The organism is Nocardia brasiliensis ATCC 700358, from assembly GCF_000250675.2.
In the GTDB taxonomy this organism is placed as follows: Bacteria; Actinomycetota; Actinomycetes; order Mycobacteriales; family Mycobacteriaceae; genus Nocardia; species Nocardia brasiliensis_B.
In genome coordinates this window covers 7,466,010-7,581,352 of sequence record NC_018681.1, presented here as the reverse complement: position 1 = coordinate 7,581,352, position 115,343 = coordinate 7,466,010, and the positions used below count along the sequence as shown (strand labels likewise).

The 115,343-nt window shown below is 69.0% G+C and carries 93 protein-coding genes (2 of these 93 cut by a window edge); 57 read left to right on the top strand and 36 right to left on the bottom strand.

The features are described from left to right. Positions 1 to 723 carry the 3' portion of a GlxA family transcriptional regulator gene (locus O3I_RS33615; RefSeq protein WP_014987491.1) on the top strand. 243 nt of this gene lie to the left of the window's left edge, so only the last 723 of its 966 coding nucleotides appear in the window; its start codon lies off the left edge, out of view; it ends in the stop codon at positions 721 to 723. Positions 724 to 791: 68 nt separating this feature from the next. Here the strand turns inward: O3I_RS33615 and O3I_RS33610 are convergent, their stop codons facing one another. Continuing rightward, complete coding sequence (locus O3I_RS33610) at positions 792 to 1,007, bottom strand: helix-turn-helix transcriptional regulator (protein WP_014987490.1); 216 nt, start codon at positions 1,005 to 1,007, stop codon at positions 792 to 794. Between the two features lie 235 nt (positions 1,008 to 1,242). Here O3I_RS33610 and O3I_RS33605 point away from each other — a divergent pair, with 235 nt between their 5' ends. Both O3I_RS33605 and O3I_RS33600 read left to right on the top strand, forming a co-directional pair. Then, entirely contained in the window at positions 1,243 to 1,482 is a 240-nt protein-coding gene (locus tag O3I_RS33605; protein ID WP_014987489.1) for a hypothetical protein, read from the top strand. Continuing rightward, entirely contained in the window at positions 1,479 to 1,712 is a 234-nt protein-coding gene (locus O3I_RS33600) for a prevent-host-death family protein (protein ID WP_202804896.1), read from the top strand. Before O3I_RS33605 ends, O3I_RS33600 begins: the two co-directional genes overlap by 4 nt. A gap of 28 nt (positions 1,713 to 1,740) precedes the next feature. On the opposite strand, the gene O3I_RS33595 is transcribed toward O3I_RS33600, so the two are convergent. Continuing rightward, positions 1,741 to 4,035 carry a tetratricopeptide repeat protein gene (locus O3I_RS33595; RefSeq protein ID WP_014987487.1) on the bottom strand — a complete coding sequence of 765 codons (2,295 nt, stop codon included), beginning with the start codon at positions 4,033 to 4,035 and terminating at the stop codon, positions 1,741 to 1,743. A gap of 187 nt (positions 4,036 to 4,222) precedes the next feature. Continuing rightward, on the bottom strand, positions 4,223 to 5,242 hold the full coding sequence (locus O3I_RS33590; protein ID WP_014987486.1) for a hypothetical protein: 1,020 nt from the start codon (positions 5,240 to 5,242) through the stop codon (positions 4,223 to 4,225). 172 nt (positions 5,243 to 5,414) lie between these two features. Here O3I_RS33590 and O3I_RS33585 point away from each other — a divergent pair, with 172 nt between their 5' ends. Beyond that, the gene (locus tag O3I_RS33585) at positions 5,415 to 5,990 is read left to right on the top strand and encodes a TetR/AcrR family transcriptional regulator (RefSeq protein WP_014987485.1); all 576 of its coding nucleotides are present in this window, start codon (positions 5,415 to 5,417) and stop codon (positions 5,988 to 5,990) included. An 18-nt stretch (positions 5,991 to 6,008) separates the two neighbouring features. Here O3I_RS33585 and O3I_RS33580 read toward each other — a convergent pair whose 3' ends face one another. From O3I_RS33580 to lanKC, 4 genes are all read right to left on the bottom strand, one after another. Next, complete coding sequence (locus O3I_RS33580; protein ID WP_014987484.1) at positions 6,009 to 8,042, bottom strand: prolyl oligopeptidase family serine peptidase; 2,034 nt, start codon at positions 8,040 to 8,042, stop codon at positions 6,009 to 6,011. Next, positions 8,042 to 9,307, bottom strand: a complete 1,266-nt coding sequence (locus O3I_RS33575; RefSeq protein ID WP_041563036.1) for an MFS transporter — start codon at positions 9,305 to 9,307, stop codon at positions 8,042 to 8,044. The genes O3I_RS33580 and O3I_RS33575 overlap by 1 nt, the downstream gene beginning before the upstream one ends. A gap of 192 nt (positions 9,308 to 9,499) precedes the next feature. Continuing rightward, positions 9,500 to 9,625, bottom strand: a complete 126-nt coding sequence (locus tag O3I_RS46890; RefSeq protein WP_256656750.1) for a hypothetical protein — start codon at positions 9,623 to 9,625, stop codon at positions 9,500 to 9,502. A gap of 305 nt (positions 9,626 to 9,930) precedes the next feature. Continuing rightward, positions 9,931 to 12,549 (bottom strand): class III lanthionine synthetase LanKC, encoded by a 2,619-nt coding sequence (gene lanKC, locus O3I_RS33570; protein WP_014987482.1) that lies wholly within the window; start codon positions 12,547 to 12,549, stop codon positions 9,931 to 9,933. 175 nt (positions 12,550 to 12,724) lie between these two features. On the opposite strand from lanKC, the gene O3I_RS33565 reads away from it, so the two are divergent. The 3 genes from O3I_RS33565 (at position 12,725) to O3I_RS33555 (ending at position 15,195) form a co-directional block, all read left to right on the top strand. Beyond that, positions 12,725 to 13,180, top strand: coding sequence for a hypothetical protein (locus O3I_RS33565; RefSeq protein ID WP_041563035.1), 456 nt, complete (start codon positions 12,725 to 12,727; stop codon positions 13,178 to 13,180). 189 nt (positions 13,181 to 13,369) lie between these two features. Further along, complete coding sequence (locus O3I_RS33560) at positions 13,370 to 14,548, top strand: sensor histidine kinase (RefSeq protein WP_014987480.1); 1,179 nt, start codon at positions 13,370 to 13,372, stop codon at positions 14,546 to 14,548. Further along, on the top strand, positions 14,545 to 15,195 hold the full coding sequence (locus O3I_RS33555; RefSeq protein WP_014987479.1) for a response regulator transcription factor: 651 nt from the start codon (positions 14,545 to 14,547) through the stop codon (positions 15,193 to 15,195). The genes O3I_RS33560 and O3I_RS33555 overlap by 4 nt, the downstream gene beginning before the upstream one ends. On the opposite strand, the gene O3I_RS33550 is transcribed toward O3I_RS33555, so the two are convergent. After that, the gene (locus tag O3I_RS33550; protein WP_041563034.1) at positions 15,185 to 15,523 is read right to left on the bottom strand and encodes a S24/S26 family peptidase; all 339 of its coding nucleotides are present in this window, start codon (positions 15,521 to 15,523) and stop codon (positions 15,185 to 15,187) included. The two genes, O3I_RS33555 and O3I_RS33550, sit on opposite strands and share 11 nt — an antisense overlap. A 155-nt stretch (positions 15,524 to 15,678) precedes the next feature. On the opposite strand from O3I_RS33550, the gene O3I_RS33545 reads away from it, so the two are divergent. Further along, entirely contained in the window at positions 15,679 to 17,511 is a 1,833-nt protein-coding gene (locus O3I_RS33545) for an ABC transporter ATP-binding protein (RefSeq protein WP_014987477.1), read from the top strand. Next, positions 17,508 to 19,223 (top strand): ABC transporter ATP-binding protein, encoded by a 1,716-nt coding sequence (locus O3I_RS33540; RefSeq protein WP_014987476.1) that lies wholly within the window; start codon positions 17,508 to 17,510, stop codon positions 19,221 to 19,223. The genes O3I_RS33545 and O3I_RS33540 overlap by 4 nt, the downstream gene beginning before the upstream one ends. A 3-nt stretch (positions 19,224 to 19,226) precedes the next feature. Here O3I_RS33540 and O3I_RS33535 read toward each other — a convergent pair whose 3' ends face one another. The 5 genes from O3I_RS33535 to O3I_RS33515 form a co-directional block, all read right to left on the bottom strand. Beyond that, entirely contained in the window at positions 19,227 to 19,904 is a 678-nt protein-coding gene (locus O3I_RS33535) for a TetR/AcrR family transcriptional regulator C-terminal domain-containing protein (protein WP_041563033.1), read from the bottom strand. A 64-nt stretch (positions 19,905 to 19,968) separates the two neighbouring features. After that, positions 19,969 to 21,141: a bifunctional 2-methylcitrate synthase/citrate synthase gene (locus tag O3I_RS33530; protein ID WP_014987474.1), complete on the bottom strand. Its 1,173-nt coding sequence runs from the start codon at positions 21,139 to 21,141 to the stop codon at positions 19,969 to 19,971. Further along, positions 21,141 to 22,055: a methylisocitrate lyase gene (gene prpB, locus O3I_RS33525; protein WP_014987473.1), complete on the bottom strand. Its 915-nt coding sequence runs from the start codon at positions 22,053 to 22,055 to the stop codon at positions 21,141 to 21,143. Before prpB ends, O3I_RS33530 begins: the two co-directional genes overlap by 1 nt. Then, positions 22,055 to 23,557: a 2-methylcitrate dehydratase PrpD gene (prpD, locus tag O3I_RS33520; protein ID WP_014987472.1), complete on the bottom strand. Its 1,503-nt coding sequence runs from the start codon at positions 23,555 to 23,557 to the stop codon at positions 22,055 to 22,057. Before prpD ends, prpB begins: the two co-directional genes overlap by 1 nt. Before the next feature lie 187 nt (positions 23,558 to 23,744). Then, positions 23,745 to 24,218, bottom strand: a complete 474-nt coding sequence (locus O3I_RS33515) for a flavodoxin family protein (RefSeq protein WP_014987471.1) — start codon at positions 24,216 to 24,218, stop codon at positions 23,745 to 23,747. A 270-nt stretch (positions 24,219 to 24,488) separates the two neighbouring features. Between O3I_RS33515 and O3I_RS33510 the strand changes: the two genes are divergently transcribed. Both O3I_RS33510 and O3I_RS33505 read left to right on the top strand, forming a co-directional pair. Beyond that, positions 24,489 to 25,157, top strand: coding sequence for a hypothetical protein (locus tag O3I_RS33510; RefSeq protein WP_014987470.1), 669 nt, complete (start codon positions 24,489 to 24,491; stop codon positions 25,155 to 25,157). Next, positions 25,154 to 25,345 carry a hypothetical protein gene (locus tag O3I_RS33505; protein WP_014987469.1) on the top strand — a complete coding sequence of 64 codons (192 nt, stop codon included), beginning with the start codon at positions 25,154 to 25,156 and terminating at the stop codon, positions 25,343 to 25,345. Before O3I_RS33510 ends, O3I_RS33505 begins: the two co-directional genes overlap by 4 nt. A 145-nt stretch (positions 25,346 to 25,490) precedes the next feature. On the opposite strand, the gene O3I_RS33500 is transcribed toward O3I_RS33505, so the two are convergent. From O3I_RS33500 to O3I_RS33490, 3 genes are all read right to left on the bottom strand, one after another. Beyond that, complete coding sequence (locus O3I_RS33500) at positions 25,491 to 26,279, bottom strand: AfsR/SARP family transcriptional regulator (protein WP_014987468.1); 789 nt, start codon at positions 26,277 to 26,279, stop codon at positions 25,491 to 25,493. A gap of 325 nt (positions 26,280 to 26,604) precedes the next feature. Continuing rightward, positions 26,605 to 26,985, bottom strand: coding sequence for a hypothetical protein (locus tag O3I_RS33495; RefSeq protein WP_014987467.1), 381 nt, complete (start codon positions 26,983 to 26,985; stop codon positions 26,605 to 26,607). A 327-nt stretch (positions 26,986 to 27,312) separates the two neighbouring features. Then, positions 27,313 to 28,113: an AfsR/SARP family transcriptional regulator gene (locus O3I_RS33490; RefSeq protein WP_014987466.1), complete on the bottom strand. Its 801-nt coding sequence runs from the start codon at positions 28,111 to 28,113 to the stop codon at positions 27,313 to 27,315. 338 nt (positions 28,114 to 28,451) lie between these two features. On the opposite strand from O3I_RS33490, the gene O3I_RS33485 reads away from it, so the two are divergent. Then, on the top strand, positions 28,452 to 29,612 hold the full coding sequence (locus tag O3I_RS33485) for a sensor histidine kinase (RefSeq protein WP_148282714.1): 1,161 nt from the start codon (positions 28,452 to 28,454) through the stop codon (positions 29,610 to 29,612). After that, positions 29,609 to 30,292 (top strand): response regulator, encoded by a 684-nt coding sequence (locus tag O3I_RS33480; protein WP_014987464.1) that lies wholly within the window; start codon positions 29,609 to 29,611, stop codon positions 30,290 to 30,292. Before O3I_RS33485 ends, O3I_RS33480 begins: the two co-directional genes overlap by 4 nt. On the opposite strand, the gene O3I_RS33475 is transcribed toward O3I_RS33480, so the two are convergent. Next, positions 30,263 to 31,000 carry an SDR family NAD(P)-dependent oxidoreductase gene (locus O3I_RS33475; protein WP_014987463.1) on the bottom strand — a complete coding sequence of 246 codons (738 nt, stop codon included), beginning with the start codon at positions 30,998 to 31,000 and terminating at the stop codon, positions 30,263 to 30,265. The two genes, O3I_RS33480 and O3I_RS33475, sit on opposite strands and share 30 nt — an antisense overlap. A 371-nt stretch (positions 31,001 to 31,371) precedes the next feature. On the opposite strand from O3I_RS33475, the gene O3I_RS33470 reads away from it, so the two are divergent. After that, positions 31,372 to 32,184, top strand: a complete 813-nt coding sequence (locus O3I_RS33470) for a UbiA family prenyltransferase (RefSeq protein ID WP_014987462.1) — start codon at positions 31,372 to 31,374, stop codon at positions 32,182 to 32,184. A gap of 30 nt (positions 32,185 to 32,214) precedes the next feature. Here O3I_RS33470 and O3I_RS33465 read toward each other — a convergent pair whose 3' ends face one another. The 4 genes from O3I_RS33465 to O3I_RS33450 form a co-directional block, all read right to left on the bottom strand. Next, positions 32,215 to 33,210 (bottom strand): polyprenyl synthetase family protein, encoded by a 996-nt coding sequence (locus tag O3I_RS33465; protein ID WP_216226513.1) that lies wholly within the window; start codon positions 33,208 to 33,210, stop codon positions 32,215 to 32,217. 101 nt (positions 33,211 to 33,311) lie between these two features. Then, the gene (locus O3I_RS33460; protein ID WP_014987460.1) at positions 33,312 to 34,925 is read right to left on the bottom strand and encodes an AMP-binding protein; all 1,614 of its coding nucleotides are present in this window, start codon (positions 34,923 to 34,925) and stop codon (positions 33,312 to 33,314) included. After that, on the bottom strand, positions 34,925 to 35,872 hold the full coding sequence (locus tag O3I_RS33455; RefSeq protein ID WP_014987459.1) for a UbiA family prenyltransferase: 948 nt from the start codon (positions 35,870 to 35,872) through the stop codon (positions 34,925 to 34,927). The genes O3I_RS33460 and O3I_RS33455 overlap by 1 nt, the downstream gene beginning before the upstream one ends. Before the next feature lie 29 nt (positions 35,873 to 35,901). After that, on the bottom strand, positions 35,902 to 37,437 hold the full coding sequence (locus O3I_RS33450; RefSeq protein ID WP_014987458.1) for an AMP-binding protein: 1,536 nt from the start codon (positions 37,435 to 37,437) through the stop codon (positions 35,902 to 35,904). A gap of 480 nt (positions 37,438 to 37,917) precedes the next feature. Between O3I_RS33450 and O3I_RS33445 the strand changes: the two genes are divergently transcribed. The 22 genes from O3I_RS33445 (at position 37,918) to O3I_RS33340 (ending at position 65,468) form a co-directional block, all read left to right on the top strand. Further along, positions 37,918 to 38,706 (top strand): 2,3-dihydro-2,3-dihydroxybenzoate dehydrogenase, encoded by a 789-nt coding sequence (locus O3I_RS33445; RefSeq protein ID WP_014987457.1) that lies wholly within the window; start codon positions 37,918 to 37,920, stop codon positions 38,704 to 38,706. A 31-nt stretch (positions 38,707 to 38,737) separates the two neighbouring features. Continuing rightward, positions 38,738 to 39,415, top strand: a complete 678-nt coding sequence (locus tag O3I_RS33440) for an isochorismatase family protein (protein ID WP_014987456.1) — start codon at positions 38,738 to 38,740, stop codon at positions 39,413 to 39,415. Continuing rightward, positions 39,415 to 41,334 (top strand): anthranilate synthase family protein, encoded by a 1,920-nt coding sequence (locus O3I_RS33435; protein ID WP_014987455.1) that lies wholly within the window; start codon positions 39,415 to 39,417, stop codon positions 41,332 to 41,334. The genes O3I_RS33440 and O3I_RS33435 overlap by 1 nt, the downstream gene beginning before the upstream one ends. Beyond that, the gene (locus O3I_RS33430; protein ID WP_237748177.1) at positions 41,327 to 42,178 is read left to right on the top strand and encodes an SDR family NAD(P)-dependent oxidoreductase; all 852 of its coding nucleotides are present in this window, start codon (positions 41,327 to 41,329) and stop codon (positions 42,176 to 42,178) included. The genes O3I_RS33435 and O3I_RS33430 overlap by 8 nt, the downstream gene beginning before the upstream one ends. Positions 42,179 to 42,353: 175 nt before the next feature. Further along, positions 42,354 to 43,217 (top strand): DUF5995 family protein, encoded by an 864-nt coding sequence (locus tag O3I_RS33425; protein ID WP_014987453.1) that lies wholly within the window; start codon positions 42,354 to 42,356, stop codon positions 43,215 to 43,217. A 102-nt stretch (positions 43,218 to 43,319) separates the two neighbouring features. Continuing rightward, positions 43,320 to 44,249, top strand: coding sequence for an SGNH/GDSL hydrolase family protein (locus tag O3I_RS33420; RefSeq protein ID WP_014987452.1), 930 nt, complete (start codon positions 43,320 to 43,322; stop codon positions 44,247 to 44,249). Further along, complete coding sequence (locus O3I_RS33415; protein WP_014987451.1) at positions 44,249 to 45,313, top strand: hydroxymethylglutaryl-CoA reductase; 1,065 nt, start codon at positions 44,249 to 44,251, stop codon at positions 45,311 to 45,313. The genes O3I_RS33420 and O3I_RS33415 overlap by 1 nt, the downstream gene beginning before the upstream one ends. Beyond that, complete coding sequence (locus O3I_RS33410; RefSeq protein WP_014987450.1) at positions 45,310 to 46,488, top strand: hydroxymethylglutaryl-CoA synthase; 1,179 nt, start codon at positions 45,310 to 45,312, stop codon at positions 46,486 to 46,488. Before O3I_RS33415 ends, O3I_RS33410 begins: the two co-directional genes overlap by 4 nt. A 53-nt stretch (positions 46,489 to 46,541) precedes the next feature. Further along, positions 46,542 to 47,570 (top strand): mevalonate kinase, encoded by a 1,029-nt coding sequence (gene mvk, locus O3I_RS33405; protein ID WP_167829194.1) that lies wholly within the window; start codon positions 46,542 to 46,544, stop codon positions 47,568 to 47,570. Beyond that, positions 47,567 to 48,619 carry a diphosphomevalonate decarboxylase gene (gene mvaD / locus O3I_RS33400; RefSeq protein WP_014987448.1) on the top strand — a complete coding sequence of 351 codons (1,053 nt, stop codon included), beginning with the start codon at positions 47,567 to 47,569 and terminating at the stop codon, positions 48,617 to 48,619. The genes mvk and mvaD overlap by 4 nt, the downstream gene beginning before the upstream one ends. After that, a complete protein-coding gene (locus O3I_RS33395; protein ID WP_014987447.1) occupies positions 48,606 to 49,757 on the top strand; it encodes a phosphomevalonate kinase in 1,152 nt (383 codons plus the stop codon). The genes mvaD and O3I_RS33395 overlap by 14 nt, the downstream gene beginning before the upstream one ends. Further along, positions 49,732 to 50,814 carry a type 2 isopentenyl-diphosphate Delta-isomerase gene (gene fni, locus O3I_RS33390; RefSeq protein WP_014987446.1) on the top strand — a complete coding sequence of 361 codons (1,083 nt, stop codon included), beginning with the start codon at positions 49,732 to 49,734 and terminating at the stop codon, positions 50,812 to 50,814. The genes O3I_RS33395 and fni overlap by 26 nt, the downstream gene beginning before the upstream one ends. A gap of 714 nt (positions 50,815 to 51,528) precedes the next feature. After that, complete coding sequence (locus O3I_RS33380) at positions 51,529 to 52,650, top strand: 3-deoxy-7-phosphoheptulonate synthase (protein ID WP_014987445.1); 1,122 nt, start codon at positions 51,529 to 51,531, stop codon at positions 52,648 to 52,650. 106 nt (positions 52,651 to 52,756) lie between these two features. Further along, complete coding sequence (locus O3I_RS33375) at positions 52,757 to 55,087, top strand: ATP-binding protein (protein WP_014987444.1); 2,331 nt, start codon at positions 52,757 to 52,759, stop codon at positions 55,085 to 55,087. Between the two features lie 76 nt (positions 55,088 to 55,163). Then, positions 55,164 to 56,177, top strand: coding sequence for a glucose-6-phosphate dehydrogenase (coenzyme-F420) (gene fgd / locus O3I_RS33370; RefSeq protein ID WP_086006312.1), 1,014 nt, complete (start codon positions 55,164 to 55,166; stop codon positions 56,175 to 56,177). Positions 56,178 to 56,210: 33 nt separating this feature from the next. After that, entirely contained in the window at positions 56,211 to 57,293 is a 1,083-nt protein-coding gene (locus O3I_RS46960; protein ID WP_014987442.1) for a nitroreductase/quinone reductase family protein, read from the top strand. A gap of 91 nt (positions 57,294 to 57,384) precedes the next feature. Then, positions 57,385 to 57,777: a hypothetical protein gene (locus O3I_RS46155; RefSeq protein WP_141691885.1), complete on the top strand. Its 393-nt coding sequence runs from the start codon at positions 57,385 to 57,387 to the stop codon at positions 57,775 to 57,777. 23 nt (positions 57,778 to 57,800) lie between these two features. Next, the gene (locus O3I_RS33360; RefSeq protein WP_014987441.1) at positions 57,801 to 59,138 is read left to right on the top strand and encodes an acyltransferase family protein; all 1,338 of its coding nucleotides are present in this window, start codon (positions 57,801 to 57,803) and stop codon (positions 59,136 to 59,138) included. 241 nt (positions 59,139 to 59,379) lie between these two features. Continuing rightward, complete coding sequence (locus O3I_RS33355; RefSeq protein ID WP_014987440.1) at positions 59,380 to 60,357, top strand: 3-oxoacyl-ACP synthase III family protein; 978 nt, start codon at positions 59,380 to 59,382, stop codon at positions 60,355 to 60,357. A gap of 54 nt (positions 60,358 to 60,411) precedes the next feature. Continuing rightward, positions 60,412 to 61,881, top strand: a complete 1,470-nt coding sequence (locus tag O3I_RS33350) for an MFS transporter (protein WP_014987439.1) — start codon at positions 60,412 to 60,414, stop codon at positions 61,879 to 61,881. A gap of 118 nt (positions 61,882 to 61,999) precedes the next feature. Then, on the top strand, positions 62,000 to 64,090 hold the full coding sequence (locus O3I_RS33345; RefSeq protein WP_014987438.1) for an FAD/NAD(P)-binding protein: 2,091 nt from the start codon (positions 62,000 to 62,002) through the stop codon (positions 64,088 to 64,090). Beyond that, positions 64,077 to 65,468 (top strand): class-II fumarase/aspartase family protein, encoded by a 1,392-nt coding sequence (locus tag O3I_RS33340; RefSeq protein WP_041563026.1) that lies wholly within the window; start codon positions 64,077 to 64,079, stop codon positions 65,466 to 65,468. The genes O3I_RS33345 and O3I_RS33340 overlap by 14 nt, the downstream gene beginning before the upstream one ends. 69 nt (positions 65,469 to 65,537) lie before the next feature. Here the strand turns inward: O3I_RS33340 and O3I_RS33335 are convergent, their stop codons facing one another. Continuing rightward, positions 65,538 to 66,914 (bottom strand): LVIVD repeat-containing protein, encoded by a 1,377-nt coding sequence (locus O3I_RS33335; protein WP_202804895.1) that lies wholly within the window; start codon positions 66,912 to 66,914, stop codon positions 65,538 to 65,540. Between the two features lie 167 nt (positions 66,915 to 67,081). Between O3I_RS33335 and O3I_RS33330 the strand changes: the two genes are divergently transcribed. The 5 genes from O3I_RS33330 (at position 67,082) to O3I_RS33310 (ending at position 72,630) form a co-directional block, all read left to right on the top strand. Further along, a complete protein-coding gene (locus tag O3I_RS33330; RefSeq protein WP_014987435.1) occupies positions 67,082 to 68,617 on the top strand; it encodes a peptide ABC transporter substrate-binding protein in 1,536 nt (511 codons plus the stop codon). A 419-nt stretch (positions 68,618 to 69,036) separates the two neighbouring features. Beyond that, positions 69,037 to 69,555 (top strand): hypothetical protein, encoded by a 519-nt coding sequence (locus O3I_RS33325; RefSeq protein ID WP_014987434.1) that lies wholly within the window; start codon positions 69,037 to 69,039, stop codon positions 69,553 to 69,555. 48 nt (positions 69,556 to 69,603) lie between these two features. Further along, positions 69,604 to 70,758, top strand: coding sequence for a CAP domain-containing protein (locus O3I_RS43155; protein ID WP_014987433.1), 1,155 nt, complete (start codon positions 69,604 to 69,606; stop codon positions 70,756 to 70,758). Positions 70,759 to 70,789: 31 nt separating this feature from the next. Beyond that, positions 70,790 to 71,107 (top strand): hypothetical protein, encoded by a 318-nt coding sequence (locus O3I_RS33315; protein WP_014987432.1) that lies wholly within the window; start codon positions 70,790 to 70,792, stop codon positions 71,105 to 71,107. A 65-nt stretch (positions 71,108 to 71,172) separates the two neighbouring features. Then, positions 71,173 to 72,630, top strand: coding sequence for an AMP nucleosidase (locus O3I_RS33310; protein ID WP_014987431.1), 1,458 nt, complete (start codon positions 71,173 to 71,175; stop codon positions 72,628 to 72,630). 3 nt (positions 72,631 to 72,633) lie between these two features. On the opposite strand, the gene O3I_RS33305 is transcribed toward O3I_RS33310, so the two are convergent. After that, positions 72,634 to 73,566, bottom strand: coding sequence for a TolB family protein (locus tag O3I_RS33305; protein ID WP_014987430.1), 933 nt, complete (start codon positions 73,564 to 73,566; stop codon positions 72,634 to 72,636). Positions 73,567 to 73,840: 274 nt separating this feature from the next. On the opposite strand from O3I_RS33305, the gene O3I_RS33300 reads away from it, so the two are divergent. Continuing rightward, positions 73,841 to 74,311, top strand: coding sequence for a histone-like nucleoid-structuring protein Lsr2 (locus tag O3I_RS33300; RefSeq protein WP_014987429.1), 471 nt, complete (start codon positions 73,841 to 73,843; stop codon positions 74,309 to 74,311). A gap of 62 nt (positions 74,312 to 74,373) precedes the next feature. Here O3I_RS33300 and O3I_RS33295 read toward each other — a convergent pair whose 3' ends face one another. The 4 genes from O3I_RS33295 to O3I_RS33285 form a co-directional block, all read right to left on the bottom strand. Continuing rightward, positions 74,374 to 75,039, bottom strand: a complete 666-nt coding sequence (locus O3I_RS33295) for a peptidylprolyl isomerase (protein ID WP_041563025.1) — start codon at positions 75,037 to 75,039, stop codon at positions 74,374 to 74,376. A gap of 98 nt (positions 75,040 to 75,137) precedes the next feature. Next, complete coding sequence (gene sph, locus O3I_RS33290; protein ID WP_014987427.1) at positions 75,138 to 76,109, bottom strand: sphingomyelin phosphodiesterase; 972 nt, start codon at positions 76,107 to 76,109, stop codon at positions 75,138 to 75,140. 116 nt (positions 76,110 to 76,225) lie between these two features. Beyond that, positions 76,226 to 76,363 (bottom strand): MFS transporter small subunit, encoded by a 138-nt coding sequence (locus tag O3I_RS45760; protein WP_014987426.1) that lies wholly within the window; start codon positions 76,361 to 76,363, stop codon positions 76,226 to 76,228. After that, positions 76,360 to 77,733, bottom strand: coding sequence for an L-lactate MFS transporter (locus tag O3I_RS33285; RefSeq protein WP_014987425.1), 1,374 nt, complete (start codon positions 77,731 to 77,733; stop codon positions 76,360 to 76,362). The genes O3I_RS45760 and O3I_RS33285 overlap by 4 nt, the downstream gene beginning before the upstream one ends. A gap of 233 nt (positions 77,734 to 77,966) precedes the next feature. Here O3I_RS33285 and O3I_RS33280 point away from each other — a divergent pair, with 233 nt between their 5' ends. The 3 genes from O3I_RS33280 to O3I_RS33275 are packed head-to-tail and all read left to right on the top strand — an operon-like array spanning position 77,967 to position 79,314. Next, the gene (locus tag O3I_RS33280; RefSeq protein WP_014987424.1) at positions 77,967 to 78,827 is read left to right on the top strand and encodes a hypothetical protein; all 861 of its coding nucleotides are present in this window, start codon (positions 77,967 to 77,969) and stop codon (positions 78,825 to 78,827) included. 30 nt (positions 78,828 to 78,857) lie between these two features. Then, entirely contained in the window at positions 78,858 to 79,130 is a 273-nt protein-coding gene (locus tag O3I_RS45115) for a hypothetical protein (RefSeq protein WP_141691888.1), read from the top strand. Further along, the gene (locus O3I_RS33275; protein ID WP_014987423.1) at positions 79,108 to 79,314 is read left to right on the top strand and encodes a hypothetical protein; all 207 of its coding nucleotides are present in this window, start codon (positions 79,108 to 79,110) and stop codon (positions 79,312 to 79,314) included. The genes O3I_RS45115 and O3I_RS33275 overlap by 23 nt, the downstream gene beginning before the upstream one ends. 55 nt (positions 79,315 to 79,369) lie before the next feature. Here the strand turns inward: O3I_RS33275 and O3I_RS33270 are convergent, their stop codons facing one another. After that, positions 79,370 to 80,857, bottom strand: a complete 1,488-nt coding sequence (locus O3I_RS33270; RefSeq protein WP_014987422.1) for an alpha/beta fold hydrolase — start codon at positions 80,855 to 80,857, stop codon at positions 79,370 to 79,372. Positions 80,858 to 81,115: 258 nt separating this feature from the next. Here O3I_RS33270 and O3I_RS33265 point away from each other — a divergent pair, with 258 nt between their 5' ends. Further along, a complete protein-coding gene (locus tag O3I_RS33265; RefSeq protein WP_041564685.1) occupies positions 81,116 to 81,802 on the top strand; it encodes a response regulator transcription factor in 687 nt (228 codons plus the stop codon). Next, the gene (locus O3I_RS33260) at positions 81,802 to 83,133 is read left to right on the top strand and encodes a HAMP domain-containing sensor histidine kinase (RefSeq protein ID WP_051066806.1); all 1,332 of its coding nucleotides are present in this window, start codon (positions 81,802 to 81,804) and stop codon (positions 83,131 to 83,133) included. The genes O3I_RS33265 and O3I_RS33260 overlap by 1 nt, the downstream gene beginning before the upstream one ends. Here the strand turns inward: O3I_RS33260 and O3I_RS33255 are convergent. The 4 genes from O3I_RS33255 to O3I_RS33240 all read right to left on the bottom strand — a co-directional run bounded on the left by O3I_RS33255 (position 83,122) and on the right by O3I_RS33240 (position 87,523). Further along, positions 83,122 to 83,907: an SAM-dependent methyltransferase gene (locus tag O3I_RS33255; RefSeq protein WP_014987419.1), complete on the bottom strand. Its 786-nt coding sequence runs from the start codon at positions 83,905 to 83,907 to the stop codon at positions 83,122 to 83,124. The genes O3I_RS33260 and O3I_RS33255 overlap by 12 nt on opposite strands. Positions 83,908 to 84,090: 183 nt before the next feature. Beyond that, on the bottom strand, positions 84,091 to 85,131 hold the full coding sequence (locus tag O3I_RS33250) for a hypothetical protein (RefSeq protein WP_014987418.1): 1,041 nt from the start codon (positions 85,129 to 85,131) through the stop codon (positions 84,091 to 84,093). Between the two features lie 808 nt (positions 85,132 to 85,939). Further along, positions 85,940 to 86,179 carry a hypothetical protein gene (locus O3I_RS33245; RefSeq protein ID WP_014987417.1) on the bottom strand — a complete coding sequence of 80 codons (240 nt, stop codon included), beginning with the start codon at positions 86,177 to 86,179 and terminating at the stop codon, positions 85,940 to 85,942. A 9-nt stretch (positions 86,180 to 86,188) separates the two neighbouring features. Beyond that, the gene (locus O3I_RS33240) at positions 86,189 to 87,523 is read right to left on the bottom strand and encodes a S8 family serine peptidase (RefSeq protein WP_041564683.1); all 1,335 of its coding nucleotides are present in this window, start codon (positions 87,521 to 87,523) and stop codon (positions 86,189 to 86,191) included. Positions 87,524 to 87,977: 454 nt separating this feature from the next. Between O3I_RS33240 and O3I_RS43150 the strand changes: the two genes are divergently transcribed. Beyond that, the gene (locus tag O3I_RS43150; protein ID WP_141691889.1) at positions 87,978 to 88,433 is read left to right on the top strand and encodes a hypothetical protein; all 456 of its coding nucleotides are present in this window, start codon (positions 87,978 to 87,980) and stop codon (positions 88,431 to 88,433) included. Positions 88,434 to 89,504: 1,071 nt separating this feature from the next. On the opposite strand, the gene O3I_RS33230 is transcribed toward O3I_RS43150, so the two are convergent. The 3 genes from O3I_RS33230 to gndA all read right to left on the bottom strand — a co-directional run bounded on the left by O3I_RS33230 (position 89,505) and on the right by gndA (position 93,777). Further along, the gene (locus tag O3I_RS33230) at positions 89,505 to 89,954 is read right to left on the bottom strand and encodes a hypothetical protein (RefSeq protein ID WP_141692133.1); all 450 of its coding nucleotides are present in this window, start codon (positions 89,952 to 89,954) and stop codon (positions 89,505 to 89,507) included. Between the two features lie 1,126 nt (positions 89,955 to 91,080). Beyond that, positions 91,081 to 92,190: a serine hydrolase domain-containing protein gene (locus tag O3I_RS33225; RefSeq protein WP_041563024.1), complete on the bottom strand. Its 1,110-nt coding sequence runs from the start codon at positions 92,188 to 92,190 to the stop codon at positions 91,081 to 91,083. A gap of 132 nt (positions 92,191 to 92,322) precedes the next feature. Then, positions 92,323 to 93,777: an NADP-dependent phosphogluconate dehydrogenase gene (gene gndA, locus O3I_RS33220; RefSeq protein WP_014987412.1), complete on the bottom strand. Its 1,455-nt coding sequence runs from the start codon at positions 93,775 to 93,777 to the stop codon at positions 92,323 to 92,325. Between the two features lie 259 nt (positions 93,778 to 94,036). Here gndA and O3I_RS33215 point away from each other — a divergent pair, with 259 nt between their 5' ends. From O3I_RS33215 to entS, 5 genes are all read left to right on the top strand, one after another. Then, on the top strand, positions 94,037 to 94,993 hold the full coding sequence (locus O3I_RS33215; RefSeq protein WP_014987411.1) for a purine-nucleoside phosphorylase: 957 nt from the start codon (positions 94,037 to 94,039) through the stop codon (positions 94,991 to 94,993). Between the two features lie 164 nt (positions 94,994 to 95,157). Beyond that, a complete protein-coding gene (locus O3I_RS33210) occupies positions 95,158 to 96,012 on the top strand; it encodes a siderophore-interacting protein (RefSeq protein WP_014987410.1) in 855 nt (284 codons plus the stop codon). Between the two features lie 94 nt (positions 96,013 to 96,106). Continuing rightward, on the top strand, positions 96,107 to 109,531 hold the full coding sequence (locus O3I_RS33205) for a non-ribosomal peptide synthetase (RefSeq protein WP_014987409.1): 13,425 nt from the start codon (positions 96,107 to 96,109) through the stop codon (positions 109,529 to 109,531). Beyond that, on the top strand, positions 109,528 to 110,532 hold the full coding sequence (locus O3I_RS33200) for a Fe2+-enterobactin ABC transporter substrate-binding protein (protein WP_014987408.1): 1,005 nt from the start codon (positions 109,528 to 109,530) through the stop codon (positions 110,530 to 110,532). Before O3I_RS33205 ends, O3I_RS33200 begins: the two co-directional genes overlap by 4 nt. Continuing rightward, entirely contained in the window at positions 110,529 to 111,785 is a 1,257-nt protein-coding gene (gene entS, locus O3I_RS33195) for an enterobactin transporter EntS (RefSeq protein WP_014987407.1), read from the top strand. The genes O3I_RS33200 and entS overlap by 4 nt, the downstream gene beginning before the upstream one ends. Positions 111,786 to 111,840: 55 nt before the next feature. Here the strand turns inward: entS and O3I_RS33190 are convergent, their stop codons facing one another. Further along, positions 111,841 to 113,397 carry a (2,3-dihydroxybenzoyl)adenylate synthase gene (locus O3I_RS33190; protein ID WP_014987406.1) on the bottom strand — a complete coding sequence of 519 codons (1,557 nt, stop codon included), beginning with the start codon at positions 113,395 to 113,397 and terminating at the stop codon, positions 111,841 to 111,843. Positions 113,398 to 113,557: 160 nt separating this feature from the next. On the opposite strand from O3I_RS33190, the gene O3I_RS33185 reads away from it, so the two are divergent. The 4 genes in view from O3I_RS33185 to O3I_RS33170 are tightly spaced (at most 32 nt apart) and all read left to right on the top strand, a layout consistent with a single transcriptional unit that may run on beyond the window. After that, a complete protein-coding gene (locus O3I_RS33185) occupies positions 113,558 to 114,367 on the top strand; it encodes a 2,3-dihydro-2,3-dihydroxybenzoate dehydrogenase (RefSeq protein WP_041563022.1) in 810 nt (269 codons plus the stop codon). Positions 114,368 to 114,399: 32 nt separating this feature from the next. Continuing rightward, positions 114,400 to 115,047 carry an isochorismatase family protein gene (locus tag O3I_RS33180; RefSeq protein WP_014987404.1) on the top strand — a complete coding sequence of 216 codons (648 nt, stop codon included), beginning with the start codon at positions 114,400 to 114,402 and terminating at the stop codon, positions 115,045 to 115,047. A gap of 30 nt (positions 115,048 to 115,077) precedes the next feature. Continuing rightward, the gene (locus O3I_RS33175; RefSeq protein WP_014987403.1) at positions 115,078 to 115,332 is read left to right on the top strand and encodes a phosphopantetheine-binding protein; all 255 of its coding nucleotides are present in this window, start codon (positions 115,078 to 115,080) and stop codon (positions 115,330 to 115,332) included. Continuing rightward, a protein-coding gene (locus tag O3I_RS33170; RefSeq protein WP_014987402.1) for a lysine N(6)-hydroxylase/L-ornithine N(5)-oxygenase family protein crosses the window boundary here: on the top strand, positions 115,329 to 115,343 show its 5' portion. Its footprint extends 1,290 nt past the window's final position; only the first 15 of its 1,305 coding nucleotides appear in the window; it begins with the start codon at positions 115,329 to 115,331; its stop codon lies beyond the right edge, outside the window. The genes O3I_RS33175 and O3I_RS33170 overlap by 4 nt, the downstream gene beginning before the upstream one ends.

The following is a 115,343-nucleotide window of genomic DNA, read 5'->3' as shown; positions in this document are numbered from 1 at the left end:
TGGGTGACCACGCACGGGCCGACGCTCACCCATATCCGCAGACTGGCCGCCTCGAGCAGGCGGATCGTCTCGATCTGCTCCGGGGCGTTCGTGCTCGCCGCCGCAGGACTGCTCGACGGCAAACGGGCGACCACACACTGGGAATACGCGGCCGATCTGGCACGAATGTATCCGCTGGTAACCGTCGATCCGGCGCCATTGTTCATCAAGGACGGCGCGGTCTACACCGCGGCCGGGGTGACCAGTGCACTCGATGTGACACTCGCATTGATCGAGGAAGACCACGGCCCGACCCTGGCCCGCGATATCGCGAAGAGCCTGGTCGTCTACCTACAGCGCCCGGGCAATCAGGCGCAGATCAGCATGTACGTCGCCGCGTCGCCACCCAACCATCGGGTGGTGGGTGATCTGGTCGGCCACATCACCGGCCACATCGACGCCGACCTGAGCGCTCCCACCCTGGCAGACCGGGTCGGCCTGAGCGCCCGCCAGCTCACCCGCTTGTTCGACACCCACCTCGGCACGACTCCCAGCCGTTACGTGCGTGCGATGCGCACCAAAGCCGCCGCCGAACTGCTGGCCGGCACCGACCTCCCGCTCACCGCGGTGGCCCGCCGTTGCGGTTTCGGCTCCACCGAAACTCTCCGCCAAGCGTTCCTCGACCACTTTGCGACTCCGCCTTCGGCCTATCGCCGCACCAGCCGCCGCAACGAGCGAGGCTGAGCCCGCATCGACGTCTGCGGACGTGATGCTCGGCACGTAATGCGGGCCGACGCCACTGCGGCCGGGCGTCAGCTGCTCAGATCGGTGCGGGTGCCTTGCCCGGGTCGCTCCGCTATCCATTCCACGATCTCCGCCTCGTCCCACACCGGAGTCCGGCCGATGTGCCGCACCGGAGCGGGGGCATAGCCCCGGTGTGCGTATGAACGGAAGGTACCTGGTCCGATCCGCCGCCCTGTCGTCTCGAACAGGATGTCGACGCACTGCTGTGCGGTGATCTCAGCCATGCGCCAAACCTACCGGGACGCTACGACCAGCACGGCTGGATCGCGGTCGTGCACGGGAACGACTGACCGCAAAGAGATTTGGCGTTCACCACAGGATCGGTGGTGTTGAGACGTCCAGGCTTGCAACATGATTCGACGTGAACTAGGTTGACGGCTGGGAAGGGGGAGCTGATTCGCGCCGGGACGGGCACCGCCGACCTCACCACGTGTGGTTCATCCAGGAGTCGAAGCTGCTATGTCCGAACGAAATAAGGCGATGTACCTCAGCCGCGGCCAGGTCGCCGAACGACTGGGCGTACAGCAGGGCGCACTCAGCAACTACAAACTCCCCGAGCCCGACGCGATCATCGGCCCGCTGAACGCCGACGGCACCGTGCCCCGCGGCACCACCCGCGGCTGGCTCCCCGAGACCATCGACGAATGGCATGCCCGCCGCCCAGGCCACGGCGGCCGACCACGTAAGCACACGTCATGAGTAAACCGGCTATGGATACCGACAGCGCGGAACAGCCCATCGCCGTCGCTCGGGCGAACCTGTCCGAGCTGATCAACAACGTTAGGCTCTTGCGCCGCAGCTACTTCCTGACGAGCCGGGACAAGCGACAGGCGGCGGTCGTTCCGGTCGAGCTGGGCGAACTCATCCTCCAGGTGGGCGGCGCCGACGCCGCGGCTCGGATACTCACGGCCCATCTGGAAACCGGCTAGCGAGAACCGCATTCATGGCCGAGGGGTGTCATCGTGGGCGACGGGCGGACTCGGCGCGGTGTGCGGCCTCGGTTGCTTCGGGGTGGTGGCCCAGGTTGCGGTGCATGCGGGCGAGGTTGTCGAGGGCGGTGGCGAGGTGGTCGGCGTGGACGGAAGGGTGGGCGGCGGCTAGTCGTTCGAAGATGTCGACGGCGCGCTGCGCCGGGCCCAAAGCTTCGGTGAGACGGCCGAGTACGGCCAACCGGGCACCGAGGGTGTGCAGTGCGAAGCCGAGTGATTGGGTGTAGGCGGCCGGTTGGACGGCGGCCAGTTCTTCGAGCAGGGCGGTGGCGCGCTGTGCCGCCGCCAGCGCCTCGTTGTGCATGTCGTTGGCGGACAGCTTGTTGCTGAAGTTCGTCAAGGCGCGGGCCAGGTCGCCGGACGGGCCTGGCCGTGCCGCGGCGAGCTTTTCGAAGCAGGCCACCGAGCGCTGTGCGGGACCGACCGCTTCTGCGTGAAATCCGCTGTGGTCGAGGCGATTCGCGAGCGTCTCCAACGCTCTGGCCATGATGTCGAGCTGGTTGTCGTCGGTGCCGGGCGATCGTTCGAGCAGTGCGACGGCGCGCTGTGCGCAGGCGATCGCCTCGGTGTTGTCCACCGCGCCCAGCAGAATGGCCAGGTTGTTCAGCGAATAGCTCAGGTCGACCACGCCGGTCGGGTTCGCTCTGGCGAGTTCGTCGCGGATCTGCACGACCTGGCGGGCGGCGCGTAGCGCTTCGTCGACCCGCCCGCTGCTGTCGAGCGGCGCGATGAGATTGTGCAACGCCAACGCGAACTGGTGGCGATAGGTCGAAGGGTCTTCGGCGGCAAGGCTTTCGAACACTTCGACCGCACGTCGTGCCGGTGCCAGTGCGGTGTCGGGATCGCCGTTCTCCTCCAGCCGCAACCCCAATCGCATCGACGCCAAGGCGTACTCGGCGCGGTAGCGTTGCGGCTCCTCGGCTGCCAGCTGTGCGTAGAGGGCGACACAGCGCTGATTCTCCAGCACCGATTCCGCGAGCGAGCCGGACATGTCGAGCGCCGCGGCCAGTTGATCGAGTGCCTTCGCGTGGGCGGAGCGGAACACCGGGTTGTCGGCGGCGAGCTGTCCGGCGACGGCGACCCAGTTGCGCGCCGGTTCGATCGCGTCATCGGGACGGGCCAACCCGATCAACACCGTGACCAGCTGGTCGAGCGCATTGAGGCGGGCGACCCGGGAGCCGACCTGCCCGTCACCGAGCTGATCGGTGAGTTGCGCTGTTCGGTAGGCGATCTCGATCGCTTGATCGATGTGCCCGATCCGCGCCAGCAGGCCGCGCAACGACACCATCGTCACCACGAGATCCTGCAGATGGGTGTCGGGATCCCGCGCCGCAAGGTGCTCGCGCAGTTGCGCGCTGCGCTGCACCGGCGCCAGCGCCTCGGTCTCGCGACCGACGTCGACGAGCCGATACGAGAGGTTCGACAGTGCGGTCGCGAGCGGTCCGAGATAGCGGTCCGGGTCCGTGGCGGCGCGGCGCTCCAGGATTTCGGCCGAGTGCCGGGTGTGTTCGAGCGCGGTGTCGAAGCGGTCGAGTTCGAAGAGATAGACACCCAGATTGCACAGTTCGATCGCCCACGAGCCCTCGAACTCGCCCGGTTGGTCGGCGGCCAGCTTCGCCAGCACCGCCACGGCACGTTCGGAAGTCAGGGCGGCTTCGACGGTGTCGTCCTCGGCGTCGAGCCGCCTGGTGAGCTCGATCAGCGCAGCGGCCAAGTCAGGCAGCAGTTCTGGGTTGGTGGCCGCGCTCCGTTGCAGTTCATCCACCGTGCGTCGCAGGTCGGGCAGGGTGGCGGCCGACGGGGTATGCGCCGGGCCACGCCGGTCGGTGGTGTCGGCGGTGAACCCCAAATCGGCTGCGGCTGCGGCTATCCCACCCCGATAGCCCTGCCCGACGGCGCGGATCCGCCACCGCTGCTGACGGAGGTAGATCTCGCAGGCGATCGTCGCCCGGTCTCCGGCGGCCGCGGGCATCGAGAACTCGGCCAGCGGCTGACCCGAGCCGTCGACCGCGACGAGTTCCACTGGCGGCACGGTGTCGTGGTCGCTGAGGAGCACCACCACACGCACCACGCTGTCCAGTTCTGCGAGGTCGAACTCGATATCGCTGTCCGACAAGCGTATTCCCGCAACCTTGTCGCCGGCGGACAGTACGTCGACCGCAGCGCCCGCATCCGCCGGGAACACGACCGCGCGCACGTCGAGCGAAACCTCACCCTGATCTGCCCGCAGTCGAACCGTGAAAGCGGTTGTCGGCAGCGGCATATTCTGTCCTCGAGTGAGCTGCACAGCCCCACCTTCCCTCGACCCCTGCCCGCGTCCGGCCGTCCCCTGATTCTCGTGCCCACGCCTCGCCCCCAACAGTCGTTCACTCAGCCGACAGAGCGCGTAAAAGGGGCCGGGGCCGGGGCTTTCCCGGATCGGACAAGATCAGATGGTGGTGCCGGCCGACTCAGGGGCGGGGCGCGAGGGGATTCCAGCGTCGCGCCAGCTCATCGAGTCGATCGCGGATGCGGCCGATTCGTTTGGCGGGCGGCGTGCGTAGCGAGAACTGGGAAACCGAAAGGAGATCGGGGAGGGTCTGGGCCGGTTCGGGGACGTGCTGGTACTGCAGGATGCCACCGAGTTCCGGGCCGTAGCCCAGATCGACGGTGATCTGGTCGGTCCGGTATTCGATGCGATCGGCGACCGGCCGCACTGCGAGCGCCGCCACCTCGGGCAGCAGGCGCAGCAGCAATGCCGGTGCGAGACCGACGATCACGGTGGCGGCCGCGACGGCAGGACAGGCGACGAGGACGCGGCTGAACACCGTCCAGCCGGCGGAGAAGACGCGGGCGCCGCGCGGGGGCATCGGTTGGGCGATCGCCTCGCCGATCGCGCTGAGGCCGACGCCGGACGTCAACGCCCGTTCGAACCAGACGACGGGCAGGTTGTAGTGCCGAAAGATCAGTTGCCAGAACGTCAATCGCCCCTGGACACGTTGTGCGAGCTGATGCACGAGCACCGCCTCGAGTTCCGCGGGCTGGAGCCGCTGCACGGATTCGGGGGGCACGGTGATCATCCGGTCGGGCACCATGAACTGCCGGTCCGCGTCCTTGATCCACATCGTGTAAGCCGCGGCGGGCACACCTACTTTGTGTGCGGCGTTCGCCCAGGCGGGTGTCAGCCGGCGTTGTTCCTCGTCGGTGGGCGGCCGCAGCCCGAAGATCCGCAACAGCCAGCGCTGGTCGGGGACCAGGAACCGTGCCGCACTCCAGACCGCGCACACCATGAACCACGCGGCGGCGAGCGCGCCGGGAAAGCCGACGCCGACCGCGCGGCCGAGTCCGTAGAGCAGCACGGTCAGCACCGCGGCGGACGGTAACGCAGAAAGCAGCAGCTCGGTCGCACCGCGCACGCGATCCGCGGGCGAGCGTCTGGCTACCGCAGCTCCGCCGGGGTAATTCGCCTTGGCGATCACTTCGGAGGTCATGTCCGACGGTAACAGCGGGTTCCGGCCATGCCCTGAACCTGCGGTGATCGTAGGATGACCGGTTGCCGACCGCGTCCTCTGGATCGGCGAGGACGACCACGGCCCCTCGCCACAGTCCGGCGTTGCTATACGGTCACGTATACAGCGGAGAAGTCGAGTGAGGAGTTGCGAGGTGGCCGTGGCCCGCACGCCACGCCAGGCGTGGATCGAGCAGGGATTGCAGACGCTGGCCGCGCACGGTGTGGCCGCGGTGCGCATCGAGGTGCTGGCCAAGGCACTCGGCGTGACCAAGGGCGGCTTCTACGGTTACTTCGCCGACCGCAACGCACTGCTGGAAGAGATGCTGGACACCTGGGAACGGGAGAGCATCGATGACGTGCTCGCCCGGGTCGAGGACGAGGACGATCCGCGCGTCAAGATCGTGCTGGCCGGGCAGTTGACGTTGTCCAGGGAGCGACTGCTGGCCATCGACCTGGCGATTCGCGATTGGGCTCGCCGCGATGACGCGGTCGCCGAACGCCTGCGCCGGGTGGACAACCGGCGGATGGCCTTGCTGCGCAGCACGATCGGCACCTTCTGCGACGATCCGGACGAGATCGAGGCCCGCAGCCTGCTCGCCTTCTGCGCGGCCATCGGAAACCAGTTCCTCGTCGCCGACCACAACGGTCGCACCCGCGACGAAGTGCTGGCCCGCGCTTCGGCCATCATTCTCGACCGCCCACCGGACCGGCCGTCGCCCGGATCGTGACGACGGCCGATGCGCGGCTCATTCTTCGAGCGTCAATCCGGTGTGCTGGGCGACGAAGGCGAGCAGGCAGATGAGCGCGCGGTCGGAGGACGGCCCGCCGCCCGCGTGGCCTTTGCCGACGATCACGTCGAGCAGCACCGGGCCGCCGGTCTCGCGTTGCAGCGCGGCGACCATCTTGCACGAGTGCACCGGCGGCACCCGGGTGTCGCTGTCACCGGTGGTGAACAGCGCAGGCGGCCAGCGACGCGGTGACTCGCCGGTGTGCGCGGTGACGTTGTAGTACGGCGAGTAGCGCAGCAGTACCGGCAGGGCCGTGGGATCGTCGGCGGAGCCGTACTCCTCCCGCCACGCGCGCCCGAGCCCCCAGCGTTCGTAGCGCACCATGTCCAGCGGAGCGCCCGCGCTGACCACCGCGGCGTAGTCCGTGGGCCGCTGCACCATGGCGCCGACCGCCATCAGCCCGCCGTTGCTGCCGCCGAGCAGTGCGAGGGCCCCGCGCCGCGTCCAGCCTGTTTCGATCAGCCAGTCACCCGCCGCGTGCAGGTCGGCGAACGCGTTGAGCTTGTGCACGCCGGCTCCGTCGCGGTGCCAGCGTCGCCCGCGTTCGCCGCCGCCGCGCACCCCGGCGATGGCCATCACACCGCCGGCCAGCACCCAGGTCAGTCCGTCCGGTTGATAGCCGGGCCGGAACGTGATGCCGAAGCCGCCGTAGCAGCTGAGGATGGTGGGTCTGGGCACCGGTGGACCGGCGGGTGCGAGCACCGTGACGGGCACCTCGGTGTCGTCGGCGGAGCGGTAGGTCGCGCGGGTGACGGTGATGCCGGGCAGTTCGCGTGACACAGGCTCGGTCGGGCACACCTGTCCCGACCGCAGGTCCAGTCGCCAAGCCCCGATCGGCCGGATCCAGTCGGTGTAGCTCAGCACCAGCACGCCGGGTTCGTCGGTGGATTTGATGCCCGCAACCGTTCCGGCGCCGGGCAATTCGGCGTCGAACAACCAGTCGCCGCGCACCGCGTCATGTACCGACAGTTCGGCGTAACCGTCTCTGGTGCGCAGGATCAGGAGCCGGTCCGCGCCATCGGCCGGGGCAAGCGCGAACGCGGCCAGCACCGCGGGCTCCGCGTCCCGGACCAGCACCCGCCATGGACCCCACCCGCCCGACGGCAGGGGTTCGGCGACGAGCAACTGCCCGAATTCGCAAGTGGCGGTGGAGATTGCGAGAATACGGCCCGCCGTATCGAGCACCACCCCGGCGGAGGAGAGTCCACCGAGTTCGAGCGGACGCAACGAAGTCCCTTCGTGCAGATCGGCGATCGAGACCCGCGTGGTCCGGCTGGTGCCCGCACGTCCGGTGACGATGAGCCAGCGGTCGTGCCAGAAGGTGAGATGGTAGCGGCCAACGGGGTTCTCGTCGCCGACGAGGAGTTCGTCGTCGGCGAGTTCGGTGCCCACCCGATGCCGGTACACCCCACTGCCGCAGCCGTTCTCGTGTCGTCGCACATAGAAGTAGCCACTGCCGTCGCCCAGCCACTCCACCGGTGCGTACCGGGTCAGCGGGCAGCTGTGCAGCACCGCGCCGGTGGCGGCGTCGAGCAGGGCGAGCGGAGTCGTGTCCTCGGAGCCGCCGACACTGGCCTGCACGGCGACGAACCGGCCGTCCGGTGACGGCGTCCAGCGCCGCAGGATCGCCCCTTTCCCGAGCACCGCCGCATCGAGCAGCGTGCGCCACTCGCCCTGCGGACCGTCGGCGACCTCCAGCTGCCACGGTCCCGCGGAATGCGCCCGGCCCACCCGGAACCGGCGCGTGCCGCCGGATTTCACCGGCGACGCGGTCGGCCCGGCGACGATGATGTCGCGCAATACTTCTCGCAACCGATCCTGACCGGGCAGCGCGTCGAGGTAGCTGTCGGCCAGTTGCCGTTGAGACGTCACCCAGGCGCGGTTGCCCGGGTCGGCCAGATCCTCCAGCCGCCGGAACGGATCGGGAATCCGATTGCCGTGCAGCTCGTCCCACGTATCGGACGCGGGGATATAGGGGTATTCGGCAGTCATCACGCCACCTTCGCCATCGAATCGGCAACGCTGTCGCGGGCCGCGGGTGCGCGCCCGACGATCAGCAGGAACACAAGGGAAGCAACGAGATCCACGACGACGAACGCCCAGATCCCGGTGCGGGCGCCGAACCGTTCGCCGAGGACGCCGCCCAGCAGCGCGCCGAGCAGGTTCGCCGCCGTGGTCCCGGTGGCCAGCAGCGCGCCGACCCGGGCGAAGTACCCGTCGCCGACACCGTCGCCCATTACCGTCACCAGCGCGATATTGAGTACCGCACCGAAGAACATCGGCACGGCCGCCCCGAGGCAGGCGGCGAGCAACAGCACCGCCGTCGGTCCCGTGGCCATCGGCAACAGCGCGGTGCCTACGGCGCCACCGAGTACCGTGACCGCGAGCACCTGCCGGGCGGGCACGGCCCTGGCGTGCAGGCGCGGGGCCAGCAGCGCACCGGCCGCGGCGCACAGCGTCGCCACCACCGCCGGAATTCCGTACACCGCAACGGGTAACGCGACTTCGTCGAGCAGGAACACCGCCCGCAACGCGGCGGTGCCGCCCGCCGCGGCTCCACCTACCAGCAGGTACATCGCCAATGCTGCCAGCAGGGGGTGACTGCGCAAAGCCGCTACGCCGTCTCGGAATTCGCGGCTGAAACCGCCGCGCGGTGCGGTCTGGCGGCGGTCGGGCGCGTCGATTCTGGTCAGGCAGTAGGCGCTGAACAGATAGGTGAGCGCGTCACCGGCGAACATCGCCGCCGCGCCGATCGTCGTGACCATCGGCCCGGCGACCGAAGCGCCGATCGATCGGGTCAGCATCGTCGTCGACTGCAGTCCGGCACGCGCCCGGCCGAGATCGGTGATCCCGAGCGTGGCCAGGTGGGCGAAGTACAAGCCTTCGATCACCACCCGGGCCAGGCCGAGGACGAACGACAGGGCGGCCAGCCCGGTCACGGTCAGCACGCCCGCGCCCATCGTGGCGGCACAGCACAGCACCGCCGCAGCGGCGACCAGGTCGGCCGCGATGAGCAGCCGGCGTGGTCTGCGCACCCGGTCGAGGAGCACCCCGGCCGCCGGGCCGAGCACCAGCGGCGGGATCATCGCGCTGGTCACGATGAGCGAAACCGCGTGCGGCCCCGCGCCCAAACCGACGACCGCGACCACGGAGACCGCGGTGCCGGTGAGGGTGCTGCCGAACGTCGAGGCCGCCTGCGCGACCCGGTAGCGCCGAAGATCGGCCTCGGGCGAGGCCACGGTAGCTGAGGTACTCATCGTTTCACCCGAAATACGCGTCGTCGCAATAGACGACGGAGAACACACTGATCGGTGCGTCGTCGATCAGATCGTCATCGGTGCTCATGGTCGCCAGCGCGACCATGTTCTGGTTTTCCATGTTTCTTTCCTTCTGGGATACAAGAGATTTCGCCGGGCACGGGTAGCACCCGCGCCCGGCGATCGATCGGACTACAGCACCTCTTCCGAGCCGCCGCCCTGGCCGCCACCGCAGTGGTGCTCGCTGTAGGAACTCATCGGCGCGTCGTCGCCGAGCTCCGGGTCGGACTGCAGCTGGAGCTTCAGTACCTTGGTCATGTTGTTCACCTCCTCTCGATGCGTGGTTCTGGTGTCACTGGTCGTCGTCGGTCGGGCCGCAGTGATGGACGCTCGTGGCGCTGAACGGCGTGTCGTCGCCGATCTCGGCGGGGGCCTGCCACTGCAGCTTCAGCACGTTGGTCATGTTGTTCACCTCCTCCGCGCTGCTGTCGAATCGGCTGCGCGGGGGCTCAGACCACCTCGGCTTCCTGGTTGCAGTGGTGCTCGCTGTACGAGCTGAGCGGCGCGTCGTCGCCGAGTTCGGGGTCGGCGTGCAGCTGGAGCTTCAGCACCTTGGTCATGGCTCACCTCCTCTCGAAATCGCTTCGCGGACGGGCGGTCCGGGGCCGGGCGGGGTGCTCGGCGAGGCAGTGGTCGAGGGTGAAGAGCGGATCGGTGACGCCGCCGGTGGCGTGCTGGAGGGCCAGCAGGATGCCCGCGGAACCGGTGGCCAGATCGGCGCTGAGGCGCTGTCCCAGGCCGCCGAGCCAGCGGACGCCGGTCCCGTCCGCGATCGCGTACTTGAACAGCGCGGTCGCGCGCCGGTCCGCGTCGGGCAGGAAGTTCTCGTCCGGGAATCGGGCCGCCACGTCGGCGTGCACGAGCGCCAAGCCGGCTTGGCCCTGGCACAGCCCGGGTGCCGCGGTGAACCGAATGCCAACGGCTCGAACGCAACTGCGCAGCACCGCGGCGAGTTCCGGGTCGGATCGGTGGCCGAGGTATCGGGCGAGGACGTGGGCGTAGCCCGCGCTGCCGCACGCCAGGTACGGCATGTTGCGCCGGTCGGTGTCCGAGACCCGGAAGCCCAACGCGCCGACCGGAATCGGCTCGGTGTGCCCGAGTTCGGCGCGCAGCAGCCGCAGCCCCCGTTCGAACGGTTCCGGCGCGCCGGTGCACATCGACAGGTAGTAGAGCGCGAGCGCGAGGCCGGGCCTGCCGTGCGCGAGGCCGGACGGATGGTCCGGGCCGAGCGCGTGGCGCAGCGCAGCGCCGTCGGGTACCGCGTCGAGCAGACGTTGCGCCTGCTCGAGGTGGTCGGCGTCGCCGGTGCGGTGGAAGAAGGACAGGTGCGTCATCGCGAGGCCCGCCGCACCGCCGCCCCAGCTCGGCGACTCGGTCGCCAGCCGGTGGCCGTTCGCCGCGGCGAGTAGGGTCAGTGCCGCGTCGCGCTCGCCGAGATCGTCCAGTACCCAGGCGATTCCGGCGTTGCCGTACAGCAGTCCCGGCCCGGTCCGATGCCGATCACGCAGAGCTGTGACGCGCAACCGTTCGATGATCGCGGGATCGATGTCGCGCCCGGCGGCGCGCAAGGCGTGCAGCACGCCGGCGGTGCCGTAGGCCACGCATGCGGTGTTGGTCCGATGGCCCTCCGGCGCAGTGGGATACACCCAGCGCGGGTTGGTGAGTTCGGCCATCCGGGTCAGCGCGTCAGCCGTCCGATCGCGCAACCACCGCACCGTTTCCGCGGGCGCACAACGGACTTCCTCGGGCGAAGGCAGGCGCCGCACCGGGGGCGTGGTTCGCGTATGCGCCACCGCTGCCCATAAATCCGCTGGGGGAGGGCATAATTCGGCCAGATCGGCGTACAGGTGATCCAGCGTCTCAGGGCTGCGCCGCGCGGCTTCGTGCATCGGGAAGACCAGCAGTTGCGCGATCGCGCGCAGGCCGTAGGCGTCGACGTGCAGGGGATCGATCTTCGCCCGGGCCCCCGGCGCGCGGGATTCCGGCGGTTCGTAACCGGGCGTGCCGAGCAGGCCGAGCGGGTGGTCCACGGGCTGGGTGGCCTCGAAGTCGATGAGGCGCACGGTGTCCTGATCATCGACCAGGACGTTGCCCGGAGAGACGTCGACGAAGGCGTAACCGAGGTCGTGCAGCGTGGCCAGCTGGGCCGTGAGCTGCGCGAGCAGGTGCGCGCACCGCCGGTAGTAGGCGGCGAACACGGCCGGGCCGGCCCCGGCGTGGATCAGCGGATTCGTCGCGACCATCCACTTGCTGAGCGTGCGGCCCGGCACGAATTCGGTGACGAGGTAGGTGTGTTCCCATTCGGTGAACAGCTCGACCGGCGCGGGGGCGAGGCCGGGCGCGGCGGCGTGCAGGGCGCGCAGGGTGAGATATTCGCGCTCCAGCCGGGTGCGCGCGTCCTCGTTGCCCGCGTAACCGTTGTGGGCGCGAGCCTCTTTCACGAAGACCGGCGTGCCGTCCTCGCGGCGGGCGCGATACGCGCCGCCGGCGTTGCTCGGCTGCAGCACGGATTCGAAGGTGTAGCCGTGGAAGTGCACGTCCTCGTCGCCGTCCGCGTCGGCCACCGGTCCGAACGGGTCGGCGATGCCCGCGGGGAGCAGGAAGCCGGGGCGGCGCTCGTCGGGCACCTCGGTGCCGTCGAGTGCGAGCATGGTCGGTACCCGCGTGCCGTCGGCTTGCAGGCGATGGCGCGGACGGAACGCGCCGTAGCGGTAGGACACGCACTGCGACGTGCCGAAGCGCCGGTCGGTGAGCACGTACGGCCCTGCGACACCGGACAATTCGCGTTCCAGCCGTTCGAGCAGGACGTAGGCGAGCTGCGGTGTCGGCGGGTAGACCGCGCAGAACTTGCCGCTCTGCACGCGGCTGCCGTGCTTGCCGTGCAGCCAGAGGAAGTACTGCTTGCCGGTGAGATGTTTGAAGGCGACGCCCAGGTCGGCACACGCGGTGCTCACCACGTCCAGCACCTGCTGGGCGGAGCCGAGTGCCGTGGAGACGTGCACCTTCCAGCCCTGCGCCGGCAGTTCGGTCTGCGGGGGAGTCCAGTGCGTCCACACCTCGGACTCGCGCCGGGTCCAGCCGTGCGGCGGCCGGGTCGGGTTGTAGCGCCTGCCCGGGTCGGTACGGTCGAACGGTTCGTAGTAGTCGGGGTGGGCGAACGTGAACGCCGTATCTTGCACCATTGGAGTCACGTCCTCTCGGATTCGGCCTGGTCGGCGGGGGAATCGAACGAGTCAAGAATGGCCGGACGGCACCCTGCGGCGAATCGGCCCGGTGCGGTGTCGTGCGCGTACCGCACCGCGACGAGAAACCTCATCGCGACGTCGTAGCAGGGCGATTCGTGCGACACTGCTGCCCATGACGAGGCGGACCTTGGTCGTGGTGTACGCGGTCGACGCGGCCGGTGCCACGGGGGAAGTCCTCGGCGCGGGCACTTTGATCGAACCGGAATTCGTCCTGGTCGACCCGCCGCTTAACGAGGTGCTCGCGCAGCAGCCACGGGCGGTGCGGGTCGGCGTGTTCGCGGCCGAGGACGGTATCGCCGAGGTCATCGATGTCGCGCGGGTCCGGGTGGTACCCGACGCCGCCGAATTGGTGCTGCTGGAACTCGCCGCGTTCTCGGCCGCGCCGGTGCGTGGCGTGCCGGTGGTGTTGCAGGAAGATCCGCTGGGCTTCCCGCGATTCGTGCAGCCGAGCACCGCCGAGATCGTCGCGGCCGTGCGTGTGGTGCTCGCCGAGGCGCCACCGCCGACGCTGCCCGAGATCCCGGTGGAGGATCCGCTGCGGTTCATCTTCCGGCTATTCGGCGGCTGATCCCACGAATTCGCCCGCCCGGGACCCTATCTCGGCAGGTGAGAGCCGGTAGAACCGCAGACCTGCCGCCCGGATTCGTGGGAAACTGCTGCTCATGACGCGGCAGATATCGGCGAGCCGAGGGGTGTGCGGCGGCCGGTATCGAGCGGTCGCGGACGGTGGCCGCCCGGCCGGGAAAGCCGGTCGGTCGTGACGGAGCCGCCGCACACCAGGATCGCGTCGCGGTGGGGTCGCGCCGTCGACGTCGCGCTGGTATCCGTCACCGGCGCGGTGGATCTGGCGTTCTGGCACGGGGAGCAGCACCTGATCGGTGGCGCGACGTTGCCGCTGTGGGTGATCCCGCTCGCCGTCGCCGGTCTCTGCCTGGCCCTGCTGGCGCGCCGCCGGTTCCCGCTGCGGGTGTGGCTGGTCGCGTGGCTGTACACCGGCGTCAATCTTGTTGTCCCGGTATATTATCCGTTCGCCTTCCTGCTGGTGGCGAGCTATGCGGTGGCCGGCCGGGTACCCGGGGTCACCGCACGGCTGGTGCTCGTCGCGTCCGCCGTGCCGCTCGGACTGTTCAGCTATCGCTTCGCGCAGGCCGAACCCGCTGAATCCCAGCTGCGCGGCTTCCTGGCCGCTGCGCTGGCGTGGACGGTCTTCCTCGGTATCGCTTGGGGCTTGGGCAGATTGGCGCACGCGCGCGAGCAGCATGCCCGAGCCGAGCAGGACCGACTCGCCGCGGCGGCCGAAAAGGCGCTTGCCGCACAGCGTTTGCGGCTCGCACACGAACTGCACGACAGCGTCACCGGTGCCGTGGCAGGCATGATTCTGCACGCCGGCGCGGCCCGCGTCTTCGCCGCCGACGCCGACCGCCGCGTGCAGCAGGCCCTGGAGGTGATCGAACAGGCCGGCACCCAGGCGATGACCGAATTGCACTCCATGCTCGGCCTGTTGCGTTCACCCGAGCCGGACGGCACGGCGACGGCCCGGTTCGCCGACGTCGAGCGGTTGCTCGAAGCCGCGCGGCGCGCCGACCTGGAAGTGCACCTCGACGTCACCGGCACTGCCCGGCCGCTCACACCCGACGCGGACCTCGCGGCCTACCGGATCGTCCAGGAATCGCTCACCAATGTCACCAAACACGCAGGCCGCGGCGCGACCGTCACACTCGGTGTCGCCTGGACCGAGCACACCCTGGACGTCACCGTCCGCAGCTCCGGCGGCACCGCGGCGCCTGCCGCCGCGGCGCTGTCGACCGGTGCCGGGCTGCGTGGCCTGCGCGAACGCCTCGACGCGCTGGGCGGTGCGCTGACCTCCGGGCCGGAAGCCGACGGCTGGTGCGTGCACGCGACGCTGCCCGCGCACGCGTCGATCGAGGTGTCATGACTATCACCGTGGTCGTCGCGGAGGACGAGGCGCTGGTGCGGGCGGGATGTGTCTTGCTGTTGAGCACGACCCCCGACATCGCAGTGATCGGCGAGGCCGCCGACGGCGCCGCCGCCATCGAAGCCGTGAAAAACCTAGGGCCCCAAGTGGTTCTGATGGACCTGCGGATGCCGGTGCTGGACGGTATCGAAGCCACCAGAGCGATCACCAGCACCCCCGACGCGCCGGCGGTCCTGGTGCTCACCACCTTTCACGAAGACACCGCCGTGCAGGAGGCGCTCGCCGCAGGAGCCAGCGGCTTTCTGCTCAAACACGCCGCCCCCGCCGACCTCGTCCAAGCCGTGCGCTGCTGCGCCGCCGGTGACGGCTGGCTCGATCCCGCGATCGTCGGCAGCGTCCTCGGCGCACTGCGCCGCGCGGGCCCACGCGCGGTCACCGCCCCCGCCGCCCTCACCGCCCTGACCGCCAGAGAACGAGAAGTGCTCGTTCTCATGGCTTTGGGTCGCTCCAACGCCGAGATCAGCGCCGAACTGTTCATCAGCCCCGCGACCACCCGCACCCACGTCGCCCACGTGATCGCCAAAACCGCCTCCCGCGACCGCACCCAAGCCGTCGTCCTCGCCTACCAGAGCGGCCTCATGACCTGACCTTGTTCGCGGTGTTGCGGCGGGGGGTGCCTTCGATTGCGGTGCAGAGGCCGAAGATTCGGGGGTGGGTGGTCCAGCCGTTGATGTGGCCGCGGTTGTTGGCGATCTGGACTCGGGTGCCGTCGACGGCGGTGACGAGGTGGAGGTAGACGGTGCCGGCGACGCGGGCGAGGACGATGTCGCCTACTTCTACGTGGGCGGGGTCCACGGGGGCGACGGTGACCAGTTGGCGGCTGCGGATCAGGGGAACCATGGAGGAGCCGCGCGGGCGGAAGTGCACGGTCTCGCCGCGGGCCACCCGTGCTGCCATTGCGTCCAACGCCCCCATGGATATCAGGGTCGACGCCTGCGGGGAACGAGGCAAGTCATTTAGTTGCAAGCCTGCGAATCGCCGTCCGTCGCATGCGTGGTGGAAAAACGGAGTCGCCGACCGAGGGGACGCGCTGTAGTCTGTTTATACGCGTACGAAAATAAGGAGGCGGGATGGACGCCATCGACCTCGCTGCGGCGACCGAGCGATCTGCGACGGTGGCGGACAGCGGCGGAACGGAACCGAGGGTGGCGGGGTTGGTGCGGCCTCATGCGCCTGCCTTCGTGCTGGTCGCGGTGTTGCAGATCGTCGGGGCGGTGGCCGGGTTGGCACCGTTGCTCGCGGTGGTGGAGTTGGGGCGAACCCTGTTGTCGCCCGGGCCTGTCGACGACGGTCATGTGTGGGCAGTGGTCCTGGCAGGAGCCGGTGGACTACTGGTGCGACTGTTGTTCACCGGGGCGTCGTCGGGGGTCGGGCACCTGCTGGACGCACGGGTGCAGTTGTCGTTTCGCCGCCTGCTGGCGGCGCGGCTCGGGCGGGTGCCGATCGGCTGGTTCTCCCGTCGGCGGACCGGTGAGCTGGCGAAGGTGGTGGGGCCGGACGTGAGCGCGGTGCACCCGCTCATCGCGCACGCCCCGGGGGAACTGGTCGCCGCGTTCGTGGTGCCGCTGGTTTCGCTGGTCTACCTGTTCACCATCGATTGGCGGCTCACCTTGATCGCGATGATCCCGGTGCTGCTCGCGGTCGCGCACGTGCCGCTGTTCATGACGGCGAAGCGACAGCGGGAACAAGCGGAGATCGATGCGGCGATGGGCCGGATCTCCAGTGCCGCCATCGAATTCGTGCAGGGCATCGCGGTGATCAAGGCGTTCGGCGGCGGGGCTCGCGCCCACCGCGAGTTCCGTACGGCGGCAGACACTTTCACCGAGACGTTCCGGCGCTGGGTGTTCGGTATCTCCGGCATCGCGGCGGGTATGCAACTGGCGCTGTCGCCGCCGTTCGTGTTGCTGGTGCTATTGCTCGGTGGCACGGCGTTGATCACGAACGGTTCACTGGCGCCGGCGGATCTGCTTCCGTTCCTGCTGCTCGGGCTGGGGCTGACCGCGCCGGTGGCGGCCCTGGGGCACGGCTTCGACGACCTGCAGGCCGCCGGGCGCGCGGTCGGCCGGATCAAAGAGGTGCTCGCGGTGGCGCCGCTGCCGGAGCCCGCGCAACCGGTTGTGCCGCAGGGACATCGGGTCGAACTGCGCGAGGTCCGGTTCGGCTATGCCGCCGACCGCGAGGTGCTGCGCGGCATCGACCTGGTGCTCGAACCGGGGACGGTCACCGCGCTCGTCGGCCCCTCGGGTAGCGGCAAGTCGACGCTGGTGCAGCTGTTGCCCCGGTTCTTCGATCCCCGCCACGGCTCGGTCACCCTGGGCGGTGCCGACCTGCGCGACCTGAGCAGCGCGGAGCTGTATCGGCGGGTCGCCTTCGTGTTCCAGGACGTCCGTCTACTACGCGCGTCGATCGCCGACAACATCGCGCTCGCGGTGCCGCACGCGGATCGTGCGGACGTGGAGCGCATCGCCCGGCTGGCGAACATTCACGACCGGATCCTCGAACTGCCCCACGGGTACGACTCGGTCGTCGGCGTCGACGTGCAACTGTCCGGCGGTGAGGCACAACGGATTTCAATCGCTCGCGCGCTGCTCTCCGCCGTCCCGGTGCTGGTATTGGACGAAGCGACGGCGTTCGCCGACCCGCAGACCGAGCATGCGGTGCGCACCGCGCTCGCGACCGTGCGCGGGGACCGGACGATGCTGGTCATCGCGCACCGGCTGGAGACCGTCGCCGACGCGGACATCGTCGCGGTACTCGACGACGGCGTCATCGTCGAGCGCGGTCGTCCGGCCGAATTACTCGAACAGAACGGCAAGTTCGCCGAATTCTGGCGATCCCACCGGGCCGCGCTCACCGACGAGATCGAAACCTACGGTGGCGCACTGCAAGGAGAACTCCGATGATTCGCATGCTGTTGCACCTGCTCGGGGCTGAATACGCCGGGCCGATGCGTCGCACCGTCGCCCTGATGACCGTGACCGCGGTCGCCGAGGGATTGTCCTACGCGCTGCTGGTGCCGGTGCTGCGGGCGTTGTTCGGGAGCGCTCCCGCGGACGCGTGGCCGTGGCTGATCGCGTTCGGGGCCGCGGTCGCGGCCTATGCGCTGCTGCGCTATCGCAGCGACCTGTCCGGGTTCCGGGTCGGGACGGCGATGTTGAGCGGGGTGTATCACCGCTTCGGCGATCATCTGGCCCGATTGCCGTTGGGCTGGTTCACTTCTCGCCGCGTGGGTGAGGTGTCGGTGCTGGCCGGCGAGGGGGTGTTGCAGGCGATGAGTGTGGCGGCACATCTGTTGTCGCCCTTCATTTCCGCGCTGGTGACGCCGCTGACGATCGTGGTCGTGATGTTCGCGTTCAACTGGCAGCTCGGCTTGGCGGCCCTGCTCGCCGCACCGGTCGTGGCGGCCGTGCAGGTGTGGACCGGGCGCTCGATGGCCGCGACCGACGCCGAACGCGCGGAACGCAACGCCGAATCGACCGCACGCGTCATCGAATACCTGCAGGCACAGCCGGTGCTGCGGGCAGGCGGGCGGACCGGTGAACGCTTCCGGTCACTCGACGACGCGCTGTCCGGCGTGCAGCGCGCGGCGCGCCGTTCGACGCTGTCGGCGTTGCCCGGCATTCTCGGCCTGACGCTCACGGTGCAGACCTTCTTCACCGCGCTCCTCGCCCTGGGTGCGTATCTGGCGATGAATGGAAAGGTAGGCGCGGCAGAGGTTTTGGTAATCCTCGTACTGGCCGCACGATGTGCCGATCCGCTGCTGGCCCTGGCGGAGATCGGCGGCAAGATGCGCGGTGCGCGGGCGGAGCTGGCCCAGCTCGACGCGGTGTTGCGCACCGCGCCGCTGCCGGAGCCCGCTGCCCCCGTCCAACCTCGCGATCATGATCTCGAGTTCGACGCGGTGACCTTCCGGCAGCACGGCCGCACCATCATCGACGAGCTGTCGCTGACGGTGCCCACCGGCCGGCGGCTCGCGGTGGTCGGACCGTCCGGCGCGGGCAAGAGCACACTGCTGCAACTGCTCGCGCGGTTCTATGACGTGGACGCGGGCGCGGTGCGCGTCGGCGGCGTGGACGTGCGTGAGATCAGCACCGACGTGCTCATGGATCAGATCGCCATCGTCTTCCAGGACGTCTATCTCTTCGACGGCACCATCGAGGACAACGTCCGGCTCGGTCGTCCCGGCGCCGACGCGGACGCGGTGCGAGCGGCGGCGACCGCGGCCCGCCTGGACGAGGTGATCGAGCGCCTGCCCGAGGGCTGGGCGACGCCGGTCGGCGAGGGCGGTGCGCTGCTGTCCGGCGGTGAGCGCCAACGGGTTTCGATCGCTCGCGCGCTGCTGAAGAACGCCCCGATCGTGCTGCTGGACGAGGTGACGTCCGCGCTGGACCCGGTGAACGAGGCGGCGGTACACGAGGGCATCGAGCGGTTACTGACGGGACGGACGGTGGTGCTGGTCGCGCATCGGCTGCGGACCGTGCAGCGGGCCGACCGGATCGTCTTCCTGGACGGCGGGCGGATCGTGGAGCAGGGCACGCACGACGAATTGCTGCGCCGCGGTGGCCGGTACGCCGATTTCTGGCACCTGTCGCTTGCCCCCGTCGGGAGCGCGTGACAGTTAGGCTCCGTCTCCCCGGCAGGTCGCGAGCAGGCCGTCGACGATCGCGGTCAGGCCCTCGCGATGCGAATCGCGAGCGGTGAGCTCGGGCCAGCGCCGCGCGACCGCCGCGAGATGCGGGTGGGTGTCGGCCGGGACGGCGCCGATGGCCTGTTCCTCGTAGACGTCGGCGCCTCTGGCCCGGCGTCGTTCCCGGTGCACCCGCACGATCAGGTTGCCGACGATGTAGTACCAGATCGTGCGGTACACGGTGACGGCTTCCTCTGGCGTGCAACCGTAGTCGACCGCGGCGCCCAGCATCATCTCGACGAACCAGAGCGCGGAGTCGGCCATCAGGTCGTCGCCGGTCAGTACCTCGATGATCCACGGGCGCTCGGCGAGCAGTTCGAACAGCAGTGTCGCCGTGGCGATGAGCCGTGCTCTGGGGTCGGCCGGAAGTTCCGGGCGCGGTAGGCCTTTGGCGTGCGTCTCCAGTACCAGCAGGAGCAGTTCGTCCTTGTCGCGCACGTAGTAGTAGGGGGCCATGGGCGCGGTGCCGAGCTCGTGTGCCAGGCGCCGCATGGACAGCTTCTCCGACCCTTCGGACTCCAGGATGCGGGTGGCCGCGGCGACGACCGCCTCCAGGGACAACCGGGGTGGCCGGCCTGCGCTCTTCGCACGACGTGCTGCTGGGGGCATTCATCCATCTTCCACGATGAGTTCCCCCAGCAGGGCAGGACCTGGCGGTTTCGGGTGATCGAGATCAGGCGACGACCGAACGCTGTGGGACGCCGACGTATTCGCTCAGCGGGCGGATCAGCGCGTTGGATTCGCCCTGTTCGATGATGTGGGCGGTCCAGCCGGTGATGCGGCTCATCACGAAGATCGGGGTGAACACCTCGATGTCGAAGCCGAGCAGGTAATAGGCGGGACCGGTCGGAAAGTCGAGATTGGGTTTGATGCCGGTGGCTTCGTTCATGGTGCGCTCGAGGATCTCGTACATCTGTACCCACTTGCGGCCGTCGGTGACCGCGGCGACGTCGAGCAAGGCCTGCTTCATGGTCGGCACCCGGGAGTCACCGTTCTTGTAGACCCGGTGGCCGAAGCCCATCACCTTTTCCTTCTTGGCCAGTTTGTTGCGCATCCACTGTTCGGCCAGAGCGGGGTCGCCGATCTCGAGCATGTCGTGCATGACCGCCTCGTTGGCGCCGCCGTGCAGCGGACCCTTGAGCGCGCCGATGGCCGCGGTGACCGCGCTGTAGATGTCGGACAGCGTGGAGGTCACCACTCGTGCGGCGAAGGTGGAGGCGTTGAAGCTGTGCTCGGCGTAGAGGATCAGCGAAACCTCGAACGCCTTGACCAGTTCCGGCGCCGGGACCTTGCCGAAGCACATGTTCAGGAAGTTCTCGGCGTAGCCCATATGCGAATGCGGCGCGATCGGGTCCAGGCCACGACGGCGCCGGTGATCGGCGGCCACGATGGTCGGCAGCACCGCCAGCATCCGTAAAGCCTTGGCGCGGTTGGCCGCCGGACTGTTGTCGGCCTCCGCCGGGTCCTCGGCGCCGAGGTAGCTGATCGCGGTGCGCACCACGTCCATCGGATGGCAGTTGTCGGGCATCTTGGTCACGAGCGACAGCAACGACCGATCGACGCGACGGGCAGCTCGCTCCTGCTGGCAGAACCGTTCCAGCTGAGCGTCGTTGGGCAGTTCCCCGTGCCACAGCAGGTAGGCGACCTGCTCGAAACTGCAGTGCGCGGCCAGATCCTGCACGGCATAGCCGCGGTAGGTCAGCGAGTTGGTCTCCGGTACCACCTTGGACACCGCGGTGGTATCGACGACGACGCCTGCGAGTCCCTTATAGATCGTCGGTATGGCGGAGGCCTCCCTCGCCCCGCCGCCGTCGCGCACCGAATTGCTCAGCGATGCTGCGTTCATTACTGGTCCTTCCCCAGCCTGAAATTGAAGATCTCGGAGTCGAATTCGTTGTAGCGCTCGTACTCGAGCAGTTCGTAGAGCCTGCTGCGGTGCTGCATCCTGTCGAGCAGCCCCGCCTGGGTGCCCTCGGCGAAGATCTCGCGCAAGCCCTGTTCGGCGGCCCACATCGCCAGCCGCAGTGTGGATACGGGATAGATGACCGCGTTGTAGCCGATCGACTCGAGCGTCTTCGCGGTCAGGAGCTCAGACTTGCCGAACTCGGTCATGTTGGCCAGCAACGGAATCGAGATCGCCGCCCGGAACTTCTCGAAGTCCGCCGGGGTGTAGAGCGCCTCGGTGAAGATCAGGTCCGCACCGGCGTCGGCGTAGGCCTTCGCCCGTTCGATCGCCGAGTCGATGCCCTCGATGCCTGCCGCGTCGGTGCGCGCGCAGATCACGAAATTCGGGTCACGCCTTGCCGATACGGCCGCACGAAGGCGACGCACCATCTCATCGGCGGGCACAACTGCCTTACCGTCGAGATGCCCACAGCGCTTCGGGTTGACCTGATCCTCGAGATGCAGACCCGCGATGCCCGCGTCTTCCATGACGGTCACGGTGCGCGCGGCACTCATCGGTTCGCCGAAGCCGGTGTCGGCGTCGATGAGCACCGGCAGGTCGGTGACCCGGGCGATCTGCTGCCCGCGCCCGGAGACCTCGGTGAGCGTGGTCAAGCCGATGTCGGGCAGGGCGAGGTCGGCGGAGAGCACCGCGCCGGAGACGTAGACGCCCTCGAAGCCGATCTCCTGGATCAGCTTGGCCACCAACGGATTGAACGCACCGGGGAAGCGCTGGATCTGCCCCGAGGTCAGGCCGGCCTTGAACGCGGCCCGTTTGTCGGCGGCGGAGGTGGCGGCGGCCAGGAGCCCCGTCATCAGAACAGGCCCTTCGGGGACTCGGTCGCGCGGGCGAGCACATCCGCCGAGACGGTGAACGTGAGCTCCGACAGCTCGGCGGCGGACAGCTCGCCCGCGCGCTGGACCACCTCCAGGAAGCGATCCTGCTCAGCGGGCTCCACCACGCCTTCTGCGAGGGTGCGGAACTTGGCGATGTACTGCTCGCGGGCGAACGGGCGCGCGCCGAGCGGGTGTGCGTCGGCGACGGCGAGTTCGTCGGTGATGACTTCGCCGCTCTTCAAGGTGATTTCGGCGCGGGCTCCGAATGCCTTCTCGTTCGGGTCGGTGGAGTGGTAACGGCGGGTCCACTCCGGGTCTTCGGCGGTGGAGATCTTGTTCCACAGTGCGACGGTGTCCGGGCGCTGGGCGCGTTCGGGTGCGTAGGAGCGCTCGTGATGCCAGGTGCCGTCTTGGAGGGCGACCGCGAAGATGTACATGATCGAGTGGTCCAGGGTTTCGCGCGAAGCCTGCGGGTCGAACTTCTGCGGATCGCCGGATCCGGTTCCGATCACGTAGTGCGTGTGATGGCTGGTGTGCAGCACGATCGAGGCGATCTGATCCAGGTCACCGACCCGCTCGCGCAGGCGGAACGCCAGATCGATCGGCGCTTGACTCTGGTACTCGGCGGAGTGTTCCTTGGTGTAGGTGTCGAGGATGCCGCGTTTGGGCTCGCCCGGTCCGGGCAGCGGCACCGAGTACTCCGCCTTCGGCCCGCCGAGCAGCCAGGCGATCACACCGTCCTCGCCCTCCCAGATCGGCGAGGGCGCACCCTCACCGCGCATCGCCCGGTCGACGGCCTCGACGGCCATCTTGCCCGCGAACGCCGGGGCGTAGGCCTTCCAGCTCGAGATCTCGCCCTTGCGGGACTGGCGGGTTGCGGTGGTGGTGTGCAGCGCCTGCCCGATCGCCTGGTAGATCGTCTCGGTGTCCAGCCCGAGCAGCGTGCCGATGCCCGCCGCGGCCGACGGCCCGAGATGAGCGACATGGTCGATCTTGTGCTCGTGCAAGCAGATCGCCCGCACCAGATCCACCTGGATCTCGTAACCCGTTGCCAGACCACGGATCAGGTCGCGACCACTGCGCCCGGCGTGCTGGGCCACCGCCAGGATCGAGGGAATGTTGTCCCCGGGATGCGAGTACTCCGCCGCCAGAAAAGTGTCGTGGAAGTCGAGTTCACGCACCGCGACACCATTGGCCCACGCCGCCCACTCCGGGGAGAAACGACCCTCGACGCCGAAGACGGTCGCGCCCGGCTGGTACGGGTGGGTCAGCGCCTGAGCGCGGGCGTTGGCGACCGGACGCCGGGTGATCGACGCGGCCGCGACCGCGGCGTTGTCGATGATCCGGTTGACGATCATCTCCGCGGTCTCCGGCGCCACCTCGACCGGATCGGCCGCGACCTCGGCGATGTGCCAGGCGAGGTGCTCTTCGCGCGGGAACGGCTCGGCGGAGCGGTGGGTGCGAACGAGATGATTCTTCATGTTTCGCACGCTACCGAGCCGTGCACGGGCCGGAACCGCCTCGCAAATGCCTATTTTTGCGGAACCGGATCGGCGAAGTTGCGAAGGTTGTGTGCACCGCTGCGACCGCATCCGGCCGGGAAACCGCTGCGGGAACACGAAAAACCCCCGGGGTCTCCGGGGGTTCCGTGTGCGTGCCTGCGAAAGGTCAGGACGGGGCGCCGATCCGGGAGCGCAGACCCACGGCGAAGGTGCGCGCCGCATCCAGATCGTCGGCGTCGGGGTGTCCCTTGCGGATCCCGCCGACGATCTTGAGCGGCAGCCAGGTGTCGAAGCCGCGGCAGGTGAAGACGTCGACGACCGAGAAGCCCTTCTGCTCGATCAGCTTCGACAGCGTGCGGGTGTACTGCCGGAACTTCGGCTCGGGAAAGCCGCTGCTGGCGAACACGAACGCCTTGCCGTGCTGCCCCTCCGGGAGAGACTTGACGAAGTCACGCAACTCCGGGTGGAAGGCCATGTTGAAGATGCCCGAGCCGAAGCCCACCAGGTCGTAGGTGGCGAGCTCGGCAGCGTTGATCTGGCCGGGCTCGACCACCCGGGCCTCCAGGATCTGGCCCATGACGTCGGCGATCCTCTTCGTGTTGCCATGCGACACGGAGGTGCACACGATGATGGCCTTCATGACGATGCTCCTTTCGCTTTCTCGAATTCACTGTGCTGCTGGTCAGAGCGGGTCACAGGCTCTCTTTCCGTAATGGTCCAGTCGCGAGCCACGCCTTCAGCCTATCGGTGCGGAATGGACGGGGAAATTATCCGAACGGAGTAGTGCGCGTGCCTCCATTCATCCACCCTGCTCCGCTATCGCGGCGCAACAGGCGGGAGATATCGGGGGAATACGCGGCTCTGCAACCGTGGGCAGTGCCAAGACGACAGCGCCCGAAGGAGCAGACAGATGTCCGAGGCATTATGCGAAAATCCGACCTGCCGCAGCGCCGTGGCGATCGAAACATTGCGATCCACGCCACCGGCCGACGATGTGCGCGTGTGCCCCGATTGCCTGTCTCGCTTTTTCGAGACGCTGCGGCAATTGCCGGTGCTGTACGCACGCTGCGGCGAGTTGCTGCAGGGCGAGCGCAACCGCAGGATGGCACCGGCCCGAGGTGGCCTGCGCCAGGGCATCGTCCTGAAGGACGCGCTGGTCGAAGCCCGCACGGAAGTGCTGGCGCTCGCGGCCTCGTGGGCGGCCATGGTGGTGGACGAGGCCCGGCCGCCGCGGCGACCGCGCCGCGACATCACCACGCTGGTGGATTTCCTGCTGCAGTACGGGGATTGGCTGGCCGTGCATCCGGCGATCGTCGACGCGATGGACGAGTTCGCCGAGGTGCATGCCCTCGCCCAGCAGGTGATCGACCCGGTGCCGAACCAGATCGAGGTCGGCCACTGCGACCGCCCGGGGTGCCACCAGAAGGTGTACGCCCGGCTGGCCACGGCCGGGCCGGGCGACAGCCTGGTGCGTTGCTCGGCGGGGCACAGCTGGCAGCCGCATCAGTGGCTGGCGTTGCAGCGACGGGTCAGCCGGCCGCAACGGCACGCCGTGCGGCGCGGGGAGGCGGTCGCATGACCATGCAGTTGGCGGGCCGGCGCCTGGTGCCGACCGAACTCGCCGCGCTCGCCGCGGGCGTCAAGCAGGAGACCATCCGGAAATGGGCGAGTCGCGGCAAGCTCACCCGGTACGGCAGACCCGGTCGCGCCGAGTACGACCTGTCCGAGATCCTCGTACTGCTCGGCGACCCGGAACCGGCTCGATAGCGAGAACGCGGGCACAGCAACAGCTTTCCCATAGCTGTCGCTGTGCCCGCGTCGGTTGTGCGGTGCCCGCCGCAGCCGCCCGGTGCCCCGGAGGCGATCCCGATCGCTGGGGCGTGCGCTGCGGCGGGCCGTCAGTGCGCCGAGTTCACCCGGCACGCCGCGCCGGTTCGAACAGCGCCGGCCGCGGCAGACTTTCACCACCGGCCAGAATGGCCTGTTCCAGTTTGCGCAGCTCATCCGAGGGTTCCAGCCCGACCTGCTGGATCAGCGTGGACCGCGCCCGCTGATAGACCTCCAGCGCCTCGGCCGTGCGCCCGCAGCGATACAGGGCGAGCATCAGGTAACCGTAGGTTTCTTCCCACAGCGGATGCGCGTCGACGTGTGCTTGCAGGTCGGGCACGATCTCCCAGGCCCGGCCGAGCGTCAGCTCGATCCGGAACCGGGACAGTTCCGCGGCCACCCGGCGTTCGGTGAGCGGGTAGGCGATGCGCTGGATGCGACCGCTGGGCACATCCGCGAGCACCGGTCCGCGCCACAGGCGCAACGCCATCCGCAGCGCGACCAGCGCGCCCGTGAGATTGCCGTCCTGCTCCTGCACCCTGGCCTGGGCCAGCAGGTCGTCGAACTGGGCGCTGTCCAGGTTGGATCTGTCGAAGACCAGCCGATACCCGGGCGCGCGCGTCTCGATGGCGGCCGGGCAACCGCTGTCGGCGAGCACCCGGCGCAGCACCGAGATGCAGATCTGGATCTGCGATCGTGCCGTCGCCGGGGGTTCGCCGTCCCACACCGCATCGGTCAGGCTTTCGATCGAGGTGACGCGGTTTGCCTCCAGTGCGAGCAAGCCGAGTACGGCTCGCTGCCGGTACGAGTCGAGCCGAGGCATTCCCGTATCACCTTCGATCTCCAGCGGACCGAGAATTCTGATCTCAACCATTGTGTGTCCATCCATCTCAACCGGACTCGTCGAGCGAATCCGTTGTTGCATCCCTACTTCCAATATCAAAACCGACCGCAACCGGCCCGCCAATCCATCCTGTGGGACCACACTGCGTCGAAAGGAGTAGCCGGGTCACACAAACGTCGCATCGATGCCCTCGATAATCGGGGCATGCGCTCGGTTTTGTCGTTACTTATTTGATCGCGGGTCGGCCGGCGGTCGAATCCGCACGGCGTGGATACGATAAACGGCCCGGGGTCCGAGGGAGATGCCTCCGCGGACCACCGGGCCGTCGAATCTCTTTGTGCTATAGGGGAAACCGTCAGGACGTCGGCGCGGGCGGGTCGGGCAGTTCGATGACCACCAGGACCAGAGCTTGGTCGGCGAGGTTGTAGAGCCGGTACGGCGCGGGCAGGCCGCCGCCGCGGATGACCTGACCGGTGGTCAGGGTGGTCCGGCTGAGCACATGATCGTGCTCGTCGATCACCTCGACCGGACCGCCGGAGAGTACGACGGTGATCGAGGAGCGCGGGTCGTGGTGCAGGGTGCCGCACCGGTCCGGCGGTACGCGTTCCATCCAGCACGTCACGCCGTCCTCCTCGACCAGGACGGTGCGGTCATCTTCGTCCGGGGCGACCTCGGCCCGGGCGTCGTTCGACGTCATGTCGTATCCCTTGTCGAATGTTCCTGCGGCGCAGATCATGTCGGCTCCTTCGTCGAATGGTCCTGCGGTGCAGCAGTTTCCGTCGGCACCCTGGTTCGCATGCCTGCCCCCTTTCTACGTGTCCGATATTAGCGATGCTCGGTCGACCGGATAAAAGTGTTGTAAACCTCGCGTAAAAGCAGGCGGGATCGGCGGTGGGGCCGTGCAGGTCACAATGGCTGCGTACCACTTTTTGGTCATCGCCGCACCGTTGGGTGAATTGGTGCAGTTATTGCCGTTCGCTGTGATTCCCGTGCGGGCGAGCGCCGAGAATGGCCGGACATTCCTATCCGGACAAAAAGGACGGAACTGTCGGCCGGGGACGTGTTACACGCTTGCCGGCTCGGGTGCCCGCAGGATCTCCTGCTCCAGTTCCAGCATCTGTGCCGAGGGGCCGAGGCCGAGCTCGCGATCGAGGACCCGGCGCAGTTCCTGGCAGGCGCGCAACGCGTCCGCGCGCCGGCCGGAGCGGTGCAGTGCCTCGATCAGGCGCAGGTGGAAGGATTCGTCGAGCGGGTGATCGGCGACGAGTTCGCGCAGTGCCGCAACGAGATCGGCGAACTGTCCCAGTGCCATCAATGCGTCGGCGTGGCAGCCGAGCACGCGCAACCGACGCTCGTCGAGATAGTTGACGTAGCTGCTCACGATCGGCCCCGGCGTCACGTACGGCAGCGCGCTCGAACCCTGCCACAGCCGCAGCGCGTCCTGTGCCAGGACCGCGGCGGCCTCGGGCAGGCCACGGCGGAGCAGCGTCACGCTGCGCTCGCCCCAGCTGTCGAACTGCCCGGCGTCGATCTGCGCGGTGCCCGCCACGAGCCGGTAGCCGGTCGGCTCGGTGCGCACGATCTGCTCGCCGGGCACGCTCAGGTAGCGGCCGAGTGCGCGGCGCAGATGGTAGATGTGTACGCGGACAGTGGTTTCCGGGTGCCCGGGCGGGCGTCCGCCCCAGAGTTCGGTGCTGAGGGCGGCCACGCTCACCGGGCGATCGGCCCGGGCCAGCAGGGCGGCCAGGATAGTCTTGACCTTCGCGCCCTGTACGGCGTAGGCGCGATCGGCGGTACCCACCTGGAGCGGGCCGAGCACGGTGAACCGCAACTCGTTCCGCGGGCGTGTTTCCGATACTTCCATCAGCTGAACAACCTTCGAATCTGCGCGAGTCTCGGCGATCGGACGTCGCCTTCTCGATAGCAACACGGCACCCCGGCGCGGGCAACGGACCTGCGCCCTAAGAGATACCGACTACTCCGAAGGGATAACCGGACCGGTAAGTTCGATCCGGGATCGAACCTCTTGGTCTACGCTGCAGTAGAGAATGTCCCCGACGTAGAACCCGCCCGCAGGATCGAACGTATTGAGCGGCACGCCGTTTCAATGCAGAACGCTGGAAGGGCCCTCGACGCCGGGGTAGGATTCGATCTAGTTCTACGCTGAGCCCGGATGCCGGCCGGGTTGCGCGCGGCGGGGCAGTGCGAGAAGGGTGGGCGGGTGTGATCGGCAGAGATACTACAGGAAGATCAGTGCCAAATCAAAGCATCGAGACCGATCCGCCGGATAGTTTGTCAACTGATTTCGCGGCACTGTTCACCGCCCGAATTCCCTCGCTGATCGCGCAATACCGTGCCCGCCTCGAAGAGATCGGCAGCCCGCTCGTTTCCAATTCGGCGGCCTGGGAACAGTGCGAGCTGCAAGCCACCCGAATTTTCGAGGACTGCGCGCGCAGTCTCGCGGCGGGCAGTCCGATGGTCAGTCACGTGACCGACGTCTTCGATCTCGGCACCGAGCGCGTGCGCCAGGGCGCCCACATCACTCATTCGGTGCGCGCGGGCGGCATCATCGCCGATCTGGCCATGACCGTGCTCGCCGAATGCGCCGCGCAGCTCGGCGCACCGCAGACCGACCTGGTCGCCGCCGTGCGCGCGCTGCAGCAGGGGATCGGGCTGCGGCTCGAATCCGGTTCGATCGGCTACGACGCGTTCCTGCTGCAGCGGGTGCGGGAGGCGCACGAGCAAGGACAGCGCAGACTGGCCAGGGAGATCCACGACCACATCGGCAACTCGGTCAGCTTGGCGCTGCGTCAGATCGAGCTCTACGAGCTGGAATGCGAACGCGCCGGTGATGATTCGGGATCGCGCCACGTCCAGCTGGCCAAAGACGCCATCCTGGAGACGATTACCCGCAGCCGCGAGCTGGTCAGCGAACTGCGCCAGCCCGGGGTGAACGGCTCACTGGAAACCGCGCTGCGCGGCTTCGCCGGCTCGCTGGGGCAGTCGGGCGCGCCGCTGCAGATGTGGGTGCGCGGCAGCGACAAGTGGATACCCGGTGCGGTCACCGAGGAACTGTTCATCATGGTCCGTGAGTGTCTGCGCAACGCATACACTCACGCAGGTGCGGCCAACGTCGTCGTGCACATCGATATCGCGCCACACGAGGTACACGCCGAGATCATCGACAACGGCAAAGGCTTCGACGTTCAGGCGCTGCGCGCTACCGGCCGTGGCAACGGCCTGCTGATCCTGCAGGAGCGCTCCGACTTGGTCGGCGGCACGGTGCATATCGATTCCGCCCCGGGCCGCGGCACCCGGGTCACCCTATGGATCCCGATCGCCCAGGAGCGTCAAAACTTATGAGCCAGAACCAGATCCGCATTCTCGTGGCCGACGACCACACCCTGTTACGAGAGGCACTGTGCGATCTGCTCCGGGCCGAACCCGATTTCGAGATCGTGGCGCAGGCCGGCACCGGAACCTCGGCGATTCAACTGGCCGCCGAACATCGCCCCGACGTGCTGCTGCTGGATCTGGAAATGCCCGAGAGCAATCCGCCGGACACGGTGCGCCGCCTGCTGGAACAGGATCCGGCGCTGCGGATCATCGTGTTGAGCATGCACGACGCGCAGCAGCTGGTGCAGCAGCTGCTCTCGCTCGGCGTCCGGGGCTATCTGCACAAGGGCGCCCGGCGCCACACCCTGGTCTCGGCGATCCAGCAGTCCGTGGGCGAAGGCCCGCAGACGGTCACCCTTTCGGTGTCGCCGGAGAGTTTGCGGGCCAGGGCCGAAGAGCCCGAGGATCCCAGCACGCTGTCGACCCGCGAGCGTGAGGTGCTCGTGCTGGTGGCCGAGGCGCTCAGCAATCGTCAGATCGCCACCCGCCTCGGCGTGGCCGAGGCGACCGTGAAACGGCACCTGCGCAACATCTTCACCAAGCTGGAGGCGGTCTCCCGCATCGACGCGGTCAACCGGGCGGTCGAGCGCGCGCTGATCTCGCGCCAGCAGGTGGAGTCACCGCAGGGTGTCCGCAGCTGGCGGTGAGCCGGTGACCGGATGGCGGGACTCGATCATGCGCCCGGAAACGGTGCCCGCGGCATCGGAGACCAGATAGTCCACCAGGGCCGCGGTTTCGTCTTCCGCGGCGAGGCAGCACTCCGGCCGGGCGCGCGATCCGGTGTCGGCGGTGCGGGCCGCGCAACTGATATCCGCGACAACGGTATTCACCTGCACCCCGCGCGGGCCGAGTTCCCTGGACAGCGTTTCGGTCAACGCGTGCAACGTTTCCCGGATCACCAGATCGTCGGGTCGCTTGCGCGCCGAGGAGTCGATCTGGGCCACGTTCACGATCCGGCCCGCGCCCGACTCTGCCAGGTAGCGCTCGGCCGCGCGACTGACCAGCAGCGGCGCCCGCAGCCGGGCGTGCACCACCGATTCCCAGTCCGGCAGCTCCGGCGCGCTGTCGGCGCGACCCGGGAACGGCGCGTTCACGACCACCATGGGCGGACCCAGGGTCTCGGCGACTCGCAGCACGGTGGCCTCCGCCTCGTGCAGATAGCGCAGATCCGCGCCGAACGCCCACAGTCCGGCCCGGTCGGGCCCGAGCGCGTCCAGGGAGGTGTCGCACCACGATGCCCGCAGATCCACCAGGGCGATGGTGAACTTGCGGGCCGCCAGCTTTCGCACGACTGCCGCACCGAGGCCGCTGCCGGCTCCGGTCACGATGGCCACGCGGTGCCGGCTATCCACCATGGCAACGCTCCTTTCAGGAATTTGCACCGTGTCGGGTCTCGTTCGATGTACCCGACTGTCCCCACGTGAGCGCCCACCCTACGCGATCGCCGACATCGACCGAGCCCGCCATGGCCCAGATGCTGCGAAAGTAGTATTCCGGAGACGCGACATTGCTCCTTTCCATACACTGAATCCACCTTTTAGCGCTGAGAGGAGTACCGCATTCGGGGAATATCCGATATGTCGGCACCGGCATAGCGTAATGCGATATGAATATGGGTGCTGCGTCAATTCAATTCCCGGCCGATACTACGGCGGGAGCAGTATTAGTCCGGCTTTCGAAAGAATTTCTACAGGAATCCCGGATCTCGGTCCAGATCATCTTCCTGATGCGTTTCGGCACCGCGGCCGTGCTCGGCACGTCGGTGCTCGGCGGCCAAGTGGTGCTGGCCGCGGTGGCCTGGGTGCTCGCGACGCTGGCCGCCTACGTGTTCAACGGCGTCATGGACGTCACCGAGGATCGGGCGAACGGCTCGACCCGGCCGATCAGCCGGGGGTCGCTCCCAGTGCCGGTGGCCGCGGGCGGGGTGATCGCGGCGGGCGCCTTCGCGCTGGCCATCGGTGGCGTCGTCGACGCGGGCGGCTGGCTGCCGCTGTTGATCCTGGCCCATCTGGCGTGCGGCTACGCCTATTCCGGTGCACCCTTCTACGGCAAGCGCCGCGGCAGCACGGCTGCCCTGCTCGTGCTCGGCATGGGCGTGCTGACCTACGCGGCGGGCTGGCAGGCGGCCGGCCAGCAGGGCGGTCTGCCGGTGCTGCTGCTCGGCACCGCGATGTCGCTGTGGATGGCCGGCGTCGGTGCCCTGGTCAAGGACCTGTCCGACGCCGAGGGTGACGCGGCGGCCGGGCGCCAGACCCCGGTGATCAAGTGGGGCGATGGCCGGGTCCGCCTGCTGGTGAGCGTGAACGCCGCGCTCATCGCCGCCGGATACGGCGCAGCCGCTCTGCTTTTCGCGCCGATGCTGGTGCCGTCGGCGCTCGCCCTGATCGTCGGTGCGGTGGCGGTCGGCGTGCTCGCCGCGACAACCCGCCGCGCCACCTCCCGCACCGACCGCCGCCTCCCGTATCGCGCCTTCATGGTCACCCAGTACGCCGTGCACATCGCGGTGCTGGCCACCCTGCTCATCGTCGGTGTGCGCTAGGCCCTGTCTCGACAAGGCCTAGCGCTCAGCTCACTTGTTCCGATAGGCGACGCCATGAGCCATGGAGATCAACTCCTCCTGCCAGCCCGGTTCCAGACCCACGTCGGCGAGCGCGGCACTGCCCCGCTCGACGAGCGCGCCGATGTGCTGCTCCACCGCGGCGGATATCCCCGATTCGAGCAGCCGCTCGCGCAGTTGCGCCGAGGTCGTGCCCGGTGCGTCGATCAACGCCCTGACCTGTTCGTCGCGCTCGATGGCGAGCGAGAGCAGCAGGGTCATCTTGTGCCGTTCGAGATCCAGCTGGGCGGGCTTACCGAGCGTGTCGGTGTCACCGAACATGTCGAGCAGGTCGTCGCGCAGCTGGAAGGCCTCGCCGACCGCGAGACCGTAGGCCTCGAACGGCTGCGCCAGATCGGGTCGCCCGGCCAGGATCGCGCCGACCAGCAGCGGCCGGTGGATCGTGTAGTTGCCCGATTTGAGCTGGGCGATGGTGCGCGAGAGCTGCGGGTTGCCCGCGAACCGCGCCGCCGCGACCACGTCGAGATGCTGACCGATCATCAGCTCGGCCCGCAGTTCACCCCAGGCCGCCGTGACCGCGGGCATCGCCTCGGCCATGAAGATATCGGCGTAGACGAGGGCCAGGTCACCGGCCAGGATCGCCACGCTCTCGCCGAACCGGCCCGATTCGCCCTGCCAGCCGTGCGCCCGGTGCCGGGCCGCGTACTTCTCGTGCACCGAAGGGGCGCCGCGGCGGATCGCTGATTCGTCGAACACGTCGTCGTGGATCAGCGCACTCGCGTGCAGGAACTCCGTGGCTACCGCCGCGGAGATGATCGAACTTCCGTCCGGATCACCGCCCGCCGCGAGATATCCACTGATGCAGAACTCCGGCCTGATCCGTTTACCGCCGGCCCGCATCAGCTCGGCAATCGACTCGATCGTCGCGCCGGCCTCGCTGTCCAATGTAAACCAGCGCTTGTGCTCTTTTTCCAGGAACTCGAGTGCCAGCTGCTCGGCACGTTTCATCATGTCGTTTCTGGTGTCTTGTACGGAGTAGATTCCGGTTGCCGCGCACATGGTCGCAGTACCACCTTTCGGAGATAGAGGAATGACATAGCACGAGGTAGTTACGGAATTCCGGCCAATTGCGCGCGCACGATCTTTCCGGAGCCGTTGCGCGGAATCTCGGCGACGATGACGACATCGCGCGGAACCTTGTACCGAGCCAGCTGGGATTTGACGTAATTGCGGATTTCCTCGGGATCGAGCTCGGCGCCCGCGCGCGGCACGACGAACGCCCGCAGCCGCTGGCCGAAGTCCGGATCGTCCACGCCGATGGCGGCGGCGTCGGCGATATCGTCGCGGTCGGCGAGCAGGTTCTCCACCTCACCGGGGTAGACGTTCTCGCCGCCGGACACGATCATGTCGTCGCTGCGGCCGTCGAGGAACAGCAGGCCCGAGCGATCGAAGTGCCCGATGTCGCCGGTCGAGATCATCCCGCCGTGCCGGTCCTTGTCCCGGCCGTCGGTGTAGCCGCCGAAGCTCAGGCCATTGGCGACGAAAATGATGCCCGGGGTGTCGGGTTCGGTGATCTCCCGGTCGTTGCGGTCGAACAGCGCGACCCGCACGCCCACCGGCGGCCTGCCGACGGTGCCCGGCGCCCGCCGCAGCTCGGCCGGCGTGGCCACCGACACCGCGGCGACCTCGGTGGCCCCGTAGTTGTTGTAGAGCACGTCGCCGAAGGCGGCGGCGGTGCGGGCGCTGAGCCCCGGCGAGATCGCCGACCCGCCGCTGGCGATGATGCGCAGCGACGAGACGTCGTACCGGGCAAGCACATCGGGGCCGAGGTCGAGGATGCGGCCCAGCATGGTCGGTACCACGATCAGGGTGTCGGCCCGGTGCTTCGCCACGCTCGCGAGGGTGGCCTCGGCGTCGAATTTGCCGCGGCCGAACACCACGGTCTTGCCCAGCGCCATCGCGAGGGTGAACTGCCCGAGGCCGGTGGCGTGGAACAGCGGCGCGGCGATCACCATGGTGCCGCCCCGGCTGAGCGGGACCCGGTCGAGCAGCTGTGCCGATTGCAACGGGGAAATGCGCTTGCGTACCGCGCCTTTCGGCGTACCGGTGGTGCCGCTGGTGAGCAGCACCAGACCGCCGGGTTCGGCGGGCAGCGGCGGCGGGGTGGTCGAGTTGGCGGCGATCAGGTCATCGATCAGTGCCGGACCGTCCGCGCTGCGCGGCCCGTCGCTCCAGGTCTCGAACAGCCGGACCGAGCCGGACAGCGCGGTGGTGGGGGCGCTGAACTCGGCGTCGTGGAACAGCACGGTGACGCCTTCGCGCTCGGCGACATCGCGCAATTGCGGTCCCGCGAAACCGGTGTTCATGATGACCAGCCGGACGCCCAGTTTGCCGGTCGCGATCATGGTCGCGACCATGCCGCGATGGTCGCGGGCCAGCACGCCGGCCACGTCGCCGGGGCCGATGCCGGCGGCGGCCAGGCCGCGGGCCAGCGCGTTCGACTGCCGTTCCAGCTCACCGAAGGTGATGCTGCCGCGGGCGTCGACCACGGCGGCGCGATCGGGTTCGTACCGCGCCATGTAGCTGATCATGGCGGGGAACGGCCCGCAGTGCGCGGCGATCTTGGCCGAGCGCACGTCCGCGGACAGATGGCGGGGATGGATGAAACCACGCTTGCCGAGCACGGCCAGCGATCGGAGCACCTGCGCGGTGCGCTGCAGCATCATGACAGCACCAGGGCCGCGGCGAGGCCGAGACCGACCGCGTCGGTGCTGCGGAAGCCGAGGATGACGGCGCGCTGCACCTGATCCTGGACCAGGCCGGCCCGGATCTGCATGGCGCGCAACACGATCGCGGGCAGCACGCACACGACCAGCCACGGATTCAGCGAGCCGATGACGAACGGCGCCACCAGCAGGGCGAGGCTGAGCACGGACAGCACGGCGATCAGGCCGCGGTAGATCGTCGGCGAGATGACGGCCGCGAGGGTGCGCCGCCCCGAGGCCGCATCCCCTTCGCGGTCACCGAAATTCGCGTACGAGACCACCAGCAGCATGCACACGCCGATCAGCAGGCCGATCAGCACGGCGTCGGTGGACCAGTGCCGGGCGATGATCCAGTACGGGCCGAGCACCTCCGCGGTGTTGACCAGGAAGATCACGAACTCCAGGCCGGTGGGGCGGTAGCTGAACTTGAACAGCCACGAGTACTGCACGGCGACCGCGATCACCACGAAGTACCCGATCAGGAACGGGATCGGCACATCCCCGTCGAGCGGAATGAGCAGCGCCAGACCGGTGCCGAACGCGATCAGCCCGGTGACGATGCCGAAGGTGATCGCTTCGCGTTCGGAGAGCATGCCCGACAGCAACGGCTTGTTGGACTTGGGCAGGTGCCCGCCGGTGGCGTAGTTCTTGGCGTCGCTGCCGTCCCGGAAGCCGACGACATCGTCGGCGGCGCAGGTGGCGACCTTCATCGCGATCATGCCGACCAGGATCAGGCCGAGCGCGGCGGCCATGCCCGGCTTGCTGATCGACTCGTGGGCGAGCAGCAGCACGGCGAGCAGCCAGGCGTAGAAGTGGTGGTACACCCGGAGCTTCCCCAGGCGGAAATAGGCACCGGCCTTCTCGCCGAAGGAGATTCCGGTGGACTGAATAGTCTCAGTGGTCATGTCGAGTCCTGTGGAGTGAGGGCCGATGGTCAGCTGTGCTGCGCGATCAGCTGCGACAGCGCGGGGCGCTGGATCTTGCCGGTGGCGGTGCGCGGGAAGTCGCGGAAGTCGACGACGACCGGGTCGGCCATCAGCGGCAGGTCCGCGACCGCCGCGCGCCACGCGGCCTCGTCGAAGGGCCGGTCGCGCAACGCGATCACCGGTACGACGCCTTTATCCTTTTCCAGCACAATGGCTTCCAGCAGCCACGGCATACGGGCGAGCAGCACGTCCTCCATCGCGATGGCGCTGGGGAGCCGCTTCATCCGTTCGACCTGCCGATCGATCAGGATCAGCTTGCCGAAGCGGGTCCGCTTGCCGTAATCGCCGGTGTCCCACCAGCCGTCGGCACTGGTGTTGGCCTCGGCCGCCTCGCGCCGGTTGATGTAGGTCTGGAACTGGCCCGCGGAGGTGACCTGGATCCGGCCCGCGGTGCCGTTCGGCACCCGCTTGCCGTCGGGGCCGACGATCCGGGCCTTCGAGTAGCCCGGCGCGGTCCAGCCGGCCGAATGTCCTTCCGGCAGCCGGCTCACCTTGGCGCGGTGTTTGCGGCCGGTGAAACCCTTGAGGTGCACCTTGGCCGCGATGCCGCCGAGTTCGGACTGGCCGTACGCCTCGAAGAAGGTCGCGAGCCGGTACTTGGAGCCCGCGAGCAGCCGCCGCACGGTGCCGGGGTGGATGACGTCGAAGGTGCTCACGTAGTGCCGCACCGAGGCCAGGGTTCCGTTGTCGGCCAGGTACTCCCACTGCATGAGGGTGTTCGGATGTGCCTCCAGGTAGATCGGCTGGTAGCGCCGGATGAACGGGGCCACCGCCTCGCCCGCGTGATCGGACAGGATGACCAGCGGCACGTTGCGGCGCAGTGCGCAGAGCAGACCGGTCACGGTGCGGTAGTGCACGGGCGACACCGCGACGGCGGCGTAGCCGCGCAGCCGGCCGATGATCGCGGGCACCTCCTGGGCGTAGCCCTGGTGGTCGGTGCCGCGCCGGGTGTACTGCACCAGCTTCGGCACGCCGGTGGTGCCCGAGGTGTGCGTGACGATGTAGGGGGCGGTGCCCGGCATCGACACGGCGGTGGTGCGGCGCGGCGCGGTGTCGGGCAGCCGGGCCGCCAGCTCGGCCCAGTCATCGATCTGCCGGAGCGTCTCGAGCTGTTCGACCTTGGCCCGGCGGTCGCCGGTGGTGACGATCCGTTCGATCGTCACGGGCGCCAGCATGCGGCCGAGGGTCTCGACGTCGAGCGCCGGGCTGAGCAGGACCGGCACGCCGCCCACCGCGGTCAGCGCCGCGATGACGATCATGATGTCCAGTGGCGCGTCCAGCCACACCGCGCAGTAGTCGCCGGGCTTGATGCCGGTGCTCTCGAAGAGCGTCGCCGCACGGCTGGCCGCGTCGGCGACATCGGTCAGTGCCACCTGATTGTCGACCACCGGCACGGCGACCGAGGAATGGTCGCTGATCCAGGGCCGGGCATCCGGGGCGATCTCGATCAACTGATCGTAGATGAGATTGTGGTTTCGAGTCATAGCGTCACTCAATGTTTCGTGTCGGCCGGCGTTCCCGGAATAAACCGGTAGCTCCGGATCGAGCAGGGCTGAGGTTTTACACCCGGACAGGATCGGGACGGTGTCGAACCGTGGGCCCGTTTGTTTCCAGAGGGGGTTGCATCGCATGAATCAGCGGGATCAATACACTGCGCTGGGTACTCCCGACTGCACTACAGAGGAGAGTATATGGTTCGATTTCCGGCACCGGCAACGATCCGGCGCTGACAAGTTCGCGGCGATTATTGACAACACCCTGCCAGTCCGGCCTGTTGGCAACACCCTGCTATACCGGGGCCGGGTCCGCGAGGGATAAATTTACCATCGACTCGGCTGCGCGCCGGGTTTATCAATCGGCCTGCCTGCAGTCATGCGCAGCAGACTTTGAATTGACCTTCGAAGATATGCGGCGAGTCCGCAGGGTCTTTGTTCAGGATTCATGACGTAAGTGTGGTGAATATAATGATCGGACCGCAGCAGGCCTCGGATTCCGGGGCACAGCGGATCGCATTGGTGACCGGCGCCGCGGGTGGCATCGGTCATCGCATCGTGTACCGGCTCGCCGCTCAGGGCATGGTCGTGGTCGCGGTCGACCGGGCCGCGGACGCATCGAAGGAGCTGCGTGCCATGCCCGGTCAGGTGACGATCGTCCAAGGTGACGTGACCGACCCGGTCGATGTCGAACGCATCGTCGGCGACGTCGAGCGGGATATCGGGCCACTCGACTATCTGGTGAACGCGGCCGGCATCATGCGGTTCGGCGAGATCGTCGAACTGTCCGAGGACGACTGGGAAGAAACCTTCTCGGTCAACACGACCGGTGTTTTCCGGGTGACCAAGGCGGTGCTCACCCGCATGATCTCCCGGCGCCGCGGCGCGGTGGTCACGGTGTCCTCCAATGCCGCGCGGACGCCGCGCGCGTCCATGTCCGCCTATTCGGCTTCCAAGGCGGCGGCGACCATGCTCGCCAAATGCGCCGCGCTGGAGGTCGCCAAATACGGAATACGGTGCAACGTCGTTTCCCCCGGGTCCACCAGGACCGAAATGCTGCAGGCGACGTGGGAGGGGGAGGACCGTACCGAAGCTACCATCGCCGGCGTGCCGGAGAAATTCCGTCTCGGTATTCCGCTCGGCCGCATAGCCGATCCCGACGACATCGTCGACGCCGTGGAATTCTTGCTGTCCGACCGAGCCCGGCACATCACGATGCAGGAACTCACCGTGGACGGTGGCGCGACACTCGGCAGCTGAGTGCGCAGAACTTCGATCGATCAGAGGAGTCATGATGTTCGGTGGAATACCCGACGTCATTTCGTATGAAATGCCGGTGCCGGACGAGATGCCGGAGAATATTGTCGACTGGAAAATCGAACCCCGTCGATCGGTGCTGTTGATCCACGATATGCAGAACTACTTTCTGCGCCCGTTGCGCGCCGGTGGCTCGCCCTACACCGAGTTGGTCGCCAACCTCGCGCTGCTGCGCGAGGCCTGCGTGCGGGCCGGTGTGGCCGTCGTCTATACCGCGCAGCCCGGTGGGATGACCCCGACCGAGCGCGGGTTGCTGCGCGATGTCTGGGGCCCGGGCATGACCACGGACGAGACCGATCGCGCGGTCGTGGCCGAATTGGCCCCCGGCCCAGCCGATCTGGTGTCCACGAAGTGGCGCTACAGCGCGTTCCACGGGTCGGGCCTGCTCGACCGGTTCCGGGCGATGGGCCGTGACCAACTGATCATCAGCGGGGTGTACGCGCACGTCGGGGTGTTGGTCACCGCGTGCGAGTCCTACTCCAACGACATCGAGACCTTCCTCGCCGCCGACGCCGTCGCCGACTTCACGCGCGCGGACCATCGGATGACGCTCGATTACGCGGCGGCCCGCTGCGCCATGGTGCGGACCACCGCGGATCTGGTCGCCGCCGTACAGTCCGGCACAGACGTCGGCTCCCGGGTGGGTGTGTGATGGCCCGCGTGCCCGCCGGGCGCGCGCTGCTCGATCGGCTGCTCGCCGATCCGCAGCAGCCGTTCGCGATGGTGCAGCGATCGGGCGCCGAGGCGCCGGGCACCGTCGACGTCATGCTCGGCGACTTCGCCGAACTCGCCGGCCTCGACGAGGTGCGGCTGGCCGACGAGGAGTCCGGCCTGCTCGTTCTGGTGCCCTACCGGCAGATCGCCGAGCGCGGTTTCCCCTGCAACGACGATCGCACGCCGTTGCTCGCGATGTCGGTGCGCGAGCACGAGCTCACCGACCGCGAAACGGTGCTCGCGGCGATCGGCCCGGACCTGCTGGGCCCGGACTCGATCGACGCGGCGGGCTTCCGATTCGACGTCTCCGACGAGGAGTACCGCCGCATCGTGCAGTCCGTCATCGACGACGAGATCGGCACCGGTGAAGGCTCCAACTTCGTGATCAGCCGATCGCTGATCGGATCGTTCGGGCCGAATCATCTGCATGTCTCGCTCGGGTTGTTCCGCAGGCTGCTGAGCGGCGAACGCGGTGCGTACTGGACCTATCTGGTGCACACCGGCACGCAGACTTTCGTCGGCGCCAGCCCGGAAGCGCACGCGCACTTCGACAACCGGACCGTGTCGATGAACCCGATCAGCGGCACCTACCGGTATCCGCCGGAGGGGCCGACCGAGTCGGGTCTGCTGCACTTCCTCGCCGATCAGAAAGAGAACGACGAGCTGTTCATGGTCGTCGACGAGGAACTCAAGATGATGTCGGCGCTCTGCCCGGCGGGCGGGACGGTCACCGGGCCGTATCTCAAGGAGATGGCGCATCTGGCCCACACCGAGTACCTGCTGTGCGGCCGCACCGAACTCGGCGTCGCCGAGGTGCTGCGCGAGACGATGTTCGCGCCGACCGTGGTCGGCTCGCCGCTGGAAAGCGCCACGCATGTCATCGCGCGGTACGAATCGGTCGGGCGGGGCTACTACAGCGGCGCCATCGCCTACATCGACCGCGGGGCGAGCGGCGTGGTCCGGCTCGATTCGGCCATCCTGATCCGCACCGCCGTCGTGGACGCCGTGGGGCGGGCCAGGATCACCGTGGGCTCGACGCTGGTGCGCGACTCCGATCCGGTCGGCGAGATGCACGAAACCTATGCCAAGGCAGCGGCTTTGATCAACGGATCGGTCACGGCGCGCTGGCCGCGGCTGGCCGCGTTGCCTGCGGTCGCGGCCGCGTTGCAGAGTCGCAACTCGATCGCCTCGCAGTTCTGGTTCGCGGAAGCGGACAGCAGGCGTATCGGCGCGGCGCCGCAGGCCCGCGGCTCGGTGTTGCTGATCGACGCGGCCGACAACTTCACCACGATGCTCGCCAGCATGCTGCGTTCGCTCGGGTTCGAATTGACGATCGCGAGCTGGGACGCCGAGGTGGAACTCGCCGACTACGACCTGGTCGTGCTCGGTCCCGGTCCCGGCGATCCCGGTGCGCTGCACGATCCCCGGGTGCTGGCGATGCGGCGCCGGATCAAGCAGCTCACGGCGGCCGATCAGCCGTTCGCGGCGGTCTGCCTGAGCCACCAGATCCTGTGCTCCGCACTGGGTCTGGAGATCACCAGGCTGGACAAGCCGAATCAAGGTGTGAGCCGGGTGATTTCGCTGTTCGGTACGCCGGTGCGGGCGGGGTTCTACAACACCTTCGTCGCCCGGAGCGCGGTCGACGCCTTCGACTCCGCGCTCGGCCGGGTCGAGGTGAGCCGTGATCCGGCGACCGGTGAGGTGTACGCCCTGCAGGGTGAGCGGTTCGCCTCGGTGCAGTTCCACGCGGAATCGGTGCTGTCCCAGGACGGTCCGGCCGTGCTCGCCGCCATCGCGAGCCGGCTGATCGCCCGGCCGGCCGTGCTCGCCGGGGATCGGGTGAGTGCGCGTGGCTAGGCGGCTCGTGCGCCGGGCGCTCGGACGGGTTGCCGACGTCGTCAATCGGCCGGTGCCCGTCCGGCGCGCGAAGGTCGAGGAGCCGGTCTCCGGCAAACGGATCCTGATCACCGGCGCGTCCGCCGGCATCGGCCGGGCCGCGGCGGTGGCAGCCGCCGCGGCCGGGGCCGAGGTCGTGCTGGTGGCGCGCCGGGAGCCGGAACTCGCGCAGTTGTCCGACGAGATCCGGTCCGCGGGCGGCAAAGCGGTCTATCGAACGTGCGATCTCACCGACGACGGCGAGGTCGACGCGTTGCTCGACTGGGTACGCACCTCGGTCGGCCGGGTGGACGTGCTGGTGAACAACGCCGGCCGGTCCATCCGGCGACCGATCACGGAATCGTTCGATCGCATGCACGATTTCCGGCGCACCATGGGCATCAACTACTTCGGCCCGGTCCAGCTCAGCCTCGGCCTGCTGCCCGGCATGCTGGAATCGGGCCGCGGTCATATCGTCAACGTCGGTACCTGGACCGTGCCCACCGGCACCTCGCCCCGTTTCGCGGCCTACCAGAGTTCCAAGACCGCGCTGACCGCGTTCGGCCGCTGTGTGGACGCCGAGTTGTCCGGCCGCGGGGTTGCGGTGACCTCCGTCCACTATCCGCTGGTGCACACCGCGATGAGCGCACCCACCCCGGAATATCAGAAGCTGCCCGGGCTGACGCCGCAGGAAGCGGCGGAGTGGATTCTGACCGCGATCCGGCACCGGCCCACGCAGGTGATCCCGCGCTATGTGCCGGTGCTGTGGGCCCTGCGGTTGTCCGGCTCCCGCACGGTGGGCCGGCTGCTGCTGCGCTGGGGGTGACCGGCGCGAATCGCCTGGTCCGCGTGCCGGTGACAAGTAGCTGCCATGGAATTGCGACCGCCGACCCGATTAGTCTTTGTGTATACACCGGTAAATATCGACCGGTAAATCCCGTGGATTATTCAGAAAGGGCATCATCGTGATGCTACGCAATGGGCGACTCATGGTCGCAACAATGGCTTGCGCGGCAGCGCTCTGGCCCGGATTCGCCGGCCCCGCCGCCGCCGAATCCCCGGTCTCGGCCGCCGCCTGCGGCACGCCGCTGAATGCCGCTGAAATCGCCACGATCACCGAGCTCTCGGACATGGACACGATCCGTGGCGCCGACGGTCTGCAGCGGCTCGTCGAGGTCGGCGAGCGCAACGCCCAGATCGCGGAAATTCTTGTCGCACATGGTGATCGACGCGGACTCTTCGCGCTCATGAACGACACCGCGGACCGCGCGACGGTGCTGCCGATGATCCGTTCCGGCGCCGGGCTGACCGATCCGCAGCGTGACGCGCAATTCTATTTCGAGGGCTACGAGACCTGGCTGCGGGCCGTGCACGCCGAATTCACCGGCGCGCCGATTGCCTGGCAGTGGGCACCCTATTTCGGGTTGGCCGGTAATTGCGCGGAGTCCGGCGCCTATGTGGCGATGGTCGGCTACAACGCGCATATGAGCGTCGATATCCCGTACGCGCTGGCCTCGACCGGTATCGGCCCGGAGAACTCGGGCGACTACTTCAAATTGATGGACGCCATCGCGGTCAACAATCCCGCGCTGGTCAGCCGGACCAAGCAGGCGTACAACGCCGATGTCGGCCCGCTGTGGCGGTTCTACTTCTTCGGTGAGGGCCTCGATCGGATCACCGGCGAGGGCGTGGGCTCGACCATGCTGCTGCGCAGCGCGCTCGCCAGCGTGAACGCCACCAACCTGGCCAACGGCGTCGGCCTGGCCAACCCCGCGACCCGCGATCTCACCAGCGCCGGCATCACCACCATGTGGGGAGCCATCGACGGTGTGCTCGCCACGCTCACGAACGTGAACGGGCTCTAGCACTCGAGGGCGCGAGCCCCGCTGTCTGCCAGCGGCCTCCCCGAAATGGTCGGGGCGCCGACTCCGAAACGGACTGAACGTCCCTGAAGAGAGATTCGAACCGTGAAGACTTCCACCCCCATCCGACTCCTTGCCGCTGCCTCGCTGTGCGCCGCGTCCGCCCTGCTGGGCACCGCCGCGCCGGCCGCCGCCGACGAGGGCGCCGACGGAAAATCCTTCGTGGCGATCGGCGATTCCTACACCACCAACGGCAACATCATCTACTCGCTCGGCTTCGGCTACGGCGGCGACAAGTCCTGCCAGCGGTCGGACACCTCGTGGCCCAAGCAGCTGGCCGCGCAGATGAACATCGGCGCCGACGACCTGGAAGACGTCTCCTGCCTGGGTGCCTCGCTGGCCACCCCGCCGCACTACACCGCGACCTATATGGCCAAGCAGGCCGCCTCGGCCGGCGCGTTCGGCCCGAAGACCCGCCTCGTCACGATCCAGCTGGGCCAGAACGACATCTGGAACAGCTCGAACCGCCAGCGCGCGCTCGACGCCGAGGTCACCTGCCTGCCGAACTTCATCCAGGGCTGCGGGCCCGATGCAGGCCTGGACGGCCGGGCGCCCGACGCCCGCGGCGTGAACTCCGACCAGTACGTGGCCTGGGTCAAGCCGGTCGTGGACTACGTGCGCTACTACGCGCCGAACGCGCAGATCGTCTTCGTCGGCTACCCGACGATCGGCGAGCGCGGCAATCCGCAGTGGTGCTGGGAGTCCCCGGTGGGCCGGATGTCGCAGCCGCGCGCCGGTGCGATGACCGAGTTCCTGGACAAGGTCGACGACGCGCAGCGGGCCGCAGCGGCCACGCTGAACGTCGGCTTCTTCGACACCAGGGCGGCCACCGCGGGCCACGGCAGCTGCGCCGCGGATTCGTGGATCAACGGGTACTTCAACCCGACCGGTGAGTTCCTCGGGATCCCGTTCCACCCGACCAAGCACGGTGACACGGTCACGGCGACCGGCATCAAGGAACAGTTCGGATTGTGATGACTGAGGACACTTTTTCGGCAGCTACGGTGCCGATGCAATGGGTAGGGCCGCTCAAGATCTCCGGCAACGTCGCCGAGGGTCTGGTCGAGGTGCCGCTGGCCACCTACGAATCGCCCCTGTGGCCTTCGGTGGGACGCGGCGCCAAGATCTCCACCCTGTGCGAGCGTGGCATCGTGGCCACGCTGGTGGACGAGCGGATGACCAGGTCGGTGTTGCTGGAGGCCGATGACGCGGGCACCGCACTGGCCGCGGCCCGCCAGCTCACCGCCGAACTGCCGCAGCTGCGCCGGATCGTCGGCGAATGCAGCCGCTTCGCCGACCTGATCGACCTGCACCACCAGATCGTCGGCAACCTGCTGTTCCTGCGGTTCGAGTTCACCACCGGCGACGCGTCCGGGCACAACATGGTGACCCTGGCCGCCGACACCCTGCTCGGGCACATCGTGAACACCGTGCCCGGCGTGCGCTACGGGTCGGTGTCGGGGAACTTCTGCACCGACAAGAAGGCCTCCGCGGTCAACGGGATCCTCGGCCGCGGCAAGAACGTCGTCGCCGAGATCCTGATCCCGCGCGAGATCGTGGCGCAACGGCTGCACACGACCGCCGCGCAGGTGGCCGATCTCAACGTGCGCAAGAACCTGATCGGCACCACGATCGCGGGCGGAATCCGCACGGCGAACGCGCATTACGCGAACATGCTGCTCGGCGTGTACCTGGCCACCGGGCAGGACGCGGCGAACATCGTCGAGGGCTCGCAGGGGATCACCCACGTCGAGGATCGCGACGGGGACCTCTATTTCTCCTGCGCGCTCCCGAATCTCATCGTCGGCACCGTCGGCAACGGCAAGGGGCTGGACTTCGTCGAGGCGAACCTGGCCCGCATGGGGTGCCGCGAGAGCCGGGAAGTCGGCGGTAACGCGCGGCGGCTCGCCGTGCTCACCGCTGCCGCCGTGCTCTGCGGAGAGCTGTCTCTGCTCGCGGCGCAGACAAATCCGGGCGAGTTGATGCGGACGCACATCCGCTTCGAGCGCTCGGCATCAGGAGAAGGAACAGGCCAATGACCGTGCCTATCGGAATCCACGACATCGCCCTGGCGACCGGCCACTACGCGATGGATCTGGCCGAGCTGGCCAGGCACAACGGCGTAGATGTCAACAAGTACTACATCGGCCTCGGGCAGACCTCGCAGACCGTGCCCGCCACCGACGAGGACATCGTCACCATGGCCGCGGCCGCGGCCAAGCAGATCGTCGCCAAACACGGTGTCGAGGGCATCCGGACGATCCTGTTCGCCACCGAGACCGGGATCGACCAGTCCAAGGCCGCGGCGGTCTACGTGCAGGACCTGATCGGACTGCCCGCTGCGACGCGCGCCGTCGAGCTCAAGCAGGCTTGCTACGGCGGCACGTCCGCGCTGCAGCTCGCGGCGGGCATCGTCGCCCGCGATCCGGAGCAGCGCGTGCTCGTGATCGCCAGCGATATCGCCAAGTACGACGTCGATTCCGGCGGCGAGGGCACCCAGGGCGCGGCCGCGGTCGCGATGCTGGTCTCGGCGCACCCGGACCTCGCGATCCTCGACGAGACCGTCGGGCTCTACACCGCGAACGTCCAGGACTTCTGGCGTCCCAACTATCGGTCCACCCCGCTCGTCGACGGCAAGCTGTCGGTCGGCGCGTACCTGGAGGCCGTGGAGCAGGCGTGGAAGGACTACGAGGCCAGGGGCGGGCGCGGGGTCACCGAGTTCGCCGGCTTCTGCTATCACCAGCCGTTCACCAAGATGGCCTACAAGGCGCACACCCGGCTGCTCGAGCTCAAGGGCATCGAGGCCAGCACGGCGCGCCTGTACGCGGACCTGGCGCCGACCACGATCTACAACCGGGCGATCGGCAACAGCTACACCGCGTCGCTGTTCGTCGGGTTGGTCTCGCTGCTCGACCACTCCGAGGATCTCGACGGCAAGTCGGTGGCGCTGTTCAGCTATGGGTCGGGCTGTGTCGCCGAGTTGTTCTCGGTCACAATGGTTCCCGGGTACCGCAAACATCTGCGGACCGCGGAGAACCGGGCGGCGATCGCACGTCGTGAGCCGATCTCGTACGAAAAGTATCGTGCCCTGCGCAATGTCGCGCTGCCGGAGGACGGTACGGAGCTGGTGCTCGACGAGACGAGCAGCAACCCGTTCCGGCTGACGGCGATCGCGGGACATTCGAGAATCTACGGGGCGGCCCGCGCGCAGTGACGCGGGTGCGGACCGATCCACACCGAGAGTGAAATGCGCTGATGGAGAACGGAATGTGGCCCCCTCGTAGTGTGCTGGCGGCGCGCGGGCACGCGGTGCCCGAGCGCACCGACGGCGAGGTCGGCACCGGGCGCGCGAGCGCCAAGCTGATCTTGTTCGGTGAGCACGTCGTGCTGTACGGCAAGCCCGCGATCTCGCTGCCGGTGCCGTCGCTGCCGGTCACCGCCCGAGCCCGCCGCAGGCCCGGCCCGGTCGTGATCGAATCCTCGACGCTCGACTCCGGCCGGCGCGAACTTTCCGCGGCCTCCCAGCTGGACGCCTCGGCGGTGCCGCGGCTGGCCGTCTCGGCGGTCTGCGAGTACCTCGATCGCCCGGACGACGGGCTGTTCGTCACGGTCGACAGCGGTATCCCGGCGGGACGCGGTTTCGGCTCCAGCGCCGCGAGTTCGGCCGCCATCATCGAGGCGGTGGCCCGGCTGTGGGGCCGGGAACTGGACGGCGACACCATGTTCGCCCTGATCCAGCAGTCGGAATCGTTCGCGCACGGCAAGGCCAGCGGCGTGGACGCGCGCACCGTGATCAGCCGGGGCGGGCCGATGTGGTTCCAGGAGGGCGCGGTCGCCCCGCTCCCGGTGGCCGCGGGCGCGGCGCAGCCGGTCCTGGTCGTCGCCGATACCGGCGTGAACGGCAGTACCCGGCAGGCGGTTTCGACCGTGCATCGTAATCTCGTCACGCTCGGTGCGACCGGCACCGACCTGCTCGAGCGGGCGGGGGCGATGACGACCGCCGCCGCAACGGATCTGGCCGCGGGCCGGTTCGCCGACGTGGGCGCGAAGATGACCGCGACGCACTTCATCCTCGACCGGCTCGGCGTGAGCTGCCCCGAGATCGAGACGCTGGTCGGCGCCGCGCTGGAGGCGGGTGCGTTGGGCGCCAAGCTCTCCGGCGGCGGACTGGGCGGCTGTGTCATCGCGCTGGCCGCCGACGCGGCCGCCGCGGCGCACTTGCACTCCGTCCTGCTGGCCGCGGGCGCGGATCGTTGCCACACCGTGGCATTGGACGCGAGCGAGGTGCGGTCGTGAGCACGCCGGAGACGGTGGCCGCGCGGGTGGCTGCCGAAGGCGTCACCGCGACGGCCTATCCGAATATCGCGTTGATCAAGTACTGGGGCAAACGCGATGAGGCGCTTCATCTTCCGGTCACCAGCAGCCTGTCGCTGACCCTCGGCGTCTTCGCGACGGTCACCACGGTGACCCTCGCCGAGGACCTCCCGGCCGACAGCGTCACCGTTGCCGACGGCCCCGCGGCGCAGGCCTTCGCCGCCAAGGTCGTCGGATTCCTCGATCTGGTACGGGATTCGGCGGGCGATCACCGCCGCGCCCGAGTGCACACCGTGAACATGGGGCCGACCGGGGCGGGCCTTGCCTCCTCGGCCTCCGGGTTCGCGGCGCTCGCGGTGGCGGCGGCCGGCGCCTACGGTCTCGACCTCGATCAGCGCGCGCTGTCCCGGCTGGCCCGGCGCGGCTCCGGCAGCGCCTCGCGTTCCATCTACGGCGGCTTCGCCCAGTGGCATCGCGGCGAAGGCGTTGGTGCGGAGGGGGATTCGAGCAGTTACGCGGAGCCGGTCGCGGCGCCGCTGCTGGATCCCGCGCTGGTCGTCGCGCTGGTCGACGCCGGCGAGAAGTCCATCACCAGCCGGGCGGCGATGCGGCGCACCGTCGACACGTCGCCGTTCTATCAACCGTGGGTGCGCTCCAGCGAACAGGACCTGCGCGATATGCACACCGCCATCGCGGCGGGGGATCTGGCGGCGGTCGGCGAGATCGCCGAACGCAATGCCCTCGGCATGCACGCCACGATGCTCGGCGCCCGCCCGGCCGTACGCTACTTCGCCCCCGGGTCGATGCGGGTGCTGGACCGGGTGCTCGCGTTGCGCGCGGAAGGCGTCGTGGCGTACGCCACGATGGACGCCGGCCCCAACGTCAAGGTGCTGTGCGATCGACGGGACAGCGCCGCGGTGGCCGCGGCGCTGGGCGAGACCGACCCGGCGATGCGGATCATCGTGGCGACCCCGGGACCGGGCGCGGCGATCGGCGCTCCGGCCGAATCGAGTGCCCATGATCACCGTTGACGTTCCGGGCAAGCTGTACATCGCCGGTGAGTACGCGGTACTGGAACCGGGTGGCGCGGCCGTGCTCGTCGCGGTGGACCGCTACCTGACCGTCGCGGTCGGTCCGGCCCCCGCGGCGGCGCCGTCGCGCCGGACGGTCATCACCGAGCGCACCGGGCCCGGCCCGGTCGAATTGCTCCCCCGTACCGCGACAACCGGTGCCACGGTGGCCGATTCGGCCGACGCCGCGGCGTTGCGGCACGTGCTCACCGCCGTGGACCTCGTCGAGCGGCTCGCGGCCGAGCGCGGCGACGAACTGCTCGGCTTCCACCTCGAGATCCGCTCGGCGCTGGACGACCCGGCGACCGGCCGCAAATTCGGGCTCGGCTCCTCGGGCGCGGTGACCGTCGGCGTGGTGCGTGCCCTCGCGCAGGCCTACCGGTTCGACCTGGACGACGACGCGCTGCTGCGGCTGGCCCTGCTGACCGCTTTCGCGGTGGATCCGCGGTGCTCGGGTGGCGACGTCGCGGCGTCGCTGCTCGGCGGCTGGGTCGCCTATCGGGCCCCGGATCGGGCCCGGGTGGCCGCGCAATTCGCCCAGCCCGACACCAAACTCACCGACCTGCTCTGGCAGCCGTGGCCGGAGCTGTCCGCGCGCCGGATGCCCGCACCCCGCGCGCTGTGTCTCGAAGTGGGCTGGTCGGGGCAGCCCGCGGTCTCCAGTGGGCTCGTCGAGCTGCTACGCAACGGCATCGCGGGCGACTCCGCGGCGTACGGCCGTTTCGTCGTCGCCAGCAATTCCTGTGTCGCAACGCTTGTCGCGGCGCTGGAGTCCGGTGACGACGCCTCGGTGGGCACGGCCATGGCGACCGCCGGTGCGCTGCTGCGCGCGGTGAGCGCGCTGGCCGGCGTGTCGATCGAGACCCCGGCGCTGGCCACGCTGCGCACCACGGCCGAGGCGCTCGGCGCGGTCGCGAAGAGTTCCGGCGCGGGCGGCGGCGACTGCGGTATCGCGCTGCTCGCCCCGGCCGGCGTGCCGCAGCTGCGGCAGCAGTGGCGGGCGGCCGGTATCACGCCGCTCGAACTGCTTGTGCATCAAACGTTTTCAGCGAAAGGCAACTCCAGTGACAACAGTGTCGCAGATCTACGGCAGCCGTAAAGACGACCATGTCCGCCTCGCGGTGGAGCAGCATCACCTGCGCAGCGCGGGGCTCGAGCTGAACCAGTTCGACGAGGTGCGTTTCGTGCACCACGCACTGGCGGGCAGCGCCGAGTCGGCGGTGTCGCTCGGCACCGAGGTCGCCGGAATCGCCTGGGACGTACCGCTGTACATCAACGCGATGACCGGCGGCAGCGCCGGCACGGGGGAGATCAACCGCGGCCTCGCCATCGCGGCCAGGCAGACGGGGGTGCCGATCGCCTCCGGGTCGATGAGCGCCTATCTCGCCGAACCCGCGGTGGCGCCGACTTATCGGGTGCTGCGCGAGGAGAACCCGGACGGATTCGTCATCGCCAACGTCAACGCCAACGCGACTCCCGAAATGGCCCAGCGCGCAGTCGATCTCATCGCGGCTAACGCGCTGCAGATCCACATCAACACGATCCAGGAGATCGTGATGCCGGAGGGCGATCGGGACTTCTCCGCGTGGCCCGAGCACATCGCGCGGATCGTGGACGCACTGGACGTGCCGGTGATCGTCAAGGAGGTCGGGTTCGGGATGAGCGCGGCCGCGGTGGCGCGCGCGGCCGATCTCGGCGTCTCGATCGTGGATGTCTCCGGGCGCGGCGGCACGAATTTCGCCACCATCGAGAACGCCCGGCGCCCGCACGAGGACTTCGCGTACCTGGGGGACTGGGGACAGTCCGCGCCCGCCTGCCTGATCGACGCCGCCGATGTGGCGCGGCAGCGGGAGCTGAGCCTGCTGGCCTCCGGCGGCGTGCGGCACCCGCTCGACGTGGTGCGGGCGCTCGCGCTCGGCGCGCGGGCGGTCGGGGTGTCCGGCTACTTCCTGTCGGTCCTGCAGAGCGCCGGTGTCGACGCGCTGGTCTCGACCATCGGCGACTGGATCACCCAGATCCGGCAGCTGATGGTGGTGCTCGGTGCGCGGACGGTGCCGGACCTGGCACAGACGGATCTGCTGCTGAGCGGCAACCTGGCCGAGTTCAGCCGGCTGCGCGGCATCGATCCGGGCGGCTACGCCCGGCGTGCGCGCTGACGATGGCGCGACGATAGGCGCGCGATCGTGCGCCGATGGCGCGACGTGTCACGCTATTTGTGCGGCACAGTTGTGCCCGCGACCGACTTCGAGTTCTCCAGCACCGGACCGCAGCGCGAATGACCTTCGCGCTGCGGTCTCGTGCGTTCCGGTGCGCGGGCGCACGGACGAATTGTTTCCACGCAATTCCCGCACTATCGACCGGCAATAGTGAAAAGAAAGTATTCAGATAAATCGCTGCCGCCGTGACGGGCATCACACTTGACCGTCTCTTTTCGGGGTGTCACGCTATTGGGGCGGCACAGTTGTGTCCGTATCCGAATTCAGCACACCCCGCGCAGAATGATGCGCGAGATTTCCTCCCGCTGTTGTTCGCGCGTTCGGTGCGCATTCTCTACACCGAGAATTCAGGTTATCCGGCGACCATAGGAACTATGGGCGTCGTCGCCGCATGTCGGCTGGGGACCAGGGTCGATCACCAGCAGCTGCCGCGACACGCGGGCTCCCGCCCGAGGATTTCCACCTTCGCAAAGGAGAAGACATGCGCAGCACATTGATCGCGGGCCCGGATCGACTCAGGCCCCAACGACGATGTGGTGCGGTTGTTCTGCGAGTTCGACGCCGCCGAGAAATGCACCTCACGGGCACCCGGCGGCGGCAGCTGTTCCATGACCGGGGCCTGACTTTTCACCTGCAGGCCGAAAGGTTACTGGAATGAATACTGATATCGCGATCGCCACCACGCGTGCCGACCTGGAGGATCGGCGCACCCTGAGTGTCAGCCCGCTGCTCTCGCCCGCCGAGGTGCGCCACGCGCACCCGATCGACGAGACGCTCGCCGCCATGGTGCACGCGGGTCGCTGGGCCACCGTGGATGTGCTCACCGGGGCCGACGATCGGCTGATGGTGATCGTCGGGCCGTGCTCGGTGCACGATCCCGAGGCCGCGCTGGACTACGCGCGCAGGCTGGCGGTCAAAGCGGCCGAGCTCGACGATCGGCTGCACGTGGTGATGCGGGTGTACTTCGAGAAGCCGCGCACCGCCCTGGGCTGGAAAGGCCTGATCAACGATCCGCACCTGGACGGCTCCTTCGATATCGACACCGGCCTGCGCCTCGGCAGGCGCTTGCTGGTCGACATCACCGCACTCGGGCTGCCGGTGGCGTGCGAGTTCCTGGATCCGATCACCCCGCAGTACATCGCGGACCTGGTCTCCTACGGCGCCATCGGCGCACGCACGGCGGCCAGTCAGGTGCACCGCCAGCTCGCGAGTTCGCTGTCCATGCCGGTCGGGATCAAGAACGGGACCGACGGTGATGTGCAGGTGGCGGTGGACGGGGTGCGGGCCGCGGCGGCGAGCCACGTCTTTCCCGGTATCGACCTGGCCGGCCATTGCGCGCTGATCCAGACCACCGGCAACACCGACTGCCACGTCATTCTGCGCGGCGGCAGCACCGGTCCGAACTTCGACGCCGCCTCGGTGGCCGAGGCCTGCCTGCGGTTGGAGAAGGCGGCGCTGCCGCAGCGGCTCGTGGTCGACGCCAGTCACGGCAACAGCAACAAGGACCACAACAAGCAGGTCGACGTGGTGACCGACCTCGCCGGACGGATCGCCGCGGGCGAGCGCAGCGTGGTCGGCGTGATGCTGGAGAGCTTCCTCGTCGGCGGCCGCCAGGATCTGACCCTCGGCGAGGCGGGCGCGCTCGCCTACGGGCAGTCCATCACCGACGCCTGCCTGGGCTGGCACGCCACCGCCGCGCAACTCGATCGGCTCGCCGCCGCGGTCGCCACCCGCCGCAGGCGGGCGCGGTCGATCGGCACCCGCCTTCCGGCGTAGCCGGAATTCGCGCAGATCAACAGCTTTGGGCCCATGGCGCTGCCGTCGCGCGGCACGGGTCGCACGGCGCCATGGGCCATGGTTGGCCACCAGTGAGGAGGACAACGTGCCGAGTAGTACCAATCTGCAGTGGCCGGCCGCAGGGTTGGGCCTGATCACCGACGATGACGCGGATATCGACAGCGTCCGGTTGCCCGGTCTCGTCGGCCGCGACAAGGAAGTCAACGAAATCCGTTGCCTGATGAACGATCCCCGGGTCCGCCTGCTCACCCTGACCGGACCGGCCGGGGTGGGCAAGAGCCGAGTGGCGCAGGAAGCGCTGGCGCTCAGTGAGTTCCGCACCGCGACAGCCACCACCGTGGATCTCGCGGAGGCGAGCAATCGGCGCGAGGTCTGGCGAGAGGTGCACGCCGCGTTCGGCTTCGGGTCCGGCGACAACGAGAGTGCCGATGCCGAACGGATATTGGCGTCGCTCGAAGCCGATCTCGGTCCGGACCGGACCATCCTGCTGCTGGACAACTGCGATCTGGTCTCGGGCTCGATCGCCCGCGATGTCTCCCGGCTGTTGCAACGCTGCCCGAATCTGCTTGTCGTAGCGACCAGTCGGGTGGTGCTCAACCTGCAGCGCGAGTACGTCGTCTCCGTGCGTCCGTTGCGTACCCGGTCGGAGTCGGGGCCCTACCGGCCCGCTTCCTCCGCCGCCGCGCAACTGCTGCTGGCCAGTATCGACAGCCGCTACCGGAGCTCGGCGGCGAATCGGCTGGTACTGGACGAGATCGCGCACGAGCTGGACGGGGTGCCGCTGGCGTTGGAGCTGGCCGCGATCACCATCAATCGGATCGGGTCGGCGCAGACGCTGAAGTTGATCCGCTCCGGCGAGGGGCTCACCCCGCTGCCGTTCGTGGACATCCCGCTGCGGCATCGGTCGCTGCACGACGCGGTCGCCTGGGGCATCGACCGGCTCGACGAGAGCACCGTCGATGTCCTGCTGCATCTTTCGCTGTGCGAGTCGGCCGTGGATCCGGACACCGTCTCGCTGATGGTCGATCTGGAGGAGACGTTCATCGGCGGCACCTTGACCACGCTGATCGGGCACAGCCTGTTGCAGCGCACGGTCACCGACGCCGGTCACCCCAGCTACGAACTGATCGCCACGGTGCGCGCCTACTGCCACCGGCTGTTGCGGACCGACCGGGTGCGCGGCGACCGGATCCGGCGCAACCACGCCGATCGCCTGTGCGAGTTGGCTTTCCGGCTCGCCGACGAGCTGGGCAGGCCGGATCGGCGGGCGGCGGCGCTGCAGCTCGCCGAACAGCGGGTGCGCGATTTCCGCGCCACCGTCGCCCGCCTGATCGAGCTGGGCCGGGCCGAACGCGCCGTCGAGGTCGCCGCGCTGCTCGAGGATGTCTGGGTGCACTCCGGGTGCCTGCCCGAGCTGGAACGGACACTGCTCCGATTCCTCGACACTCCGGCGGGCCGGCCCGAGGCGACGGACCCGGCGGTGCCGCGCGCCATGGAACTGCTCGGTGACTGGGCGCTGCGGTCGGGCCGATCCGGTCGCGCGGTGGACCTGTTCACCCGCGCGGCGGCGGCCTATCACCGCGCCGCCGACGACGCGGGCGCCTACCGGGCGACGGTGCGGCTCGGCGCCGCCCAGCTGGTGGCCGGTCAACCCGCACAGGCCCGGGAACAGCTGATGCGCGCGCTGCGCAAGCCGAACAAGGGCGGCGAACGGGAACTGGCCGAGATCTATCTGGAGGTGCTCGCGCTCGGTGACCCGATCGGTCAACGGGACGAGGACTGGGCGACGATTCAGCATCGCGTGCAGCGACTCGGCAGCGACGCCGACCGGATGCGCATGCTGAACGCGCTGGCCAACACCCAGCTCGGCGCCGACACCGCGCACCGCGCACTCGAGCTGTTCCGGTCCGCCCTGCGGATTCCGCGCAGCGGACAGCACGTGCTCGAGACGCTCGTCGCGGTGGAGGGCTGCGCGAGCGCGTACCGCATGGCCGACGCCGAATTCGGCGAATCGGCGGCCATGCTGTTCGGTGCGGTGCATCACCTGCGCAACGCCTATGCGATTCCGCTGCCGGACGATATCGGCAGCGAGAACGCGCGGGCCGCGCATCTCATTCGACCGGAAACCGCCGGAAATCTCCGCGATATCGTCGATCGGGCGCTGTCCGGTCCGGCGATTCCCGCCGGTTCCGGCTCACCGCTGGCCAGTTTGACGAAAAGGCAGCGGGAAATTGCGCTGCTGGTCGCCGACGGTATGACCAATCGAATGATCGCCAGCCAGCTCGGCATTGCCGAATGGACGGTGATCAACCATCTCCGGCTGGTGATGTCCAAGTTGGAGTGCCCATCCAGGCTGCACGTCGCCCTGGTGGTGAAAGGCGAACAAGATCCCCACGCAATGGCAGGTCATTCCTGACAGGGGCTTGTTATTTTTCCAGTCCGGAGTCGGCGATAGGCTCTGGTCAATCCGCAAAAACGCAATCGAGGGAATAATCGTGACGGAACTTCGACTCGGATACAAGGCATCGGCGGAACAATTCGCTCCGCGTGAACTTGTCGAGCTCACGGTGTCGGCCGAGGAAAACGGTTTCGACAGCGCCATGATCAGCGATCACTTCCAGCCGTGGCGATTCAACGGCGGGCACGCGCCTTTCTCGCTGGCGTGGCTGGCCGCGGTCGGTGAGCGCACCCGCCGTATCCAGATCGGCACCTCGGTGCTGACGCCGACCTTCCGCTACAACCCGGCCGTGATCGCGCAGGCTTTCGCGACGATGGCCTGCCTCTACCCGGGGCGGGTGATGCTGGGCGTCGGGTCCGGCGAGGCGCTGAACGAGATCGCCACCGGGTTCATCGGCGAATGGCCCGAATTCAAGGAGCGGTACGCGCGGCTGCGGGAATCCGTCGAGCTGATGCGGGCGCTGTGGACCGGCGACCGGGTCGACTTCGACGGCGAGTACTACAAGACCGTCGGCGCGTCCATCTATGACGTTCCCGCCGAAGGCGTTCCGGTGTACATCGCCGCGGGCGGGCCGCTGGTGGCCCGGTACGCGGGCCGGGTCGGTGACGGCTTCATCTGCACCTCCGGCAAGGGCATGGACCTCTACACCGAGAAGCTGATGCCCGCGGTCACCGAGGGCGCCGAGAAGGCGGGCCGCACCGTGGCCGACGTCGACACCATGATCGAAATCAAACTCTCCTACGAGACGGATTACGACCTGGCCCTGCAGAACACGCGGTTCTGGGCGCCGCTGTCGCTCACCCCGGAGCAGAAGCACAGCATCTCCGATCCGATCGAGATGGAGGCCGCGGCCGACGCATTGCCGATCGAGCAGATCGCCAAGCGCTGGATCGTCGGCACCGACCCCGACGACGTGGTCTCCCGCATCGAGCCCTACATCGATGCAGGCATGCGGCACTTGGTCTTCCACGCCCCCGGGCACGACCAGTCCCGCTTCCTCGAGCTGTTCGCCAGGGACCTCGCGCCCCGGCTGCGCAAGCTCGGCTAGCTCCTCGACCACCCAGACCCGACAGGATTGACAATGCAGAAACTCACGGTGGAGCGCGTCATCGCGGCTCCGATCGAGACGGTCTTCAACTGGTTCGCCGATACCGAGAACTACTCGGCCTCTCAGGCCGTGTTGCAGAACAAGCTGATTCAGCCGGCCGCCGACGTGCCCTACGGTGTCGGCGCGGTCCGCAAGGTCACCTGGTTCTTCGGCCGGTACACCGAGCGCATCACCACCTACGACGCCCCGCACAAGATCGGCTGGGTGATCGAGAGCGGTTTCCCGGCCATCCGGCATCAGGGCGCCGAGCTGAACTTCAGCGAGGTGGCGGGCGGCACCCGGGTCGTGCTGACCACCACGGCCGAGGCCGCGATCCCGTTCGGCGCCGACTTCGCCACGCGCACTTTCGGATTCCCGGTGCTCGCGGCCGGTTACCGTAGCGTGCTGAAGACCGCCGAGGTGGCGATCACCTCGCCGCGTAAGGCTCAGCAGCGCACCCGGCAGGGTTGGCTCGCCAAGCCGCGCAACTACGTCTTCGACCAGGTGCTGAAGCTGATCCGCAACATCCACCACCTGATGCTGAAGGTCAGCGGCGGCAAGTGGGGCAACAAGCAATTCGGCATGGCCGCCATCGAATTGCATGTGCTGGGCCGCAAGTCGAAGGCGCGGCGCACCGCCGTGCTGTGGGTGCCGGTCATGGAACCGGGCCGGGTGGTGCTGGTGGCGTCCAAGGAAGGCGACGACCGCGATCCCGAGTGGTACAAGAACCTGGTCGCCACGCCCGAGGTGGAGTTGACCATCGACGGTGTCACCACACCGTGGCTGGCGCACACCGCCGATCGCGCGGAGAAGGCCGAGCTGTGGCCGCGAATTGTCAAGGCGTACCACGGTTTCGCGGTCTACCAGACCCGCACCGACCGCGATATTCCGGTCGTCGTCTGCGTCCCGCGGGAGGACGTGGGCTCCGCGGCGGACCAGGCGTTCGCGGCGGGCCGGGCCAAGGCCGCGAGCAAGGCGAACGAGGCCGCCGCGTCGAACGGCGCGGCCGGTGCCACCAAGACGGCAGGCGCCACCAAGGCGGCCGGGGCGGCCAAACCCGCCGCCGCCCGTAAGTAATTCGAAAACGGGGGATCGAAAAGCCTTACCCGGCACTCGGTCCCGTCCATGTATCTGATCGCCATATGTATCCGATTGAGGTGTTGACGTGATGAAATCCCTTCTGCCAATTCGTGTAGCTCTGGCGGTTCTCGGCAGCGCGGCCATCGTGACCGCTACTGCGGCCTGCGGCAGCGACTCCGATTCGTCGACCACGACGCCGAGCACCTCGGCCGTCGTCCCGGCCCCGGTCGCCAGTTCCTCGCAGGCGCCCGCGCCCGCTCCGGAACCCGCGCCCGCCCCGGCCCCGGCGCCCGCTCCCGAACCCGCCCCTGCTCCCGCCCCGGAACCGGAGCCCGCCCCGGCGCCCGCGCCGAAGCCCGCCCCTGCTCCCGCCCCGGCGCCGAAGCCCGCGCCGAAGCCGGCCCCGGAGCCCGCGCCCGCGCCGAAGCCGGCCCCGCCGACCCTGTCGGACCCCGGCTTCGATCCGAAGCCCGGCTACTGAGCACGCGATAGAACGAGGTCGCCGTGACCGACACCCGATCGACACCGCGGGGGACCCCCGCGGTGTCGCCCGAGATCGCGCAAAGCCGCCCGGCCCTGCCGTCGCTGACGGGGGCCCGGTGGTGGGCGGCATTCGCCGTCTTTCTTCTACATGCCCTGGTGTTTCTGCCGGTCTATCCGTTCCAGAAATCGGAACTGTTCCGTCAGATCCACTTCTTCATGCCCATGCAGCTGGGGGCGGCCGGCGTCACGTTCTTCTTCGTGCTCTCCGGATTCATCATCTACTGGTCGTTCAAGCCCGGCGCTTCGGTGCTGCGGTTCTATTGGCGGCGGGTACTGAAGATCTATCCGTCGCACCTGGTCGCGGCGCTGGCCTTCATCGTGGTCGCCAGCGTGCCGCTGCACCGCCTGGTGGTCTGGGTGCTGAACCTGCTGCTGGTGCACACCTGGATTCCGAAGTCCACCACCGTCGGCGGGCTCAATGTGCCGTCCTGGTCGCTGGCCTCGGAGATGCTGTTCTACCTCAGCTTCCCGCTGGTGCTGCCGCTGGTCCGGCGCATCCGCACCGAACACCTGGTGCGGGCGATGGTGGTGCTGTTCCTGTTCATCCTCGCGTTGCACACCGCGTATTTCCTGTTCGTCGACGGCCCGAAGGGCATCGAGAACGCCTTCGCGCCGCGGCTGGTGCCCGGTGATGCCTCGCCGATGTACGAATTGCACGCCTCGCCCGCGTGGTTCGCTCGCGACGACATTCCCGTCGCGCTGTCGTACTGGCTGAGCTACAACTTCCCGCTGTCGCGGCTGCCCGAGTTCTTCCTCGGCGTGCTCGCGGCCCGGATGGTGCTCGAGGGCCGGTGGCGCAACGTCAAGATGGGCCCGCCGCTGGCGCTGCTCGCGGTCGCCTACGCGGCCACCTGGGTGCTGCCGGTTAACTACAAGATGTCGGCGCTGCTGCTGGCGCCGATGACCGCGGTGGTGGCCACGCTCGCCGCGCGGGATCTGCAAGGCATCCCGGGCTTGAATTCGTCCAAGACGATGGTGTGGCTCGGGAACGTTTCGTTCGCCTTCTATCTGATCCAGTTCCCGGTGATGGTGCTGATCACCAGATTGTTCATCGGCGGGAACCAGTTCGGCTGGGCCGGCTGGCTGGGGTGGGCCCTGTTGTCCATGGCCGTCTCGACCGTGGCCGGCGCGGCCATGTACCACTGGATCGATCTGCCACTGATGACCCGGTTCTCCGGCCGCCGGCGCGCAGCGCCGAAGGGCGAGGAGAAACCGGAAACCATGGTGGTGTCGAGCGAACCGAAGCCCGTGGTGGCGAGTTCGAACGAACCGCAGACAGTGAATTCCACCGTCCGTTGACCTGCCACCCATAACGCACCGGCCGCCCGGACCTGGCACCTCCGGCGGCCGGTGCCTTTTTATTCGAGCAGAAACAACGGTGGATCATCATGCGCCAAGAACTTGCGGAACGGCCGCAGCAAACCGCATATCCGGCAGGGAATTCCAGCGTCGCCGACCACCGCACGCCGTGCTATTGCGGCTGCGCCGCGGCCGAATATTCGGCCGCCGTCGACGGCATTCATGCCAGGAGGAACGTCACGTGAACAACATCGCCGTGCTCGGCACCGGGTCCTATCTGCCGGATCGCATCGTGTCCAACAGCGAGGTCGGTTCCGGCGCCGACGTCGACAGCGAATGGATCATCCGCAAGACCGCGATTCGCGAGCGGCGCTGGGCCCTGCCGGACCAGGCGACCTCCGACCTGGCGACCCACGCGGCGAGCGCCGCGCTGGACGCCGCGGGCATCAGCGCGGACGAGGTGAGCGCGATCGTGGTCGCGACCTCCACGCCCGATCACCCGCAACCGCCCACCGCCGCCTTCGTCCAGCACAACCTCGGCGCCCGCGGCGCCTCGGCCTTCGACGTGAACGCGGTGTGCTCGGGCTTCGTCTTCGCGCTCTCCGCGGTGGAGGCCGCGATCGCGCGGGCCGGCGGGGGATACGGGCTGGTCGTGGGCGCCGACGTCTACTCCAGGATCCTCAATCCCGCGGATCGGCGCACGGTGGTGCTGTTCGGTGACGGCGCGGGCGCGGTGGTGCTCGGGCCGTCCGCATCCGGCGGTCTGCGCCGATTCGGCCTGCACACCTTCGGCGACCTGACCTCGCTGATCCGGGTCCCGGCCGGCGGCAGCCGCCAGCCCTACGATCCGGCCGCGCACGAACTCGGGGCGCAGTACTTCACGATGGACGGCCGCGGCGTCCGCGCGTTCGTCAACGGCTCGCTGCCGGTGCTCGTCAAGCAATTCCTGCACGACTCCGGCGTGGCGCCGGACGACATCACCCACCTGATTCCGCATCAGGCCAACGGCGTCATGCTGGCCGAATTGGCGGAGGAGCTCGGGCTGGTCAACGCCACTATGCACACGACGGTTCGCTATTACGGGAACACGGGTGCCGCGTCGATACCGATCACCCTCGACAACGCGGCACGCACGGGCGGGATTCGCCCGGGCGACACAGTTCTGCTCGTCGGCTTCGGGGGCGGAATGGCGGTGGGACTCACCCTCGTCGAGTGGTGAATCACCGCACAGCCGAAATACGACTTCATTCATCCCGGAAAGAGAGACAGCGTAGTGAGTGCACCTACCGAGTCACCGTCCTTTCTCGCGACCCGCCGCGGCAAGCTCACGCTGGTGCTGCTGTGCACGGCCGCGTTCCTCGACTTCGTCGACAGTTCGATCGTCAATCTCGCGCTTCCGGCGATCCAGGGCGAGATGGATCTGTCGGTGTCGACCCTGCAGTGGATCACCACCGGCTACCTGCTGACCTACGGCGGCCTGATGCTGCTCGGCGGGCGCCTGGCCGACCTGCTCGGGCGGCGCCGAATCCTGATGGCGGGCACCGCCATCATCGGAATCTCCTCGGCCGCAGCCGGTCTGGCGCAGAACAGCGAACTGCTGATCGGCGCCCGGTTCACCCAGGGCATCGGCGCCGCGCTCATGCTGCCCGCCGCGCTGTCGATCCTGACCACCAGCTTCCGCAGCGGCACCGACCGCAGTACCGCGCTCGGTGTGTGGGCCGGCATCGCCGGTCTCGGCGCCGCGTCCGGGTTGCTGCTCGGCGGTCTGATCACCCAGGGGCCCGGCTGGCGGTGGGTGTTCTATGTCAACGTGCCGGTCTGCCTCCTGATCCTGATCGTGCTGCCGCTGCTGGTGCCCAGCGACCGGCGCAACGACATCCGGGGCAGCTTCGACATCTTTGGCACCGCGCTCGGCACCGGTGGCCTGATGACGCTGGTCTACGGCCTGGTCGAGGCGCCGGAGCATGGATGGGGCAGTGCCCGTACGGTTCTCGTGCTGGCGGCGGCCGCCGCGCTGCTGGTGGGGTTCGTGGTCAACGAGCACAAGATCTCGAATCCGCTGGTGCCGCTGTCGATCTTCCGCATCCGTGGTCTCGGCGCCGCCGACGTCACGCAGATGCTGGTTGCCGCGGGCATGATGTCGCTGTTCTTCTTCATCACCCTCTACACCCAGGAAGTACTCGGCTGGGGTGAGATCAAGGCGGGTCTGGCCTACCTGCCGTTCAGCGCGACCATCGTAGTGGTCTCCGGCGTGACGACGAAGATCGTGCCGCGCACCGGAACCCGTCCGGTGATCATCATCGGCTCCGTGATCACCGGCATCGGTATCTTCCTGCTCGCGCAGATCCCGACCGACGGCGCGTACCTGTCGGACCTGTTGCCCGGCTTGATGATCACCGCCGCCGGCTCGGCCGCGGTCTTCGTCGCCAACACCACCGCGGCCAACGCGGGCGTGCCCGCGGACAAGGCCGGACTGGCCGCCGCGCTGCTCAGCACCGCGCAGCAACTCGGTGTCGCCATCGGTGTCGCGGTGCTCACCGCGATCTCGATCTCGCACACCAACACCGAGCTGGCGCACGGTGCGCTGCCGCTGGACGCGACGACCTCCGGGTTCCGCCGCGCGCTGCTGGTCGCCGCGATCTTCGCGACGGTGGGCGCGCTGACCGCGCTGCGCACGGTCAACACGCGCGGCGAAGAGGCGGACGCCGTAGTGGAATCGCGACCCGAAAAGGTGGTCGTCTAACGCTGTCACCATGCCCGGGTGCCGATTCCGGTACCCGGGCGCACAGCTGTATCCGGACATGGCCAGGTCCGTGTCTGTAACCCGCATCGCTAAGCGCGAATCTGATGAAGGTGACACCGTGCCCAGCCACAAGCTAGGAACCCGTGAACTGATAACTTCCCCCGGCGCCGAGGAACTCGAAGACGGCGAGCAATCGGCAGTGGTGCTCTATCCCGAGACGCTGCGCAGGCTCCCCCGGCCCGACCGTCCCGGCGCACCCGACGTACTGCGCATCGCCGTGGTCGGTGTCGGCCCGCGCGGGTTGAGCTGCTACGAGCGGATCTGCGCCAATATCGTGCGCAACGGCGATCGCTTCCGCACCGAGATCTATCTGATCGATTCGACCCGGGTCGGCACCGGATCGGTGTGGCGCACCGACCAATCCGAGCACCTGCTGATGAATACGGTGGCCTCGCAGGTGACGATATTCACCGACGACAGTGTGGCGATGGAAGGTCCCGTGGTGCCGGGGCCGAGCCTGTACGAATGGACGAGTTTCCTGGCGAAGGTCGGCAATTTCGCCGACCTGCCCGACGAGTTCTACGCGGAGGCGTGCCGCACCGCACCCAACACCTACCCCACCCGCGCCATCTACGGCTACTACCTGCGCTGGGCCTACGAGCACATCCGTGATCGATACGCCGGCTGGGTGCGCACCTACGAGATCACCGCCACCGCAACCGATCTGCGCGATGATCCGACGGGTCGCCAAGAGCTGACGCTGGATACGGGGCAGCGCATCGACGCGCTGAACGCCGTGGTGCTCGCGCAGGGCCACGTCTCGCCACGGCAGCCGGTGGATCCGGGCTGGCCCGACGGACAGGTGCAGCGGTTGGGGCTGCTGCACATCGCCCCGGTCAACGCCGCCGATGTCGACATCGATCAGGTGCCCGAGCGGGAACCCACGATCATCCGCGGCCTCGGCCTGACCTTCTTCGACTATATGGCGCTGCTGACGGTCGGCCGGGGCGGCCGATTCGAGCAGACCGACGTGGACGGGGTGCTGGAGTACTTCCCGTCCGGGCGCGAGCCGTTGATCGTGGCGGGGTGCCGTCGCGGCGTACCGCATCACGCGCGCGGCGAGAATCAGAAGGGCATCGACGAACGCCACATTCCCACGCTGCTCGACCCGCTGCGGATCGCCGAATTACGCAGCCGGGCCGATCGTTTCGGTGACATCTCGTTCCGGCGCGACGTGTGGCCTCTGGTCGCGCGGGAGGTGGAGACGGTCTACTACTCGTTGGTGATCGACGATCAGATCAGTCCGCGCGAGCTGCGCGGTTTCCGCGCGCGCTACCTCGCGGCACCGACCGAGCAGGCGGCCGCGGCCATCCTCGACGAGTATCGGATCGCGCCGGAGCAGCGGTGGAATTGGGAGCTGCTCGGCGATCCCACCGCGGGCCGGCACTTCGGCGGTGTCGCCGAATTCCACAGCTGGCTGGTCGATTACCTGGACGCCGATGTGCGCAACGCCCGGCTCGGCAATGTGCGCGGCCCGGTCAAGGCGACCCTGGACGTGCTGCGGGACTTGCGCAACGAGGTGCGCCTGATCGTCGATCACGGTGGCATCACCGGCCAGTCGTACCGCGACGATCTCGACGGTTGGTACACGCCGTTGAACGCCTTCCTCTCGATCGGCCCGCCCACCGCGCGGATCGCCGAACTCGCGGCGCTGATCAGAGCGGGCGTCGTGCGGATCATCGGGCCGGGCATGCGCGTGCGGCTCGACGCCGAGGCGGGATGTTTCGTGACGAGTTCGCCCATGGTGGCGGGCTCGACGGTCACCGGCAGGGTGCTCATCGACGCGCGGCTGCCCGAGCCCGATCTGCGGGCCACCGGCGATGTGCTGTTGCGGAACCTGCTGCGATCGGAGGATATTCGAGGTTTCACCCTGACGAACCCCGACGGCAGCCACTATCGCACCGGAGGGCTGGAGGTGGCCCGTGACTCGCACGCGGTCCTCGACGCCGCGGGGCGGCCGCATCCGCGTCGTTTCGCGGTCGGCGTGCCCACCGAGGCCGTGCACTGGGTGACCGCGGCCGGACCGCGGCCCGGCGTGAACTCGGTGACACTGTCCGACAGCGATAGTGTCGCGCGTTCCATCCTCACCGACTACCGGACGGCGGCCGGCCCGCTGCAGCGAAAGGACTACGCCGATGGTCATAGATAAGGGATTGCTCGCCCCGGTGCGCGCGGGCGTGCCGGTGGAGTCGGTGGTGTCCGACGACGCCTGGCTGGAGGCGATGCTGGAGGTCGAGCTCGCCCTGGCCCGCGCGCAGGCGCGGCTCGGCCTGATCCCGGTGGACGCGGTCGGGCAGATCACCGCCGCGGTCGGCACCCATCGATTCGACGCGCGCGCGATCGCCACGGCCGCGCGTGGGGCGGCGAATCCGGTGGTGTCGTTCGTGCAGCAGTTGCAGCGCGTGGTCGCCGAAACCGATTCGGCCGCAGCCGATCACGTGCACTGGGGTTCGACCAGCCAGGACATCTTCGACACGGCGTCGATGCTGGTCGCGGCGCGGGCGTTGACGGCAATCATCGCCGACGTGGAGGCGAGCGTCGACTCGCTGGCCCGGCTGGCCGACCAGCACCGCGATACCGTGATCGCCGCCAGAACCCTGGGCATGCACGCGGTTCCGACGACCTTCGGTGCCCGGGTCACCACCTGGATCCAGGGTCTGCTGGCCGCGGCCGATCGGCTGCGGCGGGTCCGCGAGCACGGGCTGCCCGTCCAACTCGGCGGTGCCGCAGGGACATTCGCGTCGTACGTGGAGTGTGCCCGGCGCAGCGGCGGCGCGCTGGCCGACGCCAGTCCCGCGCAGATCTACACCCGGTTGACCGAGGAGTTCGCCGCGGAACTGTCGCTGGCACCCAGCGCGGCGCCCTGGCACAGTGTCCGGACGCCGATCGCCGATCTCGGTGCCGTGCTGGCCACCGCCTCGGGCGCGCTCGGTAAATTCGCCGTCGACGTGCTCTCCCAGGCCCGGACCGAGGTGATGGAGGTGTACGAGCCCGCCGCGGTCGGCCGCGGTGAGTCCTCGGCCATGCCGCAGAAGCGCAATCCGGTGCTCGCCACCATGATCCGGTCCGCCTCGCTGCAGGTGCCGGCGCTGGCGTCCACCCTGTTCACCGCGATGCTCGCCGAGGACGAACGCTCACCCGGCGCCTGGCATGCCGAGTGGCAACCGCTGCGGGAGTGCCTGCTGCTGGTCGGCGGCAGCGCGCATACCGCCGCCGAACTGGCCGACGGCCTGCGTGCCGACGAGGCCCGGATGAGCGAGATCCTCGCCATGAGCCACGGCCAGTTGGTCTCCGAGCGCCTGTCCATCCGCCTGACTCCGCTGCTCGGTCGCGTCCGAGCCAAGAAGGTCTTGCAAACGGCCGCCTTCGATGCCGCGGCGTCCGGTGCGTCGCTGGCCGATGTGCTGGCCGCCGATCCGACGGTCAGCGAGCGGCTCGGCGCCGAGGAGATCCACGAGTTGCTGCGTCCGCAGAACTATCTCGGTATCGCGCCCACTCTCCTGGACCAGGTGATCGAGCACCGCTGAGCGCACTGCTGCTGCCCCGCATACGTTTTCGTATGCGGGGCAGCTTTTTTGCGTTGTGCGGCAGTCGGTTCAGATAGTGAGCTGGAGGATGTCGATGCCGCGGTTGTTGTCGGCCACGTAGGCGAAACCGCGGTGCCAGTACGGCGCCCAGGCGGCGGCGTCGGCGGGACGATAGTACGCGATCTGCTTGGGGTTGGTCGGATCGCTGACGTCCAGGAACCGGGTGCCCTGCGCGTAGAACGACTGCACCAGCACCTTGTCGCGGACATCGAAGTAGTGGGCCGAACAATCCGCCGAGGCGGGGTCGCTGCCTTCCTGCCCGGCCACACCCCAGGTGCCGATTGTTTTGAGCCGGTAGGGCTTTTGCGGCGTCGACCGCCACCCTTCACCACCGTAGGACCCCTCCAGCGACGCGATCACCAGCACGCCGTCGCCCGCGCAGCCGTCGAGGAAGCTCTCCTCGGTGGCATAGATCAGGTTTCCGTTGCCCCAGTGTCCGGCGCTGCCGCCGTCCGGCGCGAAACTGCCGACCGGCCGGAAACTGTTGTGCATGAACTTGGACGGCGCGGCGGTCTCGTTGATCCCGCCGCCGGCATAGGGCACCGGATCGGTCGGCGAGGCGGGGCGGACCTTGCCGGTCACCGGGTCCTTGTGCATGCCCTCGGTCCAATATCCGCGCACGCCACCGCGGCCGGACGCCCAGGCGACACCGGCCGCGTCGATCTGGACGTCGTGCACGTAATCGGTCTTGCCGTCGTTGCGCGCCAACTCGATCGGCTGGGGAAAGACCTTCGGCTTGCGCGGATCCCGGATATCGGTGACCCAGATCGGGCGGCCACCCCATTCGGCGGGCTGGCTGTCCGCCTTGGCCGGACCGCCGGTCCACAGATACTGGCAGTCGTTGATGCAGCTGGTGGTGTGCCCCGCGGGCACCTTGACGTAGCTCAACACGGTCGGCTGCTCCGGCTTGGCCAGATCCACGATGTAGATGCCGGATTCACCCGTGCGCACGTTGCCGCTGAAGGCGCGGGGATCGCGGGAGAGGAAGACGCGCTTGCGCACGGGGTCGACCTCGGTGTCCTCGGTTTCCCACAAACCCGGCATGTCCAGTTTGCCGATCAGTTTCGGCGCCGCCGGATTCGCGGTCAGGTCATAGGTTTTCAAGCCGAATTCGCCGGAGACCACCATCACGTCCCGGTTGCCGTACTGGAGGAACTGCAACGCGATCGCGCCTTGCGCATCCGGCACATTGCCGACCGCCTTGACATTCTTCTCCGCGCCGGGGGCGCCGGTGGACCGGGCGGCCGCGGTATGCGGACCGTGCGTCTCCTCCTCCCCACAGGCCATGGCGGGCAGCGTGGTCGCGGCGAGCGCCGCGGTCACGGTGACCAAGAGCAGAGACGAGCGGAGCAACCAACGGCGCACGACTACCTCCCAGCGAGCCATGAATTCCCCATGACCGGGGATGCTCGGTCATGGGGAAGCCTCACTGTAAGTGTCGCCGTGGCGAATTCGCGATACCCACATCCCGGTACCGCAACTGGGGAACAACTTTCGCGCGGCGCGTCCCATGATGCCTGAGGCAGGTGTGTGATTCGCGCGGCGGAGGGTGAATGATGCTGGTAATTCTCGTTATACGGGTGCGTCGGGCGCTCTTCGCGCGGCGATCGACGAGGCTGGGATGGTGCGGGCCGGTCGCGGTCCTGTGTGCCGCGCTGCTGGCCGGCAGCGCCGGCTGCGCCGAAACGCGGGAGGCGTCCCGGCCCGGCGTCCTGACGGTCGGTATCGGCGAACCGGCCGACCTCATTCCCGGCGATCTGCGTGACCAGGCCGGTCGGCTACTGGCCGGCGCGTTGTGGACGCCGCTGGTGGACTACGACGCGGCCACCGGGCGGACCGTTCCCCGGGCCGCGGCGGCGATCTCGACTGCGGACCGGATGACCTGGCAGATCGACCTGCGCACCGATGGCCGCTTCCACGACGGGACGCCGGTGACCGCGAAATCCTATGTGGACACCTGGCGCACCGTGATCGAGGAGCGATGGAGCGGTGCGAGCGCGCTCACCGAGGTGTTGCGCGCCACGGAGATCAGCGCACCGAGCGAATACACTCTGCGTATCGTGCTCGACCGGCCGTTCGGCCAGGTGCCCGCCGTGCTGGCGGCGCAGGCCCTGCTTCCGTTGCCCGCGTCGGTACTGGCCTCCCGGGATTGGACCGGCTTCGCCGCACAGCCGATCGGCAACGGGCCGTTCCGGTTGGCGGGCCCGTGGCGAGCGGGATCGGGCGGACGGCTCGAGCGGGTCGAGGAAGCCGCGGGCAAGGTCCGTGCGATCGAATTCCGGGTCGGTGCGCCCGCCGAGCAGTACGACCAGGTGAAAGCAGGTGAGTTGGATCTGGTCGCCACGGTGCCCGGGGAGCGGCACGACGCCATGCAGCACGATTTCGCCGAGCGGCACGTCATGTGGCCGCTGCCGGAGGCCGACTATCTGGCATTCCCGCTGTCGGACAAGCGTTTCGAGGACGCGGCGGCGCGGTTCGCGTTCGCCATGGCGGTGGACCGCCCCGCTCTGGCTTCGGGACCGCTGGCGCGGCAGGTCGATCCCGCGAGCACGCTGTTGCCGCCCGGCGTCGCGCCCGGCGAACGGTCCGGCACCTGCCGTCCGTGCCGCCACGACGGGGCCGCGGCGAAGTCGTTACTCGGGCAGGTCTCCTTCACCGGGCCGGTCAGCATGTATTTCGGTGCCGGGCAGGAGCATTGGGCACGGTCGCTCGCCGAGCAGTGGCACACGGCGCTCGGGGTGGCGGCGACCGCGCGGCCACGGGACGAGGAGACGAGCGCGCCCGTCGACGGCCCGTTCGTGGTGTCCCGCTCGCTGCGCACGTCCAGCCCGCACGAACTCCTCAGCGCCCTGGCCCGCGTCGCCGGGTACGCCGACGACGGGTTCACCCAGCTGCTGGCCGCCGCCGATGCCGCGGACGTCACGGCGGACAGCGCTCAGCTGTATCGCCTCGCCGAGAACCAATTACTGCGCGACCTCCCGATCGCACCCCTGTGGTCCGGTCATGGCCACGCGGTCTGGGCACCGCGGGTGCACGACGTCACGGCGACCCCGCTACGTGGCATCGACCTCGCCGCGATTTCGGTGTGAGGACCCGCGCGGGCGGGCGGCTCGAAGCGTTGATCCGTCGATCGGCGTGCGGCGGCACAGCGTGCCCGGTAGCCCCGTGAGAGCCGTTGCTGCCCAACGCGGTCGGGACGTGCGCGGAGCCGACGTAGCCCGCCGTCGTGATCGGGTGTGATCCGGCCGTGATTGAGTCGTGATTGATCGATCGGCTTTTAATCGCGCCTCAACTCGCTTTTAGAATGCGGCGCACAACTCGTCGTTCGGTGCGGTGCGTCCTAGTCTCGGATCAGTGCTCGACCATCCGGTGCAACCGGGAGCCAGGCCACCGACCAATGCTGCTCGGCGGGTTCCGACAGGCGGATCCACCTCGGCGGCGACCAGCCTGATCCATTGGCGGACAGGCGATTCGGCGCGCGGCCGACCATATCGAAGGAAAGAATTTCATGGGTAAGCACAGCGCACCTCGGAAAAATCATGTCCCGGCGCAATTGGCAATTCTGTCGACGGCCACGCTGATCGGTCTCGGTATCTCGGCGCAAAGCGGCGCGGGTGCGGCCTCGGCGGATTCGACCATCACCGCGACGCACCGGACCGACGACGTGGCGCCCGCCCCGGCGAAGCGGGTGGGCGGTGCGGTCGCCCAGACCGTCAGCCACCACGGCGGGCAGGAGAGCCGCAACGCGGTGCCGCCGAAGAAGCGCAAGCCGAAGCCTGCCGCGGACAAGCCGAAGCCCGCGGCGGACAAGCCCAAGGCGGCGCCGGATCCGTTGGAGCTGTTGAACAGTGGCAGCGCCGCGCTGAGCGGACTGGCGAAGAGCTTGAACACCGGCAGCTCGGCCATCGCCCCGCTGGGCAAGGCGCTCGGCACCGGCAGCACGGCGGTTTCCGGCAGCGCGAGCAGCGGCAGTGCGGGCCTGGGCGGACTGGCTCCGCTGCTCGGCCTGCTCTCCGGCAGCGCCTGAGCCCCGGCCCAGCGAGGTCACTGCCAACGAACAACGAGAAGGCATTCGATGGGGAAGCACAGCGCACCGCGGAAGAACCGCTTTTCTCCCGCGACCATGCTCACATTGTCCACCGCTTTCGGGGTGTCGGCCTTCGCCGTCACCATCGCCGGAACCTCCAGGGCCGCAGCGGCTCCCGAATCCGGGTCGCCGGCCGAGCAGGTGATCAGCCTGACCAATGCCGCGAGGGCCGAGGCGGGCTGTTCGGACCTGAAGGCGGACAAGAAGCTCACCGCTGCCGCGCAGGCGCACACGAAAGACATGGCGGACAACGGTTTTCTCGACCACAACTCGTCGAAGGGCGATCCCGGCGACCGGATCGGCGCGGCCGGGTACCAGGCCCAGGGCTGGGCCGAGAACATCGCCGAGGGACAGACGAGTGCGTCCGAGGTCGTCGACGCGTGGATGAACAGCGAGGGGCACCGGGCGAACATCCTGGACTGCAAGCTGCAGGACATCGGGGTCGGTTATGCCAAGAGCGGTAACGGAACTCCCTACTGGACACAGGATTTCGGCACCTCGGGCGGCTCCGGCAAGGACAAGGACAAGGACAAGGACAAGGACAAGGACAAGGACAAACCCTCAGGTGGTGACAAGGACAAGCCGTCGGGTGGCGACAAGAAGCCGTCGGCTGGTGACAAGAACAAGCCCGGTAGTGACGACGAGGCACCCGGTGGCGAGGACTCGTCGACCGAAGCCGGCGACGACGGTTCCGGCGACACCAGCGGCGAAGGCTCGGACCCGTCGTCCGGCGACGAAGACGATTGGTCCGGCGAGGACAGTTCGGCCGAGGACGACACCGAGGCGTTCGAGGATCCGTGGAGCGAAGGCTCCGACGACGGCGAGCCTTCCGGTGATTCCTGGAGCGAGGAGGCCGACGATGCGACGCAGGACAGCGACGATTCGTCGTTCGACCCGTGGAGCAACGGCTTCGACGACTTCGCCGAGGACGGTGCGACGCCGGACAGCGGTGACTCGTTCGATCCCTGGAGCAACGGTTTCGACGATCTCGCCGGCGGCGGCGACGCGTACGGCGGCCTCGGCGACATCTTCGGTGAATTCGGCGACGAGTTCGGCGGCCTCGGCGATGCGCTCGGCGGGCTAGGCGCCGTGGGCGACGCCCTCGGCGGGCTCACCGCCGGCGGTGCGGGCGGGGCCTGGTAGCGCTCGGAGCCAGGCGCAGAAGGAGTTCGATATGGCGCTCTACATCACCGCGTGGTCGATGACCAGCGATACCACCCCGGAATTCGCCTCCCGTACCGCGGAGCACGACCGCAAGGCCTGGTGTCTCAGCTGGCTGCCGCACCGCATGCTCACCTTCGAGCAGGCCAGGGCGGGTATGGAATTGGACGAGCTGCTGAGCGATCCCGGCAGCGTGCACGACGGCATGGCGCTGGCCCTGGCCGACAACTGCGCGGGCCGGATCGGTCTGCTGCGCGAGCAGGCGGTGCTGCTGCTCGCGAAACGGATGGCCGCTCGATGCGCGTCGGCCGCCGTCACCAGCGCACTTTGAAGGCGCGCCGGGCGTGAAATACGGTGTCCTCACGACGGCTGAGCGAACGTGAGCTGGGAGGACACATGCCGGGCAGGCACGAAGGCACCTCGTTGACCGGGGCCGAGGCGCTGGACCGCCTGGACGCGCTCTATCAGGGGTCGGTCGGCGCGCTGCGAACCGCGCTACGGGACTTCGTAGAGAACGGCACCCTGCCCGACCTGGCCGCCCGTGCCGCCGGCGCGTTCGCCTACCCGGAACTGCGCATCAGCTGGGACGGTGACGCCGCGCCGAAGAACCGCTCCCGTGCGTGGGGGCGGTTCACCAGGCCGGGCAGCTACGCCACCACCGTCACCCGGCCCGACCTGCTGCGCCACTATCTGTCGGAGCAGTTGGCGATGATCGAACACGACTACGACGTGCGCGTCGAGGTGTCGCCGTCGCGCCAGGACATCCCGTTCCCGTACGTGATCGATCGCGCCGACCTCGCGCTGGATCGTTCGATGGCCGCGGCGCTGGCGAAATATTTCCCCACCACCGATCTGGCCACGATCGGTGACGAAACCGCGGACGGCATTCTCGATCCCGCCGACACCTTCCCACTCAGTCATTTCGACGCGTTGCGCACCGACTTCTCGCTGGCCCGGTTGCAGCACTACACGGGTACGCCCGCCGAGCATTTCCAGTCGTTCGTCCTGTTCACCAATTACTCGCGCTATGTCGACGAGTTCGTGCGCTGGGCCGGCGAGCAGATCGCCGATCCGGACGGCCCCTACGACCGTCTCTCCTGCGCGGGCGGCACCGTGATCAGCGCGGAGACCGCGGGCGTCGGGCTGATCTCCGATCTGGCGTGGAAGAAACATCAAATGCCCGCCTGGCATCTCACCGCACCCGGGCGGCGCGGTATCACCCTGGTGAACATCGGTGTCGGCCCGTCGAACGCGAAGACCATCTGCGATCACCTCGCGGTGCTGCGCCCGCACGCCTGGCTGATGATCGGCCACTGCGGCGGCCTGCGCGAGAGCCAGGCGATCGGCGACTATGTGCTCGCGCACGCCTATCTGCGCGACGACCATGTGCTGGATTCCGTACTGCCGCCGGATATTCCGATTCCCAGCATCGCGGAGGTGCAGCGGGCGCTGTACGACGCGACCAAGACGGTGAGCGGCATGCCGGGCGAAGCGGTGAAGCAGCGGTTGCGCACCGGCACCGTGGTCACCACCGACGACCGGAACTGGGAGCTGCGCTATTCGGCGTCGGCCCTGCGGTTCAACCTGAGCCGCGCGGTCGCCGTCGACATGGAAAGCGCCACCATCGCGGCGCAGGGCTATCGCTTCCGAGTGCCCTACGGCACGCTGCTGTGTGTCTCGGACAAGCCGTTGCACGGTGAGATCAAGCTGCCGGGTCAGGCGAACCGCTTCTACGAGGGCGCCATCTCCGAGCATCTCCAAATCGGCATCCGCGCAGTGGAATTCCTGCGCGCCGAGGGGGACCGGCTGCATTCCCGCAAGCTGCGCACGTTCAACGAGCCGCCGTTCCGCTAAAACCTAGCCCAGGATCCGGGTCGGGATGCGCCAGAGGGCGGTGGCGGATTCGCCGTCGGCGCTGGACTCGAAGGTGATCCACCGTCCGTCCGGCGACCAGCTCGGTGCGCCGTCGTAGTGCTCGGAGGTGGTGACGCGCACGGGCAGGCCGGTGCCGTCGGCCCGGTGCGCGAAGATCTGGGCATGCGGGGTACGCGCATGGTCGGAGGAGTACACCACCCAATTCCCGTCGGGCGAGAAGCTGGCGTCGGTGTCCTCGTCCGCGCCGGCGGTGAGCGTCGCGCGCCCCGAGCCGTCCGACGCGATGGTGACCAGGTCCCAGTCCGCGGAATCCGCATGGCGCGACTGGAATACGATCCGGTCACCGCGCGGCGACCAGTTCGGCTGACGGTTGTCGGTGTCCGTGCCCGGGCCGTCCACGAGTTCGATGGGCAGGCCGTCGGCTCGGCGCACCTTCCAGATGCTGCCGCGCGCACCGGGGCCGGTCTGGGTGTCGTTCTCCTGGAAGACAATCCATTCGCCGTCCGGGGCGAAGCTCGGTTCGGTGTAACCGCGGATGCTGTCGTGTGTGGTCACCCGCGTCGGTGCGCTGCCCGGCGCGATCGTCCAGATTTCGTCCAGATCGGTGACGTCATAGGAGAAGGTGATCAGCCCGGTCGGCTTGTTCCATGCCGCGCCGGGCAGATTCACCGCCGCTTGATCGCCTTTGCGCACCAGTACTTGCGGCGGGCCGCCGGAAGTGCGCAGCACCCGCAAACTTGCCCCGCCGAGGTTGTAGCCCGCGTCGAACTGCGTGAACACCAAGGCATTACCGTCCGGTGAAAAGGCGGCGTTCTGCGCGCTCGCCCGCCCGGCCGGCCGATACAGCAGTTCGGCTCCGTCCGGCCTGGTGACCGCGTCCCCGTGTTCGACCATGCTTTCCCGCTCCCGATTCATTCGTGCTCCGCTCTCGGTCGCGCCCACCCTGACATGCTCGCCCGGTCCACGTCGACGGCGCGGTTCGCTCATCGAAATACCCGCGCCACTTGCCGCGACGATCCACCGGAATGGGTACGAATTGCGTGGTTCGGTGATGCGGTGCGGCTATCTTCGCCGCCGGATTTCAAAGCTGAAAATGCGCTCCGGCCAACGTATGCAACTGTATGTCGCGGTATCCGCCGTGCTAACGTCGCCGCTGACCCGCTCCGCATTTCCTCGAAGGGAATCAAGAATGGCAAGGCAAATCATCGAGGCGTTGATCGACGACCTTGACGGCTCGAAGGCTGATGAAACGGTCTCGTTCGGTTTCGATGGCCGCATGTACGAAATCGACCTGTCGTATGCGAACGCGGCCAAGCTGCGTGCCCTCGTCGATCCGTGGGCGGAAAAGGCGCGCAAGACGGGTCGCGCCGGTGCGCGGGCGAGCGCCACCCCGCGGGCTCGCAGCGCCTCGGGCGACGGCCAGCTCGCCGCCATCCGGACCTGGGCCGCCGAGAACGGGCACCGGGTCTCGACACGCGGCCGGATCTCGGCCGAGGTCACCGCCGCCTACCGGGCCGCGCACGAAGCGCCGGAGGCCGCGCCGGCCGAGGCCGCCAAGGCGCCCGCGGCGAATTCGAAGAAGCCCGCGGTGCCCTCGTTCGTCGAACCCGCCAAGAAGACCGCGAAGAAGACGGGCAAGAAGGTCGCCGCAGGCGTCTAGTCCGCAGGCCGGTCGGCCGCTCGGCCCCAAAGGTGGGGCGGCTCTTCGGTTCCGGCCGGCGTTCAGGACAGGGTGGCGCTGGTGATCACGACCGGCTCGGCGGGCAGGCCATCGCGCGGCCCGCGTTCGGTCGGCGTGATACCCGCGGCGACCATGCGATCGAGGACATCCATACCGGCTATGACCTGACCCAGCACCGAGTAGTTCGCCGGAATATTGGCGAACGAATGGACGATGAAGAATTCGCTGCCATTGGTGCCGGGGCCCTGGTTGCCCATCGCCACGGTGCCGCGCGGATAGGTTTCGGTGCCGTCGACCTCGTCCGGGAACTGGTAGCCGGGCCCGCCCTTCTCCACTTCGAAGATATCGCCGCATTGCAGCACGCCGAGGCGGGCGCTGTCGGTGAGCCGCCAGCACTGACTCTGGTCGTAGAAGCGTTGTGCCACCAGACTCGTCATGTTCTGCACCGCGCACGGCGCGGCGCCCGCCCGGTTGAGCCGGAGGGTGACCGGGCCGTAGTTGAACTGGAACGTGACATCGATGGTGCCGATGCCGAGGGCGACCGGCAGTGGCGGCGCCACCGGGCGGGCGGCCGGATTGTCCGGCGCGGTCGGCGTGAACGCGCACGACACCACGGGCGGGCCGGCCGTGGCCGGGGTAGCGCCGACGACCGGGCCGATCGACGACAAGACGGCAATGGCGAGTAGAGCACCCCAACGTGACCGCATAGCAAGCAAACTAGCGGATCTCGCCGAAAAGCGTTCGCCAAAGCGGTAATCCGCCCGTGCCTGCCCGCCGGACGCGCGCAGGCATGGGCTTCGCGAGGTCAGCCGCCCGCGATCACCGGGTAGTGATCGGACAGATTGGTGTAGGTGTAGTCCTTACCCTGGCTGGTCACCGTCCAGGCCGGGCACGATTCCTTGATGACGTGGTTCCGCCACGACGACGGCTTGGCGTGGCCCTTGCGGGGCAGGACGTAGTCCAGGTCTTCGCGCGGGTCGTTCGGGTAGCGCTCGTGCGCGATCGAATTCTCCGCGGTGTCGAAGGAGTACTGATGACCGGTGCGCGAGGTCGCAGGCTCCAATCCGGCGTCGGCGAGCATCGAACCGTACTCGGCGGTGCGGGAATCGACATTCATATCGCCCGCCACCAGTACCTGCTCGGTCGCGGGGATGTTCTTTCCGTTGAGAAACGCGTCGATCTCTTTGAACTGCAAGGAACGATCGCGGGCCGCTTCGCCCGCGCCGCAGCCGGGATCGGTCGACTGCGCGTGCGTGCCGATCACATGCACTTTGCTGCCGTTCACCGAGAGCACCGCGTAAGCGAAGCCTTTGTTCGACCACCAGTCGGCGCCGCAGGCGTCGGCGAAGACGAACTGCTCTTTGCGCAGGATCGGCCACTTGCTCAGGATGGTGACGCCACCGTCCTCCGGTGTGGTGGCGGAATACTTGCCGCCCGTCGCGTCCCAGCCGTTCCTGGACCGGCCGACCACCGGCGTCTGGTGTGGATATTCACCCGCCGCAGCGGATTTCAGCGCGTCGGAGGCGCCGTTGTCGAACGCCTCCTGCAACACGACGACGTCGTTGCCGCGGAAGAAGTCGGTTTTCGGGATCTCGGCGGCGCGATGGTCCTGGCCCCAGTTGGGGTACAGGTTCTTGCTGAACAGGAAGGTGTTGTAGGTCAGCACGCGCAGTTCCGGCGTGGCCGCGGGGGCGGCCGTGGCTTGGAATGGCATCGCCATACAGGTGGTGGCGAGTGCGGCGATGATGCTCAGCCTCGTGGGCTTGGTCAGCGGCACGGCAGTTCCTCGTCTCGAAGTCGGACATAACGACCGCCATCGGATCAAGCCATGATGACTTTTTCATGACGCCATCATGATCAACTGTGTGCCGCCGGACGTCCGAGTGGCGGTGCTCAGTGAAACAACTTGAGCAGGTTCACGATCAGCCGATCTACGCCGTAGGCGAACGGGATCGCCACCCACAGCCAGGCGAAGATCAGCAGCGGAATGCGCCGGGGCAGCGTCGATTCGGTGCTTTCGGCGTCGGTCATACCGGGTCCTTCTCCGTGACGACGGCCCGCGGCTCGGCCGTGCGATGGTGTTTCGCCGCCACCGGGCGAATCAGTTCATTGGCCGCGAAACCCACGCAGAGCAGCGTGATCATGATCGCGAACGAGGTCCCGTACAGTTCGGGGCCGGTCTTGCCGTGCCGGGCACCGGAATCGGCGATGGCGTTCACGATCAGCGGTCCGGCGACACCGGCCACCGACCAGGCGGTGAGCAGCCTGCCATGGATGGCGCCCACCTGATAGGTGCCGAACAGATCCTTGAGATAGGCCGGGATGGTGGCGAACCCGCCGCCGTAGAACGACAGGATCACCATCGCGCCCAGGATGAACAGCGGCTTGCTCGTCTGGCCGACCGACCACACCATGGCGTAGGCCAGTGCGCCCACGCCGAGGTAGACGCGGTACATATTCTTCCGGCCGATCACGTCCGACAGCGAGGACCAGCCGATCCGCCCCGCCATATTGGCCGCGGACAGCACCGCGACGAAACCCGCTGCCGCGGTGACGGTGACCGGCGTCGAGGTCTGCGCGAAGAAGTCGAGCACCATCGGCGCCGCCTTCTCCAGGATGCCGATCCCCGCGGTCACGTTGCAGCACAGCACGATCCACAGCAGCCAGAACTGCGGCGTGCGGATGGCGACATCGGCTTCGACGTCGTGGTCGCTGACCAGCCGCCCGGCCTTTTTCGACGGCGCCCACCCCGCCGGACGCCAGCCCGGCGGCGGAACGCGGACGAGCAGCACGCCCACCGACATGAACACGGCGTAGGTCAGGCCCATCACCAGAAAGGTTTTCGCGATCCCCGCATCGTCCTTGCCGAAACTCGACAGCAGTTGGGTGGTCCACGGCGAGGCGATCAACGCGCCGCCGCCGAAGCCCATGATGGCGAAACCCGTAGCCATGCCCGGCCGGTCGGGAAACCACTTGATCAGCGTCGACACCGGCGAGATGTAGCCGATGCCGAGCCCGATGCCGCCGACGAAACCGTAGCCGAAAACGATGAGCCAGTACGCTCCGGTCGCCGCGCCGAGGGCCGAGATCAGCAGTCCGGAGCAGAAGCACACCAGCGAGACCGTCATCGCCCAGCGCGGCCCGCGGCGTTCGACGAGGGTGCCGCCGAAGGCCGCGGACAGGCCGAGCATGACGATGGCGATCTGGAACGGCAGCGCGCTGCCGGTGCCCGAGACGTCCATCGCCTTTTCCAGCGGCGGTTTGAATACGCTCCACGCGTAGGCCTGCCCGATGGCCAGATGGATGGACAATGCCGCCGGCGGCACCAGCCAGCGACTCCAGCCCGGTGGGGCGATGACACGGGCGTACCCGGTGGTGCCGGCGTCGGCGACTGCGGTCATGCGGCGATCTCCACTCTCAATTCTGTGGCGATCATATGGTTTGCGAACGTTCGTGTCGGCCGTTCCGCGCCAACACTCGTCCGATGGTCCGCTGACCGGACCGCGGGGCCGTGCCCAGCGGACCGGGGCCCGGCCGCCCACGCACCCACGGCGGCGAAAACTGACAGAATCGATGGGGAACCGCGCGCCGGCTCAGAGCGGAACGCGGATTGTGCTGGTGGAGGGGGCTGTTCATGCCGGAACGCGATCTCCTGTCGGAGGCCTTCGTCGAAGCGGCGCGACACCAAGGGTTTTCCTGCCGGATCCTGTCCGCCGATCACATCGTGTTGCACGGCGGGCGCGGGCGGTTCGAGACGTCGCTGGCCAACCTGCGCCGCGTGGCCGCCGGTGAGCCGCAAGCGAACTGGTTCGCACTGGCCGCCGATCATCTCGCCACCGGCATCGCCACCCTCGAACTGGCCACGCACGACGGCGTGGACAGCTTCGCGGCGGTGCGCGACTCGATCCGAACCCGGCTGTACCCCAGCACGATGCGCGCCGAGGACGCGGTGCGCCGGATGGTCGCGCCGGGGCTGGTGCAGCGCGTCGTCCTCGATCGCGCGCACACCGTCGCACAGGTCACCCACGAAATGCGCCGGGAGTGGCAGGTCGGTGAGTACGATCTGTTCGCGCTGGCCGAACGCAATGTCCGCGCCGACGGCCCGCTGGAGGTCACGGTGCACGAGTTCGACGACCCGCTCGCCGAGGGGTTACCGCTGTCGCTGCTGTCGGGCTCGGAGTACGCGACGGCGCATGTCCGCTGGCTCGGCGACTACCCGGTGACCGGGACCGCGGGCGCGCTGGTGATCCTGCCCGCCAAACAGCACATGTACGCCTACCCGATCAACGATCTCGAGGTGCTGCGGGCCGGGGCCGTGCTGGCCCAGCTCGCCGTCAACGGTTTCGCGGAACAACCCTGGCCGGTCAGCCAATCGATCTACCGCTGGTACGAAGGACACCTTTCGCTCGCCATCACCACCCGCTGCACCGAGAGCAGCCTGGCGTTGATCGCCTCGGACAACTTCGAGCAGCTGCTCGGCACGCTGCCGGAGTAGGAGCACCGCCGATCGAGAGGAAATTGCGTCATGGCACACCCCGAGAGTCCGGCCGCAGCACTGCCCTCCGCACCGCTCGATCCCGGCCGGTCCCGCGATATCCGGCGCGAACTGTTGCTCATGCGCGCCTTTCAGAGCCGCCTCGCGGGTCCGCTGCTGCGTCGCTTCGCCGACCCGCAGCGGATCCTGGAGACCGGGATGGGGTTCTGGTCGTCTCGGGTGGTTCGCCAAGGCGTTCGCGGCCGTCCCGCCCGGCGGTGCGCTGCTCGTCTACGACGCGATGACCGATCCCCGCCGCCGTGACAACATGATCAGCCACCTGTCCAGCCTGAACATCATGCTGGAGATGCGCGAAGGCTTCGAGGCGACCACCACGCAGTGCGCGGACTGGTTCCGCGACGCGGGCTTCGTCCGGATCGAGCAGCGGCAGCTGATCGGTCCCACGTCGATGGTGCTCGGCCGCAAACCGGGCCGGCTGCCGAAATGACGCGGTGGGCGACGCGGTCTGCGCGTCGCCCACCGCTCGGTGGCCTGGTTGCGGATCAGTGCGGAACCGGGGTGACCTGGATCGGCGGCACGGTCGCCACACAGTCGGTCGAGCCGGTGGTGCCGGTGCGGACGAAGTGGTCGACGATGCCGACGACGCAGCCACTGGGCTCCAGGTCCGGGATGTGGCCGGTGTTGGGGACGGAGAGGAACGTCGCGCGCGGGAACATGGCGGCTACTCGCTGTCCGTTCGCGTCGGGGGTGATGGCGTCGAGGTCGCCCGACAGCACCAGCACCGGCACGTCCGGGAGTGCGCCAGCGGCCGGGGCGGTGTGTGCGCTGGTGACGGCGGGCCAGCGCAGGCAGGCGTCGCCGCCGTCGCGCATACCCCCGCTGAAGCCGGCCGCGCTGAAAGCACCGGTGCGTCCCGCGGCCTCGACACTGCGCCGGTACTGCAGATCGCGCTCGGGCAGCGACGCGTGCCGCGACCAGAGCGTGGAATAGTCGTTGCACGCCACGGTGAGGAACAGGTCGATGTTCTCCGTGGTCGGCTCGCCGCCGGCGCGAGCGGCGAACTGCCGCAACGGCGTATCGTCATCCTGCACGGCCGCGTGCAGCGCGGCCGGCAACGTGCCGAGCGGGGTCAGCTCCGCCGGATTCGCACCGAGATTGCTGGTGCCCACCTCGAAAGCCAGTGTGGCCAGCTTGCTTTCGTCGAGTCGCCACGGTGTCGGGCCGTCGATCGTCAACGGGTGCGTGGCCAGACGCTGCGTCACCGTGGTCAGATCGGCGACGGCGGTCGCACCGTCACAGGCCCGGCTGCGGTCGCAGATCCGTTGCAGCGCAAGCGACAGCGCCTCGGCGTTGGGCCGCGACAGCGGGTCGGCGTCGGGCGGGTACGCGCCGGTCAACACCATGGACTGCACGCTGCCGGGGTGGCGCTCGGCGTAGATCGGCATCAGGTAGGTGCCGTACGAGATGCCGTAGAGCACCAGCTTCGGAATACCGAGCCGGGCCCGGACGGCGTCGAAGTCGTCCGCGGTGGCCGCCGAGGTGTAGCCGGCGGCGCGTGAGCCGAGCTGTTCGGCGCACCGGGCCACCATCTGCTGCTGCTGGTCACGGGTGCCGAGCTGGTAGCCCGCCTCGTCCGCGCCGCAGTCCAACGGGCTGGACAGCCCGGTGCCGCGCGGATCTACGAGCAGCAGATCGTGGTCCTCGAGCATCAGCGCGGACAACTGGGCCGCCTGTTCGGCGTGCGCGATCAGCGGCACACCCGGCCCACCGGGATTCGGTGCGATGGTGCCCGCCGCGGGCGCGTCCAGTTTGCTGCGCCGGATGAGCGCGTAACTCACTGCGACAGTGCCTGATTCAGGCTGATCCGCGATCAGTGGCCGGGACTGCACCCCGCACTCGACCTGATGGCCCGGCACGGTCGGGCACCAGTCCGGTCCGGGTGGGGCGGCGCCGTCGGCGCACGCCGTGATCATGGTCGCCGCGGCGAGGGCCGCCAGCACACTCGCGACTGCCCGCATACTCTTGCGCATCGTCGAAATCCCCTTTGTCGGAACGCTTCCCGCATTCGGTTGCGGTATGGGACAGATCCTGTGCGGTGGATGTCAGCGCATTGCGAGGGCCGCGCAAGAAACAGGTAAGAATCCCGAGCGCCGGGCGCAGGTGCTGGTCGGGGTCTCTCCGGCGCCCGGTGCGCGCGGCGTGACTATGGTCACGAAGTGAACAGCCTGACCCCGGCGGTATCGCTACTCACCAGCAACAATGACGGGGTGAACACCACGAGCTCGTCAGTGCCCGCCGCGTCGGTCCTCGTCGCCGAGGACGATCCGCATGTGCGCAGCACGCTGGACCAACTGCTGCGCTTCGAGGGCTATCAGGTGTACCTGGCCGCGGACGGGCAGGAGGCCCTGGAACTGCTGGCGCAACAGCGGCCGGACCTGGCGGTGGTCGATGTGGAGATGCCGCGCCTCGACGGCCTGTCGCTGTGCCGGCTGCTGCGCCGGCGCGGCGACCGGCTACCGATCCTGGTGCTCACCGCCCGGCAGCAGATCGGCGACCGGGTGGCCGGCCTCGACGCGGGCGCCGACGACTACCTGCCCAAGCCGTTCGCCACCGACGAACTGCTCGCCAGATTGCGAGCACTGCTGCGCCGCAGCACCTTCGACGAGGACGACGACACCGTGCTGGCGGTCGGCGACCTGACCCTGAACACTGCGACCAGGCAGGTGCATCGCGGCGACCGCCCGATCGAACTCACCAAGACCGAGTTCGACGTGCTGGAACTGTTGCTGCGCAACGCGCGGATCGTGTTGAGCCGCAGCCGGATCTACGAGCACATCTGGGGTTTCGACTTCGATACCGAGTCCCGTTCACTCGATGTCTACATCGGATATCTGCGGCGCAAGACCGAAGAGAACGGCGAACCACGGCTGATCCACACCGTGCGCAACGTCGGCTACTCCGTGCGGCCCGCGTGATGCTGCGGGCGCGGATCACCCTGGTCGTCGTGGTCGCGGTGGTGGCCGCCATCACCGTCACGCTCGCGACGTCCTATCGCGGGGTCGTGGGCTTGATCAGCGCGCAGTTCGCGCACAGCCTCAACGATCGGGCCGACGCGGTCATCGCGGTGCTGCCCGCGGTATTGCCCGAACGGCCCGACACCATCGAGCAACTGCTGGGTGCGGACGGCGTCGCGCACCCGCTCGTCGCGGACCGGATAGTGCTGCCGGTCGCCGATGCCGATCGGGTGGTCGCCAGAACCGGAAGCGGCACAGCCGAATACAACATCGATCTGGACGGCAAGCCGTACGGCATCCTCACCAAACCGCGGCCGGGCGGCGGCGCCGTGATGGTGGCCCAGCGGTACGAGAAACCGGATCAGATCGACCAGGAATTCCTCTGGCGCACAGGCGGTATCACCGCACTGGCGGTGGCGGTGTCGGCGCTGCTCAGCTGGCTGGTGATCGGTCGCATCCTGCGGCCGGTGCGCCGGTTGCTCGCCGCGACCGAGCACATCAGCTCGACCCAGGATCTCTCGGTGCCGCTGCCGCCCACCGGCCGCGACGAAATCGGCAGGCTCACCGGCAGTTTCGCGACCATGCTGGCCGCGCTGCGCCGGTCGCGCGAGCAGCAGCACCGGCTCGTGCAGGACGCCAGCCACGAGCTGCGGACCCCGCTGACCTCCATTCGCGGCAGCGCCGAACTGCTGCAGCGCGCCCGGGGCCGGCTGGCGCCCGAGGATGAAGCCGAGGTGCTGCACACGTTGGTCCAGGAGTCGGTCGCGCTGGACGCGCTCGTCGCCGAACTGGTCGAGCTGGCTACCGATCAGCGCACCGCGGAGGACGTCACCTCGCTGGATCTGGCGACGCTGGCCGAGGATTGCGCGCAGCGTTTCCGGCACCGCAGCGGGCGGACCATCATGGTCACCGCGGCGCGGCCACAGCCGGTGCTCGGCCGGTTGCGCGCGCTGGAGCGGTGTATCGACAATCTGCTGGGAAACGCGATCAAGTTCAGCCCGGCGGATACGCCGATCGAAGTGCACGTCGAGGGTACGGAATTGACGGTGCGCGATCACGGACCCGGCATCGCGCCCGCCGATATCACCGCCGTCTTCGACCGCTTCTATCGCGCCGCGAACACGCAGGGCACGCCGGGTTCCGGCCTGGGTCTCGCGATCGTCGACGATATCGTGACCGCGCATCACGGCACGGTGTTCGCCGAGCCCGGCGCGGGCGCCCGCGTCGGCTTCCGGCTGCCGCCCGAAGCCGCACCGGCCGACACGTCGCGGCGTAAACGGTCAGCCGGCTGATTTGCGGCCGAGACCGCCGTAGATCACCAGCCGGGTCGCGGGCAGATCCGTGTGGAGGAACTGCTGTGCGGGCGCGACGCCGGGCGGGATCAACTCGAAGCCCGCCATGAGGGCCTCGATCTCCGCCGCCGACCGGTAACGCACCTGGGAGGGGGTGTTCTCGGTGTCGGACTGGGATTGATTGATGAAGTCCGGATTGGTCTCGTTGGACCCGTGCGTCATGGCCAGGTAGCTGCCCGGCGCCATGGCATCGCGGAACGCGGCGAGGATATCGGCGGGCTTCTCCTCGTCCATCACGTAGTGCAGCACGCCGATCATCAGCACGGCGATCGGTTCCTCGAAGTCGATGAGCGATTCGGCCCGCAGCCGGTCGATGATCTCGCGCGGGCGCCGGATGTCGGCCTGCATGACCGACAAGCCCGGCGAGTTGGCCAGCAGCGCGTCGCAGTGCGCGCGCACGACGGGGTCGTTGTCGATGTAGACGACTCTGGCCGAAGGCTCTATCTCCCTGGCCACTTCGTGCACGTTGGGCGAGGTGGGGATGCCCGCGCCGAGGTCGATGAACTGCTTGACGCCCGCGTCGGCGGCCAATTCGACTGCCCGGACCAGGAATTGGCGAATGAACCAGGCCAGGGTCCTGGTGTCCGGGGCGATCGCGAGCATACGATGGGCGACCTGGCGGTCGACCTCGTAGTTGTCCTTACCGCCCAGCATGTAGTCATAGATGCGCGCGGAACTCGGCACTGCGGGATTGAGTTCAGGCGCTCGGTCCATCCCCGACAAGGGTTCCTCCCGATGGGTCTCGGCTTCTCGATCCCCAGCGTAGCGTTCGACCAGCCTGCCCGGCGCACGGCAAAGCGTCAGAATCCGGCCGTCAGGGCCGAATTTTCGACTGGAACCGCGGCGTGGTTCCGTACAGATACCCGGCGACGTAGTTCTCGGCGCGCCGCGCGCGGGTCACTCCCGTTCGGCCAGCCTGGCTGCCCGGGCCATCAGTGTGTCGGCGACGGGGCGGGCGCGCCGGCCCAGGCCGCACGCGGTGGCGACCCCGTCGACCGGCCGGCCGAGGGCGTGCTCGATCTGCCGCAACGTCTCGAATTGCACTGCCTCGGTGGGGATGTCGTGCACCAGCCCCGCGTAGAAGTTGGTGCCCTCGCGCAGGTTCAGGTCCGACAGCGGCGCATAGAACGTGCTCTCGGTCGAAGGCGGCTTGTCCCCGGCCGCGAACGGCGCGTGGATGAATTCCAGCGGGCGATCCGAAGGCCACTGCCGGGCAAGGCAATTGGCGAAATAGACGATCGGGCGCGCGTCCCGCAGGGTGGCCCGGGACTTGTTGTGCAGGCTGCCCACGCACATGTGCACGCCGAACCGGGTCCCCACGGGCGCGGCCGCGGCGAGTGCGGCGATCCGCTTGCTCAACCCCAGCGCCCGGTTCACCACCCGGTGCAGCGGCTGCGTCTGCGCCAGCAGCACCAGCTCCGCGGTGGCTTCCAATTGGATGACCACGTCACCGCCGGTGAGCTGCTGGATCGCGGCGATATCCCGGAGCGCGGCCGCGGTGAACGCCTTACGATGCCGCAGCAGGCCGCTGAGGCCCATGGCGACGAAGGTGAGCGTGAAATCGGTGGGCATACCGATCTGCAGGGTCAGTCCGGGCAGTCCGTGCCGCTCGCGCGCCGCCAGGAAGACCGGCAGGGCCTCCTCCGCCTCGTGCAGATAGCCCAGATCCATCAGGTCGGCGGTGAGTCGCTTACCGCGTGCGGGCCGGTAAATCGTGCGCTGCCGGCTGGTATTCCACTCGCCGGCCTTCTTCGATTCCAAGGCGCCCTGCGCGACCAGGTCTTCGATAATCGGTCTGACGTAGAACTCGTAGCGTCGCGTCTCACCGGTGGGCAGCGTTCGTAGCAGGGGACCGGAAGTGTCGAGCATGGCTTGCATTGCGGTAGCTGTGCTTTCGGCCGGAAAGCTGCCGACGAAGTGCACCGCGCGCGTACCCATGGGTCGGATCTTAGACCGGAGGGTTCCAATGTGGGCCGATGTCGGGTTCCAATCCGGAATGTTGTGCTTTCGATACGTCGCGTGGGTGCTGTCGTGCGCCGTGCGCGCGACCGGACGAGTGCTGAATCATCTTGGGGGATCGCCGAATTCACCCGATACCGGTCCGTTGCGCGGTGGGCAGACCGGTAGCGGCCGATCGGCTACGCGATGGCAACTCCTGCGCAATCGCCCAATCACGCAGGCGGCGCGCCTGATTCGGCCCGAAACAAGCTGACGCCCGATCTCGGCCAGGGGCCGGTAGTGCGCGAAGGTGGCGCGTGACACGGGGAGGGTGGCGCGCGACCGGCGAAGGGTATGGCGTAATGCGGCGAAGGCGACGCGGTGAAGGTGATGCGGCGAAGGCGGCGCGCGACGCGGCGAAGGATAGGCCTTACGCGGCGGAGGCGGCGCGGGGAAGGCGACGCGGGGAAGGCGGCGCGTGACGCGGCGAAGGGTAGGCCGTAACGCGGGGAAGGCGGTTCGGGGCGCGGCGGAGACGGCGCGTGGCGCGGGGGAGGCGGCGCGTGGCACGGCGGCGGCGGCGCGGTGAGGGCGACGCGTGGTGCGGGGAAGGTGGCGCGGCGCGGCGAGGGCGACTTGGTGAGGGTGACGCGCGATGCGGCGAAGGGTAGGGCGTACGCGGCGAAGGCGACGCGGGGGAGGCGGCGCGGAGGCGGCGCGTCACATGGCGGAGACGGTGTAGGCGGCAACGATTGCGGTGCGCAGGTGCGTGGGCGCGGCGCCACCGGGGGTGGGTTGAATCAGCTACTCAGACAGGTGGTTTCGGGTCGTCCATCGCCTCGATGCGGGGGTCGGCGAAGATCTCGACCTGGTCGGTGTCCAGCCGCGCGGCCGCCGAGTCCGTCACGCGCAGGGCGTAGAGACCCTGCGCGGGGTCGACGGGGATGAGGCCGTACGCGGTGTCGACGTCGTCGACCGTGAGCTTCAGTTCGCGCAGTGCGACGGCCAGGGTCGCGTTCGCGGGAAGCCGGATCGTGAGCAACGGCATGCCCCCACGTTACGCGCGGGAGGCCGATTTGTTCAGTTCCGCGAGCAACGCGGCCGTGTCGGTGATGCCGTACCCGTAGTCGTAGTTGTAGCCACCGGCTTGCGCGGTCGCGGTGCGCTGCAACAACGTTCGCAGTTGAGCCGGTGGCAGTGCGGTGGCGGACCACTGCGTGCGCACGGCGGCGACCAGGCCGGCCGCCACCGGGCAGGCGGCCGAGGTGCCGGTATCGGGCTCGGTCGCGCCGAAGGCCGTCGAGCCGAGAAAGTGCGTGTAGGAGCAGATGTCGGGTTTGCGATCGGTCAAACGGCCCGGCCCCTGCGAGGAGTAGCCCACCCGCTGGTTCTTGGTGTCGACACCCGCGATGGACAGCACGCCGGGATGGGAGTTGGCGCCGCCGATCGGGCGGTCTTTGTAGGCGCACCGGCCGTCGGGGCAGTCGCGGCCGCAATTGCCCGCGGCGAAAACGATATCGGCGCCCGCGGCCTCCAGCGAACCGACGATCACGTTGAACGGATGCGAGGGATTGTCGGAGTAGTTGCCCGGCCGTCCGACCGGGAAATCCCAGCTCGGGGAGAAGGAACCCCAACTGTTGCTGATCACCAGTGCGCGGGAGGCGGCCGGCTGATCGGTCAGCACGGTGCGCAGGTGCGCGTAGGCGGCCAGCGCGTCCGAGAGCAGTCCGTCCATGGTGCTGCCGCCCTGCCGAGTGCTCTGCAGCACCGGAATGTCGAGCAGGGTGGCCTGCGGCGCGGCGATGAGTGCGTCGAAGGCGCACATGCTGCCGTGCGCCACCGGGAACTCGCCCGCGGTTCCGTTGACGCCGGGGGGATTCCAGCTGCGCGCCTGATCGATGTGCACGGCCCCGCCCCGGGCCTGCTGCACGTGCGCGGCGTTGATCCCGGTGTCGACGATGGCCAGTGCCACGCCGGTGCCGTCCAGCCCGGCGGCACCCAAATCGCCACGCCGCAGCAGTGTTTCGACGTCGTGCCAGTTGCCGACCGCGGGCGTGTCGCCACAGGTCAGGCTGGTCTGGATCACCGGGTCGGCGAATACGCCGGTGACGCTGCGGGATTTGGACAGCTGGGCGACGCCGCGGGCGAGGTCGTCGTCCGCGATCTCGCCGCGCACCACCACCGACGCGTCCACCGGGTCCAGCGAGTAGCTCAGTCGCTCGACGGCGGCCGCGGCGGGCACCGGTTTCGGCACCGCGACCGGGTCATAGGACTGATCGAGCGTGATACCGGGCAGATGCCCGGCGACATCGGCCGTGGCGACCGGAACGGCGCGATCGGCCACTGCGGTAATCACATCGACGGGCGGGCGAAGCTGGATGAGTACGCGCATGGCGGACATACTGCCGTCCGCGGCCGGGAAGTTCGCGTTGGGCACGCCAGGACGGCCGATGTCGCTATGGGCGGGCGATCGGTGTCGCGGGAAAGCGCAAGCTCCGGGCAATTTCGCCGGGCAGGGCGTGTCCGGGATCACAGCTCGGTAGTTTTTCCTGCATCGCCGGGGGGAGACGGGTCGGCCGGATAATGTGGACCGGGCGAATTCCACTTTGGTTACCGAGTCCTCGTTACCGTCGTTTCTGGTTAGTGATTCAGAATTGCTGTACTGCACCGATATTGAAATCGACCAGCCGAAAAACGTTGATACCGAGTGGGTTAGGAATCGTTTGCCAGCGCAGCCGAGCGGCGGTGGGTACGCTCGGGCTGGTTGCCGATCGCTTCCATTCGGTGGGAACCGGCCTCGGTCAACCGTGTTCGACCTGCTGGATCGGTACAGATGGGACGGTTCGATGAAATCACTGACACGTACGGCCCTGATCGGCGCCGCACTATGCACGGCGGCGTCAGGCGGCGCGCCCGCCGCGGTCGCGGCTCCCGGCACTCCCGGTGAGCACTTGTGCACCATGAAATATCCGACGCCGGAGGGCGATTTCTCCACCTACGCCACCAGTGAAGCGTTCGCGTCCTCGCACAACGACGGCACCTTCGACCTCACGCTGCACACCGACGCCAACTCCGACACCGGATACGACCAGCAGTTCCGGGTGGTCTGGGCGAATCTCGACACCGGCCGCAGCGGCGGCGGCGACACCTCGGCCCGAGTGCAGGGCCCCGACAACGTCCTCTCGATCCCCGCGGTAGACACCAAACCAGGCCGAATAGCCCTGACCCTGAGCGTCTTCAACCACGGCGAAGGCCCGAACTACACCAACGGCGACTGCACCCTCGAATACGTCGCCCACTAGACGTCCCACGCGCCGCGCACGTTCTGCCGCCCCGCGCGCGTGTCTGCCGAACGACACGCGCGCGGGGTGACGAAAGGTGCGCGGGATGTCGGAAGGTGTGCGGGTCGGCGGAAGGCGTGCGGGACGGCAGAAGGCGCGCGGGGTGACGGAAGGCGCGCGGGATGTCGGAAGGTGCGCGGGGTGACGGAAGGCGCGCGGGATGTCGGAAGGTGCGCGGGATGTCAGAAGGTGCGCGGGACGGGGAAAGCGCGCGGGACGACGAAAGGCGTGCGGCAGTCAACCGGTGTGGTTGCGCTATCCGGCGTAGCCGACGCTACCTGGCGTGGCAACGGCTAGCGGCGTGGCTGGCGTGATCCGGTGTGGCTGGCGTGATCCTGGCGTGGTTGCCGCGACCTGCCGTGGTTGCCGCGACCCGGCGTGGCAGCGGCCACCGGTGTGGCTGGCGCGGTCTGGTGTGGTTGCCGCGACCTGGGAGCCGTCGGCCACTTCAACTTGAGGGTCCGCAAACCAGCAGTCGCCGAGCGCAATTCCGCGATTTACCAGCGCGTCGCCCAACCCGCATGCAGCAGCCCGCGAGCCTGTGCTGCGGCCAGCATTTGGGCGGCGACAACTCTGACGCACCTGCACGCGCACGGGCGACAGGAGGCGTGGCCGCCTGCTAACTCTCGGTCGCGGCGAGTCGTGCGTCGGCAGTCCGAGCGGGCGCTCGCATCCCGAATCGATCAACACCCCAACGGCTAGTGGCTGCCGCGACCTGGCGTGGCAGCGGCTGCCCGTGTGGCTGGTGCTGCCCGGTGTGGCAGCTGCTTACGGCGTGGTTGGCGCTGTCCAGTGGAGCCAGCTACCGGTGGTTGGTGCGATGCGGTGTGGCTGCCGCGACCTGGCGTGGCAGCGGCTGCCCGTGTGGCTGGTGCTGCCCGGTGTGGAGCTGCTTACGGCGTGGTTGGCGCTATCCAGTGGAGCCAGCTACCGGTGGTTGGTGCGATGCGGTGTGGCCGGCGCTAGCCGGCGTGGCTGCCGCTTCCTGGTGCTACTCGGTGCGGCAGCCACGCGGTTGGGTGGGTGGGACGATCAGGGGAGGACGGCGCAGGCGGGGCCCAGGTTGATGCCGGTGCCGACGTTGATTTGGCCGCGGCGGACGTAGGCCTCGAAGTCGTCGCCGTCCTTGAGTTCGAGTGCTACGAGCTTGTGCGGGCCCTTGCGGTCGGGGGTCCACGTGGTGCGCGCGGTGCCGGACGCGTCCGCGACGATCTTGCCGGGTCGGAACTGCTTGTGATCCGCGGTCCGCGGGTCGTCGCCGATCTGATCGAGCATGCCGATCGTCGTACCTGGTTCGGTGGTAATGGTGACTTCGTACGAGCAGCCGGTGCCAAGAGCGTCCGAGCTGCCGAAGCTCTGCCCCTGCTCGATATGCATGTTCGTGACCGCCGCCCCGGCTTGGGGCGCGGCGAGCGCGATCGTCGCAGCCAGCGCACCGAGCGTCGCCATCGTGGTGGCGACGGCTCTGTTGGATTTAAACACGTTGAAATGCTCTCTCTAGCAATGGAATCCCCCGGTTGGAGTTGCGGCGGGCGGCGCATTGGCCGATCCGCACACGGTTCCCATCCTTGCGGTCCGGCTTCCGGACTTCAACTCCAATTCTGTTCTGCGGTTTCGGGTTCGGCTGGTTGCAGGGGGTGCAATGTGGGGGTTGCCGAATAGGTGTGGTGGTCTTTGCGATCGGTTCTTGCGTTTGGGGTGGTTGGCTGGCTGCCGAAGTTCTACTGGCTCAGTTTTGTGTTCCTGCCGCGGGAGTTACATGAATGGTGCTGGGCGCGTTGGGTGCCGTTCCCGGCTGTAGGCGCGCGTCAGGTGCGTGGGGTTTCGTTCCAGCGTGGTCATCTGGCTGTGGTGCCGTTCTCGAGAGTTCCTTTTCGGGGTGGGTTTGCTGCTCAGGAAATGCACTCTTTCTCGGGTCTCGCACCCCCTCTGGACGCCCCGAAAGGGTGCGAAACCCGAGAAGGGGTGCAGATTTGGGCTTTCGCGTGTCGACACGCACCTATCTGTCGCTTGGTTCGCATTGCCCACCGCGATCGCCGGTTCCGGCGTGCTCGCCGGGTTGTGGCGCGGGCTTCACAGAGCTTTCATGCGGTTCGCAGGGCTTATAACCCCTGTGAACCGCATGAAAACTCTGTGGGCTCCTACCTATCTGTCGCTTGGTCCACTCCAGGCCGCCGCCTTTCCCCGAGCCGCCCGAAACGCAACCACAGCCAGATGACCGCGCTGGAACAAGACTCCGCGCGCCTGGCGCGCGCCTACAGTCGGGTACGGCAGACGACGCGCTCAGCATGATCCGGGTGTAAACGTGGGACGGGGGACCCCTTGACGGGAGGGCGCCCCGCCGAAAACCGCACTACACCAACAACTCCAAGCGACTCGAAACGCAACCACAGCCAGATGACCACGCTGGAACAAGACTCCGCGCTCCTGACGCGAGCCTACAGCCGGGTACGGCAGACGACGCGCTCAGCATGATCCAGGTGTAGACGTGGGACGGTGCACACCTTGACGGGAACCGCCCCACCGAAAACCGCACCGCACCAACAACTCCGGCACTCGTGAAGACGCCCCGCGCACTACGAGGGAAACGACTGTAGCCCCGCACATTTCACGGGCAAAGCGCATGTGCCAGCAAGCTGTTGGCGCGGGATTCGATGTCGGCGGATTCGGTGATGGTGAGGGTTGCGGTGCGGCCTTGGGGGGTGGTGCCGGAGAGGGTGATGTAGCCGGTGATGCCGCCGGTGTGGCCGAGGAATTTTGTGCCGCAGGGTAGGTCGGTGGTCATCAGGCCGAGTCCGTAGTCGAGGGGGTAGGGCTCGCTCATCGGCAGGCTGGCCAGCATCGCGTCCATTTCCGGGCGGCGGAGCAGTTCGCCGGCGATCAGGGCGGTGAAGAAGCGGTTGAGGTCTGCGCCGGTGGATACGAGTCCGCCGGCCGCGCCGGGCACCGAGGGTTCGATCCGGGTGACATCGGTGAGTGTGCCGTCGATGATCGCGTAGCCGTGCGGGTGCGGACCGCGGATGTCGTGTTCGCCGGCGGGCGGCAGGTAGGTGTCGGCGAGGCCGAGCGGGGTGCCGATGCGTCGTTCCAGTTCGGCGGCATAGGGATTGCCGGTGCTGGTGCGGATGAGTTCGGTGAGCACGACGTAGTTCGTGTTGGTGTATTTCTGCCGGGTTCCGGGCGCGAATTGGGCGGGGCGGCGCAGGGCGAGCCGGATCTCCTCGTCGGGCGTGAACACCCGGCCCGCGGCGGCGGCCGCGACCTCGTCGACCTCCGCGTCATCGCTGAACTCGGGTAATCCACTGCGGTGCTGCAGGATCTGGCGCACGGTGATCGCGCGCCCGTCGACGCCGTCGCCGGTCAGCAAGCCGGGCAGGTAGGTGTCGATCGGCTCGTCCAAGCGAATCCGGCCCTCGCCGACCAGTTGCAGCACGATCGTCGCGATGAAACTCTTGCCGACACTGCCCACGCGTACCCGCTGCGGGTGATCGGTCGGAATCGGCTCTCTTGTAACTCGATTCGCGACGCCCGCGGACAGCGTCGTGGTGTGTCCGGCCACGGTGGTGGTCGCGATGGCCCCGGTGATGCCCGACCGCACCAGCTCGTCGAGATCCGCCTGCACCCGTGCCGCACCGTCCGGCGCTGCTTCCGAGGTGGATTTCGCGCATCCGGCGGCGACCAGTGCGACGAATGCCATGACAAGAGCCAACTTACGCATGGCTCGGACACTAGAAGTCCCGAAGTGCTCCGCACATCAGGGAAATCCCGTACCCATACCCGGGATTCGGTGCTGCCACCCCTGGTCCATCAGACGCACACCCCGGCGCCGGGGCCGGGGCGTGCGCGAGGGTCAGTCGGCTGCGATCTCGCTGCGGTCGCCGCTCCACAGGGTGTGGTACTTACCGGGCATATCGATGCGCTCGTAGGTGTGGGCGCCGAAGTAGTCCCGCTGTGCCTGGGTGAGGGCGGCGGGCAGGCGCTTGGCGCGCAGGCCGTCGTAGTAGGCGAGCGAGGACGCGAAGGCCGGGACGGGGATGCCGAGTTGCACGGCGGCAGCCACCACCCGGCGCCAGCTGTCGATGGCGTTCTCGATGGCCGCCTGGAAGAACGGATCGAGAATGAGGCTGGGCAGCTGCGGGTTGGTGTCGTACGCGTCCTTGATGCGGTTGAGGAAGCGGGCGCGGATGATGCAGCCGCCGCGCCAGATGGTCGCGAGATCGCCGGGCCGCAGATTCCAGTCGTATTCGACGCTGGCGGCGGCGATCTGGTCGAAGCCCTGGGCGTAGGCCACCACTTTCGACGCGTAGAGCGCGCGCTCGATATCGGCGGTGAACTGCTCGGCGTCGGTGGGCTTGGCGGCCAGCTGGCCGGAGGCGAGGCCACCGGCGGCCGCGCGCTGCGCGGTGGCGCCGGACAGGGCACGAGCGAACACGGCCTCGGCGATACCGGTCACCGGCACGCCGAGGTCCAGCGCCGCCTTGACGGTCCAGCGGCCGGTGCCCTTCTGTTCGGCGGCGTCGAGGATGACATCGACCAGCGGGGTGCCGGTCTTGGCGTCGGTCTGGTTCAGCACCTCGGCGGTGATCTCGACCAGGTAGCTCTCCAGCTCGCCCTGGTTCCAGCCGGTGAAGACGTCGGCGATCTGCTTGGCGTCGAAGCCGAGCGCGTCGCGCAGCAGGTGGTAGGCCTCGCCGATGAGCTGCATGTCGGCGTACTCGATGCCGTTGTGCACCATCTTCACGAAGTGGCCCGAGCCGTCCGGCCCGATGTGGGTGCAGCACGGCGTCCCGTCGACCTGCGCGGCGATCGACTCGAGCAGCGGTCCCAGCGTCTCGTAGGACTCCTTCGGGCCGCCGGGCATGATGGCCGGGCCGTTCAGTGCGCCTTCTTCGCCGCCGGAGATACCCGCGCCGACGAAGTGCAGGCCGCGCTCGCGCAGCGCCTTCTCCCGGCGGATGGTGTCGGTGAACAGCGCGTTGCCGCCGTCGATGATGATGTCGCCCTCGTCCATCGCGGCGGCGAGTTCCTCGATCACCGCGTCGGTGGGGGCGCCGGCCTTGACCATGATCAGCACGCGGCGCGGCTTCTGCAGCGCGCCGACGAACTCCTCGATCGTCTCGGTGCGCACGAAATCGCCTTCGTCGCCGTGCGCCGCGAGCAGCGCGTCGGTCTTGGCGATGCTGCGGTTGTGCAGTGCCACGGTGTGTCCGTGACGGGCGAAGTTGCGCGCGATATTGCTTCCCATCACCGCGAGGCCGGTGACCCCGATGTGGGCGCGTGCGTTCGATCCCGCCGATGACGTCATGCTGTCTGGCCTTTCACTCGGCGCGGACCGGCCGCGCTCCACCGACTGTCGGCACCCGAGCGTCTGGCTTGCTCGTCGAATCCGCGGGCGCACCGTAACCGCAGGTCGGCGGGGGCCCGGTGGTTCGCTTGTGCCGCAAGAGAACCTGCCGTCCAACCTACATGGGCGGGCCGCTCGCCTCGGCGGTCGGCCCGGTTCGGATCCGCGCAGCTCACGGCGGACGTCCTGACCACGCCCCGGCATAACATAGGATCATCCGATGCCGCTACGTCGCTGGGTCGTCGCCTGCCTCGTGTTCGCCGTCGCCGCGCTGAGCGTCGGGTGCGGTGGCGCCGACGAGGCGAAACCGGTCAAGGTCGGGGTGCTCGTGATCACTATGTTCGACCCCGAGACCGAGCCGTGGTTGCAACGCGAATCGCTGCCGATCACGGTGAACTTGCCCACCGCGTACAAGCCGGTGCACTGCAACGCCGAGGGCCTGTGCGTCGCGCAGACCGGGCAGGGCAAGACCAATGCGGCGTCCACCATGATGGCGCTGCTGGACAGTCCGCAGCTCGATTTCGACGACGCCTACTTCCTCACCGTCGGCACCGCGGGCACCCCGCCGGATCAGGGCACGCTCGGCGGCGCGGCGTGGGCGCGCTGGGTGGTCGACTTCGATCTCGGCAATCATCTCGTGCCCGCCGAGGCGCCGGAGCTGCCCTATGGGTACCGGCCCGTCGAGAACTACGACACCGCCGCCTTCCAGCTGAACGAGTCGCTGGTCGAGACGGCGTTCCGGCTGACCGAGCATGCCCCGCTCGCCGACAGTCCCGAGGCCGCCGCCGAGCGGGCGCAGTTCCCCGGGCAGGAGGGCCGTAAGCCCGCGGTGGTCAAGTGCGACACCATGACCGGTGACGACTGGTATTCCGGCAAACAGCTCTCCGAGACCGCGCGCTACATCATGGGCGTGCGCACCGAGGGGCGCGGTGTCTACTGCACGACGCAGATGGAGGACAACGCGACCGCGGCGGTGCTGCAGCGGCACGGCAAGCTGGATCGGTATCTGTCGCTGCGCACCGTGAGCAATTTCGATCAGCCCTATCCTGGTCAGAGCGTCATGGATCACATCCAGCAGCATTCCGCCGGGTTCCGGCTGTCGCTGGACAACGGCTACACGCTCGGTCGGCTGGTGGTCGATCACCTGCTGCGGAACCCGCCGCAGCGCACGCGGTAGGGCAGTGCCGCGGCACCGATTCGGACCGCTGGTGTTGCTCGGTAAATTAAGTTAGGCTAACCTCAGACTTTGCGCCGGAGGTGGTGCACGTCGGCCTGATCGGCCGATGGATCTCCATGGAACGCAAGGGATGTCACACAAATGACGAAAATCGGCGCGCTCGCATGAACCGGGCGGCTCATCTCGAACGGATCGCCGAGGTGCTCGACGGCGAGGCGGGCGGCGCGAAGGTGCCGTACCCGATCGGCCTGCGCGAAGTGACCGTGCTCGACACCCGGATGATCGGTTCCGGGCTGCGCCGGCTGACCTTCGGCGGCCCCGAACTCGCCGGGTTCGAAAGTCACGCCCCCACCGAGCACGTCCGGTTGATCTACCCGGATCCCGACGGTGCGCTGCGCCTGCCCGAGCAGGTCGATCTCGCCCTGAAATGGCCGCGTCCGCTGCCGATCTCGCGCGAGTACACGGTGCGGCGCTATGACGCGGCGGCCGGTGAACTCGACATCGATTTCGCGCTGCATCCGGGCGGCCACGCGGCGGAGTGGGCCGCGGCGGCGACGCCCGGGACGCGGGTGTACATCGCCGGCCCGCCCGGGGGACTGGTGGTGCCGTTCACCTACGACCGGTACCTGCTGGCCGGCGATATCACCGCGCTGCCCGCGATCGCTCGCTGGCTGGAGGCGCTGCCCGCCGACGCGGCGGGCTGGGCGTTCATCGAGGTGGTCGACGAGTCGGAACAGATCGAGCTGAGCGCGCCCGCGGGCGTCGAGGTGCGGTGGCTGCATAGGGGCGAAGTCGCGCCGGGGCGCTCGGACCTGCTCGAGCGCGCGGTGTGCGGTGTCGCACTGCCGGCGGGCGAGCGGATCTACGCCTGGATCGCCGCCGAGGCGGGCGTGGTGCGGCCGCTGCGCCGCTGGGTACGAGAAGTGTTGCGCGCCAAGCCCGGTGACTCCGATGTCACGGCCTACTGGAAGCGCGGGCACGCGGACTTCGACGAGGACCACGAGACCGACGCCGAATAACGGCGGCTGTTGGTTTCGGCATTACCCGCCTGCTGCCCGGTGTCGTGCGACGGCAGGCGTTGAACGTGTGTGGCTCGAGATTGAGGAATGGGTTGTGACGGATCTTCCGGCGGTGGACGGGCACGATGAATTCGCTTTGACCGGAGCGCAACTCGGGATCTGGAACGCCCAACGGCTCGACCCCGACACCCTCGGTTATCTGGTCGGCGAGGTGCTCGAGATCGCCGGACCGGAACCCATCGATCTGGATCTGCTGGACACCGCGATTCGCCGCACGATCGCCGAATCCGACACCATGCGTTTGCGTTTCAGCGAAGGCGCGGACGGGCCGCGGCAGCGGATCACCGACGCCGCGGCGCAGCTGCGACCCACCGTGGATCTGCGCGGCGAGGCGGATCCGACCGCCGCCGCGCATCGCGCGGTCGAGGCGGAGCGGATCCGGGCCGCGCGGGCGTGCCGGGGGATGGTCGATCGGCAGCTGTTCAACTACACCCTGCTGCGCCTGTCGGACAACGAGGTGTGGTGCATCCAGCTCTATCACCACCTGATCATCGACGGGTACAGCGCGGCACTGGTTTCGCGTCGGGTGGCCGCGCACTACACGGCCCTGGTGCGCGGCACCGCCGTCGCGCCGGTGCGCTGGGGTTCGATGACGACGTTGGTCGCCGAGGACGCCGCGTACCAGGCCGGACCCGAGTTCGAACAGGATCGTGCGTACTGGCGCGACCTGCTCACCCCGCTGCCGTCGCTGGACGGGCGCGGCAGCCAACCGGACGGACCGGCGGAGCACACGCATCAGGCGCGCGCCGTGCTCGACGCCGAGTTCATGGCCCGGGTCGGTGCGGTGGCCGAGGCGAACGGCACCACCTGGGCGGACGTATTGGTCGGCGGCTACGCGGGATTCGTGCACCGGCTGCTCGGCGAGACCGACGTGGTGATCGCGTTGCCGGTGATGGCTCGTGTCGGCCGCACCGCGCTGACCACACCGTCCATGGCGGTCAATGTGCTGCCGCTACGGCTCGCGGTGTCCGGTCACGACGGGATCGGCGCGCTGAGCAGGCGGGTCGCCGACGCCCTGCGCGGCCTGCGGGCGCACCAGCGGTACCGCGGCGAGAACCTGGCCCGCGAGTTCGGCGCCGCGCAGACCGGCGCGCTGCTGCACGGGATCGGTGTCAATCTCAAGGCTTTCGACGTCGCCCTCGATTTCGCCGGCGCGGTCGGCACGTTGCGGAATGTGGCCGGTGGTCCGCCCGAGGACCTCGGGCTCACCGTCACCCCGCTGTCCGGCGGACGGATCCAGCTCGGCTTCGAGGTCGATGCCCGCTCGGTCGACGCGGAGACGGTGCAGCGGCGCATGGCCGGGCTGGTCCGCGTGATCGGCGAACTCACCGACGGACAGGATCGGACGATCGGGCGGGTCGCGCCCTACCCGCCCGCGGACGCGGCACGGATCCTCGCCGAGCGGGCGAGTGCGGCGCTGCCCGGTACGCCGGAAGACCTGTCCACGGCCTTCGACCGGATGGTGGCCGCGTACCCGGCGCGCGTCGTCCTGGTCGCGGGCGAAACCCGGCTCACCGCAGCGGATCTCGGCAGACAGGTGCACCAGCTGGCCCGTTTCCTGCGCGGCAGGGGAGTCGGACCCGACGACATCGTGGGTCTCGCGCTACCCAGAACCGCCGAGATCGTGGTGGCGATGCTCGCCGTGCAGCATGCCGGCGCGGCGCATCTGGTGCTCGATCCCGAGCACCCGACCGAGCGGCTGCGCGATATCGTCGACGACGCCCGCCCCGTGCAGGTGCTCGCGGTGGACGCCTTGGCCGAGGTGCTGGCCGGCGAGGCCCGGCCGACCCCGATCAGCTTGTCGGACAGTGCCGTTCGTGCGCTTATCGACGCCGCACCGGACGGCCCGCTGAGCGCGGCGGAGCTGGCCGCGCCGCGTCACCCCGAACATCTGGCCTATGTGGTCTACACCTCCGGCTCCACCGGGCGCCCCAAGGGCGTCCTGGTCCGCTCCGGCGGCGCGGCGCATCTGCTGCACCACCATCGCTCGACCATCTACGCCGAGGCGGCGGATCGGGTGGGCGGCAGGCAGCTGCACACCGCGCACACCGCGTCCTTCGCGTTCGACGCGGCGCTCGATCAGCTGCTGTGGCTGCTGTGCGGGCATCGGGTGCACCTCTACGACGCCGAATTGCAGCGCGACGCCGCCGCGCAGGTGGCCGCGTTCGCCGCCGACCGGATCGACGTGGTCGACACCACGCCGTCGATGGCCGCCGCGTTGATCGACAACGGCATGCTCGGCGCGCGACATCGCCCGCAGCTGTTGCTCTTCGGCGGCGAGGCGGCCTCGCCCGCGCTGTGGGAAACGATCGTCGCCTCGGGCGTGGCCGCGCGAAACATGTACGGCCCCACCGAAGCCACCGTCGACGCGCTGACTGCGCCGGTGTCCGGTTCCGTGCCGCACGTGGGCGGACCGCTGGTCGGGATGAGCACCTATTTGCTCGACAGCGCACTGCAGCCCGTCCCGCATGGGGAGGTCGGCGAGTTGTACCTCGCCGGGCCGCAATTGGCGCGCGGCTACCTCGGCCGCCAAGTCGTGACGGCCGAGCGGTTCGTCGCCGACCCGTTCGGCACACCCGGTGCGCGGATGTACCGCACCGGCGACCGCGCTCGGTGGCGCACCGGCCACGGCTACGAATTCCTCGGCCGCGGCGACAATCAGGTGAAGATCCGCGGCCACCGGGTCGAGCTGGGCGAGGTCGAGGCGATCCTGGGCGCACTGCCCGGGGTGGCTGCCGCGGCGGCGGTGATCCGGAGCACCGCGGGCCTGGCTCAGCTGATCGGCTATCTCGTGCCCGCGTCGGGACAGCGACTCGACGGGGCCGACGAATTGCGGCACCGGCTCGCGAAAACCGTTCCCGACCATCTGGTTCCGTCCGTGCTCGTGGTGTTGGACGCCCTGCCGACCACGGTGAACGGCAAGCTGGATCGTGCGGCCCTGCCCGCGCCGCAACTGGTTTCGAGCGGCCGCGCGCCGCGCACCGATCGTGAGCGCGCCGTGTGCGCCGTGGTCGCCGAGGTGCTCGGCCGGCCCGCGGTGAGCGTCGACGACGAGTTCTTCGGGCTCGGCGGCGACAGCATCACCGCGATCAGCGTCAGCAGCCGGCTGCGCGCGCACGGCCTGCTCGTCCAGCCGAAAGCAATACTGGCCCAAGGCGATCTGGGCACCATTGCGGCAACCGCCGACCGCCTCGCCGACGAGCCGCGCGCGGTGACCGACGACGAGCCGACCGGCGTGGTCCCACTGCCGCCGATCGTGCGCGCGTTGCTCGACGCGAACCCGGACGAGGCGGCGATCGCCGGGTACGCCCAGTGGACCGTGCTCGCCCTGCACGAGACGCTGGATTTCGCGCAGCTACGGTCCGGGGTGCAGGCCATGCTCGACCGGCACGACGCGCTGCGTGCCGTGCTGGACACGGAAACGACGCCGCCGACGCTCACCATCGGCGCGCCGGGCTCCGTCCAGGCCGCGGATATTCTCGGCGAGCTGGATGTCGAGGACGTCTCCCGGATACCGGCCCTGGCACAGGATCTCGCCGATCAGCTGAGCCCGCGCGCGGGCCGCTGTCTGCGCGTCGCGCTGGCCCGGACCCCGGCGGGCGCACCGGATCGGCTGCTCGTGGTGGCCAATCACCTTGCCGTCGACGGCGTTTCCTGGCGGGTACTGCTGCCCGAGTTGCATGCCGCGTGCCGGGCGGCGCGCGACGGGCAGCCCGTGCAGTTGGTGTCCAAAGGCAGTTCGTGGCGGCGCTACGCCACGATGCTGGCCGAGGCCGGCACGGCCGGAACCTACGCCAGGGAAGCGGAACACTGGCGGGCGGCGCTCGGCCGGGCGACGACGGCCCCGCTGGGTGCACGGGCTCTCGACCCGCGCCGTGATCACGCGCGAAGCGCGGTGCGCACCAGAACGTTCGCTGCTGCGGCCATCACCGAGGCCCTGCTCACCACGTTGCCCGTGGCGTACCGGGCCGGTGCCGACGACGTCCTGCTCGCCGCCCTGCTGCTCGCGGTGAACTCGTGGCGGCACAGCCGTGGCGAGGCCTTGGAGGCGGGCCGGCCGGTCACCGTCGAGGGACACGGACGCGACCCGTTGGCGGCGGACACCGATTTCGCGGGCACCGTGGGCTGGTTCACCAGCGAGTACCCGGTCTGGGCACCGGCCGACGGTATCGACACCGCGGCCGGACTGGCCGAGGCCCTCGCCGGTGGTGCGGCGGCCGGCCGGTTGCTGCGCGCGGTGAAGGAAGCCAAGCGCGCCGTGCCCGGTGGCGGCGTCGGTTACGGCGTGCTGCGCCACCTGGATCCGCGGACCGCGCCCGATCTCGCGAGCACACCCGCACCCGAGTTGCTGCTGAACTACCTCGGCCGGTTCGCCGCGTCGCCCGGTACCGATTGGCAACTGCCGGAAGAAGATCCGTTTGCGGTGTGCGAACCCGCGGGCAAGGCCCTGTCGGAGGTGCTGGCGCTCAACGCGTTCGTGCACGAGCAGGGCGCGCCCCGGCTCGCCGTGGAATGGACGGCAGCGGGGGAGGTGCTCGGCGCGGCGACGGTGACCGCCCTGCAAGAACATTGGGAACTCGCGCTGGAGGCGTTCGCCGCCCACGCGGTGCTGTTCGAGGGCGGGCTGACGCCGTCGGACTGCCCCGAGGTCCCGGCCACGCAGGACGGCATCGACGAACTGGAAGCCCTGCACGGACCGCTGGCCGCGCTGCTGCCGCTCTCGCCGTTGCAAGAGGGTCTGCTGTTCCACGCGATCCGCGACGGCGCGGCCGACGTGTACACCCTGACCGCGCGGATCGATCTGACCGGGCCGCTCGACGAACAGCGGCTGGCGACGGCCTTCGACGCCGTACTCGCCCGGCACCCTAATCTCGGCGCCGCATTCCACTACACCGCGCTGGACCGGCCCGTGCAGGCCATTCCCCGGACGCTGCGGATGCCGTGGCGCTACGCCGACCTGTCCGCGCTGCCCGTGCGGACCGCGGTCGCCGCCGCGGACCGGCTCGAAACCGAAGCGGCCGCACATCATTTCGTGGTCGATCGCTCGCCGCTGTTGCGCGCCTTGCTGATTCACCTGCCCGACGCGCAGCACCGGTTGGTGCTCAACGCGCACCATCTGCTCACCGACGGCTGGTCCACCCCGATCGTGCTGCGTGAGCTGCTCGCGCTCTACCACCGCGCCGAACTGCCTGCCCCCGCCGCATACCGCGACTACCTGGCATGGATCGCCCGGCAGGACCGAGGCGCGGTGCGCGACGCGTGGGCGGCCAGGCTGGCGGGTCTGGCCGCGCCGAGTCTGCTGTCCACGACATCGACCGGCGCACAAGACTTCCGGCAGGTGCCGGTCCCGCTGTCCGAAGCACAGGCCGCCGCGCTCGTCGCACTGGGCCGGCGCCGCGGGTTGACGCTGAACACCCTGGTGCAGGGCACCTGGGCGGTCGTGCTGGCCGAACTCACCGAGCGGGCCGACGTCGTCTTCGGTGCGACCGTATCCGGTCGTCCGGCCGAACTACCCGGCGTCGAAGCCATGGTCGGCTTGTTCACCAACACCATTCCGGTGCGCTGCACCCTCGCGCCGGAGCGGCCGCTGCTCGACCTGTTCGCCGAACTGCAGGAAACACAGTTCGCCATGCAGGAATTCGAGCAGGCGAGTCTGGCCGAGATCGAGCGCGCCGCCGGGCTGGGCCAGCTGTTCAACACCCTGGTGGTGTTCGAGAACTTCCCGAACTCCGGTGCGCAGCAGCCTGAATCGCACGAGCTGCGGATCGCGGGCTTCCACAATCACGGACTCACGCACTACCCGGTCACGCTGCTCGCCCCACCGGGCGAACGACTGGAGTTGGTGGTCTACCACGACCGGGCCGCTGTCGCGGACGTGACGGTCGGCCGGATCATCGATCGGATCGCGCAGGTGTTGCGCACGGTGGTCGAGGCCGAGGGCACGCGCGTGGGCGAACTGCTCGACATGTCCGGCTGGGTGACGCCGAGTGCGCCGGTTCGGACACCGGATCGCCCGCGGGTGATCGACAGTCCCGGTGTCGCCGACGATGCGGTGCTGTCGGCGATCCGCGAGGGCGCGGCCGGAGTGCTCGAGCTTGCCTCGATCGGTCCCGACGACGACTTCTTCGCGCTGGGCGGGCATTCGCTGACGGCCATGCGTTTGGTGGGCAAACTGCGCAGGCTGGGCGTCCGGGTCGCGATCACCGATGTGTTCGACGCGCCGACGGCGCGCACCCTCGCGGCTCGGGCGCAGATCGATCCGCGGCGCTTCGGGCAGCGCGCGGTCGCCGAAACCAGTGAAGTAGCAACGGCCCCAACCGATTTCACGCCCGCGGTGCTCGACCGCGTGGGTTCCGGCGCGCCGTTGTCGCCCGCGCAGGAGCGCCTGTGGTTCCTGCACCGGTTGGAAGGACCGTCCACCACCTACGACGTGCCGGTGGTCGTCCGGCTGCGCGGTGCGCTCGACAACGACGCGCTCGCCGCCGCCTGGCGAGACGTGCTGGCGCGACATCCGGTGCTGCGCACCACCTATCCGCAGGACGCGGCCGGATCCGCCACGTTGCACCTGCTCGCGGCCGCCGAGGCGGCAGGACTGGACTGGCACGCGGTCGGTGCGGAAGGCCTCGACGCGGCCGTCGCGGCCTGCCTGACCCAGCCCGTGGACATCACCGCCGCGGCACCGGCGCGGGCCACGCTGCTCGAGGTCGCGCCCGACGACCACGTTCTGGTACTCGTCGTGCACCACATCGCCTTCGACGCCACGTCGCTGCGCCCGCTGTTCGACGACCTGGACACCGCGTATCGGGCGCGGGTGAAAGACGAAGCGCCCCAGTGGTCTCCGGCAGGCACGGACTATCGCGAGTATGCGGCGCGGGAGCGTCGCCGCCAGCAACAGGACGCCTACGCCGGGCAACTGACGTACTGGCGCGACACCCTCGCGGGTCTGCCCGCCGAGCTGGAGCTGCCGTTCGACCGGCCGCGCCCGGCGCGGGCCGCGTACCGCGGGCACACCGTGCTCCGGCCGCTGCCTGCCGGACTACGCGCGGCGATCACCGAGCTGTGCGGCGAGTACGGCGTCAGTCCGCTGATGGTGTTGCAGGCGGCGGTGGCCACCACCTGGTCGGCCTTCGGCGCCGGGCGCGATATACCGCTGGGCAGCACGGTGTCGCATCGGGACAGTGTGCTGGACGACGACGCGGGCGAATTCGGTGACACCGTAGGGTATTTCGTCAACACCCTGGTCGTCCGCTGCGATCTGAGCGGCCGTCCGAGTTTCGCGGAGCTGCTCGCTCGCGTGCGGGTCGCCGCGCTGGACGCGCTGGCGCACCAGGACGCACCGTTCGAGCGGGTGGTCGACGCCGTGGCTCCGCCGCGTTCGCTGGCTCGGCATCCGCTCTTCCAGACCATGGTCGCCTATGAACCGGCGGCCCCCGCCCCGAAGCTCGGCGGGCTCGTGGTCGAACCGGTGCCCCCGGTCACCACCGCCGCGCGTTTCGACACGGCGGTGTGGCTGGCCGATGCCGGCGCACTGGACGAGGCGAACCTGCGTCTGGTGGTCGACGCCGACCTCTTCGACCCCGCGACCGCGGACGCGCTCGCCGATGGCCTGGTCGCCGTGCTCGAGCGGGTCGTGCCCGAGCCGACGGCAGGCATCTTCGAAACCGCCCTGACCGCAACCGATCCGGCGCGTGATCCGGCGCGGCGCTCGACCACACCGCCCGGCGTCGCGGTGCGCTTCGCGGACCAGGTGCGTGCGACCCCCGACGCGACCGCCGTCGTCTGCGGCGCGGACTCGCTCACCTATGCCGAACTCGCGACGCGGACAGCGGATCTCGCCGCGCTGCTGCTGGCCGCGGGCGCGGGGCCGGAGCAGGTGGTCGGCGTCGCGCTGGCCCGCTCGACGGATCTGATCGCCGGACTGCTCGCCGTGCTGCGCCTCGGCGCCGCCTACCTCCCGCTCGATGTCGACTACCCGGCGGATCGCCTCGCGTACATGCTCGCGGACGCGACCCCGGTGTGTGTGCTGACAAGTTCCGATCTCGCGGATCGGTTGCCTGCGGGCGGACCGCCCACGGTGCTGACCGACGGTGCGGCACAACCGGATCCGGTCGCGCTGCCGCTGCCGCGGCCGGCCGACGAGCGCCTGGCCTACGTGATCCACACCTCCGGCTCGACCGGAAAGCCCAAGGGCGTCATGGTGACCACGGCGAATCTCGCGGCGTTCGCCGAGACCGTCGGCGGGGAGGGCTGGATCGGCCGCGGCGATCGGATCGTGGCCGTGACGACGGTGTCCTTCGATATCGCCGTCCTGGAGCTGCTGCTGCCGTTGACCGTCGGCGCGACCGTGGTGCTCGCCGATCGGGCCACCGTCCGGGACCCGGACGCGTTGCACGCCTTGATCGCCGAGAGCGCCGCGACGCTCGTGCAGGCGACGCCCTCGCTCTGGCGCGTGCTGGTCGAACACGAAGACGCGCCGCGGCTGGCCGCGGTGCGCGCGCTGGTGGGTGGTGAGGCGTTGCCCGCGGATCTCGCGGTGGCGCTGGTCGCCACTTGCCGGTCGGTGCGGAATGTGTACGGGCCCACCGAGGCGACGGTGTGGGCGACGGCGCGCGACCTGCGCGACGGCGAGCAGGTCACCATCGGCGCACCGTGGACCGACGTGCACACGCGAGTGCTGGACGAGCATCTGCGCCCGGTGCCGCCGGGCGTGGCGGGCGAGCTGTATCTCGGTGGCGCGCAAGTGGTTCGCGGCTACCTGGGCAAGCCGGAACTGACCGCGGCGCGCTTCGTGCCGGATCCGGATCTGCCCGGCCGGCGGCTGTACCGCACCGGTGATCTGGTCCGGCAGCGCGCCGGACGGCTGGAATACCTGCGCCGCAGCGACGATCAGGTGAAGGTGCGCGGCTTCCGGATCGAGCTGGGCGACGTCGAGTCCGCGCTGCGTGCGGTCGCCGGGGTCGCCAGGGCGGCGGCCACGGTCCGCGCGGACAGCGCGGGCACCGGCAGGCTCTTCGGCTACGTCGTCGCGTCGCCGGGCGGCACGCTCGACCCGGCGGCGGTACGCGCCGCCGTCGCGGGCATTCTCCCCGAATACATGGTGCCGCAGGCGATCGCGGTGCTGGACGCGCTGCCGTTGACGCTCAACGGCAAGGTGGACCGGGCCGCGCTGCCCGAGCCGACCCGGACCGACACCGCGCGTCGCGCGCCCCGCACGGCCGCCGAGCGGACGCTGTGCGCGCTGGCGGGCGAGGTGCTCGGCATCGCCGCACCGGGCCCGGACGACGCCTTCTTCGCGCTCGGCGGCGACAGCATCTCCTCGGTGCGGCTGGTGACCGGAGCACGGCGGCACGGCTTGGTGCTGAGCGTCGCGGACGTGTTCGAACACCCGACCCTGGGCGAGCTGGCCGCGGCCGCGACGGCGGCGGACACCGCGGCCGCACCCGTCGCCGCGACAGAACTCGTCACCGTGGACGCCGATCAGCGTGCCCGCCTGGACGCGCTGTGCCCGGCGTGGCAGGAAGCGCTGCCGCTGAGTCCGTTGCAAGAGGGCATGTACTTCCAGTCCGTGGTCGATCGGGCCGCGGGGTCGGACGCGTATCACATGCAGGTCAGCTTCGTGTTCGAGGCCGCCCGGCCCGCCCGCGCCGACCTGTTGCGCCGCGCCCTCGACGCGGTGCTGCGCAGGCACGCCAACCTGCGGGCCGGTTTCACCCACGCGGGCTTCGGCGCACCGGTGCAGTTCATTCCGGGTGCGTGGGAAACACCGTGCCGGGAAGTCGATCTGCGCACGACCGACGACGCCGCGGCTGCCGTGGCGGCGCTGGCGGACGAGGAATACCGCACGCCTTTCGATTTCGGCGCACCGCCGCTGATCCGATTGGTGCTGGTGCGTTTGCCGGACGGCACCAGCCGCACCGTCTTCACACTGCATCACCTGCTGATCGACGGCTGGTCGCTGGCCCTGCTGTTCACCGAACTGTTCACCCTCTACGAGCGGGCCGAAACCAGCTCCGCCGGCGAGCTGGACGTGGCGCTCGAACCTGCCGCCGACTTCCGCGACCAGCTGCGCTGGCTGGCCGGCCTGGATCACGGCGCGTCGGAAAAGGCTTGGCACGCCTATCTTTCCGACCTGCGGCAGCCGACCCTCGTCGGCACCGGGGCGACGGACCGGTCACCGCTGCCGGGCCGGTCCCGGATCGAACTGCCCGCGGCGACCTCCGCGGCGCTGCGCGCTTTGGCCGGGCACGGCCAGGTCACCCTGTCCACGGTGGTGTCCACCGCGTGGGGACTGGCGTTGCGCGCGAGTACCGGGCTCGACGATGTGGTGTTCGGTTCCACCGTCTCCGCGCGCTCGCCCGAGGTGCCGGGCGCGGAACGGATGATCGGGTTGGTGCTCAACACGATTCCGGTACGTGTCCAGGTGCGCCCGGGGGAGCCGTTGCTGGATCTGCTGCACCGGATGCTGCGGGAGCAGGGTGGTCTCGTCGCGCACCAGCAGCTCGGCTTGGGCCGCATCCAGCGCGCGGCCGGATACCCGACGCTGTTCGACACGCTCTATGTCTTCCGTAACCTGCCGCGCGACGAGAGCGGCGCCGCAGACGTTTTCGCGCGCACCGGCGTGGTCGGGCGCGAAGCGGTGGACAGCACGCACTACGCCTTGACCCTCGATGTCGATCCGGGCGCGGGGTCGGATCCGCTGCGGATCACCCTGGAACACCGGGCCGATCTGATCCCGGACGGGCTGGCCGAGCAGATGCTGGCGCGGCTGGTCACCATCCTCGAACAGCTCGCGGCACCGGACACCGTCGCGGGCCGCACGGTGGTCGCGGACACCGCGGTGCCGGTCGCCGCCGCGCCGGAGTTCACGCCGGAGCGGGTGCACGTGCCGCTGCCCGGGCAGCCCGGCGGCAGCGTCGACGCCCTGCTGCGCGAACGGGCCGCCGCAACCCCGGACGCCCTTGCGCTGGTGTGCGGACCGGTCGCGCTGACCGCGCGGGAACTGGACGATCGGGTCGACCGGATGGCTCGGTTGCTGGCGAGCCGCGGCGTGGGGATCACCGATGTGGTCGCGCTCGCGCTGCCGCGCATCGCCGATCACGTGGTGGCGATCTTCGCGGTGATGCGCACCGGGGCGGCGTATCTGCCCCTGGATCTGACCCACCCGCCCGCCCGGCTGCGTGCGCTGCTCGCCGACAGCGCGGCATCGGCGCTGATCAGCACCGGTACCCATCGGGAGAGCGTGATCGATGGCGACGGCGGACCGCGGGTGCAGTTGCTGATCGATCAGCCCGACGTGGCGCGCGTGCTCGACGGTGCGGTGCCGCCGCCCCCGGTGCCCGAGGTGGCGGTGGCCGGTCCGAGCTGCGCCGATCAACCGGCCTACGTCATCTACACCTCGGGCTCGACCGGTCGCCCGAAGGGCGTGGTGATCGGTCATCGCGGTTTGACCACGATGTACCACAACCACCTCGACGAGATCTTCGGCCCGACCGACCGTCGCGCGAACCGGGGCAGGTTGCGCGTGGCGCACACCGTCTCGTTCTCCTTCGACATGTCGTGGGAGGAACTGTTCTGGTTGCTCGCCGGGCACGAGGTGCACGTCATCGACGAGCAGGCGCGACTGGAGCCCGCCGCGCTGGTCGCGCACTACCAGGACGTCGGCATCGACGCGGTCAACGTGACGCCTTCCTACGCACGGGAACTGCTCGCGGCGGGGCTGCTCACCGGCGCGCATGTGCCTGCCCTGGTGCTGCTCGGCGGTGAGGCGGTGCCGCCGGATCTGTGGACGCTGCTGCGCGAACATCCGGTGGCCACCGGTTACGACCTGTACGGGCCGACCGAGTTCACCATCAACGCGCTCGGCTCGCCGGTATCCGGCAGTGCCACACCCTGTTTGGGCCGCCCGGTGCGCAATGCGAAGGCGCGGGTGCTCGATTCGGGTCTGGCCGAGGTGCCGGTCGGCGCGCAGGGTGAGCTGTATCTGTCCGGTGACGGCATCGCGATCGGCTACCGGGATCGGGCGGGCTTGACCGCGGGCACGTTCGTCGCGGATCCGTTCGCCCCCGACGGCGGCCGGATGTACCGGACCGGAGACCTGGTGCGCCGCAGGGCCGATGGGGAGTTGGAGTACCTCGGCCGGGCCGACCATCAGGTGAAGATCCGCGGCGTGCGCATCGAGCTGGCCGAGGTGGAGACCGCGCTGGCTGCGCTGCCCGGCGTCCGGCGGGCCGCCGCGACGGTCCGCGCCGACTCCGCGGGCACCGCACGACTGTTCGGCTATGTGGTGCTCGACGCGGGCTGCGCGCCCCGCGATCTCCGCCCGGAAGTGCGGGCCAAGGTCCCGGCCGCGCTGGTGCCCGCCGAGATCGTGGTGATCGACGCGATCCCGTTGACGCCCAACGGAAAGCTGGATCGGGCGGCACTTCCGCAACCCGAGCGTCGCACGGTGCGCCGGGCGCCGGAGACGGCCCGGGAGCGGGCGGTGTGCGCGGTGTTCGAGCAGGTGCTCGAGCTCGCCGAGGTGGACATCGAGGACAGCTTCTTCGACCTCGGCGGCGATTCGCTGCGCGCGATGCGGCTGCTCGGCGCGCTGGATCGGGGACTGGGCGTGACCATTTCGCTCGGCACGCTGACCGCCCGGCCGACGGTGGCGGAACTGGCCGCGCACCTGGACCGCACCCAGGGCGCTGCGGCCGAGCCGGAGTCGTCGGCCCCGGGCCGTGAGCATGTGCTCGTGCTGCGCGCGGGCGGTGCCGAAGCGCCGCTGTTCTGCGTGCACCCGGCCGGCGGATTCGCCTGGCAGTTCCTGCCGTTGGCGACTCGGTTGACCGCGGGACGGCCGGTAATCGGGTTGCAGCTGCCCACGCTGAGCGGCGCGGCGCCGGCCGCCGCGTCGATCGACGAGCTGGCCGCGCAGTACGTCGCCACCGTACGCGCGCAGCAGCCGAGCGGGCCGTACCACCTGCTCGGCTACTCGTTCGGCGGGAATGTGGTGCACGCCATGGCGGCCCAGCTCAGCGCGGCAGGCGAGGAGGTCGCCTTCGCGGGACTGATCGATGCCGCACCGCTCGGCAGCCGGGCGGGCGCCGAACACGAGATCGATGCGGACGTCACCGAATTGCTGACCGTGCTCGCACCGGAGATCGGCAGCGCGGATCCGCAGTTGCACGCCGCGCTGCGCGCCGGTTTCACCGAATGCGTGCGACTGCTGGCGGTGTCGGCGGTTCCGGACTACACCGGCCCGCTGACGCTGTTCACCGCCGATCGGCCGCACGATGCCGTGGCCGCGCCGGGCGAGGAGCTGGCCGCGGGCTGGCGTGCGCTCGGGCTCGACCCGGTGGTGCACCATCTGCCCTTCGACCACGCCGGGCTCGTCACTGCGGCGGGCTGGGCCGAGCTCACCCCGTTGATCGAGCGGGAGCTGGGGATGAAAGTTCGTTCAACACAAGGAGACCGATGAAGTCGACCCGAACGTCCGGCCGCGCCGGACGCATGCGGCGGGCAGTCGCCCTGCTCGGCGGACTGACCATGGCGCTGGGCCTCGTAGTCGGATGCTCGTCGTCCGAGGACACCGCGGCCGGCGAGCACACCAGGACGATCACCACGGATCGGGGCGCGGTCACCGTGCCGCACGAGGCCAAACGCATCGTGGTGCTCAGCGGCAGCCTGGCCGACTACCTGTACGCGCTCGACGCGCCGGTGGTGGCCACCGACACCCGGGTCATCGGCATCACCAACCTCGACGGCGGCTTCCCGCCGCAGTGGGCGGACAAGGCGAAAGCTCAGGGCACCAAGCAATTACCGGCCGGCGCCGAACTGAACATCGAGGCCGTCGCCGACGCGAACCCGGACCTGATCATCGGTGGCGGGCAGGGCATCACCGCGGTACAGGCGGGCGAGCTCTACGACAAGCTCACCGCGATCGCGCCGACCGTGCTGGTGCCCACGAAGGTGACCAACTGGCAGGAGCAGCTGCGGATGGTCGCGGACGCGTCCGGCCGGGCCGACCGGGTGCCCGCGCTGCTTAGCGCCTACCAGGACAAGGCCGCGCAGGTGAAGGCGGCCGGCAAGGTGCCGACCGGCAAGGTGGTCTACCTGCTCTCGGTCGCCAACAAGGAGCCGTTCGTGGTGCCACAGACCGCGGCGCTGCCCAGCCAATTGGGTGAATTGGGTTTCGTCGCCGACGACGTGCTGACCAAAGCCGGGAACCCGGCACTGTACGGATCCGGTGACTCCTTCCAGGTCAGCCTCGAACTGCTGGACAAGGTCGCCGACGCGCCGGTGGCCATCGTGATCCCGGTCGGCGGGCCGAGCGCGGCCGAGCTGGGCCAGAACCCGCTGTACGCGCGGCTGCCCGCGTTCCGCGACGGCAAGGTCTACGAACTGCCCGCGACCAGCTACCGCCCCGACTACCACGGCGCGCTGACCACGCTCGACACCATCGCGAAAACCTTCGGATGAGCGTGCTGCGTCGCCTCGTCATCGATATCTCACCGCTGCGCGACAGCAAGGCGTTCCGCTATGTCTTCGCGGCCCGGCTGATCTCGCTGCTCGGGATCGGGCTGCTGATGGTGGCGCTGCCCGTGCAGGTCTATCAGCTCACCGGGTCCAGCCTGCACGTCGCGGGCGTCTCGGTGGTGACCGCGGTCGCGATGTTCGCGGGCAGTCTGTCCGGCGGTGTGCTGGCCGACCGGCACGATCGGCGGCGCACCATTCAGCTGGCGCGTTCGCTGGCCGGGGTCGGGTTCCTCATTCTCGGCGTGAACGCGCTGCTGGATCATCCACTGCTGTGGGTGATCTACGGCGCGGCGGTGCTGGACGGCGTGGCCGGCGGGGTGAGCAGTTCGGCGCTGATGGCCTTGACGCCGGCGCTGGTCGGCAGGCACCGGCTGGCCGCGGCGGGCGCGCTGATGACGCTCACCACGGAACTGGGCACCGTCGTCACGCCCGGACTCGCGGGCGTGATCATCGCCGCCAGCGGGGTTTCGGTGACCTACTTCGTCGCGGCGGCCGCCACGGCGCTCACCGTCACGCTGTTCCAGGAGGTGGGCGCGCATCCGCCGAGCGGCTCGGTGCACGAGCCGCCGTTGCGGGCGCTGCTGACCGGCCTGCGGTTCGCGCTCGGTCACCAGATCGTGCGCGGCACACTGCTGGTCGGGCTGGCCGTGATGCTGGTCAGCGGTCCGCTGGTGCTGTTGCCCGCGTACGCGGACACGGTGCTCGGCGCGGGCCCGGCCGTGCTCGGCTGGCTGTACGGCGCACCGGCGGCCGGCGCGCTGGTCGGGCTGTTCACCAGCGGCTGGACCGGGCGGGTGCACCGCAACGGGCGGGCACTGCTCGCCTCGGTGGTGTTGCTGCCCGTCGCGCTGATCGTGGTGGGCGTCGGCGGCACCGCGGTTTTCGCGGTGCTCGGCCTGGCCGGCTTCGGCTTGGGGCGCGCGGTGAACGACACCTTCCGCTTCGCGGTGCTGCAACAGCACACCCCCGACGACCTGCGCGGCCGGGTGTCGAGTCTGTGGCTGGTGCAGGCGGTTTCGGGCACCGCCGTCGGTTCGCTGGTGGCCGGCGTGCTCGGTCAGTATTTCGCCCCCGATACCGCGCTGCTCGTCTACGGCTGCGGCGCGGCGGTATTCGGGCTGCTGCTGTGCGCGGTCTCGCGTCCGGTCTGGCTGGCCACCTCGGCGGCCGACCGGCAGGCGGCCGAGCACCGTTAGGACCCGTACGGCCCGTCGAGGTGAGCCCTCCGGCTCACCTCGACGGGCGGCCGCATCAGGAGGACTGCGCCGCCTGCGCCGTGAGCGCGGCGCGCAGGGACCGGCGGCTGATCTTGCCGACACCGGTCTCCGGGAAGCTCTCGACGACCTCGAGCAGGTCCGGGATCTTCCAGGTCGCCACGCCGCGCTCGCGCACGAACTGCCGGATCTGGCCGAGCGCGGGCGGGGTGGCCGGGTCGGTCGCCAGCACGAACACGCAACTGCGTTCGCCCAGCCGCTCGTCCGGCACCGACACGACGATCGCGTCCCGAATCAACGGATGGTCCAGCAGATGTGCCTCGATCTCCTCGGCCGAGATCTTCTCCCCGCCGCGGTTGACCCGGTCGCCCAGCCTGCCCTTCACCACCAGGTTGCCGTCCGGGCGCAGGTTGACCACGTCACCGGTGCGGTACCAGCCGTCCTCGGTGAACGAGGTCGCGTTGGCCTCGGCATTGCGGTAGTACCCGCGAATCGTGTACGGGCCCTTGGTGATCAGCAGACCGTCCGTGCCGGGCGGTACCGGCTCGCCCTGCTCGTCGACGACGGCGATCCGGTCGTGGTCCGACATCGGCCTGCCCTGTGTGGCCAGAATCACCTCTTCGGGATCGTCGAGGCGGGTGTAGCAGACCAGTCCCTCGGCCATGCCGAACACCTGCTGCAGGGTGACCCCGAGCGCGGGGGCGATCCGCCGCGCCAGTTCGTCGGGGCAGCGGGCGCCGCCCACGAGCAGCACCTGCAGGCTCGAAATGTCGTAGTCCGTCCCGGCTTCCGCGCGTTCCACCCACAGTCTGGCCAGCGGCGGCACGAGGCCGGTGATGGTCACGCCGAAACGCTGGATCGCGCCGAACGCCGTGGTGGGGGAGGGTTCGATGGCCATCGCCACGGTGCCGCCGGCGTACAGCACGCCGAGGATGCCCGGCGAGCTCATCGGGAAGTTGTGCGCCACCGGGAGGACCGCCAGGTAGACGCTGGTCTCGTCGAGTCCGCAGATCTCCACGCTGCGCCGCACGCTGTACAGGTAGTCGTCGTGGGTGCGCGGGATGAGCTTCGGTGTCCCGGTGCTACCGCCGGAGAGCTGCAGGAACGCGATGCCGGACGGGTCGACCCCGGGCAACTCGCGTGGTGCGGCGCGCAGGTCGTCGAGTCCGTGGGTGCCGCCCGGCGGCAGGGCGGGGCGCCGGTGGTCGGGCACGAGGATCAGATGCCGCAGCTCGGGTGCGCTGTCGCGCAGCACCGCGCCGAGCGTGGCGTGGTTGAAGCCCTGGTGGTGGTGACAGGTGATCATCGCGATCGCGCCGCTGGCCTGCGCGATCGGGAGCAGTTCGGCCTGGCGGTGCGCGGGCAGGCAGAAGACCGGCAGCGCGCCCGCGTAGAACAGGCCGAAGATCACCTCGACGAACTCGGCGATATTGGGCAGTTGCACGAGCACCCGATCGCCCTGCTGGATACCGAGATCGAGGAAACCCGAGGCCAGCGACCTGGCCCGGGTCTCCAGCTCGGCGTAGGTCCAGCGATTGCGGTCGTCGAGCACGGCGACCGCATCGGGTGTGGCGGCCGCGCGGCTGGTGAGCATGTCACCGAAGGTTTCTCCGGACCAGTAGCCCAGGGCGCGGTAGGTATCGACTTCGTTTGCCGGCCAAGGGGTTAGGTCGGATTGCGTGGACAAGACGAGCTCCTCACGTGCTGATCACACTTGGTTTACTTTCATCAAGAATTAAGGTTAGGCTAAGCATATGTCTCGAGATGGTAAAAGTGGTGGCGGTGTGATCATCACCGGTGCTGCTGGTGGCATCGGACGGGCTGCGGCACAGATTTTCGCGGCCCGGTCCGCGGCCCCCGTGGTCCTATGGGACCACGATCCCGCAGTGCACCGCACCGCGGAAGAGATCCGGTCGAGCCGCACCGGCGTCGACACCCACGCCGAACAGGTCGACGTGACCGACGCCGCGTCCGTCGATCGGGCCTTCGCCGCCGCGGTCGAGCGGATCGGCCCGCTCGAGTCGGTGGTGCACGCCGCGGGCGTGCTGGAAACCGGCAGGATCGCGGAACTGACCGGCGACCAATGGGATCGGTGCCTGGCCGTGAACGCCACCGGCACGATGAATGTGACCCGCCGGGCGGCCGCGCTGCTCGCCGCGCGCGGTGGCGGCTCGATCGTGGTCGTCACGTCGAACGCCGCCAACACCCCGCGGGTCGGCATGGCCGCCTACAGCGCGTCCAAGGCCGCGGCCGCCGCGTTCGCCATGGCGCTCGGGCTCGAGGTGGCCGCCGCGGGCGTGCGGGTGAACATGGTCTCGCCCGGTTCCACCGACACCGCCATGCTGCGCGGCATGTGGGACCACACCGCGACCGAATTGCCCGCCGCGGCCCGCGATCAGGTGCTCGCGGGCGATCCCGAGCGCTTCCGGCTCGGCATCCCGCTGCGCCGGGTGGCGCAGCCCGAGGACGTCGCCGAAGGCATCTATTTCCTCACTTCCCCCCGCGCCCGCCATATCACCATGCACGACCTGCGGGTGGATGGCGGCGCGACGTTCGACGCATGACGGCTCTGTTCCGACCCACAAGGAGATAACTGTTGGCTATCCCGCCGATCGCACCGTATTCGATACCGGCGCGCGACGATGTCGCCGTCAATCGGGTTCCATGGACGCTGGATTCGTCGCGCGCCGCGCTGCTGATCCACGACATGCAGCGGTACTTCATCGACGCGTACCAGCTCGACCAGGAACCGATCTCGACCGCCGTCGCGAACATCCGGCGCCTGCGCAAGCAGTGCACCGAGGCCGGGGTCCCGGTGATCTTCACCATGCAGCCCGGTGACCAGCACCCCTCGCGGCGTGGCATTCTCGCCGACTTCTGGGGCAGCGGACTGAGCAACGGCCCCGAGGCCGAGGTCGTCGCCGAACTGGCGCCCGGGCCCTCCGATATCCAGGTCACCAAGTGGCGCTACTCCGCGTTCCAGCGCACCGATCTGCGCGAATTGCTGAATCACTACAACCGCGACCAGTTGATCATCACCGGCGTCTACGCGCACATGGGCTGCATGCTCAGCGCGGCGGAGGCGTTCATGAACGACATCCAGCCGTTCCTGGTGCTGGACGCGACCGCCGACTTCGGCCGGGACGAGCACCTCATGGCCATGGACTACGTCGCCCGCCGCTGTGGCGCGGTGACCACCACCGACGCGCTGGATTACGCGCTGCGGCAATCGAATGCGGCCTGACCCGGGCTTTCGACTAGTTGGAGGAGTGTTATGACCGAGCCGGTTACCATCGGCCGCGAGGATGTGATCGCCGATATCGCGGCGGCACTGGGCGTCGCACCGCATGAGGTGCCCGAAGACGGGGATCTCACCGACGCCGGCCTGGATTCGGTGCGGTTGATGTCGCTGGTCGAGAAGTGGCGGGCCAATGGCGCGACGGAGGCGGATTTCGCCACCCTGGCCGCCGAGCCGGTGCTCGGTGTCTGGCTCGACGTCCTGGTACCCGGTCACGCGGATCGGACATGACGGGCAGCACC

Coding starts and splice junctions, on each gene's coding strand:
- O3I_RS33610 (WP_014987490.1), bottom strand. CDS start 1,007: ATGGCTGAGATCACCGCACAGCAGTGCGTCGACATCCTGTTCGAGACG.
- O3I_RS33605 (WP_014987489.1), top strand. CDS start 1,243: ATGTCCGAACGAAATAAGGCGATGTACCTCAGCCGCGGCCAGGTCGCC.
- O3I_RS33600 (WP_202804896.1), top strand. CDS start 1,479: ATGAGTAAACCGGCTATGGATACCGACAGCGCGGAACAGCCCATCGCC.
- O3I_RS33595 (WP_014987487.1), bottom strand. CDS start 4,035: ATGCCGCTGCCGACAACCGCTTTCACGGTTCGACTGCGGGCAGATCAG.
- O3I_RS33590 (WP_014987486.1), bottom strand. CDS start 5,242: ATGACCTCCGAAGTGATCGCCAAGGCGAATTACCCCGGCGGAGCTGCG.
- O3I_RS33580 (WP_014987484.1), bottom strand. CDS start 8,042: ATGACTGCCGAATACCCCTATATCCCCGCGTCCGATACGTGGGACGAG.
- O3I_RS33575 (WP_041563036.1), bottom strand. CDS start 9,307: ATGAGTACCTCAGCTACCGTGGCCTCGCCCGAGGCCGATCTTCGGCGC.
- O3I_RS46890 (WP_256656750.1), bottom strand. CDS start 9,625: ATGACCAAGGTACTGAAGCTCCAGCTGCAGTCCGACCCGGAGCTCGGC.
- lanKC (WP_014987482.1), bottom strand. CDS start 12,549: ATGGTGCAAGATACGGCGTTCACGTTCGCCCACCCCGACTACTACGAA.
- O3I_RS33565 (WP_041563035.1), top strand. CDS start 12,725: ATGACGAGGCGGACCTTGGTCGTGGTGTACGCGGTCGACGCGGCCGGT.
- O3I_RS33555 (WP_014987479.1), top strand. CDS start 14,545: ATGACTATCACCGTGGTCGTCGCGGAGGACGAGGCGCTGGTGCGGGCG.
- O3I_RS33550 (WP_041563034.1), bottom strand. CDS start 15,523: ATGGGGGCGTTGGACGCAATGGCAGCACGGGTGGCCCGCGGCGAGACC.
- O3I_RS33545 (WP_014987477.1), top strand. CDS start 15,679: ATGGACGCCATCGACCTCGCTGCGGCGACCGAGCGATCTGCGACGGTG.
- O3I_RS33540 (WP_014987476.1), top strand. CDS start 17,508: ATGATTCGCATGCTGTTGCACCTGCTCGGGGCTGAATACGCCGGGCCG.
- O3I_RS33535 (WP_041563033.1), bottom strand. CDS start 19,904: ATGCCCCCAGCAGCACGTCGTGCGAAGAGCGCAGGCCGGCCACCCCGG.
- O3I_RS33530 (WP_014987474.1), bottom strand. CDS start 21,141: ATGAACGCAGCATCGCTGAGCAATTCGGTGCGCGACGGCGGCGGGGCG.
- prpB (WP_014987473.1), bottom strand. CDS start 22,055: ATGACGGGGCTCCTGGCCGCCGCCACCTCCGCCGCCGACAAACGGGCC.
- prpD (WP_014987472.1), bottom strand. CDS start 23,557: ATGAAGAATCATCTCGTTCGCACCCACCGCTCCGCCGAGCCGTTCCCG.
- O3I_RS33515 (WP_014987471.1), bottom strand. CDS start 24,218: ATGAAGGCCATCATCGTGTGCACCTCCGTGTCGCATGGCAACACGAAG.
- O3I_RS33510 (WP_014987470.1), top strand. CDS start 24,489: ATGTCCGAGGCATTATGCGAAAATCCGACCTGCCGCAGCGCCGTGGCG.
- O3I_RS33505 (WP_014987469.1), top strand. CDS start 25,154: ATGACCATGCAGTTGGCGGGCCGGCGCCTGGTGCCGACCGAACTCGCC.
- O3I_RS33500 (WP_014987468.1), bottom strand. CDS start 26,279: ATGGTTGAGATCAGAATTCTCGGTCCGCTGGAGATCGAAGGTGATACG.
- O3I_RS33495 (WP_014987467.1), bottom strand. CDS start 26,985: ATGATCTGCGCCGCAGGAACATTCGACAAGGGATACGACATGACGTCG.
- O3I_RS33490 (WP_014987466.1), bottom strand. CDS start 28,113: ATGGAAGTATCGGAAACACGCCCGCGGAACGAGTTGCGGTTCACCGTG.
- O3I_RS33480 (WP_014987464.1), top strand. CDS start 29,609: ATGAGCCAGAACCAGATCCGCATTCTCGTGGCCGACGACCACACCCTG.
- O3I_RS33475 (WP_014987463.1), bottom strand. CDS start 31,000: ATGGTGGATAGCCGGCACCGCGTGGCCATCGTGACCGGAGCCGGCAGC.
- O3I_RS33470 (WP_014987462.1), top strand. CDS start 31,372: ATGCGTTTCGGCACCGCGGCCGTGCTCGGCACGTCGGTGCTCGGCGGC.
- O3I_RS33465 (WP_216226513.1), bottom strand. CDS start 33,210: ATGAAACGTGCCGAGCAGCTGGCACTCGAGTTCCTGGAAAAAGAGCAC.
- O3I_RS33460 (WP_014987460.1), bottom strand. CDS start 34,925: ATGCTGCAGCGCACCGCGCAGGTGCTCCGATCGCTGGCCGTGCTCGGC.
- O3I_RS33455 (WP_014987459.1), bottom strand. CDS start 35,872: ATGACCACTGAGACTATTCAGTCCACCGGAATCTCCTTCGGCGAGAAG.
- O3I_RS33450 (WP_014987458.1), bottom strand. CDS start 37,437: ATGACTCGAAACCACAATCTCATCTACGATCAGTTGATCGAGATCGCC.
- O3I_RS33445 (WP_014987457.1), top strand. CDS start 37,918: ATGATCGGACCGCAGCAGGCCTCGGATTCCGGGGCACAGCGGATCGCA.
- O3I_RS33440 (WP_014987456.1), top strand. CDS start 38,738: ATGATGTTCGGTGGAATACCCGACGTCATTTCGTATGAAATGCCGGTG.
- O3I_RS33435 (WP_014987455.1), top strand. CDS start 39,415: ATGGCCCGCGTGCCCGCCGGGCGCGCGCTGCTCGATCGGCTGCTCGCC.
- O3I_RS33425 (WP_014987453.1), top strand. CDS start 42,354: ATGGCTTGCGCGGCAGCGCTCTGGCCCGGATTCGCCGGCCCCGCCGCC.
- O3I_RS33415 (WP_014987451.1), top strand. CDS start 44,249: ATGACTGAGGACACTTTTTCGGCAGCTACGGTGCCGATGCAATGGGTA.
- O3I_RS33410 (WP_014987450.1), top strand. CDS start 45,310: ATGACCGTGCCTATCGGAATCCACGACATCGCCCTGGCGACCGGCCAC.
- mvk (WP_167829194.1), top strand. CDS start 46,542: ATGTGGCCCCCTCGTAGTGTGCTGGCGGCGCGCGGGCACGCGGTGCCC.
- O3I_RS33395 (WP_014987447.1), top strand. CDS start 48,606: ATGATCACCGTTGACGTTCCGGGCAAGCTGTACATCGCCGGTGAGTAC.
- O3I_RS33380 (WP_014987445.1), top strand. CDS start 51,529: ATGAATACTGATATCGCGATCGCCACCACGCGTGCCGACCTGGAGGAT.
- O3I_RS46960 (WP_014987442.1), top strand. CDS start 56,211: ATGCAGAAACTCACGGTGGAGCGCGTCATCGCGGCTCCGATCGAGACG.
- O3I_RS46155 (WP_141691885.1), top strand. CDS start 57,385: ATGAAATCCCTTCTGCCAATTCGTGTAGCTCTGGCGGTTCTCGGCAGC.
- O3I_RS33340 (WP_041563026.1), top strand. CDS start 64,077: ATGGTCATAGATAAGGGATTGCTCGCCCCGGTGCGCGCGGGCGTGCCG.
- O3I_RS33335 (WP_202804895.1), bottom strand. CDS start 66,914: ATGGCTCGCTGGGAGGTAGTCGTGCGCCGTTGGTTGCTCCGCTCGTCT.
- O3I_RS33330 (WP_014987435.1), top strand. CDS start 67,082: ATGATGCTGGTAATTCTCGTTATACGGGTGCGTCGGGCGCTCTTCGCG.
- O3I_RS33325 (WP_014987434.1), top strand. CDS start 69,037: ATGGGTAAGCACAGCGCACCTCGGAAAAATCATGTCCCGGCGCAATTG.
- O3I_RS43155 (WP_014987433.1), top strand. CDS start 69,604: ATGGGGAAGCACAGCGCACCGCGGAAGAACCGCTTTTCTCCCGCGACC.
- O3I_RS33315 (WP_014987432.1), top strand. CDS start 70,790: ATGGCGCTCTACATCACCGCGTGGTCGATGACCAGCGATACCACCCCG.
- O3I_RS33310 (WP_014987431.1), top strand. CDS start 71,173: ATGCCGGGCAGGCACGAAGGCACCTCGTTGACCGGGGCCGAGGCGCTG.
- O3I_RS33305 (WP_014987430.1), bottom strand. CDS start 73,566: ATGAATCGGGAGCGGGAAAGCATGGTCGAACACGGGGACGCGGTCACC.
- O3I_RS33300 (WP_014987429.1), top strand. CDS start 73,841: ATGGCAAGGCAAATCATCGAGGCGTTGATCGACGACCTTGACGGCTCG.
- O3I_RS33295 (WP_041563025.1), bottom strand. CDS start 75,039: ATGCGGTCACGTTGGGGTGCTCTACTCGCCATTGCCGTCTTGTCGTCG.
- O3I_RS45760 (WP_014987426.1), bottom strand. CDS start 76,363: ATGACCGACGCCGAAAGCACCGAATCGACGCTGCCCCGGCGCATTCCG.
- O3I_RS33285 (WP_014987425.1), bottom strand. CDS start 77,733: ATGACCGCAGTCGCCGACGCCGGCACCACCGGGTACGCCCGTGTCATC.
- O3I_RS33280 (WP_014987424.1), top strand. CDS start 77,967: ATGCCGGAACGCGATCTCCTGTCGGAGGCCTTCGTCGAAGCGGCGCGA.
- O3I_RS45115 (WP_141691888.1), top strand. CDS start 78,858: ATGGCACACCCCGAGAGTCCGGCCGCAGCACTGCCCTCCGCACCGCTC.
- O3I_RS33275 (WP_014987423.1), top strand. CDS start 79,108: ATGACCGATCCCCGCCGCCGTGACAACATGATCAGCCACCTGTCCAGC.
- O3I_RS33270 (WP_014987422.1), bottom strand. CDS start 80,857: ATGCGCAAGAGTATGCGGGCAGTCGCGAGTGTGCTGGCGGCCCTCGCC.
- O3I_RS33260 (WP_051066806.1), top strand. CDS start 81,802: ATGCTGCGGGCGCGGATCACCCTGGTCGTCGTGGTCGCGGTGGTGGCC.
- O3I_RS33255 (WP_014987419.1), bottom strand. CDS start 83,907: ATGGACCGAGCGCCTGAACTCAATCCCGCAGTGCCGAGTTCCGCGCGC.
- O3I_RS33250 (WP_014987418.1), bottom strand. CDS start 85,131: ATGGGTACGCGCGCGGTGCACTTCGTCGGCAGCTTTCCGGCCGAAAGC.
- O3I_RS33245 (WP_014987417.1), bottom strand. CDS start 86,179: ATGCCGTTGCTCACGATCCGGCTTCCCGCGAACGCGACCCTGGCCGTC.
- O3I_RS33240 (WP_041564683.1), bottom strand. CDS start 87,523: ATGCGCGTACTCATCCAGCTTCGCCCGCCCGTCGATGTGATTACCGCA.
- O3I_RS43150 (WP_141691889.1), top strand. CDS start 87,978: ATGAAATCACTGACACGTACGGCCCTGATCGGCGCCGCACTATGCACG.
- O3I_RS33225 (WP_041563024.1), bottom strand. CDS start 92,190: ATGCGTAAGTTGGCTCTTGTCATGGCATTCGTCGCACTGGTCGCCGCC.
- gndA (WP_014987412.1), bottom strand. CDS start 93,777: ATGACGTCATCGGCGGGATCGAACGCACGCGCCCACATCGGGGTCACC.
- O3I_RS33215 (WP_014987411.1), top strand. CDS start 94,037: ATGCCGCTACGTCGCTGGGTCGTCGCCTGCCTCGTGTTCGCCGTCGCC.
- O3I_RS33210 (WP_014987410.1), top strand. CDS start 95,158: ATGAACCGGGCGGCTCATCTCGAACGGATCGCCGAGGTGCTCGACGGC.
- O3I_RS33200 (WP_014987408.1), top strand. CDS start 109,528: ATGAAGTCGACCCGAACGTCCGGCCGCGCCGGACGCATGCGGCGGGCA.
- entS (WP_014987407.1), top strand. CDS start 110,529: ATGAGCGTGCTGCGTCGCCTCGTCATCGATATCTCACCGCTGCGCGAC.
- O3I_RS33190 (WP_014987406.1), bottom strand. CDS start 113,397: ATGCTCACCAGCCGCGCGGCCGCCACACCCGATGCGGTCGCCGTGCTC.
- O3I_RS33185 (WP_041563022.1), top strand. CDS start 113,558: ATGTCTCGAGATGGTAAAAGTGGTGGCGGTGTGATCATCACCGGTGCT.
- O3I_RS33175 (WP_014987403.1), top strand. CDS start 115,078: ATGACCGAGCCGGTTACCATCGGCCGCGAGGATGTGATCGCCGATATC.